103 protein-coding genes, 2 tRNA genes and 1 pseudogene (1 of these 106 cut by a window edge) are annotated in these 113,535 nt (G+C 67.6%); 46 read left to right on the top strand and 60 right to left on the bottom strand.

Annotation, left to right across the window (positions count from 1 at the left end):
• Positions 1–273, top strand: the final stretch of a protein-coding gene (locus ACSF9G_RS20220; protein WP_436643923.1) for a class I SAM-dependent methyltransferase. Its footprint begins 810 nt before the window's first position; 273 of the gene's 1,083 nt are visible here — the last part of the coding sequence; the start codon falls outside the window, past its left edge; the stop codon is at positions 271–273.
• Between the two features lie 101 nt (positions 274–374).
• Here ACSF9G_RS20220 and ACSF9G_RS20215 read toward each other — a convergent pair whose 3' ends face one another.
• The 6 genes from ACSF9G_RS20215 to ACSF9G_RS20190 all read right to left on the bottom strand — a co-directional run bounded on the left by ACSF9G_RS20215 (position 375) and on the right by ACSF9G_RS20190 (position 6,740).
• The gene (locus ACSF9G_RS20215; RefSeq protein WP_436643922.1) at positions 375–1,286 is read right to left on the bottom strand and encodes a nitrilase-related carbon-nitrogen hydrolase; all 912 of its coding nucleotides are present in this window, start codon (positions 1,284–1,286) and stop codon (positions 375–377) included.
• 100 nt (positions 1,287–1,386) lie between these two features.
• Positions 1,387–2,421: an extracellular solute-binding protein gene (locus ACSF9G_RS20210; protein WP_436643921.1), complete on the bottom strand. Its 1,035-nt coding sequence runs from the start codon at positions 2,419–2,421 to the stop codon at positions 1,387–1,389.
• A 57-nt stretch (positions 2,422–2,478) separates the two neighbouring features.
• Positions 2,479–3,297: an ABC transporter permease gene (locus tag ACSF9G_RS20205; protein ID WP_436643920.1), complete on the bottom strand. Its 819-nt coding sequence runs from the start codon at positions 3,295–3,297 to the stop codon at positions 2,479–2,481.
• Positions 3,290–4,282 carry an ABC transporter permease gene (locus ACSF9G_RS20200; RefSeq protein ID WP_436643919.1) on the bottom strand — a complete coding sequence of 331 codons (993 nt, stop codon included), beginning with the start codon at positions 4,280–4,282 and terminating at the stop codon, positions 3,290–3,292. The genes ACSF9G_RS20205 and ACSF9G_RS20200 overlap by 8 nt, the downstream gene beginning before the upstream one ends.
• A gap of 1 nt (position 4,283) precedes the next feature.
• Entirely contained in the window at positions 4,284–5,372 is a 1,089-nt protein-coding gene (locus ACSF9G_RS20195; protein ID WP_436643918.1) for an ABC transporter ATP-binding protein, read from the bottom strand.
• A 219-nt stretch (positions 5,373–5,591) separates the two neighbouring features.
• Positions 5,592–6,740 carry a carbohydrate kinase family protein gene (locus ACSF9G_RS20190; RefSeq protein ID WP_436643917.1) on the bottom strand — a complete coding sequence of 383 codons (1,149 nt, stop codon included), beginning with the start codon at positions 6,738–6,740 and terminating at the stop codon, positions 5,592–5,594.
• A gap of 426 nt (positions 6,741–7,166) precedes the next feature.
• Here ACSF9G_RS20190 and ACSF9G_RS20185 point away from each other — a divergent pair, with 426 nt between their 5' ends.
• The gene (locus tag ACSF9G_RS20185) at positions 7,167–9,422 is read left to right on the top strand and encodes a putative bifunctional diguanylate cyclase/phosphodiesterase (protein WP_436643916.1); all 2,256 of its coding nucleotides are present in this window, start codon (positions 7,167–7,169) and stop codon (positions 9,420–9,422) included.
• A 37-nt stretch (positions 9,423–9,459) separates the two neighbouring features.
• Here the strand turns inward: ACSF9G_RS20185 and ACSF9G_RS20180 are convergent, their stop codons facing one another.
• Positions 9,460–10,416: a crotonase/enoyl-CoA hydratase family protein gene (locus ACSF9G_RS20180; RefSeq protein ID WP_436643915.1), complete on the bottom strand. Its 957-nt coding sequence runs from the start codon at positions 10,414–10,416 to the stop codon at positions 9,460–9,462.
• Positions 10,417–10,801: 385 nt separating this feature from the next.
• A complete protein-coding gene (locus tag ACSF9G_RS20175) occupies positions 10,802–11,278 on the bottom strand; it encodes a MarR family winged helix-turn-helix transcriptional regulator (protein WP_436643914.1) in 477 nt (158 codons plus the stop codon).
• A 180-nt stretch (positions 11,279–11,458) separates the two neighbouring features.
• Here ACSF9G_RS20175 and ACSF9G_RS20170 point away from each other — a divergent pair, with 180 nt between their 5' ends.
• On the top strand, positions 11,459–13,633 hold the full coding sequence (locus ACSF9G_RS20170) for a thiamine pyrophosphate-dependent enzyme (protein WP_436643913.1): 2,175 nt from the start codon (positions 11,459–11,461) through the stop codon (positions 13,631–13,633).
• 1 nt (position 13,634) lies between these two features.
• Positions 13,635–15,143 (top strand): indolepyruvate oxidoreductase subunit beta family protein, encoded by a 1,509-nt coding sequence (locus ACSF9G_RS20165; RefSeq protein ID WP_436643912.1) that lies wholly within the window; start codon positions 13,635–13,637, stop codon positions 15,141–15,143.
• A 22-nt stretch (positions 15,144–15,165) separates the two neighbouring features.
• Here the strand turns inward: ACSF9G_RS20165 and ACSF9G_RS20160 are convergent, their stop codons facing one another.
• The 14 genes from ACSF9G_RS20160 to ACSF9G_RS20095 form a co-directional block, all read right to left on the bottom strand.
• Positions 15,166–15,624, bottom strand: a complete 459-nt coding sequence (locus ACSF9G_RS20160) for a DUF3237 domain-containing protein (protein ID WP_436643911.1) — start codon at positions 15,622–15,624, stop codon at positions 15,166–15,168.
• 5 nt (positions 15,625–15,629) lie between these two features.
• Positions 15,630–16,934, bottom strand: a complete 1,305-nt coding sequence (locus ACSF9G_RS20155; protein WP_436643910.1) for a TRAP transporter large permease — start codon at positions 16,932–16,934, stop codon at positions 15,630–15,632.
• Entirely contained in the window at positions 16,931–17,479 is a 549-nt protein-coding gene (locus tag ACSF9G_RS20150; RefSeq protein WP_436643909.1) for a TRAP transporter small permease, read from the bottom strand. The genes ACSF9G_RS20155 and ACSF9G_RS20150 overlap by 4 nt, the downstream gene beginning before the upstream one ends.
• 122 nt (positions 17,480–17,601) lie before the next feature.
• Positions 17,602–18,579: a TRAP transporter substrate-binding protein gene (locus ACSF9G_RS20145; protein ID WP_425256256.1), complete on the bottom strand. Its 978-nt coding sequence runs from the start codon at positions 18,577–18,579 to the stop codon at positions 17,602–17,604.
• 221 nt (positions 18,580–18,800) lie between these two features.
• Positions 18,801–20,054 (bottom strand): thiolase family protein, encoded by a 1,254-nt coding sequence (locus ACSF9G_RS20140; RefSeq protein ID WP_436643908.1) that lies wholly within the window; start codon positions 20,052–20,054, stop codon positions 18,801–18,803.
• A gap of 13 nt (positions 20,055–20,067) precedes the next feature.
• Positions 20,068–21,951, bottom strand: coding sequence for a feruloyl-CoA synthase (locus ACSF9G_RS20135; RefSeq protein ID WP_436643907.1), 1,884 nt, complete (start codon positions 21,949–21,951; stop codon positions 20,068–20,070).
• Positions 21,951–22,760, bottom strand: coding sequence for a crotonase/enoyl-CoA hydratase family protein (locus ACSF9G_RS20130; protein WP_436643906.1), 810 nt, complete (start codon positions 22,758–22,760; stop codon positions 21,951–21,953). The genes ACSF9G_RS20135 and ACSF9G_RS20130 overlap by 1 nt, the downstream gene beginning before the upstream one ends.
• A 170-nt stretch (positions 22,761–22,930) precedes the next feature.
• Positions 22,931–23,608: a thiaminase II gene (gene tenA / locus ACSF9G_RS20125; protein ID WP_436643905.1), complete on the bottom strand. Its 678-nt coding sequence runs from the start codon at positions 23,606–23,608 to the stop codon at positions 22,931–22,933.
• Positions 23,609–23,625: 17 nt separating this feature from the next.
• Positions 23,626–24,042 (bottom strand): F0F1 ATP synthase subunit epsilon, encoded by a 417-nt coding sequence (locus tag ACSF9G_RS20120; RefSeq protein WP_436643904.1) that lies wholly within the window; start codon positions 24,040–24,042, stop codon positions 23,626–23,628.
• Between the two features lie 24 nt (positions 24,043–24,066).
• Positions 24,067–25,512: a F0F1 ATP synthase subunit beta gene (atpD, locus tag ACSF9G_RS20115; RefSeq protein ID WP_436643903.1), complete on the bottom strand. Its 1,446-nt coding sequence runs from the start codon at positions 25,510–25,512 to the stop codon at positions 24,067–24,069.
• A 27-nt stretch (positions 25,513–25,539) separates the two neighbouring features.
• Positions 25,540–26,424 carry a F0F1 ATP synthase subunit gamma gene (locus ACSF9G_RS20110; protein WP_436643902.1) on the bottom strand — a complete coding sequence of 295 codons (885 nt, stop codon included), beginning with the start codon at positions 26,422–26,424 and terminating at the stop codon, positions 25,540–25,542.
• A gap of 37 nt (positions 26,425–26,461) precedes the next feature.
• Complete coding sequence (gene atpA, locus ACSF9G_RS20105) at positions 26,462–27,994, bottom strand: F0F1 ATP synthase subunit alpha (protein ID WP_436643901.1); 1,533 nt, start codon at positions 27,992–27,994, stop codon at positions 26,462–26,464.
• The gene (locus ACSF9G_RS20100; RefSeq protein WP_436643900.1) at positions 27,994–28,554 is read right to left on the bottom strand and encodes a F0F1 ATP synthase subunit delta; all 561 of its coding nucleotides are present in this window, start codon (positions 28,552–28,554) and stop codon (positions 27,994–27,996) included. The genes atpA and ACSF9G_RS20100 overlap by 1 nt, the downstream gene beginning before the upstream one ends.
• A 190-nt stretch (positions 28,555–28,744) precedes the next feature.
• Positions 28,745–30,955 (bottom strand): primosomal protein N', encoded by a 2,211-nt coding sequence (locus tag ACSF9G_RS20095; protein ID WP_436643899.1) that lies wholly within the window; start codon positions 30,953–30,955, stop codon positions 28,745–28,747.
• 100 nt (positions 30,956–31,055) lie between these two features.
• Between ACSF9G_RS20095 and fsa the strand changes: the two genes are divergently transcribed.
• The 5 genes from fsa (at position 31,056) to ACSF9G_RS20070 (ending at position 34,102) form a co-directional block, all read left to right on the top strand.
• A complete protein-coding gene (gene fsa / locus ACSF9G_RS20090; protein ID WP_436643898.1) occupies positions 31,056–31,709 on the top strand; it encodes a fructose-6-phosphate aldolase in 654 nt (217 codons plus the stop codon).
• 105 nt (positions 31,710–31,814) lie between these two features.
• Positions 31,815–32,441, top strand: coding sequence for a DUF2239 family protein (locus ACSF9G_RS20085; RefSeq protein WP_436643897.1), 627 nt, complete (start codon positions 31,815–31,817; stop codon positions 32,439–32,441).
• A gap of 14 nt (positions 32,442–32,455) precedes the next feature.
• Complete coding sequence (locus tag ACSF9G_RS20080; RefSeq protein ID WP_436643896.1) at positions 32,456–32,755, top strand: antibiotic biosynthesis monooxygenase family protein; 300 nt, start codon at positions 32,456–32,458, stop codon at positions 32,753–32,755.
• A gap of 66 nt (positions 32,756–32,821) precedes the next feature.
• Positions 32,822–33,805 carry a tyrosine recombinase XerC gene (locus tag ACSF9G_RS20075; protein ID WP_436643895.1) on the top strand — a complete coding sequence of 328 codons (984 nt, stop codon included), beginning with the start codon at positions 32,822–32,824 and terminating at the stop codon, positions 33,803–33,805.
• 126 nt (positions 33,806–33,931) lie between these two features.
• Positions 33,932–34,102 carry a hypothetical protein gene (locus tag ACSF9G_RS20070; RefSeq protein WP_436643894.1) on the top strand — a complete coding sequence of 57 codons (171 nt, stop codon included), beginning with the start codon at positions 33,932–33,934 and terminating at the stop codon, positions 34,100–34,102.
• Positions 34,103–34,207: 105 nt separating this feature from the next.
• Here the strand turns inward: ACSF9G_RS20070 and metW are convergent, their stop codons facing one another.
• Complete coding sequence (gene metW / locus ACSF9G_RS20065; protein WP_436643893.1) at positions 34,208–34,852, bottom strand: methionine biosynthesis protein MetW; 645 nt, start codon at positions 34,850–34,852, stop codon at positions 34,208–34,210.
• A complete protein-coding gene (gene metX, locus ACSF9G_RS20060) occupies positions 34,849–36,057 on the bottom strand; it encodes a homoserine O-acetyltransferase MetX (protein ID WP_436643892.1) in 1,209 nt (402 codons plus the stop codon). The genes metW and metX overlap by 4 nt, the downstream gene beginning before the upstream one ends.
• Before the next feature lie 351 nt (positions 36,058–36,408).
• Between metX and ACSF9G_RS20055 the strand changes: the two genes are divergently transcribed.
• From ACSF9G_RS20055 to ACSF9G_RS20045, 3 genes are read left to right on the top strand one after another with little or no spacing between them, the layout of a single operon-like run.
• The gene (locus ACSF9G_RS20055) at positions 36,409–37,203 is read left to right on the top strand and encodes a chorismate mutase (protein ID WP_436643891.1); all 795 of its coding nucleotides are present in this window, start codon (positions 36,409–36,411) and stop codon (positions 37,201–37,203) included.
• Positions 37,204–37,214: 11 nt separating this feature from the next.
• Positions 37,215–38,318: a histidinol-phosphate transaminase gene (gene hisC, locus ACSF9G_RS20050; RefSeq protein WP_436643890.1), complete on the top strand. Its 1,104-nt coding sequence runs from the start codon at positions 37,215–37,217 to the stop codon at positions 38,316–38,318.
• Between the two features lie 11 nt (positions 38,319–38,329).
• Positions 38,330–39,274 (top strand): prephenate/arogenate dehydrogenase family protein, encoded by a 945-nt coding sequence (locus tag ACSF9G_RS20045; protein WP_436643889.1) that lies wholly within the window; start codon positions 38,330–38,332, stop codon positions 39,272–39,274.
• Positions 39,275–39,299: 25 nt separating this feature from the next.
• Here the strand turns inward: ACSF9G_RS20045 and ACSF9G_RS20040 are convergent, their stop codons facing one another.
• Complete coding sequence (locus tag ACSF9G_RS20040; protein WP_436643888.1) at positions 39,300–40,184, bottom strand: lytic transglycosylase domain-containing protein; 885 nt, start codon at positions 40,182–40,184, stop codon at positions 39,300–39,302.
• 133 nt (positions 40,185–40,317) lie between these two features.
• On the opposite strand from ACSF9G_RS20040, the gene ACSF9G_RS20035 reads away from it, so the two are divergent.
• Positions 40,318–41,088 carry an SDR family NAD(P)-dependent oxidoreductase gene (locus ACSF9G_RS20035; protein WP_436643887.1) on the top strand — a complete coding sequence of 257 codons (771 nt, stop codon included), beginning with the start codon at positions 40,318–40,320 and terminating at the stop codon, positions 41,086–41,088.
• A gap of 18 nt (positions 41,089–41,106) precedes the next feature.
• Here ACSF9G_RS20035 and ACSF9G_RS20030 read toward each other — a convergent pair whose 3' ends face one another.
• Both ACSF9G_RS20030 and ACSF9G_RS20025 read right to left on the bottom strand, forming a co-directional pair.
• Positions 41,107–42,081 carry a glycoside hydrolase family 26 protein gene (locus ACSF9G_RS20030; protein ID WP_436643886.1) on the bottom strand — a complete coding sequence of 325 codons (975 nt, stop codon included), beginning with the start codon at positions 42,079–42,081 and terminating at the stop codon, positions 41,107–41,109.
• 45 nt (positions 42,082–42,126) lie between these two features.
• A complete protein-coding gene (locus tag ACSF9G_RS20025) occupies positions 42,127–42,930 on the bottom strand; it encodes a FecR family protein (protein ID WP_436643885.1) in 804 nt (267 codons plus the stop codon).
• A gap of 121 nt (positions 42,931–43,051) precedes the next feature.
• On the opposite strand from ACSF9G_RS20025, the gene ACSF9G_RS20020 reads away from it, so the two are divergent.
• Complete coding sequence (locus ACSF9G_RS20020; protein WP_436643884.1) at positions 43,052–45,280, top strand: CHASE2 domain-containing protein; 2,229 nt, start codon at positions 43,052–43,054, stop codon at positions 45,278–45,280.
• A gap of 6 nt (positions 45,281–45,286) precedes the next feature.
• On the opposite strand, the gene ACSF9G_RS20015 is transcribed toward ACSF9G_RS20020, so the two are convergent.
• Positions 45,287–46,381, bottom strand: coding sequence for a DUF2125 domain-containing protein (locus ACSF9G_RS20015; RefSeq protein WP_436643883.1), 1,095 nt, complete (start codon positions 46,379–46,381; stop codon positions 45,287–45,289).
• A gap of 190 nt (positions 46,382–46,571) precedes the next feature.
• On the opposite strand from ACSF9G_RS20015, the gene ACSF9G_RS20010 reads away from it, so the two are divergent.
• Positions 46,572–47,102, top strand: a complete 531-nt coding sequence (locus ACSF9G_RS20010) for a gamma-glutamylcyclotransferase (protein WP_436643882.1) — start codon at positions 46,572–46,574, stop codon at positions 47,100–47,102.
• A gap of 141 nt (positions 47,103–47,243) precedes the next feature.
• Here the strand turns inward: ACSF9G_RS20010 and ACSF9G_RS20005 are convergent, their stop codons facing one another.
• Both ACSF9G_RS20005 and ACSF9G_RS20000 read right to left on the bottom strand, forming a co-directional pair.
• Entirely contained in the window at positions 47,244–47,621 is a 378-nt protein-coding gene (locus tag ACSF9G_RS20005; RefSeq protein ID WP_436643881.1) for a hypothetical protein, read from the bottom strand.
• Positions 47,622–47,800: 179 nt separating this feature from the next.
• Positions 47,801–48,376, bottom strand: coding sequence for a peroxidase-related enzyme (locus ACSF9G_RS20000; protein WP_436643880.1), 576 nt, complete (start codon positions 48,374–48,376; stop codon positions 47,801–47,803).
• A gap of 184 nt (positions 48,377–48,560) precedes the next feature.
• Between ACSF9G_RS20000 and ACSF9G_RS19995 the strand changes: the two genes are divergently transcribed.
• Positions 48,561–53,414: an NAD-glutamate dehydrogenase gene (locus ACSF9G_RS19995; protein WP_436643879.1), complete on the top strand. Its 4,854-nt coding sequence runs from the start codon at positions 48,561–48,563 to the stop codon at positions 53,412–53,414.
• On the opposite strand, the gene ACSF9G_RS19990 is transcribed toward ACSF9G_RS19995, so the two are convergent.
• The 5 genes from ACSF9G_RS19990 to htpX form a co-directional block, all read right to left on the bottom strand.
• A complete protein-coding gene (locus tag ACSF9G_RS19990; protein WP_436643878.1) occupies positions 53,415–54,299 on the bottom strand; it encodes a dienelactone hydrolase family protein in 885 nt (294 codons plus the stop codon).
• 23 nt (positions 54,300–54,322) lie between these two features.
• The gene (gene purH / locus ACSF9G_RS19985; RefSeq protein ID WP_436643877.1) at positions 54,323–55,924 is read right to left on the bottom strand and encodes a bifunctional phosphoribosylaminoimidazolecarboxamide formyltransferase/IMP cyclohydrolase; all 1,602 of its coding nucleotides are present in this window, start codon (positions 55,922–55,924) and stop codon (positions 54,323–54,325) included.
• A 62-nt stretch (positions 55,925–55,986) separates the two neighbouring features.
• Positions 55,987–57,837 carry a heparinase II/III family protein gene (locus ACSF9G_RS19980; RefSeq protein ID WP_436643876.1) on the bottom strand — a complete coding sequence of 617 codons (1,851 nt, stop codon included), beginning with the start codon at positions 57,835–57,837 and terminating at the stop codon, positions 55,987–55,989.
• A 156-nt stretch (positions 57,838–57,993) separates the two neighbouring features.
• Positions 57,994–59,355: an RsmB/NOP family class I SAM-dependent RNA methyltransferase gene (locus tag ACSF9G_RS19975; protein WP_436643875.1), complete on the bottom strand. Its 1,362-nt coding sequence runs from the start codon at positions 59,353–59,355 to the stop codon at positions 57,994–57,996.
• A 9-nt stretch (positions 59,356–59,364) separates the two neighbouring features.
• Positions 59,365–60,357: a zinc metalloprotease HtpX gene (htpX, locus tag ACSF9G_RS19970; RefSeq protein ID WP_436643874.1), complete on the bottom strand. Its 993-nt coding sequence runs from the start codon at positions 60,355–60,357 to the stop codon at positions 59,365–59,367.
• 173 nt (positions 60,358–60,530) lie between these two features.
• Here htpX and ACSF9G_RS19965 point away from each other — a divergent pair, with 173 nt between their 5' ends.
• Positions 60,531–60,737, top strand: a complete 207-nt coding sequence (locus tag ACSF9G_RS19965) for a DUF1674 domain-containing protein (RefSeq protein WP_436643873.1) — start codon at positions 60,531–60,533, stop codon at positions 60,735–60,737.
• A 95-nt stretch (positions 60,738–60,832) separates the two neighbouring features.
• Here ACSF9G_RS19965 and ACSF9G_RS19960 read toward each other — a convergent pair whose 3' ends face one another.
• Positions 60,833–61,729: an NAD(P)-dependent oxidoreductase gene (locus ACSF9G_RS19960; RefSeq protein ID WP_436643872.1), complete on the bottom strand. Its 897-nt coding sequence runs from the start codon at positions 61,727–61,729 to the stop codon at positions 60,833–60,835.
• A gap of 118 nt (positions 61,730–61,847) precedes the next feature.
• On the opposite strand from ACSF9G_RS19960, the gene ACSF9G_RS19955 reads away from it, so the two are divergent.
• A complete protein-coding gene (locus tag ACSF9G_RS19955; protein WP_436643871.1) occupies positions 61,848–62,798 on the top strand; it encodes an amidohydrolase family protein in 951 nt (316 codons plus the stop codon).
• A 52-nt stretch (positions 62,799–62,850) separates the two neighbouring features.
• On the opposite strand, the gene ACSF9G_RS19950 is transcribed toward ACSF9G_RS19955, so the two are convergent.
• The gene (locus tag ACSF9G_RS19950) at positions 62,851–63,171 is read right to left on the bottom strand and encodes a hypothetical protein (protein ID WP_436643870.1); all 321 of its coding nucleotides are present in this window, start codon (positions 63,169–63,171) and stop codon (positions 62,851–62,853) included.
• 49 nt (positions 63,172–63,220) lie between these two features.
• On the opposite strand from ACSF9G_RS19950, the gene ACSF9G_RS19945 reads away from it, so the two are divergent.
• A complete protein-coding gene (locus ACSF9G_RS19945) occupies positions 63,221–63,457 on the top strand; it encodes a hypothetical protein (protein WP_436643869.1) in 237 nt (78 codons plus the stop codon).
• Between the two features lie 317 nt (positions 63,458–63,774).
• The gene (locus ACSF9G_RS19940) at positions 63,775–64,320 is read left to right on the top strand and encodes a thermonuclease family protein (RefSeq protein ID WP_436643868.1); all 546 of its coding nucleotides are present in this window, start codon (positions 63,775–63,777) and stop codon (positions 64,318–64,320) included.
• A 120-nt stretch (positions 64,321–64,440) separates the two neighbouring features.
• Here ACSF9G_RS19940 and ACSF9G_RS19935 read toward each other — a convergent pair whose 3' ends face one another.
• From ACSF9G_RS19935 to tsaD, 9 genes are all read right to left on the bottom strand, one after another.
• Positions 64,441–64,773, bottom strand: coding sequence for a hypothetical protein (locus tag ACSF9G_RS19935; protein ID WP_436643867.1), 333 nt, complete (start codon positions 64,771–64,773; stop codon positions 64,441–64,443).
• A 27-nt stretch (positions 64,774–64,800) separates the two neighbouring features.
• Positions 64,801–65,562 carry a helix-turn-helix domain-containing protein gene (locus ACSF9G_RS19930; protein WP_436643866.1) on the bottom strand — a complete coding sequence of 254 codons (762 nt, stop codon included), beginning with the start codon at positions 65,560–65,562 and terminating at the stop codon, positions 64,801–64,803.
• Positions 65,563–65,577: 15 nt separating this feature from the next.
• Positions 65,578–66,030 carry a hypothetical protein gene (locus ACSF9G_RS19925; protein ID WP_436643865.1) on the bottom strand — a complete coding sequence of 151 codons (453 nt, stop codon included), beginning with the start codon at positions 66,028–66,030 and terminating at the stop codon, positions 65,578–65,580.
• Positions 66,031–66,377: 347 nt separating this feature from the next.
• Positions 66,378–68,327, bottom strand: a complete 1,950-nt coding sequence (gene acs, locus ACSF9G_RS19920) for an acetate--CoA ligase (RefSeq protein ID WP_436643864.1) — start codon at positions 68,325–68,327, stop codon at positions 66,378–66,380.
• A gap of 185 nt (positions 68,328–68,512) precedes the next feature.
• Positions 68,513–68,914 (bottom strand): DUF1761 domain-containing protein, encoded by a 402-nt coding sequence (locus tag ACSF9G_RS19915; RefSeq protein WP_261615926.1) that lies wholly within the window; start codon positions 68,912–68,914, stop codon positions 68,513–68,515.
• A gap of 157 nt (positions 68,915–69,071) precedes the next feature.
• A complete protein-coding gene (locus ACSF9G_RS19910) occupies positions 69,072–69,761 on the bottom strand; it encodes a class I SAM-dependent methyltransferase (RefSeq protein WP_436643863.1) in 690 nt (229 codons plus the stop codon).
• 23 nt (positions 69,762–69,784) lie between these two features.
• Positions 69,785–70,201, bottom strand: coding sequence for an EVE domain-containing protein (locus tag ACSF9G_RS19905; RefSeq protein WP_436643862.1), 417 nt, complete (start codon positions 70,199–70,201; stop codon positions 69,785–69,787).
• Between the two features lie 51 nt (positions 70,202–70,252).
• A complete protein-coding gene (locus tag ACSF9G_RS19900; RefSeq protein ID WP_436643861.1) occupies positions 70,253–71,251 on the bottom strand; it encodes an NAD(P)H-dependent glycerol-3-phosphate dehydrogenase in 999 nt (332 codons plus the stop codon).
• Positions 71,248–72,309, bottom strand: coding sequence for a tRNA (adenosine(37)-N6)-threonylcarbamoyltransferase complex transferase subunit TsaD (gene tsaD, locus ACSF9G_RS19895; RefSeq protein ID WP_436643860.1), 1,062 nt, complete (start codon positions 72,307–72,309; stop codon positions 71,248–71,250). The genes ACSF9G_RS19900 and tsaD overlap by 4 nt, the downstream gene beginning before the upstream one ends.
• A 90-nt stretch (positions 72,310–72,399) precedes the next feature.
• Between tsaD and hemC the strand changes: the two genes are divergently transcribed.
• From hemC to ACSF9G_RS19865, 6 genes are all read left to right on the top strand, one after another.
• A complete protein-coding gene (gene hemC, locus ACSF9G_RS19890; RefSeq protein ID WP_436643859.1) occupies positions 72,400–73,338 on the top strand; it encodes a hydroxymethylbilane synthase in 939 nt (312 codons plus the stop codon).
• 24 nt (positions 73,339–73,362) lie between these two features.
• Positions 73,363–74,109 (top strand): uroporphyrinogen-III synthase, encoded by a 747-nt coding sequence (locus ACSF9G_RS19885; protein WP_436643858.1) that lies wholly within the window; start codon positions 73,363–73,365, stop codon positions 74,107–74,109.
• Between the two features lie 109 nt (positions 74,110–74,218).
• Positions 74,219–75,958, top strand: coding sequence for a COG4223 family protein (locus tag ACSF9G_RS19880; protein ID WP_436643857.1), 1,740 nt, complete (start codon positions 74,219–74,221; stop codon positions 75,956–75,958).
• A gap of 21 nt (positions 75,959–75,979) precedes the next feature.
• Positions 75,980–77,740, top strand: coding sequence for a heme biosynthesis protein HemY (locus ACSF9G_RS19875; protein ID WP_436643856.1), 1,761 nt, complete (start codon positions 75,980–75,982; stop codon positions 77,738–77,740).
• Between the two features lie 53 nt (positions 77,741–77,793).
• Positions 77,794–77,869: transfer RNA gene (locus ACSF9G_RS19870), tRNA-Thr, on the top strand.
• 179 nt (positions 77,870–78,048) lie between these two features.
• Complete coding sequence (locus tag ACSF9G_RS19865; protein WP_436643855.1) at positions 78,049–78,588, top strand: G protein-coupled receptor family protein; 540 nt, start codon at positions 78,049–78,051, stop codon at positions 78,586–78,588.
• 423 nt (positions 78,589–79,011) lie between these two features.
• Here the strand turns inward: ACSF9G_RS19865 and ACSF9G_RS19860 are convergent, their stop codons facing one another.
• A complete protein-coding gene (locus ACSF9G_RS19860; RefSeq protein ID WP_436643854.1) occupies positions 79,012–79,677 on the bottom strand; it encodes a hypothetical protein in 666 nt (221 codons plus the stop codon).
• 303 nt (positions 79,678–79,980) lie between these two features.
• Between ACSF9G_RS19860 and ACSF9G_RS19855 the strand changes: the two genes are divergently transcribed.
• On the top strand, positions 79,981–80,643 hold the full coding sequence (locus ACSF9G_RS19855) for a CPBP family glutamic-type intramembrane protease (RefSeq protein WP_436643853.1): 663 nt from the start codon (positions 79,981–79,983) through the stop codon (positions 80,641–80,643).
• Between the two features lie 114 nt (positions 80,644–80,757).
• Here the strand turns inward: ACSF9G_RS19855 and ACSF9G_RS19850 are convergent, their stop codons facing one another.
• Together ACSF9G_RS19850 and ACSF9G_RS19845 are read right to left on the bottom strand one after the other, a co-directional pair.
• Positions 80,758–81,996 (bottom strand): styrene monooxygenase/indole monooxygenase family protein, encoded by a 1,239-nt coding sequence (locus tag ACSF9G_RS19850; RefSeq protein WP_436643852.1) that lies wholly within the window; start codon positions 81,994–81,996, stop codon positions 80,758–80,760.
• 23 nt (positions 81,997–82,019) lie between these two features.
• A complete protein-coding gene (locus ACSF9G_RS19845; RefSeq protein ID WP_436643851.1) occupies positions 82,020–82,805 on the bottom strand; it encodes an SDR family oxidoreductase in 786 nt (261 codons plus the stop codon).
• 198 nt (positions 82,806–83,003) lie between these two features.
• Here ACSF9G_RS19845 and ACSF9G_RS19840 point away from each other — a divergent pair, with 198 nt between their 5' ends.
• Entirely contained in the window at positions 83,004–83,990 is a 987-nt protein-coding gene (locus tag ACSF9G_RS19840; RefSeq protein ID WP_436643850.1) for an AraC family transcriptional regulator, read from the top strand.
• 142 nt (positions 83,991–84,132) lie between these two features.
• The gene (locus tag ACSF9G_RS19835; RefSeq protein ID WP_436643849.1) at positions 84,133–85,848 is read left to right on the top strand and encodes a thiamine pyrophosphate-dependent enzyme; all 1,716 of its coding nucleotides are present in this window, start codon (positions 84,133–84,135) and stop codon (positions 85,846–85,848) included.
• Positions 85,849–85,889: 41 nt separating this feature from the next.
• Here ACSF9G_RS19835 and ACSF9G_RS19830 read toward each other — a convergent pair whose 3' ends face one another.
• Positions 85,890–88,385: a cation:proton antiporter gene (locus ACSF9G_RS19830; protein WP_436643848.1), complete on the bottom strand. Its 2,496-nt coding sequence runs from the start codon at positions 88,383–88,385 to the stop codon at positions 85,890–85,892.
• 165 nt (positions 88,386–88,550) lie between these two features.
• Here ACSF9G_RS19830 and ACSF9G_RS19825 point away from each other — a divergent pair, with 165 nt between their 5' ends.
• Positions 88,551–90,008, top strand: a complete 1,458-nt coding sequence (locus ACSF9G_RS19825) for an SLC13 family permease (RefSeq protein WP_436643847.1) — start codon at positions 88,551–88,553, stop codon at positions 90,006–90,008.
• Here ACSF9G_RS19825 and ACSF9G_RS19820 read toward each other — a convergent pair whose 3' ends face one another.
• The 8 genes from ACSF9G_RS19820 to ACSF9G_RS19785 all read right to left on the bottom strand — a co-directional run bounded on the left by ACSF9G_RS19820 (position 90,009) and on the right by ACSF9G_RS19785 (position 98,929).
• On the bottom strand, positions 90,009–90,479 hold the full coding sequence (locus ACSF9G_RS19820) for a RidA family protein (protein ID WP_436643846.1): 471 nt from the start codon (positions 90,477–90,479) through the stop codon (positions 90,009–90,011).
• A gap of 6 nt (positions 90,480–90,485) precedes the next feature.
• Complete coding sequence (locus ACSF9G_RS19815) at positions 90,486–92,138, bottom strand: benzoate-CoA ligase family protein (protein WP_436643845.1); 1,653 nt, start codon at positions 92,136–92,138, stop codon at positions 90,486–90,488.
• A 66-nt stretch (positions 92,139–92,204) separates the two neighbouring features.
• Entirely contained in the window at positions 92,205–93,392 is a 1,188-nt protein-coding gene (locus ACSF9G_RS19810) for an acyl-CoA dehydrogenase family protein (RefSeq protein WP_436643844.1), read from the bottom strand.
• A gap of 3 nt (positions 93,393–93,395) precedes the next feature.
• On the bottom strand, positions 93,396–94,232 hold the full coding sequence (locus ACSF9G_RS19805) for an enoyl-CoA hydratase family protein (RefSeq protein ID WP_436643843.1): 837 nt from the start codon (positions 94,230–94,232) through the stop codon (positions 93,396–93,398).
• The gene (locus ACSF9G_RS19800; protein WP_436644047.1) at positions 94,229–94,729 is read right to left on the bottom strand and encodes a MarR family winged helix-turn-helix transcriptional regulator; all 501 of its coding nucleotides are present in this window, start codon (positions 94,727–94,729) and stop codon (positions 94,229–94,231) included. Before ACSF9G_RS19800 ends, ACSF9G_RS19805 begins: the two co-directional genes overlap by 4 nt.
• 8 nt (positions 94,730–94,737) lie before the next feature.
• Complete coding sequence (locus ACSF9G_RS19795) at positions 94,738–95,502, bottom strand: SDR family NAD(P)-dependent oxidoreductase (protein ID WP_436643842.1); 765 nt, start codon at positions 95,500–95,502, stop codon at positions 94,738–94,740.
• A 7-nt stretch (positions 95,503–95,509) separates the two neighbouring features.
• A complete protein-coding gene (locus ACSF9G_RS19790) occupies positions 95,510–97,879 on the bottom strand; it encodes a bifunctional salicylyl-CoA 5-hydroxylase/oxidoreductase (protein WP_436643841.1) in 2,370 nt (789 codons plus the stop codon).
• A gap of 132 nt (positions 97,880–98,011) precedes the next feature.
• Entirely contained in the window at positions 98,012–98,929 is a 918-nt protein-coding gene (locus tag ACSF9G_RS19785) for a 2-dehydro-3-deoxygalactonokinase (protein WP_436643840.1), read from the bottom strand.
• A gap of 111 nt (positions 98,930–99,040) precedes the next feature.
• Here ACSF9G_RS19785 and ACSF9G_RS19780 point away from each other — a divergent pair, with 111 nt between their 5' ends.
• The 11 genes and pseudogenes from ACSF9G_RS19780 to ACSF9G_RS19730 all read left to right on the top strand — a co-directional run bounded on the left by ACSF9G_RS19780 (position 99,041) and on the right by ACSF9G_RS19730 (position 109,207).
• Positions 99,041–99,784 carry a FadR/GntR family transcriptional regulator gene (locus ACSF9G_RS19780; protein ID WP_436643839.1) on the top strand — a complete coding sequence of 248 codons (744 nt, stop codon included), beginning with the start codon at positions 99,041–99,043 and terminating at the stop codon, positions 99,782–99,784.
• Positions 99,785–99,854: 70 nt separating this feature from the next.
• A complete protein-coding gene (locus tag ACSF9G_RS19775; RefSeq protein WP_436643838.1) occupies positions 99,855–100,868 on the top strand; it encodes an ABC transporter substrate-binding protein in 1,014 nt (337 codons plus the stop codon).
• A 126-nt stretch (positions 100,869–100,994) separates the two neighbouring features.
• Positions 100,995–101,447: pseudogene (locus tag ACSF9G_RS19770) on the top strand (ATP-binding cassette domain-containing protein); the annotation flags it as partial.
• A gap of 141 nt (positions 101,448–101,588) precedes the next feature.
• On the top strand, positions 101,589–102,425 hold the full coding sequence (locus ACSF9G_RS19765; RefSeq protein WP_436644046.1) for an ATP-binding cassette domain-containing protein: 837 nt from the start codon (positions 101,589–101,591) through the stop codon (positions 102,423–102,425).
• Positions 102,422–103,363, top strand: a complete 942-nt coding sequence (locus ACSF9G_RS19760; protein WP_436643837.1) for an ABC transporter permease — start codon at positions 102,422–102,424, stop codon at positions 103,361–103,363. The genes ACSF9G_RS19765 and ACSF9G_RS19760 overlap by 4 nt, the downstream gene beginning before the upstream one ends.
• The gene (locus ACSF9G_RS19755) at positions 103,363–104,313 is read left to right on the top strand and encodes an ABC transporter permease (RefSeq protein WP_436643836.1); all 951 of its coding nucleotides are present in this window, start codon (positions 103,363–103,365) and stop codon (positions 104,311–104,313) included. Before ACSF9G_RS19760 ends, ACSF9G_RS19755 begins: the two co-directional genes overlap by 1 nt.
• Before the next feature lie 20 nt (positions 104,314–104,333).
• A complete protein-coding gene (locus tag ACSF9G_RS19750) occupies positions 104,334–105,263 on the top strand; it encodes an SMP-30/gluconolactonase/LRE family protein (protein ID WP_436643835.1) in 930 nt (309 codons plus the stop codon).
• Positions 105,264–105,374: 111 nt separating this feature from the next.
• Positions 105,375–106,913 (top strand): UxaA family hydrolase, encoded by a 1,539-nt coding sequence (locus ACSF9G_RS19745; protein ID WP_436644045.1) that lies wholly within the window; start codon positions 105,375–105,377, stop codon positions 106,911–106,913.
• A gap of 176 nt (positions 106,914–107,089) precedes the next feature.
• Positions 107,090–107,560, top strand: a complete 471-nt coding sequence (locus tag ACSF9G_RS19740; RefSeq protein ID WP_436643834.1) for a tellurite resistance TerB family protein — start codon at positions 107,090–107,092, stop codon at positions 107,558–107,560.
• Positions 107,561–107,682: 122 nt separating this feature from the next.
• A complete protein-coding gene (locus ACSF9G_RS19735; RefSeq protein WP_436643833.1) occupies positions 107,683–108,474 on the top strand; it encodes a glucose 1-dehydrogenase in 792 nt (263 codons plus the stop codon).
• A 16-nt stretch (positions 108,475–108,490) separates the two neighbouring features.
• Complete coding sequence (locus tag ACSF9G_RS19730) at positions 108,491–109,207, top strand: glutamine amidotransferase (RefSeq protein ID WP_436643832.1); 717 nt, start codon at positions 108,491–108,493, stop codon at positions 109,205–109,207.
• 428 nt (positions 109,208–109,635) lie between these two features.
• On the opposite strand, the gene ACSF9G_RS19725 is transcribed toward ACSF9G_RS19730, so the two are convergent.
• A tRNA-Ala gene (locus ACSF9G_RS19725) sits at positions 109,636–109,711 on the bottom strand.
• A gap of 139 nt (positions 109,712–109,850) precedes the next feature.
• Between ACSF9G_RS19725 and ACSF9G_RS19720 the strand changes: the two genes are divergently transcribed.
• From ACSF9G_RS19720 to folD, 3 genes are read left to right on the top strand one after another with little or no spacing between them, the layout of a single operon-like run.
• Positions 109,851–110,141: a YggT family protein gene (locus tag ACSF9G_RS19720; RefSeq protein ID WP_436643831.1), complete on the top strand. Its 291-nt coding sequence runs from the start codon at positions 109,851–109,853 to the stop codon at positions 110,139–110,141.
• Positions 110,142–110,147: 6 nt separating this feature from the next.
• Positions 110,148–110,495: a DUF167 family protein gene (locus ACSF9G_RS19715; RefSeq protein WP_436643830.1), complete on the top strand. Its 348-nt coding sequence runs from the start codon at positions 110,148–110,150 to the stop codon at positions 110,493–110,495.
• Positions 110,492–111,373, top strand: a complete 882-nt coding sequence (gene folD / locus ACSF9G_RS19710; protein WP_436643829.1) for a bifunctional methylenetetrahydrofolate dehydrogenase/methenyltetrahydrofolate cyclohydrolase FolD — start codon at positions 110,492–110,494, stop codon at positions 111,371–111,373. The genes ACSF9G_RS19715 and folD overlap by 4 nt, the downstream gene beginning before the upstream one ends.
• A gap of 60 nt (positions 111,374–111,433) precedes the next feature.
• On the opposite strand, the gene ppa is transcribed toward folD, so the two are convergent.
• A complete protein-coding gene (ppa, locus tag ACSF9G_RS19705) occupies positions 111,434–111,967 on the bottom strand; it encodes an inorganic diphosphatase (RefSeq protein WP_261615890.1) in 534 nt (177 codons plus the stop codon).
• Between the two features lie 111 nt (positions 111,968–112,078).
• Between ppa and ACSF9G_RS19700 the strand changes: the two genes are divergently transcribed.
• Positions 112,079–112,654 carry a hypothetical protein gene (locus ACSF9G_RS19700; protein WP_436643828.1) on the top strand — a complete coding sequence of 192 codons (576 nt, stop codon included), beginning with the start codon at positions 112,079–112,081 and terminating at the stop codon, positions 112,652–112,654.
• Positions 112,655–112,662: 8 nt separating this feature from the next.
• A complete protein-coding gene (locus ACSF9G_RS19695; RefSeq protein WP_436643827.1) occupies positions 112,663–113,526 on the top strand; it encodes an alpha/beta hydrolase in 864 nt (287 codons plus the stop codon).
• Positions 113,527–113,535 lie beyond the last annotated feature (9 nt).

The following is a 113,535-nucleotide window of genomic DNA, read 5'->3' as shown; positions in this document are numbered from 1 at the left end:
GCCCTGAAGGACGACGGCGTCTACATCTGCCAGGACATCAGGGGCTCGCACCATCATCACGGCAACATGGACCACCCGCTGGCGCCGTTTCTCTACACGGTCTCGACCATGCACTGCATGACCGTATCGCTCGCCCAGGGCGGCGAGGGCCTCGGCACCATGTGGGGCTGCGAGACGGCCCTGTCCTACATGGCCGATGCCGGCTTCTCGTCGGTGACACAGTACGAGCTCGAGCACGACATCATGAACGTCTACTACGTCTGCCGCCCCTGAGCCGTGGTGGACGCCCCGCCATCGGGCTCAGGCGGCGATCGTCCCGGGAAAGCTGCTATGGTTGGCTTCCCGGGAATGGTCGTCGCCTGTCCGACAGTCGTCTACGCGCTCGACACGCTGACGTGCTTGGCGCTCCAGGAGCCGGGCCAGACCTCGGCGGCGCCGGCCCGCTTCTGGCGGATGACGCCGATCGGAATGTCGCGGGCGATCAGGAACGGTCCGTCGCCCTGATTGCCGTCGACCAAGTCGTTGTCGACCGGGCCGATCGTCGAATGGATGCCGGTGAAGCCGAGCTCGGTCTCGCAGGGCATGTAGACGGCGCATCCCGAGACGTTCTGGTCGTTCTGGGTGGTTCCCGGCGCCGCACCGACGCAGCCGGTCACGGCAACCGCGCTCATCAGCTCCACCGCGCGCGCCTTGGCACAGCCGAACACGCGGCTGTAGCCCGACAGATAGTAGGTCATCGACGGCACCATCAGGAGATCGACGTTCTGCGGCGCGAGCAGGCTCGACAGCGCCGGCATCTCGACGTCGAGGCAGACCAGCATGGCGAGCCGCAGGCCCTCCCACTCGACGATGCGGATCTCGTCTCCGGTCGCAAGGTGCCAGCTGTCCGGGTCCTGTTCGCCCGGCGTCAGCGCCAGCTTGTCCTGGTGGATGGCGCGGCCGTCCGGCAACAGCAGCCAGGCGCGGTTGCGGCAGCCCGCCTCCGCCGGCCACGGCATGGTGCCCGCCAGCAGCGCGACACCGTACTTTTCCGGCAGCGGCGTCAACAGCGCCAGGGCCTCGGCGGCCTGATCGGCCATCCAGCCGATTTCCTCGGTCGGCTTCAGCCCCTCCGGCTTGAAACTCAGCCACTGCTCGGCGGCATACTCGGGCATCACCAGGATCTTCGCCCCGGCGTCCGCCGCCTCCGCCATTTTGGCCTCGACGCGCGCCGCCCAGCCGGCGAGCCCGTTTACCGGCACGGACAGATTGGTCGCCCACAGGGCAATGGTGAGTGTGTCGTTCACGTCTGGCTCTGCCTCCGTCGTCTCTGGCTGGGGTTTATAGGGCGGAGCGGGCCTGCGGGCGAACCGAAGGCCCGTGCCGGGCCTTCGGCAGCCGAAGCAGTTACTTCTGCAGCTCGGTCCAGATCGCCGTGTGGAGCGCGCGAACGTCCTGCGGGCAGTCGGGAATGAACCGGCCCTTGTCCGCGAACTCGGCCGGAACGTTGATTTCCGGTGCCGACTTCATGTCATCCGGCATGAACTCCTGCGAGCCCTTGATGCCGTTGCCGTAGCGGGCGAAGGCGGAGATCAGCGCCGCGTTCTCCGGTTCCATGATGAAGTTCTGGAACAGCTTGGCGTTCTCGACGTTCTTGGCATCGGCCAGAACGGCGACCGAGTCCATCCACAGGATGTAGCCTTCCTTCGGATAGCCGTAGACGATGTCCGGGTTCTGCAGCCGGGCACGCAGGGACGACCCGTTCCAGTTGACGCTCGCCATCACGTCGCCGGCGGCGAGCTTGTCGGACATGCCGTAGTCCATCGACAGCCACTTGGGCTTGGCGGCGACCAGACCGTCCCGGACCTTCTTCAGAATGGTCTTGTCGTCTTCGCAGACCTTGCCGCCTTCATAGAAGATCGCGAGATGCAGGACGTCACCCATTTCCGGGATGATGTTGACCTTGCCGGCCAGCTCTTCCGGCGGGTCCATGAAGATCGCCGAGGTGTTCGGGTCGCCGGAATAGGCGGACGTGTTGACCGCGACCCCGGTCGATCCCCACTGCCACGGCACGGTGTAGTGGCGGCCCGGATCCCAATCGACGTTGATCCAGCGCTCGTCGACGTTCTTGAAGTTCTCCATCTGGTCGGGGCGCGACTCCAGCAGCAGCCCCTCGCGAACCCAGACCGGCACGTAGCTGGCAGACGGGACGACGATGTCGAAGCCGTGGCCGCCCGCCTTCACCTTGGCGAGCGCGGTGGTATTCGAATCGTAGTCGGTGACGGTGACCTTGACGTCGAATTTCTCCTCGAACTTCTTGATCAGTTCGGGGCTGGTGTAGTCGCCCCAGTTGTAGATGTTCAGTTCGCCGGCCGCCGAGGCGATCGCCGTCGAAGCCAGCAGCGCAGCGACCGCGGCGCTCGTGGTCAGGTTCCACTTCATATTCATTCTCCCTCGTTGATTGGCCCCGCCCGGACGTCGCCGGGCGACAGGGGGCCTCTACTTCCTTCTTCGATTTAGGAAGAAGAAAACCGTCACCAGCCCGATTGATATCCCCAGGAAAACCGTGGAGATGGCATTCATCTCGGGCGTCAGCGTTCGCCGAATTTGCCCCAGCATGTAGGTCGGCAGCGTGTCCTGCCCCGCCGACTTGACGAACTCGGTAATCACCACGTCGTCCAGCGAGATGACGAAGGCCAGCATGGCGCCGGCCAGTATGCCGGGCCATAGCAACGGCAGCGTGACCCGCCGGAATGCCATCCACGGCGTGGCGTAGAGATCGGCCGCGGCCGCCTCCAGCGTCAGGTCCATGCTTTCCAGCCGCGCCCGGATGGGCAGATAGGCGAATGGAATGCAGAAGGCGCTATGGGCGGCGATCAGGTATCCGAGCCCGGAATAGCCGGTCGCGACCTTGATCATCGCGAAGAAGATCAGCAGCGCGACCGCGCTGACGATCTCCGGAACCATCAGCGGCTGATTGATGAGCGCGTAGATCACGGTCAATCCGCGATACGGCCGGGTTCGCGTCGTGGCCAACGCCGCCATGGTGGCGAGCGTCGTGGCGATCGCCGCGGCCCAGCTTGCGATGATGACCGAGCGGATGGAGGCGTCCTGCACCTGCTCGTTCTCCCAGGCCGCGGCGTACCAGCGCCAGGAGAACCCTTCCCAAACGGCAACGGAGGTGCCGGCGTTGAACGAATAGACGACCAGCGTGATGATGGGCGCGTAGAGCGCCACGAAACAGATGATCGCGACCGTGGTGAAGCCGGGCAGCCGCTTGACCGAGAACGGCCGGGTACGGGCGCGGGCCTCAGCCATGGCCGGCATCCGATCGCGCCGCGTTACGCACATAGGTGACCAGCGCCACCATGACGATCGCCAGAAGCGTGATCGACAGCGCCGCCCCGAGCGGCCAGTTGCGCCCCTGCCCGAACTGCAGCTCGATCAGGTTGCCCAGCATCAGGTTCTTCCCGCCTCCGAGCACCCGCGGCGTCACATAGGCGCCAAGCGAGGGAATGAAGACGAGAATGGCGCCGGCCACGATGCCGGGCTTCACCGCCGGAACGATCACGCGCCTGAGCGCCTGGAAACGGGTCGCGTAGAGATCGTAGGCGGCCTCGACGAGTCGAAAGTCGAGCTTCTCCATCGATGCGTAGAGGGGCAGCACCATCAAAGGCAGATAGACGTACGCCATGCCGAGCAGGATGGCGAAATCGGTGAACAGCATCTGGATCGGCTGCTCGATGATCCCGGTCGTCATCAGGATGGTGTTGATGATGCCCTCGTTGCGGATCACCTCCATGATCGCGAAGGTCCGGATCAGGAGGTTCGTCCAGAACGGGATCGTGATCAGGAACAGCCAAAGTTCGCGGTACTGCGGCGGCCGCGTGGCGATGAAATAGGCGGTCGGAAAGCCGAAGATCAGCGTCAGCACCGTCGTCAGGAACGACAGTTGCACCGAGCGCCAGAGGATCGACAGATGCGCGTCGGCGAGGCCGATCGTTTCGTCGAAGATATCGCGGGCGAACACGACCTGGAACCAGCCCTGCAACGAGAACTGCCATTCGACGCCGCCGTAGGGATCGGGCGTCAGGAACGAATAGACTAGGACGATCAGCAGCGGTCCGGACGCGGCCGCCAGCAGCAGGACGAGCGCCGGCACCGCGAGCAGCCACTTGCCGCGCACCTCCCGGCGCCGCGCTTCTTCGACATACGCGTGTTTGGACCGTGCGGGATCAGGCGTCGCGGGGTCGGGCGCCGACGCGCCGGATTGCGAGGTCGAGGTTGCCTCCTGCGCCGCCATGTCAGTCCCGCAGCACCTGCACGGAGTGCGCGCTCAGGTGAATGCCGACGGGGCTACCCTGCTGCCGCGCCTCCGCGTACCCGCGGGCGTTCTGCGCGCGGACGGTGAACAGGCCGCCGTCGGCGAGACGGACGTGATAATGCGTGTCGGTACCGAAATAGACGACGGTCTCCAGCGTTCCCGACAGCATCGCGGTGCCCGCGTCCTCGGCGAGCGCGGCATGTTCCGGCCGCACCACCGCGGTGACGCGCCCGGCCGGCCTCATGCCGTCGGGAACGTCCGCGTCGATCTCGACCCCGGAGGGCAGTCTGAGCCGCGCGGTGCCGTTCGCCGCCGACACCACGTCGGCCTCCATCAGGTTGGTGTCCCCGATGAAGTTGGCCACGAACCGGTCGGAGGGGTGATCGTAGATCTCGCGCGGCTGCCCGACCTGGAGGATCGACCCGTTGCTCATGACCGCGATGCGGTCCGACATGGTCAGCGCCTCTTCCTGGTCGTGCGTGACGAAGACGAAGGTGATGCCGGTCTCGTTCTGCAGCCGCTTCAGCTCGATCTGCATTTCCTTGCGGAGTTTCAGGTCGAGCGCCGAAAGCGGTTCGTCGAGCAGCAGCACCTTCGGTTGCGGCGCCAGGGCCCGGGCGAGCGCCACGCGTTGCTGCTGGCCGCCGGAAATCTGACTGGTCCGCCGGTTCTTCAACGCCTCCATCCGCACCAGGCGGAGCATGTCGTCGACCGTGGCGGCGACCTCCGGCTTCGCCTTGCCCAGCATCTCCAGCCCGAAGCCGATATTGCCGGCGACCGTCATGTGCGGAAACAGGGCGTAGTTCTGGAAGACGGTGTTGACCGGTCGCTTGAACGGCGGCAGGCCGGAAATGTCCTCGCCGTTCAGGAGGATCGTGCCGGCGGTGGGGTGATCGAAGCCGGCGATCAGCCGCAACAGCGTGGTCTTGCCGCAGCCCGACGGCCCCAGCAGCGTGAAAAACTCGTTTTCGCGGATTTCAACGCTGACATTGTCCAGTGCCAGGACGCGATCGGCTCCCTCGCCGAAAGCCTTGGTCACGTTGCGCGCTTCGACAGCCGTCTTGGCCAACCGAACACCCCCCAATCCGTCAACTTTTCGGAAAATGGTATCACGGAACCGGGTCGGCGCAAGAGGCACCGCCGGTTTTGCTGACTTAACAATGGCTTTCGCCGTGACCTGCGTAGCGGCCCGAGAGCGAAATTTGTGATCACAAGCGGCAGTTTACATCAACCGGCCGTCCCCTGCATGGTTTCGGTGTCGGATCCCGCCGCCACGAACTGTGGCGCATCAGAGCAAACGGCGCACATGCAGGGCCTCCCCGGCCTCCGCGACGAACCCGTCAAGGTCCGCCCTGGTGAGGAGGCCCGTCTGGGTGTCGATGTGCCGCACGACGGATGCGGCATTGGCCGCCGCGGCCGCCAGCGCCCGTTCCGGACCGTCGTCGCGCACGAGCGCGGCGGCGAGCGTGGCGGCGAACGCATCGCCGGCGCCCGCCGTGCCGGCCACCGCCACCTGCAGAGGCGGACAGAAAAAGAGGGCGTCGCGCGCCCAAAGATAGGCGCCCCGGGTTCCATCGGTTACCGCCACGTAGCTCGGCCCCATGCTGCCGACCGCGGCGCAGAACCCTTCCAGCGACATGTCGAAGCCGGAGCCGTCGAGGCCGCGGCGCATCAGATCGGGCGCGTCGTGGGGAATGTGCGGAGCCGCCTTGTCCGGCAGTCGCGCCGCCAGGCCGGGCATCAACGCCTCGGCCTCGACCCGGTTGATGCTGATCAGATCGATATCGGCCAGCGCCGCGAAGAACGCTTCCCGGCGCGAGGTGAGTTGCCGTATGCCCGGATTGGCCGAGACGAACGCGCCGGCGCGGCGCGCGGCGCCGACAATATGGCCATGCTGATCGGCTGAGGTGTTGCTGAGGCCGGAAACGTGGACGAGCTGGGCGCCGTGGAACGCGTCTTCGGGCACGTCCTCGCGCGAAATCAACGTATTGGCGCCGCGGAACGTGAAGATCGACGCATTGCGGTCGTGCGAGGAGATCATCACCGTGATGCCGGTATCGAGGCTTTCGCTCTGGCGAACCAGGTCCCCGGACAGGCCCTCCGCGTCGAATGTCTCCAGGATCTTGGCCGCGTTCAGATCGGTGCCGAGCTTGACGACCGGTGCTACCGCATAGCCGAGCCGCGCCAGGCAGACGGCGGTGTTCACGGCGCCGCCGCCGGGATGGATGGTGATGCTTTCGGCCTCTATCTTGCGCCCCTCCTCGAGCAGCAGGAACGAGGCGGTAACGTTCGTCATGGTCACGCGCTCGATATCGCGGTCGGCGATCACGGTGATGATGTCGACCGTGGCCGACCCGACCGTGACGGCCCGCTGTGGCACAGTATCCTGGCGCATGGGATCGGGGCGCATGGGATCGGGGCGCTGGTTATCGGTCATAAACCACTTTCTTCGTGTCCGTCCGGCCTGGTTCGGTGGGATCGCGGTCGTAATCGCGCCGCCGCGTGCGCGTTTTGCGATGAAAGAGCGCCTGCGGGCCTAGATGCCGCTTCTGCGAAATTGCCAAGGGGATCGCATGGAAGTCAGCGATCATGCCGATACAAGGACGGCACCGGAAAGCAATGCCGGCAAATCATATTTACGGTTTCCTTGTTCGCTTAGGTAAAAATTAAGCGCGTCTGATGTCGTTCCTTTTACCAAATCGCGGATAGATGGTCCAAGTTTGCGAAATTTTGACCAACTGCCTTCAGATTCGGGACGGTCGACGCGAGCCTTGGGACGTAAATGCTTTTACGCAGACTCCTCGCGACACGCCAAGACGATGCGCAACTCTCGCCTGAAATTCGCGCAGCGCTGGTTGAGTCGTTGTTCGCACCGCTGTCGTCCTTGGCGGTGGGCGCGATCGCGTGCGGCATTATCGGCGCGGCGGTCGCGATCAAGGCCGACGATTCCGCGATCATGGCGATCTCGATCGCGATCTTCGCGGTTGGCCTGCTGCGTGTCGTTTCCGCCGTCATCTACAAGCGGCGCAAGCTTGCCGCGGATGTCGCCACGCAGATCTGGGAACGGATCTACGAATACGGCGCCTGGGGCTTTTCCGCGCTTCTCGGACTGCTCTGCTACATCACGCTGACGCATACCACGGACGCGACGCTGCATCTGGCGGTCGCCACCACCGCCGCCGGATACGCCGCCGCCATTTCGGGCCGCAACGCGGGACGGCCGATCATCGCGGTCGGCCAGCTCACCCTCACCACGCTTCCGCTTGCGATCGCGCTGCTCATCTATCCGGACTGGCTCCACAAGGCGCTGGGTTTCGTCATCCTGATGTTCATCTACGGGATGATCGACATCACCCTGTCCATTCGCGACATCATCATCCAGGCGCTGACGATGACGCGCAAGGAAGCGGCGCTGGCGGCCCGCTACGAGGAGCAGGCCAACCGCTTCGACATAGCGCTCAACAACATGTCGCACGGCCTGTGCATGTTCGACGATCAGGACAGGCTCAAGGTCTGGAATGCCCGCTTCATCGAGCTGCTCAATCTGTACGACGCGCCGATCAAGGTCGGCACGACGATCCGCGAGCTGGTCCGGTATTCGATCCGGGCGGGCAATCATTCCGGCCTCGGCGTCCGTTCGATCGTCTACGAGCTCACCCGCGGCCTGAGGCAGGACCACCACGGCCAGGTCTTCGTATCCGTCGACGGCGAGCGCATCATGGCCCTGTCGCGCCGGATGATGGCCGACGGCGGCTCGGTCGTCATCCTGGAGGATGTCACCGAGCGCAAGGCCGCCCAGGAGCGGATCGCCTATCTCGCCCGCTACGACGACCTGACCGGCCTGCCGAACCGCAACCACTTCCGCGAGCGCATCAACGAGATGCTGGAGATCGTGCGCGAAGGCGGCAATCAGATCGCCCTGCACCTGATCGACATCGACCGGTTCAAGCAGGTCAACGACACGCTTGGACATCCGATCGGCGACAAGCTGCTAAAGGAGGTGTCGCGGCGCCTCGGCTCCGTCGTGCGCACCGGAGACATGATCGCCCGTTTCGGCGGCGACGAGTTCGTCATCCTGCAGTCGACCCCGTCGCGTCGTCAGGATTCCGGCCGTCTCGCCCGCCGGCTGGTTAAGGCCCTGTCGGTGCCGTTCGACGTCGAGGGGCACCGCATCGACATCGGCGCCTCGATCGGCATCGCGGTCGCGCCGCAGGACGGCATCGATGCCGACGAGCTGATCAAGAACGCCGACATGGCGCTTTACGCCGCCAAGGGCAACGGCGGCGGCGAGCATCGCTTCTTCGCCGCCGAGATGGAGGAGCGCGCCCAGGCCCGGCGCGCGCTCGAACTCGACCTGCGGGACGCGCTGTCGCGCAACGAACTGGAGGTCTTCTATCAGCCGCTGATCGACCTGAAGACCGGTGCCATCACCACCTGCGAGGCGTTGCTGCGCTGGCACCATCCCGAGCGCGGCTACATTTCGCCGGCGGAGTTCGTTCCGATCGCGGAGGAGACCGGACTCATCATCTCGATCGGCGAATGGGTCCTACAGCGCGCCTGCCAGGACGCGGCCAGCTGGCCGACCGGGACCAAGGTCGCGGTCAACTTGTCGCCGGTCCAGTTCCGCGATCGGTCGCTGGGCGCCCGCGTGGTCTCGGCCCTGGCCAAGTCGGGCCTGCCGGCCCAGTGCCTTGACCTCGAGATCACCGAGCGTGTTCTGCTCGAGGAAAGCGAGAGCACGCTCTATACGATGGAGCAGCTCAAGGTGCTCGGTGTGCGGATCTCGCTCGACGACTTCGGCACCGGCTACTCGTCGCTGAATTATCTGCGCAAGTACCCGTTCAACAAGATCAAGATCGACCGGTCGTTCATCGCCGATCTGGGTCGCGACCAGGACGCCCCGTCGATCGTCCGCGCCGTCGCCGGTCTCGGCAACAGCCTGAATATGATCGTGGTCGCGGAAGGCATCGAGACCGAGGAACAGCTGCGTCAGGTCAAGGAAGAAGGCTGCCACGAGGGGCAGGGCTACCTTTTCGGCCGCGCCATGCCTGTCGACGCCATCCTGGAGAAGCTGCAGGCCTCGCCGGCGCAGCGCGCCAACCTCGTGGCGGTCGCCTGAGCGCGGCCCCTATTCGGCGGCCCCTATTCGGCGGCCCCTATTCGGCGGCCAACGGGAAGCTGCGCAGCCGGTCCTGCGCGGCGACGAGCCGTTCCATCAGCCGCAGATCGCGATCGCTCAGCTGCAGGCACGCATCGGCCCAGATCTCGACGATCCGCTCGAGCTCCTCGAGCGGAAGCGGATCGACCTGGCGTCCGGTCATGTAGACCGCACGCGAGCCGTTGCGCCTCCATTTCTGCTTCTGGATATAGGCCCGCGTCGCCTCCACGCCCTCGCCGGGTTCCGCCAGGATATGGACGAGACCCACTTCGTGCATCTGCTCGGCGGTGAAGGAGTTGCCGGACAGGATCATCTCCTCGGCCTTCGCCGCGCCGATGCGGCGCGCCAGCAGGCTGTAGGCGCCCATGCCGGGAAACAACCCGAACAGGCTTTCCGGAAAGCCGAACTTGATGCCCCGTTCGGCGACGATGACGTTGAAGGACAGCAGCGACTCGAAGCCGCCGCCCAGTGCGTCCCCTTGCGCCAGCGCGATCGTCACCACCGGCAGATCCAGCGTCTCGATATTGCGATGCAGGATGCGCACGCACGTACGGCCATAGTCGACCAGGGCCTCGCGGTCGCGGTCGCGAATGTGTCTGGCGAACAGGTCGAGATCACCACCCAGGCTGTAGACGCCGGGCCAGCGTGACCCGAGAACGAGATAGCGAAGGTCGCCCTCCTGACCGGCGAACATCGACTGGATGCCGGTCTGCCACGCCTCGAAATCCTTCAGAAACTCAGGGTTGTAGCTGGGCCGGTTATGCGGACGCATGAACGTCCACAGCGTTCCCGTGTCTTCCTCCCAGTTCACTTCGAGCTGCTCGAGGCCGAAGAGCGGTCGCTCGGTTGAATCCGACGCCGGCGCGGCCGGCTGGACTGGCGCCAGCCGGTCTTTGGAAGGGGAAGGTTGTTTGCGAGAAAACGAGCGATCTACTACCGACACAAAACTCGACATCGTCCGCACCTTATTAAGCTTAATGAAATACTATCATTTTGAACTATCCGCTGCCATCGATTTATCGATTGAAGCCAAAACGATAGGTTGTTTTTCGTCCCCCAAAGGGCTTTGCTCGATCCGTCGAATGAGGCGTAAGTGTAGGTCTGCTAACAATAATTATTAATGTTAACCAAGGCTGCAATTAGGCAAAATCCGTATGTCTGGAATGCCGCGAAAGGTCACCAAAACAGCTGATCCCGACCATCCGAATGGCATTGGCGCACGCCTACGTTTGGCTGCCGGCACTACCGTAACGGCATGATCGGGCATCGATAGGATCGGGGAGTTCGCTGGCGTGAACGCCGAAGCGCGGCGTTGCGGCGGGTCAGGAAGGCCAGGCGTCTCAGGCGTCCGCCTGGATCTTGCCGATCAGACGCACCAGTTCGCGCTGCTCGTCCTGCGATAGCCGATCGGCGACCGACTGCTCGAAATCACGAACCCGCGTCCGCGCGCGATCGAAGAACGCCTCCTGGGCATCCTCGAAGAAGAGGGCGTTGTAGCGCCGGTCGTGAGCGAGCTGCTCGCGGCGCACGAGCGTGCTCTGCTCCAGCCGGTTGAGAACCGGCGTCAGCGTCGACTTGTCGATCCCGAAGGCATTGGCGAGTTCCATCTGCGTGATGCCGGGATTGGCGCGGATCAGCATCAGAAGGCCGAACGCGCCGGGCGTCAGCCCGATATCCCCCAGCGACCGCTCGAACTCGCGAAAGACGTTGGCCTGCGCGCGGCGCAGCAGATAGCCGATGTAGTTTGGCAGTTCGTCGTAGTCGATGTCACGCCCGCTGTCCGCCGCCTGTACCGGAATATCCATCTCGATCGACACACCCTCGCTTCCGCCGCGGCTTGTCCGGGCCGGCAGCCATGTCAGTTCATGCCGGCCGGACCGAATCCCGCAAGGCAACCTAGAACCGATAGTGCGGGGCCACAACTGTTTGACGTCGCTACTACCGCATTCGTACAGTGCCGTCGATCACCGCCCGTGGCGCGGTGGAAGGGAGCAGGGATGGAAGTCTCGTTTCATCGCGAGATCGAGACGCTGAGGCTTGGTGCCGGAGACACCTTCCACGGCGAGGGCATCATGGCCGTCACCAAGGCGCTGCTGCAGTCCGGGGTCGCCTATGTCGGCGGCTATCAGGGCGCGCCGGTCAGCCACCTGCTCGACGTGTTGCTGCAGGCCGAGGACCTGCTCGGCGAGCTCGGCATTCATCTGGAGACGTGCACCAACGAGGCCGCGGCCGCCGCGATGCTCGCCGCCTCGATCAACTACCCCGTTCGCGGCGCCGTGACCTGGAAGTCGATCGTCGGCACCAATGTCGCCGCCGACGCGCTGTCGAACCTGTCGTCGGCCGGTGTCATCGGCGGCGCCATGATCATCGTCGGCGAGGACTACGGCGAAGGCGCAAGCGTTATCCAGGAGCGCACCCAGGCCTACGCGGTGAAGTCGTCCGTGTGGCTGCTCGACCCGCGCCCGGAGCTGCCGACCATCGTGCGCATGGTGGAGAAGGGCTTCGAGCTGTCGGAGGCGAGCGCCACGCCGGTCATTCTCGAGCTGCGCATCCGCGCCTGCCATGTCTTCGGTACATTCGAGGCGTCTGACAACCGGCGGTCCGAGCATTCGTCGGCGAACCGCTTCGCCGAACCCGCCCGGTTCGACTATGCCCGCCTCAGCCATCCTCCGGTGACCTTCGTCCAGGAGGCCGACAAGGTGAACCGCCGCCTGCCGGCGGCCCGCGCCTTCATCCGCGAGAACCGGCTCAACGAGACGCTGGGACCGGAAGACGGCGACATCGGCATCATCGTCCAGGGCGGGATGTTCAACGTCCTCAACGGCCGCCTCGCCGAGGCCGGTCTCTCGGACGCCTACGGGGATATCGGCGTCCCGACCCACGTCCTCAACGTGACCTATCCGCTGGTTCCCGAGGAGATCGCGGCGTTCTGCGCCGACAAGCGCGCCGTGCTGGTGGTCGAGGAAGGTGGCCCGGACTTCATCGAGAAGGAGATCGGCCAGATCCTGCGCCACGCCGAGCTCGGCACGAAACTGCACGGCAAGGACGTGCTGCCGATGGCCGGCGAGTATTCGCCGGTCGTGGTCGCCAGCGGCCTGTCCGCCTTCCTGACGCGCTACGGCCGCAACGAAGCGGCCCGCCTCGACGAATGGGTCGAGGCCGTCGAGGCCCATTCGCGAACCGTTGCCAGGGATCTGACGGCGCCGCTGCCGCCGCGGCCGCCGACCTTCTGCACCGGCTGCCCGGAGCGCCCCGTCTTCTCGGCGATGAAGCTACTGCGGGAGGAAGCCGGTCCGGTCCATGTCGCCGCCGACATCGGCTGCCACGCCTTTGCGACCTTCCCGCCCTTCAGCCAGGGCAACTCGATCCTCGGCTACGGCATGTCGCTCGCCTCGAACGCGGCGGTATCGGGCACCCAGGCGAAACGCCCGCTCAGCGTCATGGGCGACGGCGGCTTCTGGCACAACGGATTGCTCACCGGCGTCGCCGGCTCGGTCTTCAACCAGGACGACTCCGTCCTCGTCATCTTCAAGAACGGCTACACCAGCGCCACCGGCGTCCAGGACGTGCCCTCGTCGCGTCCGCAGGGGGAAGGGCGCGGCCGCGGGCTCGATATCGAGAGCGCGCTGAAGAGCCTCGGCGTCGGCTGGGTCCGCACCGTCCACTCCTATTCCGTGTCGACCATGCGCAAGACGCTGCGGGACGCGCTTGGCAGCGGCGAGAAAGGCCCGAAGGTCATCATCGCCGATGGCGAATGCCAGCTCGCCCGCCAGCGCCGCGTCCGCCCGGCCGAGGCCAGGGCCGTGGCCGAAGGCAGGCGCGTCGTGCGCACCCGCTTCTGGGTCGATCCCGACGTCTGCACCGGCGACCATGCCTGCATCCGCCTGTCCGGCTGCCCCTCGCTGACGGTGAAGCCGAGCGCCGACCCGCTGAAACCCGAGCCGGTCGCGCATGTGAACAACGATTGCGTCGGCTGCGGCCTGTGCGGCGAGGTATCCCATGCCGCCCAGCTCTGCCCCTCGTTCGCGCGCATCGAGATCATCCGCAACCCGAACGGCTGGGACCGGTTCCGCGCGCGGCTGTCCTCGGCGTTGATCCGGCTGTTCGGCGGCTACGCCGCACCATCCGCACCCGACGCCCGCCCGGCGCCGCACCCCGTCCCGGCCGAGTGACATGTCGGCCGGCTCGCCGATCACGGTCCTGATCTCCGCGCTCGGCGGCGAAGGCGGCGGCGTGCTTGCCGGCTGGATCGCCGATGCCGCCGTCGCCGAGGGCCTCCATGCCCAGCGAACGTCGATCCCCGGCGTCGCCCAGCGCACCGGCGCCACGACCTACTACCTAGAGATCCTGCCGCCCGCCGCCGGGCGCGGGCCGGGCAAGCCGGTGCTGGCGCTGAATCCGGCGCCCGGCCGCGTCGACGTGCTGATCGGCACGGAGCTGCTCGAGACCGCGCGCATGGTGCAGGCGGGCTACGCGACGCCCGATCGGACCGTACTGATCGGCGTCGTCCGCCGCGTCTATACCGTCGCGGAGAAGGCTTCCATGGGCGACGGACGCCTCGATCCCGACCGGCTCGAGGCGATCGCCGAACGGTACTCGAAAGCCGCGTTGCTCGGCGATCTCGGCGCGATCGCCCAGGCCGCCGGCAGTCATCTGAACGCCGTCCTGCTCGGCGCGCTCGCCGGCTCCGGCACCCAGCCGATCCCGCCGGACCGCTATCGCCACGCGATCCGCGCCGGCGCCAAGGCGGTCGAGTCCAACCTGCGCGGGTTCGAGGCCGGACTCGAGTTCGCCCGAACCGGCAGGTCCGAGCCCGCCCCACCCGCCGAAACCGACGACACGATGCGGCCGGTCGCCGAATCCTGGTCGCTCTATCCCGAGGCCGCGCTGCCGATGATCGAGGCGGGATCGCAGCGCCTCGCCGATTATCAGGACGACGGCTACGTCGCGCTCTACGCCGACCGGCTGAAGCGCTTCGCCGGCCGGCCCGGGGCGGATGCGGCGTTCCTGTCCGAGCTCGCCCGCATCCTGGCGCTGCGCATGGCCTTCGAGGACACGATCCGCGTCGCCCAGCTGAAGCTCGCCGCGGCAAGGCTCGAACAGGTCCGGGCCGAAGCCGGGGCACGGCCCGGCGAGATCGTCGATGTGATCGAGTACATGAAGCCGGGGCCCGAGGAGCTTTTCTCGCTGCTGCCGCCCGCGCTGGCGCGGCGCGCGCTGGCCTTTCTCGCCGGCCGCGGCTGGGACACGTGGTCGATCCCGATGAACGTGACGGCGACGCGGTTCGGCGGATTCATCCGGCTGAAAGTCCTCGCGAGCCTGCGCGGCTGGCGCCGCCGCACCCTGCGCTATGCCGATGAGCAGGCCTGGATCGAGCACTGGCTCGACCTGATCGAGAGGACGCTCGCGGTCGATCCGGACGCGGCCCGCGAGGTCGTCGCCATCGGCGGACTGGTGAAGGGCTATGCCGACACGCACAAGCGCGGTCGCCGCAATTTCGATCGCATCGTCGCGCGCGTCGTCGAGCCCGCCCTGGCCGGCGACCTGCCCGCCTCGGCCTTCGCCGACGCGATGCTGAACGCCCGGCTTGCCGCGCTGAAGGATCCGGAGGGAACGGCCCTCGACGAGACGATCCGGAGCCTCTGGGCCTCGCTCGCGCCGGACCGTCAGGCCGCCGAGTAGGGCTCAGACCACCGAGTAGGGCTCAGACCACCGCGTGGATGTCGAGCAGCACAGCGTTCTTCTCGCGCCGGCCCGTCGCGACGCCGATGATACCGTTCAGCCAGGCGACGTCGCTGTCGACCGGCGCCTCGAACCGCATGGCCGTGCGGAAATAGTAGAGCGCGGGATCGACCGCCTCGCCGCGTGCATGCCGCGCGATCACGTCGGGCGGCCCGTGGCGCACGCCGTCGCTGTTGACGAGCACGAGCGCGCCGGACGCCGTCTCGATGGTGTAGCGCGCCGAAATGTCGGCGAGCGCATCCGACCGGATGACCTGCCAGTCGGCGCCGCCGGGCAGGATGCGGCCGTTGACCCGCTCGCCGGACACCGTTCCCCCGAGGATGTTGATCACCCGCCGCGTGCCCATCGGCGTCAGGCCGAACTCCAGACTGTCGGCTAATTCGGCGTGAATGTGCATGAACGGTGATTGCGCGACGAGCATGGGGCTCACTGCATCGTGTTGGGCAGGAACAGGACCAGGATCGGGAACGCCACGAGCAGCGACAGGCGCAGGACGTCCATCAGCACGAACGGCATGACGCCGGCGAACACGCGCTGAAGCGGTATGTCTCGCGCCAGCGAATTGAGCACGAAGACGTTCATGCCGACCGGCGGGGTGATCAGGCCGAGTTCGACCGTCATGACGATGATGACGCCGAACCAGATCGGATCGAAGCCGAGCTGCAGGATGACCGGATAGATGATCGGGATCATCAGCACGATCATCGCCATGGCGTCGAGGATGCAGCCGAGGATCAGGAAGAACAGCAGGATCAGCACCAGCGTGCCGTGGGGGCCGAGGTCGAGGGCCAGCAGCAGGTTGGCGATCTTCTGCGGCGTCTGCGTCGCCGTCAGGAAGTAGCCGAACAGCAGGGCGCCGATCAGGATGAAGAATATCGAGGCGGAGACCTGGATGCTGTCGACGAGGCAGCGGTAGATCGCCTTCCGGTCGAGCCGGCGGCGCACCAGGCCGATGATCAGCACGCCCGAGGCACCCATGCCGGCGGCCTCGGACGGCGTGAAGACGCCGCCGTAGATGCCGCCCATGATGAAGACGAACAGCAGCACCACCGCCCAGACGCCGCGCGAGGCATGGATCCGCTCGGTCCAGTCAGCCTTCTCCTGGACGGGTACGTCGCTCTTGGAGAATATCACGTAGAGCCGCACCGTCACCAGATACAGGAGCAGCGCCAGGATGCCGGGAATGACGCCGGCGATGAACAGCTTGCCGATGTCCTGCTCTGTCAGGATGCCGTAGATGGCGAGGACGATGGACGGCGGGATCAGGATGCCGAGCGTGCCGCCGGCCGCGATCGAGCCGGTCGCCAGCGTGTCGGGATAGCCGTAGCGCTTCATCTCCGGCAGCGCGACCCGGGTCATCGTCGCCGCCGTCGCCACCGACGATCCGCAGATCGCCGCGAAGCCGCCGCAGGCGGCGATCGTGGCCATGGCGAGCCCGCCGCGCCGGTGGCCGATCCAGGCGTTGGAGGCCCGGTACAGTTCCTTGCTGAGGCCGGACGCGGTCGCCAGCGAGCCCATCAGGATGAACATCGGGATCAGCGCCAGCGAGTATTCCGTAGCGGTGCGGATCGGCGACAGGCCGACCAGGTTCAGCGCCGACGACGTTCTGACCATCATGGCGAAACCGCCGACGCCGACCAGGCCCATGGCGACGCCGATCGGCACGCGCAGGAGCAGCAGGATGAACAGGACGACGAAGCCGCCGACGGCGACGAGATCGGGATAGCTCATGGCTCTCCGGCGGGATAGTCCTGCGGCCCGTCATCGTCGGGGCCGAGATTCGAAGGAACGTCGAAGTTGCCGGTGATGATCACATGGGCGATGCGGGCCAGCAGCACGACGGTGGTCAGCGCGATGCCGAGCCAGGCGAGCAGGTGGAACGGCCAGATCTGCACGTCGAGCTCGAAGGTGGTCTCGCCGGACGCCGCCGTCGCCATCACGCGGACGAGGAACATCCATGTGAAGACGGCCGCGCAGCCGAAGAACACCAGATCGGCGAACAGGTTGAGATAGCCCCGGGCCTTGCGCGGGAGGGCCGACCAGAGGATGTCCACCTGGATATGCTCCTGCCGGTAGGCGGCGACCGCCACGCCCCAGAAAATGGCGACGCCGAGCAGCAGGCGACCGATGTCGAAGGATCCGGGCAGCGACGCGTTGAACCCATAACGCAGGACGACCGTCAGGAAGGTCAGCCCGGTGATGATCGCCAGGAACATCGCCGCCGCCCCGTCGACGAAGGTGACGATCCGTTTGATGAGCAGCTCGAACGCGTTCATCGAAGAGCCTGGACCTCACGCGCCCTCGCCCGCCGGCGAGAGATTCGGACAGGACGATCGCCGAGACGCCGAAGCCGCCGCCCCGGCCAATTGGTGCCGGGACGGCCGGTCATCGGTCCGCCTCAGTATTTCGAGTTGTACTTCTTCAGCGTATCCTGAAGGTCGTTCCAGACCGCGTCGGCGTCGTAGCCTGCGTCGTTCACGGCCTTCTTCCACTCGTCTTCCATCGGCGCGACGGCCTTGCGCCATTCGGCGACCTGGTCGTCGGTCGGCGTGGTCACGGTGTGGTCGGACATCGCCTTGATCTTGTCGCGGCCGCCGCTCTCGTACGTGGCCCAGCCGATCGAGGTCTGCTTGGCCCATTCGGGATTGCAGTGATCGTCGACCGCCTTCTTCTGGGCATCCGACAGGTTGTTGTAGAAGTCCTTGTTCATGCCCCAGACGAAGCCGACGACATAGGTCGGCATGTCGAGGTGGTACTTCACGGTCTTGTCGATGCCGAACAGGAGGATCGAGCCCCAGGGGAAGGTGATCGCGTCGGCGACGCCGCGCTCCAGCGCCTCGCGCGATTCCGGCGCGCTGACCTGGACCGGCTGGCCGCCGAGCAGGGTCACCATCTTGGAGATCGTGCCGTTGGCCGGCCGCACCTTCAGGCCGTTGACGTCGCCGGGAACGACGATCTTTTCCTTGGAATGGAAGGTGCCCGGGTCATGCGCGTTGGCGAGGCAGACGTAGATGTCGCCCATCTCCTTTTCGGCGTAGTTGCCGTACCACTCGTCGATCGCCGCGGAGCCGTCCGTGGCGTTGGTGATGTTGAAGGGCAGATTGGCGGCGTCGAAGACGGGGAAGCGGCCCGGCGTGTAGCCCGGGTTGATGTAACCCATGTCGGCGATGCCATCGCGGACCATGTCGTAGGTGTCCTTCGCGGCGCCGAGCTGCTGCGCCGGGAAGATCGTCACCGAGATCGTACCGCCGGTAGCTTCGTTGAGGGACGCGCCCCACTCGGTGATCGCCTGCTGCAGCGGATGTGTCGGCGGCACCCAGTGCGCGAACCGGATTTCGACCGGGTCGTCCGCGTAGGCGGCACCCGCCGCGAACATGGCGGCGGAGACAATGGTGCTGGCAAGCCAGGTATGCGCTTTCATGCGGTCCTCCCTCAGACAGCGGATCTTTGGCGATCGGCTTGGCCGCCTGACGCGCACTGCGTTGGCGGCTCTGTTGGGCGTAGCCTAGACCGAGCCAAGAGGCGGGGGCAAGAATGTTGTTTGCTTCCGCAACTGTTTGCCCTCAAACTTTCGGATAGGGGGCCGGAAACGGCGGTTCATCCCGCGCTTTCGGCGGTCTCGATCAGTAGCGCAATTCCCTGTCCCCCGCCGATGCAGGCCGATGCGATGCCGTAGCGCAGGCCTGATCGAGCCAGTTCCCGGGCCAGCGTGACGGCGAGCCTCAGGCCGGTCGCGCCGAGCGGATGGCCGATGGCGATCGCCCCGCCGTTGACGTTGAGCCTGTCCTCGTCGAGCCCGAGTTCGCGCGCGCAGGCCATCACCTGGGCGCCGAACGCCTCGTTGATCTCGATGCGGTCGATGTCGGCGAGCGACAGGCCGCTGCGGTCCAGCACCGCCCGGATCGCCGGCACCGGTCCGATGCCCATGATCTCCGGCGGCACGCCGACGGCCGCCGCGCAGACGAGACGGGCCAGCGGCGCCCGGTCGCGGTCGCGCGCATAGGCCCCGGAGGCGACCACCGCCGCCGCGGCGCCGTCGACCACGCCCGACGAGTTGCCGCCGGTCTGCACCCCGCCGAAGGCGGGCCGGATCCGCGCGAGCGCCTCAACCGATGATGGCCGGATATGCGTATCCTGACGCACCGCATCGACCTTGCGCGGCAGCCTGATGCCACGGTCGTTGTAGCCCTCGAGCGCGAACACCTCGCTCGTCACCGGGGTGATCTCGCCGTCGAGGAATCCGCTGTCCCTGGCCGCCATGGCCCGTTCGAAGCTGCGCGCCGCATAGGCGTCGACCGCCTCGCGGCCGATCTGATAGCGCGTCGCGAGGGTCTCCGCCGTGCCGCCCATGGTGACGCTCGCCGCCGGATCGAGCAGCGCTTCCCAGAGGAAATCCTTGAACTCGACTCGGCCCATGTCGAAACCGCCGCGATGGGTGTAGGCGGCGATCGGATTGCGGCTCATCGATTCCGCGCCGACGCACAGCGCCGCGTTCGCCCGGCCGAGCGACACCGCGTCGGCGGCCTGGCTGATCACCTCGAGCCCGGTCCCGCAGATACGCTGTACCAGATGGGCAGGCACCTCCATCGGCACCCCGGAATAGAGGCCGACATGGCGCGGCAGCATGTAGGCGTCGAAGCTCGCCTGGGCCATCGAGCCGCAGATAACGGTTCCGACGTCCTCCGGCGGGACGGCGGCGCGCGCCAGCGCCTCGCGGCCGGCCTTGATGCCGAGATCGATCGGCGAGACCAGCGACAGCGCGCCCTTGTAGTCGACGAAGGGCGTGCGCACCCCGTCGAGGAGCCAGACGTCGCTCCATTCGGCGCAGACCGCGCGCTCCGTCCCGCTCATGTCTCGTTTCTCCTCACGCAAGCGCCAGGACGTCGGGTCCCGGCGGTTCGGCGTACAGGGTTTCGATCAGGGCGGCGCGGTTCTCGAGCACCGCGCGCTGGTTGATCGATCCCTTGTCGGTCATCTCGTGGCGGTCGATCGATGGCGGCTCGGGCATGAGCAGCAGCCGGACCACCCGGTTGGAGCTTCCCGTCGCCGTCCGCGCGAAGCTTTCCAGCCGGTCGCGGAACGCCGCCTTGACGGCATCGTCGGCGACGAGGGCGGCCAGTCCCCCGTCGGCGGGAAGCCGGGCCAGCCGGCGGCAGGCGTTGGGGTCGACGAAGACCAGCGCCGACACGTAGTCGCGGTTCAGCCCGGCGATCACCACGTCGGAGACGTAGGGCGCGAAATGGTCGATGAAGGCGCCGCGCAGCGGCCCGACATTGACCCAGGTTCCGGTATCGAGCTTGAAGTCCTCCTTGACGCGGCCGTCGAAGACCAGGCCGGCGGAGGGATCGTCCGGGTCGGCGAACCGCATGGCGTCGCCGAGCATGTAGTAGCCGTCGGCGTCGAACGCCGCGGCCGTCATATCCGGCTGGCGCCAATAGCCGGGCAGCACGCTCGGGCTCCGGATCCGCGCCTCGAGCTTGGCGCCGTTCGGCACCAGCTTGATGTCGACGCCGGGCGCGGGGATGCCGACATGGCCGGCCGGCGCATCCCACAACAGCACGAGCGCGAACGGCCCGGTCTCGGTCGCGCCGAAGCCGCAAAGCCGCAGGATGCGCGCGCCGCAGGTCTCGGTCGCCATGTCGTCGAGTTCGTCCCAGACGTGCTGGGCCATCCCGGCGCCCGCGTAGAACAGCACCTTCAGGTCCCTGAAGAACGTTTCGCGCAGGCCCGGGTCGTCGCGCAGATAGGGAACGAGCGCGTCGAAGCCCTTCGGCACGTTGAAGTACCAGTTCGGCGAGACGTCGCGCAGGTTGCGGACGGTGCGTTCGATGCCGGCCGGCGTCGGATTGCCGTCGTCGATATAAAACGAGCCGCCGTTGTAGAGCGCGATCCCGAAATTGTGGTTGCCGCCGGCAGTATGGTTCCACGGCGCCCAGTCCAGGATCACCGGCGGCTCCTCGCGGAAGTAGGGAAACGCGCAGGCGATCATCTCCTGGTTGGAGGTCAGCATGCGCTGGGTGTTGACCACGCCCTTGGGCATGCCCGTGGAGCCGGAGGTGAACAGGATCTTGGCGATCGTATCCGGCCCCACCTTGGCGTTCGCCGCGTCTGCCGCCTCGGGATCCGCCCCGGGCGCCAGCGTGTCGAACAGGGTCTGGCCGGGGCCCGGGTTGCGGGCGACCACGACCTCGCAGCCCCGGGGCGTCACGGCTTCGAGCACCGGGGCGAAGGCCGCGCCGTCGGCGGCGAAGATCAGGCCGGGCGTCACCAGTTCGACGATGTAGCGCAGCTTCGCGTAGTCGGTGGAGATCAGCGAGTAGGCCGGCGATACCGGGGCATAGGGGATGCCGACATACTGGGCGGCCAGCCCCAGGAGCGCGTGCTCGATATCGTTGCCCGACAGGATGACGATCGGCCGCTCCCGGGTCAGGTGCCGCGTCAGGAGCGCCGCGCCGATCCGCCGCACCATGTCCAGCGTCTCGGCGTAGGTGAACCTGCGCCAGCCCTCGCCGTCGCCGTCGCCCCCGCCGGCCGGCCGACCGGCGAGGAAAAGCCGGTCCGGCGTGGCCCCGGCCCAGTGGATCAGCCGGTCGGTCAGGCGCGGCGGGTAGTCCGGCAGCGGAAGCGGCGAGCGATAGAGGATCGATCCGTCGGCACGGTGCTCGGCCACGACATCGCGCGGCCCGAGATCGACGGGCCGGAAGCGGTCCGGATCGGTCTGCCTCTTGGCCACGTCGGCGCCGGTCATCACTCCTTCTCGACTTTGGGCGCGCGCTTTTCGAGGAAATCGCGCAGCCTTTGCTTGGCTTCTTCCTGGCTTTGGGCAATCGCCGCCATCAGCGCTTCGGTGAAATAGCCGTTGCCGCCGGCGGCCTCGGCGATGCGCGGCACCGCCTGCAGGATGGCGTAGTTGCTGAGCGGCGCGTTCGTCGCGATTCCGCGGGCCAGCGCCTTCGCCTTGTCGAGCCCCGCCCCGTCGTCGACCAGATAGTGCGACAGGCCTATCGCCTGCCCCTCGGCCGCGTCATAGACGCGGCCGGTCAGCATCATGTCCATCATCCGCGCCGCGCCGATCAGCTTCGACACCCGCACCGATCCGCCGCCGCCGACGAAGATGCCGCGCTGGCCCTCCGGGAGGCTGTAATAGGCGGAGCGCTCGGCGACACGGATATGCGTGGCGCAGGCGAGTTCGAGGCCGCCGCCGACGACGGCGCCATGCAGCACGGATACGACCGGCACCCGGCCGAACTCCATCTTCTCGAAGACCGACTGCCACATCCGCGAATGCTCGATGCCCTCGGCCAGGTCGCGTTCGCGCAGTTCGGACAGGTCGAGACCGGCGGAGAAATGCGGGCCTTCCCCGCTCAGCACCACGGCCTTCACGCCGTCCGGCAGCCGCGTGAAGAAGATCTCCAGCCCGAGCACGGTCGGATCGTCGAGCGCATTGCGCTTTTGCGGCCGGGCGAGCCGCAGCACGGCGATGTCGCCGTCGACCTCGGCGGCAAGCGATGCCGGCAGGTCCGGCAGGTCCGATGACGGATTTCCCGGTCCGTGCAACGCCACAACTCCTCCCGATGGTGTCGACGCCGTTGATAACAGTTTGTAGTCAAACCATCAATCGGGCAGCCGCCGGCCGGGGGCAAGTGCGCCCACGATCGGGCGCCCAAAAACGAAAATGCCCGGGCAGGGGCCCGGGCATCAAGAGCGATCGATCCGATGTGCGTGGCTCAAACAGGCCAGGATTCGAGGTTGTAGGCGGAATCCCAGAACATCCATTCGAGCTGCATGGCACGCTGGAACGCGAGATGCATCGCCTCGCGCGTCGCCGGCGTTACCCCCGCCGCGACGCGATCGGTCGTGGCGATGGCCCCATCGACGGCGGCCTGGAATTCCGCGCCGCCATAGGTATCGATCCAGGCCTGATACGGATTGTCCGGTGTCGTGGCGTTGGCGAGGATGTCCTTGCCGACCTCACCGTAGACCCAGAAGCAGGGCAACAGCGCCGCCAGCACGACCGGATAGGGCTGGGCGTAGGCGGTCGCGAGCAGGAACGCGGTGTAGTGGTGGCAGGCCGGTGACAAGGCGATCGCCTCGAACGCCTGCCTGTCGATTCCGAACCGGGCGAAATAGTCTTCGTGGAGGGCGCGCTCGACGACGATGGCTTCGGTGGCCGCCTTGGAAAACTGGATGATTCCGCTGGCGTCATCCGCCTTGGCGGCCGCGATCGCCAGGGCGCGCGCATAGTCGGCCAGGTAGTGGCCGTCCTGAACGATATAATGCTGGAACCGGTCCTGACGGAGGCTGCCGGCCGCTAGATCCGTATTGAACGGAAGCGTCCGGATCGCCTCGTACAGAACCGCGTTGCGCCGCCACGCCTCGGCGCTGAAAGGTGTCGTATTCGACACGGCAAGACCGGCCCCTATCAGCCGTGACCGGCGGCCTTCAGCGCGGCGATCACTTCCTTGAGACGGGCGAGATGGTGCTGCGCCTTCTCGCGGGCCAGCTCGTCCTTGGCGTCGGCGACGTCTTCCTCGGCGTTCTGGATCTCCTGGGCGAGGATCGTCTCGTCGATCTCCTCGACCGGGATCGCCTGCTCGGCGAGCACGGTGATCAGATCGGGCCGCACCTCGGCGAAACCGCCGCGTACGAACACATCGCGCTTCGCGTTGTCGCTGCCGCGCACGCTCAGGATGCCGGCGCGCAGGGTCGCGATTGCCGGCGCGTGCTGTGGCAGCACGCCGAAATCACCCTCGGCGCCGGGAACGTCGACCTGTGCGACGTCCTCGGACATCAGCAGCCGTTCCGGCGAGACCAGCTCGAAGCGGATAGTGTCGGCCATTGGGCTTCAGGCTCCTTCGAATCTTCAGGCCGCTTCGGCCGCCAGGCGCTGTGCCTTCTCGACGGCGGCATCGATGGTGCCGACCATATAGAAGGCGGCTTCCGGCAGGTGGTCGTAGTCGCCGTCGCAGAGCGCCTTGAAGCCCTTGATCGTGTCGGCGAGCTCGACGAGCACGCCCGGCGAGCCGGTGAACACCTCGGCCACGAAGAACGGCTGCGACAGAAAGCGCTCGATCTTGCGGGCGCGCGCGACCGCCAGCTTGTCCTCTTCCGACAGCTCGTCCATGCCCAGAATGGCGATGATGTCCTGGAGCGACTTGTAGCGCTGGAGGATCTCCTGCACGCGACGGGCGGTCTCGTAGTGCTCCTCGCCGATGATGTTCGGGTCGAGCATGCGCGAGGTCGAGTCGAGCGGATCGACGGCCGGGTAGATGCCCTTTTCGGCGATCGACCGCGACAGCGTCGTGGTGGCGTCCAGATGGGCGAACGAGGTGGCCGGCGCCGGGTCGGTCAGGTCGTCGGCCGGCACGTAGATGGCCTGCACCGAGGTGATCGATCCCTTCGTGGTGGTGGTGATCCGCTCCTGCAGGGCACCCATGTCGGTGGCCAGCGTCGGCTGGTAGCCCACGGCCGAGGGAATACGGCCGAGCAGGGCCGAAAGTTCGGAACCGGCCTGGGTGAAGCGGAAAATATTGTCGACGAAGAACAGCACGTCCTGGCCCTGGTCGCGGAAGTACTCTGCGACGGTGAGGCCGGACAGCGCGACACGGGCACGCGCACCGGGCGGCTCGTTCATCTGGCCGTAGACCAGCGCGCACTTGGAGCCTTCGCCACCGCCCTTCTTGTTCACGCCGGACTCGATCATCTCGTGATAGAGGTCGTTGCCCTCGCGGGTACGCTCGCCGACGCCGGCGAACACAGAGTAGCCGCCGTGCGCCTTGGCGATGTTGTTGATCAGTTCCTGGATGAGCACCGTCTTGCCGACGCCGGCGCCGCCGAACAGGCCGATCTTGCCGCCCTTGGCGTATGGGGCGAGCAGGTCGACGACCTTGATGCCGGTGACGAGGATCTCGGCCTCGGTGGACTGATCGACATACTCAGGTGCGGGCGCATGGATCGGCCGGCGCTGCTGGGTCTTGATCGGGCCTTCCTCGTCGACCGGCTCGCCGATGACGTTCATGATGCGGCCCAGCGTCTCCTCGCCGACGGGAACCTCGATCGATTCGCCGGTGTCGGTGACGTCCTGGCCGCGGGTCAGGCCCTCGGTCGCGTCCATCGCGACAGTGCGCACGGTGTTCTCACCCAGATGCTGCGCCACCTCGAGAACCAGGCGGGTGCCGTGGTTGTCGGTCTCCAGCGCGTTCAGGATTTCCGGAAGCTTGTCTTCGAAATGGACGTCGACGACGGCGCCGGTCACCTGCGTGATCTGGCCGACGTTCTTGTTCTTTGACGTGGCGGGTTTGCGTGCCATCGGAATATACCCTGTCTTCTCTATGGGTCAGAGCGCCTCGGCGCCCGAGATGATTTCGATCAGTTCCTTGGTGATCTGGGCCTGACGCGAGCGGTTGTAGACCAGCGTCAGCTTATCGATCATTTCACCGGCATTGCGCGTGGCGCTGTCCATCGCGCTCATGCGGGCGCCCTGCTCGGACGCGGCGTTCTCGAGCAGCGCGCGGAAGATCTGCACGGAGATGTTGCGCGGCAGCAGGTCGGCCAGGATCTCGGTCTCGTCCGGCTCGAACTCGTAGGCCGCCAGCGCCGCCGCGGCCTCCGCCTCTTCCGCCGGCGGGATGTTTGCCGGGATCAGCTGCAGGCCGGTCGGCACCTGGCTGATCACCGAGCGGAACTCGGCGAAGAACAGGGTGCAGACGTCGAACTCGCCGGCGTCGAACAGCGACAGCACCTTCTCGCCGATCGCGTGCGCGTTGGAGAAGCCGACCTGCTTCACTTCCCGCAGCGTGATCATGTCGATGATCATCGAACTGTAGTTGCGGCGCAGCTGGTCGTAGCCCTTGCGCCCGACGCAGAGGATCTTGACCGTCTTGCCGTCCGCCCGGAGGCGGGCGATACGCTCGCGCGCCATGCGCACGATCGAGGAGTTGAAGCCACCGCACAGGCCGCGCTCGGACGTGCACACCACCAGAAGGTGGGTGTCGTCCTTGCCGGTGCCGACCATGATCGGCGAGGAGCCCTCGGCGCCGGCCAGCGATCCGGCGAGGCCCGCCAATACCTGCTCCATGCGCTCGGCATAGGGACGCGCGGCCTCGGCTGCGGTCTGCGCGCGGCGCAGCTTCGCCGCGGCCACCATCTGCATGGCCTTGGTGATCTTCTGCGTCGCCTTGACCGAGGCGATGCGGTTTCTGAGGTCCTTGAGGCTCGCCATCTATGCGGCTCCGCTAAGCTCGTCCAATGTCCGAAGATCAGGCCGCAAAGGCCTTGGCGAATTCGGAAACGGCCTTTTCGAGCTCTTTCTCGGTCTTGTCCGAGATTTCCTTCTCGGTGCGGATCGCGTCGAGGATGGCCATGTGCTTGTCACGGATGTGACGCAGCAGGTCGTCCTCGAAGCGGCGCACGGCGGAGACCGGCTGGTCGTCGAGATAGCCGTTCACGCCGGCATAGATCACGACCACCTGTTCCTCGACCTTGAGCGGCGAGAACTGCGGCTGCTTCAGAAGCTCGGTCAGACGGGCGCCGCGATTGAGCAGGCGCTGCGTCGTGGCGTCGAGGTCGGAGCCGAACTGGGCGAACGCCGCCATTTCGCGGTACTGCGCCAGCTCGCCCTTGATCTTGCCGGCGACCTGCTTCATCGCCTTGATCTGCGCCGACGAGCCCACACGGCTGACCGACAGGCCGACGTTCAGCGCCGGGCGGATGCCCTGGTAGAACAGGTCGGTTTCCAGGAAGATCTGGCCGTCGGTGATCGAGATCACGTTGGTCGGGATGTAGGCCGACACGTCGTTGGCCTGCGTCTCGATCACGGGAAGCGCGGTCAGCGAGCCCGAGCCGTTCTCCTTGTTCATCTTCGCGGCACGCTCGAGCAGGCGCGAATGCAGGTAGAACACGTCGCCCGGATACGCCTCGCGTCCCGGCGGGCGGCGAAGCAGCAGCGACATCTGGCGGTAGGCGACGGCCTGCTTGGACAGATCGTCATAGGCGATCACGGCATGCATGCCGTTGTCGCGGAAGAACTCGCCCATGGCGCAGCCCGAGAACGGCGCCAGGTACTGCATCGGCGCCGGGTCGGAGGCGGTGGCGGCGATGACGACGGAATATTCCAGCGCGCCGCGCTCCTCGAGCACCTTCACAAACTGGGCGACGGTGGAGCGCTTCTGGCCGACGGCGACGTAGACGCAGTAGAGCTTCTGGCTCTCGTCGTCCGAAGCGTTGAGCGGCTTCTGGTTGAGGATCGTGTCGAGGATGATGGCGGTCTTGCCGGTCTGGCGGTCGCCGATGATCAGCTCGCGCTGGCCGCGGCCGATCGGGATCAGCGCGTCGACGGCCTTGAGGCCGGTGGCCATCGGCTCGTGCACCGACTGGCGGGGAATGATGCCCGGCGCCTTGACGTCGACGCGGCGCTTTTCCTTGGACTTGATCGGGCCCTTGCCGTCGATCGGGTTGCCCAGGGCGTCGACGACGCGGCCGAGAAGCTCCTTGCCGACCGGCACTTCCACGATGGCGCCGGTCCGCTTGACGGTGTCGCCTTCCTTGATGTCGCGGTCGGAACCGAAGATGACGACGCCGACGTTGTCATTCTCCAGGTTCAGCGCCATGCCCCGGACGCCGCCGGGGAATTCGACCATCTCGCCGGCCTGGACCTTGTCCAGCCCGTAGACGCGGGCGATGCCGTCGCCCACGGACAGCACCTGGCCGACCTCGGTGACTTCGGCTTCCTTGCCGAAATTCTTGATCTGCTCCTTCAGGATCGAGGAGATTTCAGCGGCCCGAATGTCCATCAGCCGACCTCTTTCATAGCGATTTTGAGACTGTTGAGTTTGGTGCGCAGCGACGTGTCGATCATGCGGCTGCCGATGCGGACGACGAGACCGCCCAGCAGGCCCGCATCAACCGTGCGGTTGAGCTGCACGTCCTTGCCGAGAGACGCCTTCAGGGCGGCGGACAGCTCCGCGACCTGATCGGCGCTCAATTCGTGCGCGGAGGTAACCTCCGCGGAAACCTCGCCGCGATGCTGGGCGACCAGCTTGCGGAAGCCGCTGATCATGCCGGGCAGCGCGAACAGGCGCCGGTTCCTGGCCGTCAGCTTGACGAAGTTTTCGGTGATACCGGTGATGCCGGCCTTCTCCAGGATGGCGCCCATGGCGCGGACCTGGTCCTCGGCGGAAAACACCGGGCTCCTGACGAGACGGGTAAGATCCTCGCTCTCGTCGATCATCTTTCCGACCTGCTCGAGTTCGCCGGCCACCTTGTCGATGGCCTTCGCCTCGGCGGCAAGTTCGAACAGTGCCGTGGCGTAGCGGCCCGCGACGCCGGATACGATCGAATCTTCTGCGTTCACGCGTCGTGCTCTCTGATGCGACCTGATTGACGGCGCTGCTTGTCCCCGCTTGGCCCGTCTCCGAGCCGTCGCGGCGACCGGCCAAAGGCCTCAGGAAATGGTGGTGCCCGGAAGCCGGCGCTTCGCTAGCACACCAAACCTGCCCTTGCAACACGCCAGCGGCCTGACTCTGCGCCAATGTCGAAGTGCTCTACAGAAAGCTGACCGGATCGACGTCGATCGAGACCCGCAAGCCTCCCTTGGCCGCCGGCGCCTGGGCCAGCCATCGCCTCAGCCATCCCTGAAGGTCGAAGCCGCGCGGCGCCTTGACGAGCAGCCGGAAGCGGTGCCGCCCGCGCACCACCGCCAACGGCGCCTCTGCCGGCCCCAGCACACGGACCGCGTCCGATCCCCGGGATTCCGTCCTTTGCGCGCCGTCCGCTTTCGGCACGGCGCGCGCCAGCGCCCGGGCGTAGCCGGAGGCCTCGGCCTGCGTGCGCCCCGACACCACGATCGCCGCCAGTCGTCCGAACGGCGGCAGGCCGGAGCGCTCGCGCTGCTCCATCTCGCGGGCATAGAAGGCCTCGCGATCGCCCGAGATGATCGCCTGCATGACCGGATGGTCGGGGTCGAAGGTCTGGATCAGCCCGCGTCCGCCGTCCTTCTGCCGGCCGGCGCGTCCGGTGACCTGCTGCAGGAGCTGGAACGTGCGCTCGGCGGCGCGCGGATCGGCCGTTGCCAGCCCGATATCGGCGTCGATCGCGCCGACGAGGGCCAGATGTGGAAAATTATGGCCCTTGGCGACGAGCTGCGTGCCGATGATCAGGTCGACCTCGCCGCGCTCGATCATCGAGAATCGCGTCCGCAATTCGGAAATCGACTGCACCAGGTCGCTGGAGAGCATCAGGATGCGGATATCGGGGAAAAGATCGGCCGCCTCCTCGGCGATTCGCTCGATTCCCGGTCCGCAGGCGACCAGGCTGTCCTCGGCGTCGCAGTTCGGGCAGCGCTCGGGCCGGGCGATCGAATGGCCGCAATGGTGGCACGACAGCACCCGCCGGAAGCGGTGATCGACCAGCCAGGCCGAGCAGTTGGGGCATTCGAACCGGAAACCGCATTTGCGGCAGAGCGTCAGCGGCGCATAGCCGCGCCGGTTGAGGAACAAGAGCGCCTGTTCGCCGCCGCCGATCGTCTCCTTGATCGCGTCCACGAGGACGGGGCTCAGGAACCGGCCGGACGGGGCCCCGTCGGCGCGCATGTCGATCGCCTTGATGTCGGGCAGGCTGGCGCCGAATCGGTCGGGCAGCTTCACGTGGATGTAGCGGCCGCGCTCGGCGTTGGCCCGGCTCTCGATCGACGGCGTCGCTGACGACAGGATCACCGGAAAGCCGCCGATCATGCCACGCACCACCGCCATGTCCCGGGCCGAGTAGATGACGCCCTCCTCCTGCTTGTAGGCGGGGTCGTGCTCCTCGTCGACGACGATCAGGCCGGGCTGGGAAAACGGCAGGAACAGCGCCGAGCGCGCGCCGACGACGGCGCGGACCTGGCCGTTCGCCACCCCCCGCCAGGTGCGCTCGCGCACCCGCGGCGTCATGCCCGAGTGCCACTCGGCCGGCCGGGTTCCGAATCGCGCCTCGAAGCGGTCGAGGAACTGGGTGGTGAGCGAGATTTCCGGCACCAGCACCAGCACCTGCCGGCCGCGCCTCAGCGCCTCGGCGACCGCCTCGAAATAAACCTCGGTCTTGCCCGCCCCGGTGACGCCTTCGACCAGCGCCACGGCGAAGGCGTCGGCGGCGACGGCGTCCCGCAGGCGCGCGGCCGCGTCCACCTGTCCGTCGGTCAGCACCGGCGGCGCGAAATCCGGATCGGGCACGCCCACCACCGGCGCTGGCGGCAGCGCCACCCGCTCCAGCGTTCCCGCATCGACCAGCCCCTCGACCACCGAGGCGCCGACGCCGGCGGCCTCCGCCAGCGCGCCCTTGTTCCAGGCAAGCCCGTCGGCCGCGATTTCGAGCACCCGTGTGCGCGCCGACGTCATCCGTTCCGGCGCCGCGCCGGCCAGCCGCACGGCCATCACGGGCTTTTCCGGCCCGAAGGCCTCCGGCACCCGCAGCACCATCCGCAGCACGGTGCCGCGATGGCTAAGCGTGTAGTCGGCCAGCCAGTCGACGAATCGGCGCATCTCCTCGCCGATATGCCCGTCGAGCTTGTCCTCGACTGATCTGAGCTTCTTCGCCGGCACCGAATCCGGCGCGCCGTCCCAGACGACGGCGAGCACCGATCGCGGCCCCAGCGGCACGACAACGACGTCGCCCGGCGCCAGCGCCATCCCCGCCGGCACCGCATAGGTATAGGGCCGCTCGACCGCGACGGGGACGAGCACGGAGACGGTTGCCGGTTTCTCCAAAAGGTCGGTCATGCGAATCGCGGGACTGTCATCGGCCTCAAAGTACGCTAAACAGGGCGCCAGTCAGCCGCTTGCCGGAACACAGTCGCCGGAACACAGTCAAGGTAGTCCCATGAAATTCTTCGTCGACACCGCCGATATCAACGAGATCCGCTCCCTCGCCGACACCGGCCTGCTCGACGGCGTCACCACCAATCCCTCGCTGGTCGCCAAGGCCGGCCGGCCGTTCCGCGAGGCGGTCGCCGAAATCTGCGCCGTCGTCGAGGGCCCGGTCTCCGCCGAAGTGACCGCCACCGATGTCGACGGCATGATCGCCGAGGGCAGGAGCCTGGCCGAGATCGCCGACAACGTCACCGTCAAGGTGCCGCTGACCATGGACGGGCTCAAGGCCTGCCGGGCGCTGACCCAGGCCGGCATCATGGTCAACGTGACGCTGTGCTTCTCGGCCAATCAGGCGCTGCTCGCCGCCAAGGCCGGGGCCACCTTCGTCTCGCCCTTCATCGGCCGTCTCGACGATATCGGCCTCGACGGCGTCGAGCTGATCGCCGAGATCCGCGCGATCTACGACAATTACGGGTTCGAGACCGAGCTGCTCGCCGCCTCCATCCGCACGGTGAACCACGTCAGGGACTGCGCGCTGGCCGGCGCCGACGTCGCCACCATCCCGCCCGCGATCATCCGCCAGCTCGTGGCGCATCCGCTGACCGACAAGGGCCTTGCCGCCTTCCTGTCCGACTGGGCGAAGACCGGCGAAACGATCCTTTAGCCCGGCCAGGCGGGGGCCGTCCGGATATTTTTACCCGGGCATAATTGACACCGTAATTTTACCGGGGTAAATCCATGCGGACATCACCACCGCAGGCCCCCGAACATGACCACTGAAAACCTCTGTATCGCCTTCAACGGCCCGACGCGCGTCGCCGCCGGCCCGCGCATCGACGTCGCGCTCGCGGTGAAGCAGGCGATCGATCGCGACGAGACGGCCCAGATCCTGGTGTTCGACACGGCAACGAGCCGGCCGGTCGAGTTCGACCTGCGCGGCACGCTGGACGAAGTCCGCAAGCGCCTGATCGACGCCGCCGATGGCGCCCGACCGGTCACCCCCGGGCCGGAAGCCGCCCCTCCCGATACCGCCAGCCCCGAAGCAGACGAGCGCCCGAAACGCCCCGGCCGGCCGAAACTCGGCGTCGTCGGCCGCGAGGTGACGCTTCTGCCGCGCCATTGGGCGTGGCTGAACGGCCAGCCGGGCGGCGCCTCCGTCGCCTTGCGCAAGCTGGTCGAAAAGGCCCGGCAGGCCAGCGACCGGACCGACCGCCAAAGGGTGGGCCGCGACTCGTGCTATCGCTTCATGAGCGCGATGGCCGGCAACCTTCCGAATTTCGAGGAGGCCTCGCGGGCGCTTTTCGCCGGTGACCGCGACAAATTCGACGAGATGGTCGATTTCTGGCCGGGCGACATCCGCGAGCACGCCCATACGCTGGCCGAAAAGGCATTCTGAACGGGACACGACCGATGATCCTCGAGCACGCCATCCTGAACGTGAAGCCGGGTCAGGCCGAGGCCTTCGAGGCGGCGATGCGCGAGGCGCTGCCGCTGATCTCCGCCAGCGACGGTTTCCGGGGGCTCGAGGTGCGCCGCTGCATCGAGTCCCCGGACCGCTACGTGCTGTTGGTGACATGGGACAGCGTCGAGGCCCATGATCCGGGATTTCGCGGCTCCGACCGCTATCCGCGCTGGAAGGCGCTGCTGCACCACTTCTACGATCCGTTTCCGGTGGTGGAGCACTACGGCGCGCCCGTCGCCACGGCCTAAACGAAAGGTTAACGCGGCGCGGGCAAGACTGGCTTCGAGACCCTCACGAGGAAGGCCGCCCGCACGATGCCGCCCGGACGCCAGGCACGGACACGCGAAGACGCCGCACCGGTGATCGGCCCGTTGCTGGCGGCCGCAGACCTGCGCGCCGGCGCCGAGGCCTGGCTCACTAGCCTGGCGACCGAGCGCCGTCTGTCGGACAAGACGGTCGAGGCCTACGGCCGCGATCTCCGCCAGTTTCTCACCTTCCTGAGGGACCATCTCGGCGATCCGCCCGCCGTCGCCGACTTCGCCGACCTGAGGCCGACCGATATCCGCGCCTGGCTCGCCGCGCGCCGCGCCGACGGCCTCGCCGGTCCCTCGCTGTCGAGGGCGCTTGCCGCGATCCGCTCGTTCACGCGGTTTCTGGAAAAGACCACCGGCACCAGGACGACGGCGCTCACCGTCGTGCGCGGGCCGAAGAAGCGCCACGCCCTGCCGAAGCCCTTGTCGCGCGACGCGGCGCTGCGCGTCATCGATGCCGAGGAAATCGATCCCGGCGCGGCCGAACCCTGGATCGCCGCCCGCGACGCCGCCGTCTTCGCCCTGCTCTATGGCTGCGGCCTGCGCATTTCCGAGGCGCTCGGCCTGACGCGGTCGGAGGCGCCGGAACCGGACACCACGCTGCGCATCACCGGCAAGGGCGGCAAGACGCGGCTCGTTCCGGTGCTGCCCGCGGTGGCCGAGGCGGTCGCCGACTACCTGCGCCTGTGCCCCTACGCCCTTGCGGCGGACGGCCCGCTGTTCGTCGGCGCCCGCGGCGGACCTCTCAATCCGCGCCTGATCCAGCGGGCGATGGCGCGGTTGCGCGGCGCGCTCGGCCTGCCCGACAGCGCCACGCCGCACGCGCTGCGCCATTCCTTCGCTACCCATCTGCTGATGAATGGCGGCGACCTGCGCGCCATCCAGGAGCTGCTCGGCCACGCCAGCCTGTCGACGACGCAGGTCTATACGGAAATCGACGAGAGCCGCCTGCTGGAGGCCTATCACGCGGCCCATCCGCGCGCCTGACCGGGCCAGTACGCCGCGGCGATAACGCGTTCGTGAGCGCCCGCGCTCTTGCCGCCCCCGCGAACGGTGCTAGCCTTTCGGGTGCGACGATTCATCCTGACGTCGTTCCTTGAGGGGAGAATTCGCATGACAAGCAAACTCCTCGCAGGTCTCGCCGCGGTTGCGCTGACCATGTCGGCGGGCGCCGCGTTTGCGGATTGCTCGGCCGGTCACACGGCCGCCAAGCAGACCCCGGTGAAGACCGCGCAAATCAGCACTCCGACGCAGACCCCGACGACCCAGCCCGCGCAGGACTAGGGAACGGCGAACACGTCTGTGTAGGGATTTGACCCGGGCCCATGGCCCGGGTTCTTTTTGCGGGTTTCGCGAAACGGTCGCGCGGCACGCCGTCTCCCTGGACCGTCAGCGCGGCTTCGCCAGCACGAAGATCGCCTGCTCGCCGAAGAGGTTGAGCGTCCGCAGTGAAGCCCCCTCGGAGAGGCGGTCGCCCTTCGAGCCGAGCGCGATGACCTTCTCGATCACGACGCCCATGTCGTCGGCGAGCGCGCAGAAATCACGGATCGTGCAGAAATGGATGTTGGGCGTCGCATACCAGCTCACCGGCAGGTGCTCGGTGATCGGCATGCGGCCGCGCGTCAGCAGCTGCCAGCGCATCCGCCAGTGGCCGAAATTCGGGAACGACACGACGCCGCGCCGGCCGATGCGCAGGATGTGATCGAGCACGCCGCGCGGGTCGCGCGTCGCCTGGATCGTCTGGCTCAGCACCACATAGTCGAAGGCGTTGTCGGGATAGTCCACGAGATCGCGATCGGCGTCGCCCTGCACCACCGCCAGGCCCTTGGCCACGCACTCGTTGACGTTGCGCTGGCTCAGCTCGACGCCGCGCCCGTCGATGCCGTAGCGGTTCTCCAGGATCTCGAGCAGCGTGCCGTCGCCGCAGCCGATATCGAGCACCCGGCTGCCCGGCCGGATCAGATCGGCGACCAGATTCAGATCGACACGGCGCGACTGCGGGGGCGCGCTGTACCCGTTCCCCGCCGCCGTCATAGCATGGTGGACGACAGCTGACGGGCGGGCGGCGCCGGCAATCCGCGCGCATGCGCGGCCGAATCGAGGAACCCGCGAACAGCGCCGAACAGTTCCGGCTCGTCGAGCAGGAAGGAATCGTGCCCCGCGTCGGTCTCGATCTCGACGAAGCTGACGCGGGCGCCGGCCGCGTTCAGCGCGTGCACGACCTGCCGGTTGACTTCGGTCGGGAACAGCCAGTCCGACGTGAACGAGACGACGCAGAAGCGCGTGTTCGTGCCGAGGAACGCGTTTGCCAACTGCCCGTCGTAGTCCGCCGCCAGGTCGAAATAGTCCATCGCCCGGGTCAGGTAGAGGTAGCTGTTGGCGTCGAACCGGTCGACGAAGGTCGAGCCCTGATGGCGCAGATAGCTCTCGATCTGGAAGTCGGCGTCGAAGCCGAAGGTGATCGCCGCGCGGTTCTGCAGATTGCGCCCGAACTTCCGGTGCAGCGCCTCGTCCGACATGTAGGTGATGTGCGCGGCCATCCGCGCCACCGACAGGCCCTTCTTCGGGCTGGTGCCTTCGCGCAGGTAGCGCCCGCCGCGCCAGTCGGGATCGGCCATCACCGCCTGGCGGCCGACCTCGTGGAAGGCGATGTTCTGCGAGGTGTGGCGTGCCGCCGTGGCGATCGGGATCGCCGAGAACACCCGGTCGGGATGGCTCGCGGCCCATTCCAGCACCTGCATGCCGCCCATGGAGCCGCCGATCGCGCAGAACAGCGTTTCGATGCCGAGGTGATCGAGCAGCATCGTCTGCGCCCGCACCATGTCGCGGATCGTCACGACCGGGAAATCGAGGCCGTAGGATTCCCCGGTCGCCGGGTCGATGCTGCCCGGTCCCGATGAGCCCATGCAGCCGCCGAGCACGTTGGCGCAGATGACGAAGTAGCGGTCGGTGTCGATCGGCTTCCCGTGCCCGACCATCTTGTCCCACCAGCCGGGCTTCATGGTCACCGGATGGATGTTGGCGGCATGCTGGTCGGCGGTCAGCGCGTGCGCCACCAGGATGGCGTTGGTCTTCTGCGGATCGAGCGTGCCATAGGTCTGGTAGGCGATCGTCAGCGGCGCGAAATCGATACCGCAGTCGAGCCGCAACGGCTGGTCCGGCCCGAACTGGACCACTTGGCTGTCGGGTGCCGCGATCTGGCGGTAGGTGGTCGACCGGCTCTTGATCCCGGGTATCATCTTGCTGCTCAGCCGGTTTGCCGGCCTTCTACGGGGCGAATGCGATCCCCGGGACCCTGCGCCCGGGACTCGATCTAGTTGGGCCGGTACCGGCGCCATGTCAATGTTTTCTTTGACGTACCGGGGCTTAGTTTGATGTCCCGCGACGCCTGCGCGCGGGCGTCTGACGGCCGGCCTCAGGCGGGCCCGTCGGCGACACGTCCGTCCGGGGGCGAGGGCCGGGTCGGCCGGTACCGAGCCGCGCGCCCGTCTGAATGGTTCCATTTCGCCGTGAAAGGCTCTAAGACTGCGCGCCGGCCGCAAGGCCGTTCAAGCTTAAAGAATCCGCCGGAGAAAAGGCGCCCGCCCGCGATGTCCGACACGCCCGCACAGGATACCGTTAGCCTCGACGCGCTGCGCCGCGACATCGACGCCGCCGACGAGGAGATGCACCGCCAGCTGATCCATCGCGGCGAGGTCATCGAACGGCTGATTGACGCCAAGCGGCTGTCGGCCAACGGCGGCGCCGCGTTCCGTCCCGACCGGGAGGCGGCGATGATGCGCCGCATCGCCGCGCGCCACACCGGCCGGCTGCCGCTGTCGACGGTCGAGCACATCTGGCGCGAGATCATCGGTACCTTCACCCAGCTTCAGGCGCCTTACCGGGTGCTAGCGGCGCGTGCCGCCGATCCGGCGATGCGCGATCTCCTGCGCTACTACTTCGGCTTCTCCTCGCCGCTGGTCGGCACCGCCTCCAACCGCGAGGCCATCGACACCGTGGCGAGCACGGGCACCGATCTCGCGGTCGTCGCGCTCGACGATCCGCTCGAGGAGCGATGGTGGGAGAGCCTCACGCCGTCCGCAGACGCCCCCGGTTTTGGGGCGAAAGTGATCGCCTACCTCCCCTTTCTTCCACTGCAGTCCGGCCTCGACCTGCCCCGCGCCGTCGTCATCGGCCCGAAAAACGTCGAAGCCCCTGATGATCTCCATCTTTATGCCGTAGACCTCGCCGATACCGGCTCGATTGACGGCCTCGGCACGATCCTCGCGCGATCCGCCGCCGCGGCCCTGATCGCCGCGCCGCGCGACCCCGCCGGGTTCGGCAAGACGACGACGTTGCAATCGCATTGGCTCGGCTGCTTCGCGAAGCCGACCGACTGGACCTGAGACGAAAGACGATGAGCGAGACCAAATCCGGACCGCAGCCGCGCGCCAGCGTCCTGCAGATCAAGGCCTATGTGCCGGGAACGGCCAGGGAAGGCGCGGGCAAGGTATACAAGCTGTCGTCGAACGAGACGCCGCTGGGCCCCAGCCCGAAGGCGCGGCACGCCTATGTCGAGGCCGCTGAGCATCTCGAGCTCTACCCCGACGGCGGCGCGACCGCGCTGAGGCAGGCGATCGGCGCCAGATACGGCATCGATCCGAACCGCATCGTCTGCGGCGCCGGCTCGGACGAGCTGATCTCGCTCCTCTGCCAAACCTACCTGGAGCCCGGCGACGAGACGGTGTACTCGCAGCACGGCTTCCTGATGTACAAGATCTCGACGCTGGCCTCGGGCGGCGTACCCGTCGTCGCGCCGGAAACGGACCTGACGACCGACGTCGACGCGATGCTCGCCTGCGTCACCGACCGCACGCGCCTGGTCTTTCTGGCAAACCCCAACAATCCGACCGGCACCTACCTGCCCTTCGAGGAGGTCCGGCGCCTGCACGCCGGCCTGCCGGACGACGTCATCCTGGTCCTCGACGCGGCCTATGCCGAATATGTCCGCCGCAACGACTACTCGGCCGGCATCGACCTGGTGGCGAACGCCAACAACGTCGTGATGATGCGGACCTTCTCGAAGATCCACGGCCTGGCGGCGGTGCGGCTCGGCTGGGCCTTCTGTCCCGAGGCGATCGCCGACATCCTCAACCGCGTGCGCGGACCCTTCAACGTCAACACCCCGGCGATCGCCGCCGGCGTGGCCGCGATCGGCGACGCCGCCTTCATGGACAAGGCCATCGCCCACAACGAGCGCTGGCTGCCCTGGCTGACCGGCGAGCTTGAAACGCTCGGCCTGAGCGTCACGCCGAGCGTCGGCAACTTCATCCTCGTGCATTTCCCCGACACCGACGGCAAGCGCGCGCCCGACGCCGACGCCTGCCTGCAGGACAGGGGCGTCTATGTGCGCCGCATGGAGGCCTATGGCCTGCCGCACGCCCTGCGCGTGACCATCGGCACGGAAGAGGCGAACCGCCTCGTGGTGGAGGCGCTCGCCGCCTTCATGCGGAACGGCTGAACGGCGAGCGCATGCCCGAACCGCTCGTCGACACACTGGCCCTGATCGGCATCGGCCTGATCGGCTCGTCCATCGCCCGCGTGGCGAAGCGCGAGGGGCTGGCCCGCCATATCGTCGTGCAGACGCGGCGGCCGGAGACGCTCGCGCGTGCCGAGGACCTGGGCCTCGGCGACCGCTACACGACCGATCCGGCCGAAGCGGTCAGGAACGCCGACCTCGTCATCGCCTGCGTTCCCGTCGGCGCGTCGGAACAGGTTGCCGGGGCGATCGGGCCCGCGCTGAAGCCCGGCGCCGTCGTCTCCGACGTCGGCTCGACCAAGGCCTCGGTCATCGCCCAGGTGGCACCGCACCTGCCGGACAGCATCCATTTCGTCCCGGCCCACCCGATCGCCGGCACCGAGCATTCCGGCCCCGACGCCGGTTTCGCCGACCTGTTCCGCAACCGCTGGTGCATCGTCACCCCGCCGCCCGGCACGGATGCAGACGCCGTCGATCTGGTCCGGCGCTTCTGGGAAGCCTGCGGCGCCGACACCGAGGTGATGACGCCCGAGCACCACGACATGGTGCTGGCGATCACCAGCCACGTGCCGCACCTGATCGCCTACAATATTGTCGGCACGGCAGCCCACCTTGAACAGGTCACCGAATCGGAGGTGATGAAGTATTCCGCCGGCGGATTCCGCGACTTCACGCGCATCGCCGCCTCCGACCCGACCATGTGGCGCGACGTCTTCCTGCACAATCGCGAGGCGGTGCTGGAGATGCTGGCCCGTTTCTCCGAGGACCTCTCGGCCCTGCAGCGGGCGATCCGCTATGGCGACGGCGACGCGCTGTTCGACCTCTTCACCAAGACCCGCGCCATCCGCCGCGGCATCATCGAGGCCGGCCAGGAGACCGAGGCGCCCGACTTCGGCCGCACCCCCGGCGCCGGCAAGCCGGCGGACGCCGGCGAATAGGTGGCCCCGGGCTCTCCGGCGTCCTTCAGCTCTTGCGGACGATACAGGCCGCGCCGGCCTTCTTCAGCCGCGCGCAGACGTCGCCGGCGGCCTCCTGGGTCTCGGCGGGGACACGCACGTTGAAGAACACCGCGGCGCCGCGCGAACGGTTGCGTGTGCCCACCACCATCGCCGGCCGGCCCGCGAGCACGTCCTCGTAGCGCTGCTGCAGGCGGGCGTAGATCGCCAGCGCCCGGTCCTTGGAGAAATGGCCGGCGACCTGCGCGCCCCAGGGTGCCGTCGGCCCCGGGCCGACGGCCGGCACGATCCGCGCCGGTGTCGCTAGGGCCGCGACCACGGTGGCGCAGCGCACCGGCCGCGCGCTCTCGCGGGTGTCGGCGACCGGGCCGGTTTCGGCGGTGCCCTTCCAGTCGCCCGCGGTGCGCCCGGTGATGAAGGACACGAAGCGCTGCGTCTCGGCAGGCAGCGCGCCGCTGCCCGAAAGCCAGTCGGCGACACGGTTGGGCCCGCCGTTATAGGCGGCCGCCGCAAGGCCCAGGTTTCCGAACGCGCGGCGCAGGTCGGTGAGGAAGGAGGCCGCCGCGTCGATCGCCGCCTCTGGCTCGAAGGGGTCGGCAAGCCCCCGCTCCGCCGCCGTCGACGGCATGAACTGGGCGATGCCCTGCGCCCCCTTCGGGCTCACCGCGCCCGGCCGGAAGCTGCTTTCGCGCCAGATCAGCCGCGTCAGGAAGGCGACCGGCAGGTCGTGATCGCCCGCTGCCGCCTCGATATGCGCGCAGATCCGCTCGCGGTGGGTCGGGACCTTCGCGACGACCGCATCGCCCAGCGGCCGCGCCGCCGCCGGCCGGTCGAAAAGGACAGGCCCGGCCACGGCCGAAACCAGCAGAAGAACGGCGGCGAGGCGTTTCATGGCCTTCGATTTCTAACACAATCCCGGCAATTCCGCGGCGTTGCCAAAGCCGCCCGGCGCTCGATCCGTCTCGCGCGGTGTGGTCGGGCGGTATACGCTGCGGGCGGACAGGACGAGCGTCGAGGGAGTGACCATGACGGCACGTACGGCAATCGTGACGGGGGCCGCGCGCGGCATCGGGCTGGCCACGACGAAACTGTTCCTGGCCGACGGCGTCTCGGTCGCGATGGTCGACCGCGACGTCCCGGCCCTGGAGCAGGCCGCCCGGGACCTGGGCGATGTCCTTGCGCTGCCCTACGACATTTCCAGGCCGCACGCGGTCGCCGCCATGATCGCCGATACGCGGGCGCGGTTCGGCCGCATCGACTATCTGATCAACAACGCCGGCGTCGCCGATTTCGGCCCCCTGGAAAGGACGGACTTCGAGCGCTGGCGCGCGGTGATGGCGACCAATCTCGACGGCGTCTTCCTGTGCGCGCAGGCGGCCATCCCGGAGCTGAAGAAGACCAGGGGCTGCATCGTCAACGTCGCCAGCATCTCCGGCCTGCGCGCCTCCACCCTGCGCGTCGCCTACGGCACCTCGAAGGCCGCCGTGATCCATCTGACCCGGCAGCAGGCCGCCGAACTCGGCGAATACGGGATCCGCGTCAACTGCGTCGCGCCGGGGCCGGTGCGCACCAAGCTCGCCGCCGCCGTGCACACGCAGGAGATCGTCGACGCCTATCACGACGCGATACCGCTCAACCGCTACGGATCGGAGGAGGAGATCGCGAACGTGATCGTCTTCCTTTGCTCGGACAAGGCCGGCTACGTCACCGGCCAGATGATCGCCGCCGACGGCGGCTTCGAGGCGACGGGTGTCGGCCTGCCGGCGCTGCGCGCGGCGCGGACGGACGAGGCTTAGGGCGTTGGGCGGAAGGTGTCAGTTGATCCCGGACAGCAGTCCCGAGCCCGGCGCGACGCGCCAGTCCGGCTTGCCGTAGACGTCGGGCCATTCGCCCGGTTCGACGGCGCTGTAGTAGACGACGCCTTCCAGCATCGGAAACTGCTGCAGCGTCGCCGCCGAGAAATCGTTGCAGCGCGCCACGTAGGAGGGGTCGCCGGCGCAGCCGAATTCCGAGATGTAGATCGGCTTGCCGAACTTCACCGCCCGATCGTAGCTCGGCTTCAGCAGCGCGGTCAGGTCCCGTTCGTGTCCGTTGGCAACGAGGTCGTAGGCCTGGAAGCCGAAGACCGAAAGCCCGATCTCGTCGACATAGTCGTCACCGGGATAGTAGAGGCCGAGGTCGAACTCACCGCGCGGCGACCACATGAAGGTGAGGTCCGGCGCCTTCTCGCGGCATATGTCGACGAAATGGCGATAGGCCGCCACGTAGTCGCTCGGCCGCCAGTCCGACCACGGATAGCGGCCGTTCTTGAGGTCCATCTCGTGCGCCCAGCGAACCGTTACCGGGCTTTGCAACCGGGCGATCCTGCCACACAGCTCGCCGATCCGTTCGTCGTAGCGCCCCGACAGCATGCCCTCTCTCAGTTCGTCGGGAAACACCGGCTCGAGCGGCGACCACGACCACGGCTCGACCGTCAGCAGCAGTGTGCGGCCGCGGTCGGCGGCATAGCGGTCGGCGACGTCCAGGGACGCAAGATCGATCGTCTGCCACGGCATGAAGACATGCTCGATCTGAACCTGCGACGCATCGGCGAACGCGCCGTCGGGGTCGTAGATGCCGACCTTCAGGTCGGACGGCCTGGAAGCGTCCGCCCGGGCACCGGAACCGTCGGCGACCGCCAGCGTTACGGCCGTCGCCTCGTCGGCCAGGCTCGGCGATCCGGCGCCGAGCAGGACGGCGGCGCCCATCAGCGCCGCCCGCGGCCATCGGTATCGGATCAGGGACTTCATCGACGTCCATCCCTTGTGGATCGGCTGCTTTCCGGGCGGGAAAGCTTACTGCGCGCTGCAGCGCTCCCGGGCGGCGGCGATCAGCCTGCGGGCCTCGGCCGATTCGTCGCTGATCTGCGAATACTCCGACCGCTTGACCGGATCGATCTGTGGCGAGTCCTCAAGGAACGGAAACGCGGTCGTCACCGGAGTGTCCGGGAGCAGGGTGTCCGACCATTTGATCGGGTCGGACAGGACGCCCTGGCCGCACGAGTAGATGATCTGGTTCGGCTCGGACAGCGACTTGCAGCCGCCCATCGAGCCGGGTGACGTCCGCGAGCAGATCTCGACCTCGCCCTCCAGCAGCAGCAGCAGCGTTTCGTCCTCGTCGTAGACGTAGAGGTCGAAGACGGTGCCGAGCACGCCGATGGTCGCCGACGGCGTATCGATACGGTAGGCGTCCTTGTCGTTCTCGCCGGTGATGAAGCGGAAGGCGCCCTTCAGCACGTTGAGGACCACGCGCCCGTTACCCTCGCCGCCACCGACGACGTAGTCGTCAAGGGTGAGGCTACCGTTCGGCCCCAGCGCGAGCTTGGTATCGTCGTCGAGCTGCAGCTCGGCATGCGAATCCGAGCCCGTTTCCAGGAGCTCGTTCAGAAAGACGCGGTCGCCCACGCCGAGGTCGCGTTCGAGCTGGCCGAGCTGCCCGGTCACGCTCCTGACGGTGACGACGGTCGTGCCGATTCCACTTTCCGTGGTTGACTGCGCCGGCGCGGTGGCGCCCGCCACCGCCGCCGCTGCGATCGCCGTTGCCACGAACAGGCGCCGCGCGCTCGCCGCGCAACGCAATGCATCAAAAATGGCGCTCACGCCGTGCATACCTGAACCCTCCATGCCGCTTGCGGAAAGTTAGCATAGTCGGCTGATATCAGATAGTGTCTGCGCGGCAATAGACTTAACGGGTCGAACCGAAGACGGGGGGTAGGGGAACTTGGGCACGCGCGCCACCTATGCGCTTGCGATTGCAATTATATTGCTGTCTGTTGCCGGCGTCCGCTTTCTCGATCCCGATCCGCTTGTCAGGCTGCGGCTGCTCGCCTTCGACGTGTTTCAGCGCCTCGCGCCCCGCCCCGTCGATCCGTCCTTCCCCGTCCGCATCGTCGATATCGATCAGGCCTCCCTCAAGGCCTATGGCCGCTGGCCCTGGCCGCGCGATCTGATCGGGCGCCTCGTCGTCCGCCTGGAGCAGCTCGGCGCCGTCGTCATCGCCTTCGACTTCGCGTTTCCCGATCCCGAACCGGACCCGCTGGTCGCGCTCTACGCCGCGCTCGAGGACAGGCCCGACGCGCGCGCGCTGTTGGACCGGTTGCCGAAGCCGCGCTCGGGCGACGACGCCTTTGCCGAGGCGATCCGCGAGGGTAGCGTCGTGCTCGGCGCGATCGGCCGCGCCGACGCGGGCCCCGAGATTCCGCCGGCACCGACCGCCTTCGCCCTGCTGGGCTCCGATCCCTCGCGGCACGTTCCCACATTCAGCACCGCGACGCTCAACACCCCGGTGCTCAACGATGCCGCCGCCGGCATCGGCTCGCTCAACTGGTTTCCGGAGTCCGACCAGATCGTCCGCAAGGTTCCGATGGTCGTGCGCTTCGGTGACGCGCTCTATCCCTCGCTGGTCGCCGAGACGCTGCGCCTGGCCGAAGGCGCGGACACGATCGCGATCCGCTCGTCCACCGCCGGCGGCGAGGGCAGTTCGGTGGAAAGCGGCATCACCTCGGTGCGCATCGGCAATCACCGTATTCCGACCGAGGAATCGGGCCAGATGTGGCTCGCGTTCTCGCCGCACCGCACCGAACGGTACATCCCCGCCGCCTCGGTCCTCGACGGCACCGTGAAGCCGGAGGACATCGCCGGGCGGATCATCGTGATCGGCACCAGCGCGCCGGGCCTGTTCGATCTGCGGGCGACGCCGCTCGACGCGGTTCTGCCCGGCGTCGAGGTGCACGCGCAGGCGCTCGAGCAGTTGCTGCAGGGGCGCCTGATGCTGCGCCCGGACTATTCCACCGGGCTGGAGATCGCCTACACGGCCGTCGGCAGCATCGCGCTCGCGGCGCTGATCTACTATCTCGGCGCGTTCACCGGCGCGCTGGCCGGCGGGGTGGCGGTCATCATCGTGCTGACGGTATCGTGGGTGGGCTACCTCCGGTTCGGCATCCTGCTCGATCCGACCTTTCCCTGGGTCGTCCTGACCGTCGTCTACGGCTTCGCCACCGTCTTCTTCTATTTCCAGACGGAGCGGGAGCGCAATCGCGTGCGGCAGGCGTTCAGCCACTACATCGCGCCGAGCCTGGTCGAGCAGCTTGCCCAGCACCCCGAGCAGCTGACGCTCGGCGGCGAGACCCGCGAGCTCACGGTGCTGTTCAGCGACGTGCGCGGCTTCACCAGCATCGCCGAGGGCTACCGCGACAATCCGCCGGAACTGATCGCGCTCATGAACCGGCTGCTGACGCCGCTCACCAACGCGATCACCGAGCGGTCCGGCACCATCGACAAGTATATCGGCGACGCGATCATGGCGTTCTGGAACGCGCCGCTCGACGATCCCGACCACTCCCGCCGGGCCTGCGAGGCCTCTCTCGAGATGATCGACCGGCTGAACACGCTGAACGCGGCGCGCCGGTCGGAGGCCGCCGTGCAGGGGGGCGGCCGGATCGCGGAACTGAGGCTGGGAATCGGCATCGCGACCGGCATGGCGATCGTCGGCAACATGGGATCGGACTTGCGGTTCGACTATTCGGCGCTCGGCGACGCGGTAAACCTCGCCTCGCGTCTGGAGAACCTCACCTCCTACTATGGCGTGACCACCCTGATCTCGGACGAAACGCGCCGGCGTGGCACATCCGACATGACGGTGCTCGAGATCGATACGGTCCGCGTCAAGGGCCGCAAGCATCCCGAACGCATCTGGGCGATCCTGGGCGGGTCCGAGCTGCAGGTCGATTCCTCGCTGCGATCGGTCATGGAACAGTTCTCGGCCGCCCTCGCCGCCTATCGCCGGCAGGACTGGGCCGGCGCGCAGCAGCAGTTCGCCTCGCTCTCCCGCGCCGCGGCGGCATACGGCCTCTCGGACCTGACCGGCCTGTTCGCCGAGCGCTGCGCCTATTTCGCCCAGACGCCGCCCCCCTCCGACTGGGACGGGGTCTGGCAGGCGCAGAAGATGTAGGTCACCTCAGAAGATCTTCGGCAGCTCGGTGATCGGCATCGGCCCGAGGAACACCTTGCCCTCGCGCATCTCGATCGTTCCCGACACCGCCTCGCGCCCGTCGATGTCGGCGGGCCGGCCGGCGAGGCGCAGCGCCAGCGCCATGACCGGGGCAAGCCCGCCGAAGGCACCCGCGGACCCCGGCGTGGTGAGGTCCGGCCCGGCGAGCTTGATCGTCACCGAGCCCTCCGGCCGGCCGGCGCCATCCGGAGCGAGCGTGCCTTCGGCGCGCAGTTCCGTCTCGCCCTGCGTCGCGCTCAGCTTGCCGACCTCGATGCTGCCGCCGTTGGCGCGCCAGGCGGCGAGAAAGGCTTCCGGGTCGCGCGGCGGCGGATAGGGCAGGGCACCGAGGCGGCCGACGAAGCTCAGGTCGACCGCATCGGACGGCCCCATGCCGTCCGGCGTCACCACCAGATCGATGGCGTCGACGGCAACGTCGACGTCGTGCGCGTCGGGGGGCGTGTCGGCGCGGCGGCCATGGATGCCGACCCGGCTCGCCGTCACGGTGGCGCCGCCGCCGGGGGCGGTCGCGGCGGGATCGGGCGTGGCGGTGAAGCCGGTGATCCCCAGGTCCCCGCGCACGATCTGCCCGCCTGGCGCGCGCAGCGAGCCCTGCAGCAGCGTCCAGTTGGTATCGACGGCGAAGGCCGGCCGCCGCTTGTTGCCGCCCTCGATGCGGACCGGTCCGTCGATCTCGTAGATCACGTGGGTGAGGTTCCACACCTGCGCCACGGCCCGGAACCCGCTCGCGGTCGCGCGGACATGCGGCTTGGCGTCGGCGATGTCGACGCTCGGCTCCGAACAGCGCACCTCGACGCGGAACGGATAGCCGCCGACGCGTCTTTCGCCGCAGGCGTAGGTCCGTCCCCTGGCCGCCTCTTCGGCGAGCCAGGCCGTTATCATCGCGTCCGCCTTCTGCGTGCCGAAATACCAGACGGCGCTCCAGCCCGCCGCCACGACGACGACGGCGAGAGCCACCAGCACGAGAAAGCGCGGCGGTCGGCCGAGTTTCCCGGATCCGGGGCTGTCGGGAGAGGCCGGGGCGGAGTCTGGCTCAGTCATGGGCGTATCGTACCGGTCGGTAAAAAACGGGATTGCGGCGGGATCTGGACCCGAACATTGCCAACCGATCGCGGCGCTGGTAGGGCAACCGCCCGCATCGCCCCCGAAAGGACGTCCCGGATGGGACCCTCCATCGGGTGCCCCGAATCGGCACGGCGTCGGACGACGGACTGTTTCGAGTGACCGGACTATGAGCGACTTCTGGGTATTTGGCTACGGCTCGCTGATGTGGCGGCCCGGTTTCGACCATGTCGAGCGGGTGCCCGCCCGCCTGCGCGGCCTGCACCGCTCGCTCTGCGTCTACAGCCATGTCCATCGCGGCACGCCGGACAGGCCCGGCCTCGTGCTCGGCCTGGACCGCGGCGGCGCCTGCCTCGGCGTCGCCTTCCGCGTCGCGCCACAGGCCCGCGAGGAGGTCGTCGCCTATCTGCGCGCCCGCGAGCAGGTGACGATGGTCTATCGGGAGGTCACCCGCCAGATCGAGCTTCTCGACGGCAGCCGACGCGCCGCGCCGGCGCTGTGCTACGTCGTCGACCGCGCCCATCAGCAATACGCGGGCGCGCTGCCCGTCCAGCGCCAGGTCGAGCTGGTCAGACAGGGGCACGGCATGTCCGGCCCCAATGTCGACTACGTGCGGGCCACCCTCGACCACATGGACGAGATCGGCGTGGTCGACCAGCGGCTCGCCGTTCTCGGCCGGGCCCTGACGGAATCCGTCTAGCCAGCGGAGCCGTCCCCGCGACCTGCTGAGAAAATAGACCTGTTCAGAAAGTCAGTCTGTTCGGGAAGTCGGCCAGCCCAAAATCAGCCAGCCCAAAATCAGGCGGTCCAAAGTCAGGGGCCAAAAGTCAGGGGCCAAAAGTCAGGCCGCGACGCCCTGGCGATCGCGGTTGCGCGCGCCGTCGCGGTCCGCCGGACGCGGCCCGATTGCCGCGCGCAGGTCGCGCAGCGCCTTGACCCGATCCACCGCGCCGATCGTCACCAGATGCACGTGCGCCTCGCTTGCCCCAGCAGCGCGCGCCGCCGCCAGCGCATCATCGAAGCGCCGGCCAACCGAGAGGCCGATCCACACCGCCTCCCTGCGACCGTCGGGATGCACGGCGGCGAGGATCACCGGCGCGCCGGGAAACTCCGCCGCCACGTCGAGCGGGAAGGCCCGCGTCAGATAGCGGCGCCCGCTCTCTCCCGTCCAGTGACGGAACTCCGAGGCAAACGAAATCCCGTCGAGCACGCTCGGCACGGCAGGTTCGCAATCGACGACACTAATGGGCGCGGTCATAGGAACAAAGATGGAACATCCGACAACGTGCGTCAATCCACATGCGATATCTGGTTTAACGCACCTCACTGTGGAAGGTTTCATACGGAAATTTCATTGCGATGCCGTTACCGCGGCCGATGGTCATCGATTCATTTGTTTCACGATTGCCGGTTCTGTCCGTGATACTCGGGGTTGGGCCGCATGTCGGTCGCCGTCGCCACCCGGTTGGTCATGTTGAAGAACGCCGCCACCGAGGCGATGTCCCAGATGTCCCGGTCGCTGAAGCCGACATCGCGCAGCGCCTGGCGGTCCGGCTCGTCGATCGCCCACGGCGTTTCCGTCAGCTTCCAGGCGAAATCGAGCATCGCCCGTTGCTTGCTCGTCAGATCGGCGGCGCGGTAGTTCATCACCATCGTCTCGCCGAGCGCCGGGTCGCCGGAGTACTGGCGCACCGCCTGCCCGTGGGCGGTCAGGCAGTAGAAACAGTGGTTAACGCTGGAACAGACGACGGCGATCATCTCGCGTTCCAGCTTCGACAGCCCGGAGTCGCCGAGCATCAGATCGTTGTACATCGCCGTGAAGGCGTCGAGCTTGACCGGATTGAACGCGTAGGCCTTCAACACGTTCGGCACCATGCCAAGCTTTTCCATGCACTTGTCGAAATAGGCCTTCTGGCGATCGGTGAGATCGTCTTCCTGTTCGAGATCGAGCGCGATCACGCGGTCTTCCGACATTCATGTCCTCCGGCTGTTGCGCGTTTCGGGTCCAAGGACGCAACGCTAGCACAGCCGCGCCCGGAATCCGCAGCCCGGTAACCGCAGCCCGATAACCGATGTCTCGACACCGTCGTCAATCTGTCGAACACTTCCGGGCAAGCCGTGAGTCGCAAGAACGGAAAACGGAATACGAGGAAACGCAATGCTCCAACGCGACCAGGACAGAAGGCGTGCGCTGATCGAGGCGACCCTGAAGGCGCTTCCCGGCGCCGCCCGCAAGTCGGCGCTCGGCGCTTTCACGGACTGCCTGTATTCCGACGCCGCCTACGAGGATCTGGCGATCTATTCGCCCGGTGAACTGGCGCTTCTGGCCGAAGGCGCGTGGGACTTCACCGCGACACGGCAGCCCGGCAAGCACAAGATCCACGTCTTCGATCCGGATCCGATCGATCCCGCGCCGGAGTCGCCGCTCAACTCGGTCACCGTCGTCGAGATCGTCAACGACAACATGCCGTTCCTGCTCGATTCGGCGATGGCGGAGCTGCAGGACCGCAGCTACGAGGTCCGCCTCGTGCTGCATCCCATCGTGTGCGTCGAGCGCGACGGCCGGGGCAAGCGCAAGAAATTCCATGGCATCGAGCGGCCGTCCTCCCAGGCAGAGGTGTTGCGCGAGAGCGTCATCCAGATCCATGTCGACCGCATCGATTCCGATCTCGAGCGGCGCGAGCTGGCCGCCGCGCTGGGCCGGGTCGACGACGCCGTGCGCATCGTCGTGCGCGACTGGCAGCCGATGCTCGCCCGGCTCAAGCAGGAGATCGAGGTCTACCGCTCCAACCCGCCGCCGATTCCCGCCGACGAGATCGCCGAGGCCGTGCAGTTCCTCGACTGGATCGCCGACAACAACTTCACGCTCCTGGGCCTGCGCGAGTACGCCTTCGTCGGCGGCGTCGAGGAGGGCCGGCTCGAGCGCGTCGCGCGCGACGAGGGCGCCGGCTTCGGCATCCTGCGCGATCCCGGCGTGATGGTCCTGCGGCGCGGCCGCGAATGGGTCACCTACACGCCGGAGCTGCGCGACTTCCTGATGCAGCCCGTGCCGCTGATCGTCACCAAGGCCAACGTCAAGTCGCTCGTCCATCGCCGCGTCCACATGGACTATGTCGGCGTCAAGACCTTCGACGACGAGGGCGCCCTGACCGGCGAGCTGCGCCTCATCGGCCTGTTCACCTCGACCGCCTACAACCGCGGCATCCGCTCCATCCCCTATCTCCGGCACAAGGTCGACCTGGTCATGCGCAAGACCGGCTTCGAGCCGGAGAGCCACAACGGCAAGGCGCTGACGAACGTGCTGGAGACGTTCCCGCGCGACGAGCTGTTCCAGATCGATATCGAGACGCTGTACGAATGGTCGCTGGCGATCCTCCAGCTCGGCGAGCGCCCGCGCATCCGCGTCCTCTACCGGGCCGACAAGTTCGACCGGTTCGTCTCCGCGCTCGTCTACGTCCCGCGCGACCGCTACAACACCCGCGTCCGCCTGGCGATCGGCGACCTGCTGGCGCGCGCCTTCGAGGGGCGCGTGTCGGCCTTCTATCCCTTCTATCCGGAAGGCGTGCTGACCCGCGTCCATTTCATCATCGGCCGCTACGAGGGCACCGCCCCGACGCCGGACCAGGCCGCGCTGGAGGCGGAGATCGCCGGCCTGATCCGCATCTGGTCGGACAATCTGAAGGAGGCGCTCGACGACGCTCACGACGTCTTCCACGCCGCCGAGCTATACCACCGCTACAAGGACGCCTTCACCGGCGGCTACCAGGCCGCCTACTCCGCCGAGGTGGCGGTGCACGACATTTCCGTCGTCGAGCGGCTGGTCGGCGAGCGCCGCCTGCTGATCGACTTCCACCGGCCGGACGCCGACCGTCCCGACCGGCTCGGCCTCAAGCTGTTCCGGCTCGACAGCCCGGTGCCGCTGTCGGAGCGCGTGCCGATCCTGGAGAACATGGGCTTCAAGGTCATCAGCGAGCGCACCTACCGCATCGCCCGGCCGGACACCGACGCCGTCGCCGACATCTGGATGCACGACATGGTGCTGGAACGCGCCGACGGGGCGGCGATCGACCTCGACCGTCTCAACGGGCGTCTGGCCGACGGCTTCCTCGCCGTGGCCCTCGGCCAGGCCGAGAACGACGGCTACAACGCCTTGATCGTCAAGGCCTGCCTCGCCTGGCGCGACATCGCCACGCTGCGCGCCTATTCGCGCTATCTGCGCCAGGCCCGCATCCCCTACTCCCAGGACTACATGTGGCAGACGCTGCAGCATCACGCCGACATCGCCGGTCTGCTGGTCGACGTGTTTCATGCCCGCTTCTCCCCGCAGGTCACCGACCGGACGGAAAGACTGGCCGCCGAACAGGCGCTCGTCGACAAGATCGAGGCCGCGCTCGAGGCCGTTCCCAGCCTCGACGAGGACCGCATCGTGCGCTGCTTCGTCAATCTCATCCGCGCGACGCTGCGCACCAACTTCTACCAGACCGACACCCATGGCGAGACGCGCGAGGCCTTCTCCATCAAGCTGTCCAGCCGGCAGATCGACGACCTGCCCGAGCCGCGCCCGCACATGGAGATCTTCGTCTACAGCCCGCGCGTCGAGGGCGTGCATCTGCGTTTCGGCGAGATCGCCCGCGGCGGCCTGCGCTGGTCCGACCGGCCGCAGGACTTCCGCACCGAGGTGCTCGGTCTCGTCAAGGCGCAGCAGGTCAAGAACGCCGTCATCGTGCCGGTCGGCGCCAAGGGCGGCTTCGTGCCCAAGCACCTGCCCGTCGGCAACCGCGAGGCGATGCTGGCGGAGGGCATCGCCTGCTACAAGGTCTTCGTCGGCAGCCTGCTCGATCTCACCGACAACCTGGTCGAGGGCGCCATCGTCGCGCCCGCGCTGACGGTGCGCCACGACGGCGACGACCCTTATCTCGTCGTCGCCGCCGACAAGGGCACGGCGACCTTCTCCGACATCGCCAACGGCCTGTCGCAGGCGCACGACTTCTGGCTCGACGACGCCTTCGCCTCCGGCGGCTCGGCCGGCTACGACCACAAGAAGATGGGCATCACCGCCCGCGGCGCCTGGGAGGCGGTCAAGCGCCACTTCCGCGAGATGGACGTCGACATCCAGACGACGCCGTTCTCGGTGATCGGCGTCGGCGACATGTCCGGCGACGTGTTCGGCAACGGCATGCTGCTGTCCGAGCAGATCCGCCTCGTCGCCGCCTTCGACCATCGCGACATCTTCATCGACCCCGATCCGGACCCGGCCATCGGCTACGCCGAGCGCACGCGCCTGTTCGCGCTGCCGCGCTCGAGCTGGCAGGACTACGACACCAGCCTGATCTCCGCGGGTGGCGGCGTGTTCTCGCGCCAGATGAAGGCGATCCCGCTGTCGCCGCGGATGCAGGAGCTGCTCGGCATCCACCGCAAGACGGCGACGCCGGCCGAGCTCATCTCGGCGATCCTCAGGCTCGAGGCGGACCTGCTCTGGTTCGGCGGCATCGGCACCTATGTGCGCGCCAGCGAGGAGACCGACGACCATGTCGGCGACCGCGCCAACGACGCGATCCGCATCACCGCGGCGCAGATGCGGGTGAAGGTTGTCGGCGAAGGCGCCAATCTCGGCATGACGCAGCGCGCCCGCATCGAGTTCGCGCTCGCCGGCGGCCGGATAAACTCCGACGCCATCGACAACTCCGCCGGCGTCAACTCCTCCGACATGGAGGTCAACATCAAGATCGCGCTCGGCAGCGAGATGCGGAAGGGATCGCTGACGCTGGCCCAGCGCAACGACCTGCTCGTCGAGATGACCGAGGAGGTCGCCGGCCTGGTCCTGCGCAACAACTATCTGCAGACCCTGGCGCTGTCGCTGACCGAGCGTCGCGGGCTCGAGGACCTGGGCTTCCAGCAGCGCCTGATGCGCGACCTGGAATCGCGCGGCGACCTCGACCGTGCCGTCGAGGACCTTCCCGACGACGCCGAACTGCAGGCCCGCGAGACGCGCTGCGAGCCGCTGACGCGACCCGAGCTCGCGGTGCTGCTCGCCTACGCCAAGATCGACCTGTATTCACGGCTCCTGGACTGCGCCGTGCCGGACGACTCCTATCTCGGCCGCGAGCTGATGCGCTACTTCCCCGAAGCCCTGCAGGCGCGCTTCCCCGGGGCGATCGCCGATCATCGGCTGCGCCGCGAGATCATCTCGACCATGCTGGCGAACTCGATGATCAACCGCTGCGGCCCGACGATGATCGTCCGGCTCGCCGACGAGACCGGCGCCGACGTGCCCGAGATCGCCGCCGCCTTCGCCGCCGCCCGCAACGCCTTCGGCCTCACCGAGGTGAACGGCGAGATCGACGCGCTCGACAACAGGATATCCGGAGACCTGCAGCTCGAGCTCTACGCCAGCCTGCAGGACCTGCTGTTGCGCGCCACCGCCTGGTTCCTGCGCAACATCGACATCGAGCACGGTCTCGCCGAGGTCATAGACCACTATCGCAAGGCGACCGCGACGCTCTCCAAGGATCTCGCCGGGATCGTTCCGGGCGAGGCCGCCGGGCGCATCGCCGCGCGCCGCGACGAGCTTGTCGGGGCCGGGCTGCCGGAGGGCCTGGCAACCCGCGCCGCCGGCGCGCAGTGGCTGTCGCGCGTGCCCGACATCGTCCTGGTTTCGGATCGCACCGGCAAATCGCTCAGCGCCGTCGCCGAGACCTTCTTCGCCTTCTCCGCGCATTTCCGCGTCGACGAGCTGGGTGAGACGACCCGGGCGCTGGGCGCCGTCGACTACTACGACAGGCTGGCGCTCAACCGCACCCTCGACCTGATCCACGAGGCGCAGCGCAAGCTGGTGGCCGAGGTGCTGGCGACGGGCAAGAAGGGCAAGCCGGCGCTGGACGCCTGGATCGCCACGCGCGGTAGCAGCGTGACGCGCACGGCCGGCGCGATCGCCGATATCGAGCGCGGCCCCATGAGCCTGTCCCGGCTGGCGGTGGCCGCGAGCCTGTTCAACGACCTCGCGGGCGGATAGTCACTGCCCCGACGGGACCAGCACCTCGCGCAGGAACGTGCGGAAGCGGTCGTAGGCGATCTGCGCGAAGGCCGGATCGTAGACGGAGGTGGAATTCGGCAGCACGTCGGGACGGTCGAAGGCATGCGTCGCCCCCTCGATGGTCTGGACGTCGACAGGCGCGCCCTCCTCGACCGCGAGCGCGTAGGCCTGGTTGCACGGCGCCGGATCGGCGGTGACGTCCTTGGTGCCGTGGATCGCCCAGGTCGGCCGCGGCTCGATCTCGCCGGCCTCCGGCGCCAGCGCCGGGAAGCCGCAATAGGGATAGGTCAGGTAGACCGCGGTCAGGCCGGCGAAGGCGGCCGTCGGCCACCGGGTCAGGCTGTAGGGCACCGTCTCGTTCGGCGGCATCGCCAGAAAGTCCATCACCGTCCAGCCGCCGTGGCTCCAGCCGGCGATCGCGATCCGGTCCGGGTCGACATAGGGAAGGCTGCGGGCGAACGGCACCGTCACCGCCACGTCGCCGGCCCGCTCCGAGCCGCGCAGCACCCAGCCGGGGCAGACGTCGGCATAGGCTTCCTCGGAATCGATGTTACGCGGCTTCAGGCTGTCGACGATGATCGCCACGACCCCCTCGGACCTGGCGATATCGGCGTAGATGCCCATCAGCGGCCGGCGCTGGTCGCCGTTCCACAGGCCCTCGCAGCCGTGAAACAGCAGCACCGCCGGGAACGGCCCGTCACCGTCCGGCTTGACGATCACGATATCGGGCTCCAGCAGCGCCAGCAGCTGGTCGGGGCTGCGCTTGTCGGTGAAGGCCCCGGTCAGCGACAGCCATACATACGCACCGCCGCCGGCAACGACAACGATCACCGCGATCAGGATAGATACGAGTATTCGCCGCATCTATAGATTGTATCACCCGGGACCTAATGCCGGAAGTGGCGCATTCCGGTAAATACCATGGCCAGCCCCTTTTCGTCCGCCGCCGCGATCACGTCCTCGTCGCGCATAGACCCGCCCGGCTGGATCACCGCGGTCGCGCCCGCCGCCGCCGCCGCCAGCAGGCCGTCCGGGAACGGGAAGAACGCATCGGAGGCGACCACCGAGCCCTCGGCGAGCGGCCGGGCGATCCCCGCCGCCTTCGCCGCCTCCTCGGACTTGTGCGCGGCGATGCGGGCCGAATCGATGCGGCTCATCTGGCCCGCGCCGATGCCGGCGGTGGCGCCGTCCCTGGCGTAGACGATGGCGTTCGACTTCACGTGCTTGGCCACCCGCCAGGCGAACAGCAGGTCGTGCAGTTCCTGCTCGCTCGGCGCCCGCCTGGTCACGACCCGGAGATCGGTCGCGCCGAGCCGGCCGTTGTCACGCGACTGCACCAGCAGGCCGCCGGCGACCGAGCGCACGGTCAGGCCGGGCGCGGCCGGATCCGGCAGGCCGCCGGTCACCAGCAGGCGCAGGTTCTTCTTCGCCGCGACGATCTCGATCGCCGCCGGGCTCGCCGCCGGGGCGACGATCACCTCGGTGAAGATCTCGACGATCTTCTCCGCGGCCTCCGCGTCGAGGGTCTGGTTGATCGCGACGATGCCGCCGAAGGCGGACACCGGATCGCAGCGCAGCGCCAGCTCGTAGGCCTCGCGCAGGCTCGCCCCGGTCGCCACGCCGCAGGGATTGGCGTGCTTGATGATGGCCACCGCCGCCGCGTCGTTCGGATCGAACTCGGCGACGAGCTCGAAGGCCGCGTCGGTGTCGTTGATGTTGTTGTAGGACAGCGCCTTGCCCTGGAGCTGGCGGGCGGTGGCGACGCCCGGCCGCGCCGGACCGGGCCGGGATTCGGGCGTGCGATAGAAGCCGGCGCGCTGGTGCGGATTCTCTCCGTAGCGCAGCGATTCCCCAAGCGTGCCGCCGAAGCTGACCCAGGTCGGTTCGCCGTCGCCCACCGCGTCGGTGAACCAGCGCGAGATCGCCGCGTCGTAGGCCGCGGTGCGCGCGAACGCCTTGGCCGCCAGCCGCTGGCGCGTGCCGGCGCTGACGCCGCCCGTGCCGAGTTCCTCGAGCACGCCCGCATAGTCGGCCGGATCGACCAGCACCGTCACCGAGCCGTGGTTCTTGGCCGCCGCGCGGATCATCGCCGGGCCACCGATATCGATGTTCTCGATGCACGCCTCGAAGCCGGCGCCGCGCAGCAGCGTCTCTTCGAAGGGATAGAGATTGATCGCCAGCAGGTCGATTTCCGGAATGCCGTGCTGGCTCAGCGCCGCGACATGCTCCGGCTTGGAGCGGTCGGCGAGCAGGCCGCCATGCACCTTCGGATGCAGCGTCTTCACCCGTCCGTCGAGCATTTCCGGGAACCCGGTGACCGAGGCGACGTCGGTGACCGCAAGCCCCGCCTCCTTCAGCGCGCGGGCGGTGCCGCCCGTCGACAAAAGCTCCACGCCGTTGTCGGCGAGGGCCTTGGCGAAGTCGACGATTCCGGTCTTGTCGGAAACGGAGATGAGAGCCCGGCGAACGGGCGTCGGCATGTTCGTCATCGGAAGATCCTGAAGCGGGAGAAAGCGTGTGGCCCGCCGCTTAGCACGACTGCCGGCTCAGGTCACGCCGTGCCGCCGCTATTGCCGCCGCCATCCCCGCGGCCGCCGTCGCCGCCATCATTGCCATTGTCTTCGGGAGCGGACATGTCCGCCGGTTCGGACGCGTCCGGCTCCGCGTCGAGCGGCAGTTCGTCCGCGTCCGCCGCCCGTCCGGCGGCCTGCCGCTTCGGATCGATCCGCTGCAGGCGCCAGTTGACGCGCGGGGCGTGGCGGCAGCGCCCGTGCAGCACGATCTGCTCGCTGCGGCGCGGCCCGTCGAGGCCGCCGAGATAGACGCTTTCCTCGATGGCGACGTCCGCGCCGCCGGCATAGAACTCCCAGGACGCGCCGTGCAGCGGGGCGAGGATGACGCGGTTGTGGTCGCGGGTCCGGCTCGCCCGCACCAGCGGGTGCAGGTGGAACCGCACCGCGTAGGGCGGATTGCCGCTGCCGCCGCCGACGGCGGAGAACACGTCCTCGCCCTCGACCCGGCGCCCGTCCGGACTGACCGCCATGCGCCGCTCGTGGATGATGCCGAAATCGCTGCGATAGCCGTCATGGCTCGCCGCCAGCGAGACGACGTCGGCGTCCTGCCGCTCCACCGAGACGGTGCGCGGGCCCGACAGCATCACCGGCCCGAGCGTCTTCAGGACGAGCGCGTTGGAGGCGAACCGGCACGACGAGGTGTCGTCCAGCGTCGCCGTCGAATGGGCGGCGGTCGCGCGCGACACCGCCCGCCACTGGGCCGAGCCGAAGGCGGGAACGCCGCAATTGACGATGATGCGCTGCCCCGACGCCGACATCTCGAAGGACAGGCAGCCGGCATGGGCTTCGCGGCTCACCGTCGGCGGCGGCGGCGCGCCGGTATCGACAATGACGACGGTGTCGCCGGCCTCGAGCCGCTGGTAGCCGGAATACGACGCGTTCAGCACCGGCGCGCCGCGCGTCTCGTCGTAGGCGAGCAGGGTCGCGAGGACGTCGGGATAGGTCGGCCCCATGCCGTTGAAATGCGCCAGCGCGCCGTCGTCGTGCCGGAAGAAGCGCAGCATCGGCATCATCCGGTCGATCGCCGACATCAGCGCGCTCGAAGGCGCCACGTCGCGCGCCGCGAAGGTCTGGCGCAGCGGCAGCAGCTCCAGGAGCAGCACCACCACCGCCTCGGGATTGCGCGAGAGATGCCCGCCGTCGGGAAGCACCTGGCGCACGAGTTCGTCGTCGAGCCAGCGCGCCGCCTGGCGCATCAGCCGCTGCCGCCCGGACATGCACAGGCCCGCGTGGCAGAGCGCGATGACGGCGACCATGCGGCCGACCCCGTCCGGCGCTTCGTCGGCGGTGCGGATGAGATAGCGCACCTGCCGCGCCAGCGAGCGCATGAAGCGGCGGTAGAAGCCGATGTCGGCGCCGCGCAGGATCAGCGGCGAGTGGCTGAACCAGGAGATCAGCCGCCGCGCCACCACCTCCGGCGCCCAGGCGACCGGGTCCCAGCCGCCGTAGTCCTCGATCCAGTCGGTAATCAGCGCGCGCGCGTGCAGCCGCGTCAGGTCGGTGTCGGCGGCGCGCATGTGGCGTAGCCAGCCGAACCCGTGCAGCGCCCGCTGCCAGTCCGGCGACGGCGGCGGCGCCGAGAACGGCGATTTGCCGCCCACGTCGATGGCGGCGCCGGCCAGGGCGAAATGGCCGGTATAGAAATCGGCGGCGATGATCGGGTCGGCGGTGCGCAGGTCCTGCGGGGCGACGATGAGACGCTCCGGCGCGCCGGCGGAAAAACGCCAGCGATAAAACGGGCTCGCATAGGCCGTGAGCATCGAGCGAACCTGATGCCCGGCCATGATCGCGCCAATCCGCAAACGGTCGCCGATTGCAATTCCGGCCATACGCGCCGCCTACTCTTCCTCGATCGCCGGGGATCGCCGGGCGCGCGACACGGTGCCGCCCAGCCCCCGCGAGCTCCATACTGTCCGTAAAAGTTTAATATAATTGACTTTTAAGCAAGCATACCGCTCGAAATCCCGCAGACAGACTGCCCCGCCTCAGGCGGTGCGGACAAGTCGGGCGGCGAAAAATCCGTCCATCCCGCCGTCGCCCGGGGCCACGCCCTCGGGCCAGGGCGCGTGGCAGGGCAGCGTGCGCAGGTCGCCCTCGGGGGTGATGCACTGACCCAGGCCGGCGATTTCGGACGCCGCGATCGGCTTGCGCGCGACCGCCAGGCCGCTGCCCAGAATCGCGGAAATCTGCGCCTCGCACTCCTCCGGCTCGAGCGAACAGGTGACGTAGAGCACCGTTCCACCCGGGTTCACCAGGTCGAACGCCCGACGCAGCAGCCGCCCCTGCAGGTCGGCGAGGCGGGCGATCTCCGCCTCCCGGCGGATCCAGGCGATATCGGGATGGCGCCGCAGCGTTCCGGTCGCCGAGCACGGCGCGTCGAGTAGGATCGCGTCGAAGCGGGTTCCCGGCTCCCAGGCCGCCGCGTCGGCGACGACCGGTTCGGCGGCGAGGCCGAGCCGGACGAGATTGGCCTCCAGCCGGGCCATGCGAGAGGCGGACCGGTCGACCGCGGTGACCGACGCCCCGGCGGCCGCCAGCTGCGCCGTCTTGCCGCCCGGCGCGGCGCAGATATCGGCGACCCGCAGCCCGGCGACGTCGCCGAGCAGCCGCGCCGGCAGCGCCGCGGCGACATCCTGCACCCACCACGCGCCGTCCCCGAATCCCGGCAGCGCGGCAATGTCGCCGGCCTTGGGAATGCGCACCGAGCCGGTCGGCAGCGCCGCGCCGCCGAGCTGGTCGGCCCAGCCCTGCGGATCCGATTTCACCGTCAGGTCGAGCGGCGGCTCGGCCAGATGTGCGGCCATGATCGCCTGCGCCGTGTCGGCGCCATAGGCCGCGATCCAGCGCTGCGCCAGCCAGTCCGGCGCGGTCGCGCGGACCCCGTCGGGGCGGGCCAGCAGCGCCTCGCGATCGCCCGCGACCCGGCGCAGGACCGCGTTGACGAGGCCGCGGAAGTGCCGCCCCGCCCGGTCGGCCGCGGCAAGGCCCACGGCGGTATCGACGACGGCGTGCGCGGGCACGTCGAGGAACAGGATCTGGCAGGCGCCGACCTCGAGGATCGCCATCGTCCGGCCGGCCGATTTCGGCAGCGGCTTGTCGAGATAGGCGCTCAAGAGGGCGCGGATCTGGCCGTGCCGGCGGATCGTCTCGGTCGCCAGCACCTTGACGAAGGCGCGGTCGCGCGGCTCCAGCGCGGCGAGGCCGGCCTGGCCGTGCTCGACATCGAGGGCGGCGTCCAGCGTCTGGCGCCGGTGGAGCGCGTCGTCGACGATCTCGACGGCGATGCGCCGCGCGGCGAGCCCGGCCGGCTCGCGCGCCGGTTTCTGTCTTCTACGGGGAGTGCTCACGGTGCGCGATCAGCCCCACGGACCGGCGCCGGGCCGCGACCCGGCATTGGGCACGCTGCCGCCCGTCCCGCGAGCGGAACCGCCCGCATATCCGCCGGACGGGCCGCCCGAGGATCCGGCATCGTCATAAGCCTGCGTATAACCGCCACCCATGCCGCTTCCCATCCCGGCTGCCATCTCCTGCAGCTTGGCGATGCGGTTTTCGGTCGCCGGGTGGGTGGAGAACAGGTTGTCCATGCGCTCGCCGTGCAGCGGGTTGATGATGAACATGTGCGCGGTCGCCGGATTGCGCTCGGCGGCCTCGCTGGGCACGCGGCGGACGCCGCCGGCGATCTTGCCCAGCGCCGAGGCGAGCCACAGCGGCTGGCCGCAGATCTCCGCGCCCATCCGGTCGGCCTCGTATTCGCGCGAGCGCGAGATCGCCATCTGCACCAGCGCGGCCGCCAGCGGCGCCAGGATCATCAGCGCCAGCGTGCCGATGAAGCCCATGTTGCTGTTGCGGTTGCCGCCGAAGAACAGCGCGAAGTTGGCGAGCATCGAGATCGCACCGGCGATCGTCGCCGTCACCGTCATGATCAGCGTGTCGTGGTGCTTCACGTGCGCCAGTTCGTGCGCCATCACGCCGGCCAGTTCCTCGTAGGACAGCGTCTGCAGGATGCCGGTGGTCGCGGCGACGGCGGCGTTGCTGGGGTTGCGCCCGGTGGCGAACGCGTTCGGCTGCGGATCGTCGATGATGTAGACCTTCGGCATCGGCAGGTCGGCGTTCCGCGCCAGGTCGCGCACCATCGCGTGGAACTCGGGCGCGGTGGCCTCGTCGACCTCGTGCGCCTTGTACATCTTCAAGACGACCTTGTCGGCGTTCCAGTAGCTGAACGCGTTCATGCCCAGCGCCACCACGAAGGCGATGATCATGCCGCCGCTGCCGCCGAGGAGGTAGCCGACGCCCATGAACAGCGCCGTCATCGCGGCGAGAAGAATGGCTGTCCTGAAATAGCCCGACATGGGTTCCCTGGCCTGTGTTGGTCCGGTGTCTGCGCGCTGCCGCGGATTGATCCCTATGGATTTGTGTCCCGGGTTTTCCTCCCCGGTTTGCCTCCGCGGTTTGCCTCCGCAGGCGATCTGCGTCCTATATGTTGGTTCGATCCCCTCCGGCGACAAGACGAGACCGAATCGCGATGAACGACGCCACGCGTAACGAAACCAGCGACGAAATAAAGGAAAAACGGCGCCAGGAGGCCGCCGAACGCGCGCTGGCCGAGGCCGAGGCGCGCCGCGCCGCGCAAAAGGCGCAGGAGCGGCCGACGGAATATAACGGGCCGCGGGGCCCCGAGCCGACCCGCTACGGCGACTGGGAAAAGAAGGGAATCGCCAGCGATTTCTGACGGCGCCCCCGTCTCGGGATCGTTTCGGCACCGATTCGACGCCGTTTCGGCGCCCGCTATCTGCGCGCCTGGTGGCCTGCCACGAGTGGCCGCCACTAGTGGCCCGGCAGGATCTCCGGCAGCATCTCAACGATCGCCGTGCCGTCGAGATCCGCCTTTCCCGCGGCGATCATCATCCGGTAGAGCGTCAGCGCCTGCGCCACCATCGGCATCGCCACGTGGTGATGGCGGGCGTCCTCGTTGACCATCTCCAGATCCTTCAGCACCTGCCGGGCATAGCCGCGCGGCACGAAGTCCCTGGCGACCATCCGCTCGAAGGCGACCGGCAGCAGGTTGGAGCCGGCATAGCCGGTGGCCAGCGCCTGGGGGATCCTGCCGGTGTCGACGCCGTGCGCCTCGGCCAGCCGCAGCGCCTCGGCCAGCACGCAGTAGTTTGTCAGCACGATGGTCTGGTTGACCAGCTTGGTCGCCTGGCCCGCGCTGACCGGGCCCATATGCGTCAGCGTGCCGAGATCGGTCATCAGCGGGTCGATCCGGCTGATCGCGTGCAGGTCCCCGCCCGCCATGATCGCCAGCGTGCCGGCACGCGCGGCGTCGGGCCCGCCCGACACCGGCGCGTCGACGAAGGCCATGCCGGTGCGCTCGGCGAGCACGGCCGCGAGGTCCAGCGTCGCCGCGATCTCGGTGGTCGAATGATCGACCAGCACCTTGCCCTCCAGCCCCCCGCCGTTGGCGGCGGCCGTCGCGATACCGTTGTCACCAGCGATGACGTCGGCGACGGCCGCCGTGTTGAGCACGCAGACGAGCACCGTGTCGGCCCGCGCCGCGACATCGGCCGGCGACGCCGCCGCCTCGACACCCCAGCCGGCGGCCGCCTTGGTCCGGCGCGGGTCGATATCGTAGCCGACCACCCGGCGCCCGGTGTCGATCAGCCGGCGCGTGAACCCTTCCCCCATCAGGCCCAGCCCGATGAATCCCACCGTTTCGCTCATGGCCATTCCCTCTTGGCGTGCAGCCGCACAATGTATGCATTACGGTGCATCGTGCGCCCGATGGCAACAGGGCGATAGCAACGGGGCCGATAGCAACGGGGCGATGGAAACGGGGGCCATGGAAACAACGAGGGGACCGGTCGAGGAAATGGCGATGACCGAGGAGACGGCCGCCGACCTGCCGATCATCGACGCCCACCAGCATTTCTGGGACCTGGACAAAAACTACTATCCCTGGCTCTGCGATCCCGAGCCGATCCCGTTCCGCTATGGCGACTATTCGGCGCTGAAGCGCAACTACCTGCCGCCGGACTACCGCCGCGACATCGGGCCGAACCGGGTCGTCGGGACGGTGCACATGGAGGCGGAGTGGGACCGCGCCGATCCGGTCGCCGAGACGCGCTGGCTGGAGGGCGTCGCCGCCAGGCACGGGCTGCCGAGCGCGCTGATCGGCCATGCCGAGCCGGACCGCGCCGATATCGCCGACGTGCTGGCCGGCCACGCGCGAAGCCCGCTCATGCGCGGCATCCGCCACAAGCCCGCCGCCGCCGCCCGCCCGCGGGACGCCGTACGCGGCGCACGGGGTTCGATGGACGATCCGCGATGGCGCGCGGGTTACGCCCTGCTCGAACGGCACGGCTTTTCCTACGACCTGCAGACGCCGTGGTGGCATCTCGACGCCGCCGCGGAGCTTGCCGCCGACTTTCCGGCGATCCCCGTCATCGTCAACCACACCGGCCTGCCCGCCGACCGCTCCGCCGAGGCGCTCGCCGGCTGGCGCGCGGCACTGGAGACGGCCGCCGCCCGGCCCAATGTGGCGCTGAAGATCTCCGGCCTAGGCCTGCCGGGCCGGCCCTGGACGGTGGCGGCCAACGGCCCGGTCATCCGCGACGCCATCGCGATCTTCGGCACCGACCGCTGCCTGTTCGCCAGCAACTACCCCGTCGACCGCCTCGCCGCCCCCTTCACCACCATCTTCGACGGCTTTCGCGCCGCCGTTTCCGATCTTCCTCTCGCCGAGCAGCGCAAGCTGTTCCACGACAACGCGGTGCGGATTTATCGGCTGTAGCCGGGGGGCGGATCAGGCGAGACCATTAAGGCGCTGGAAAAGAAAAGCCACACTACTCAACTTTCCTAGGTAGGTTTCTTGGGGGCGCGGAAGCCGGGATAAGAAATTGCTTTATTTCAGCTATATCGCGTTTCATATCAAATATATCTTGTTCTATATTAGACGCTTTCTCGCGGATTACGGCTATATCTGCGCGCATGTCTCCCTGCGTGTCGACTACGGCATCGACGCGCAAAGACAAGCCGTCAATGCGGCTCGCTTGGTAGAAGAAAGCCGTCCACAATCCAGCTCCAACGATGCCTATCGCGGCGATCAATACGGCTTGTGTATGTTTCAAGCCGCTTAGTTCCCCGCCAACCCCGCTGTCGTTCATCGCTTCCTCCACGAGCAAAGTGACCGTAGGATGGAGCAAAATAAAGAACATGAAAAGCCAGACAGGCACCCTTGCCGATAGGGGAAATATAATGGCAACTAACGAAGAACGATGGAATAATACAATGAATGCCGAATTCAATCCGAATTATTCACCTAACGCATACCCTGATTCTGATATGCGCATTGCGAACGCCACCGAATACGCGGCTTTCCAATTGTACAAAATTCGTGAGGCAATCGAAGGTATTAATTCAACGCTTAAGGCGATCGCCAGCAAGACATAGCACCCCAGCGATGTTTAGGAGAAACTGCGGTGCATGATGTCATCGTGATGTCATATAGCCCCTGAGCTGGAATGATGCGCATAGCAGCATTCCAGCTTTTGCCATGTCGTCGACCGCCGGTTTAATGTCGGCTCTTCCATCCCGCTCCCAAAGTGGGCGCACTCGATGGTTCGCCTCGATACCTAATCGAATCCAAAGCCCCCGCGCGAACCTTACGCTGGCCTGTCTATTCTAGCGAAATAGTCTTACCGTGCTGCAAAGCGCACATTTAGGAATAAAATCTGGACATGTTCCGGTTTTGTTCCTATGCGTGAGACATGCACCGAGTCGCGCGCCTCGCCCTGTCGCTCCCCGTCGCCGTCGTGACGGCGGCCCTGTGGATGGCCGTCACATGGGCGGCAGCCGCTTGGCTGGCCCCCGCTGGGGTGGCCCCCGCCTGGGTGGCGCCCATATGGGCGGCGACCGGCTGGGTGGCGACCGCCACCGCCGCCGAGACGCTGCCGGGGCCGGTCGCCGCGCGGGTGGAGCGGGTCGTCGACGGCGACACCATCGCGGTCACGGCCCGGGTCTGGCTGGGCCAGGACGTGCATGTGCTGGTGCGGGTGCGCGGCATCGACGCGCCGGAGCTGCGCGGCCGCTGCGCCGAGGAGACGCGTCGCGCCCGGGCGGCCACGCGCCGCGCCGCCGCCGCGGTGGCGGCGGGACCGGTCACGCTGTGGCGCATTTCGGGCGACAAGTACCATGGCCGCGTGCTCGCCGACGTGCGCCTGGGCGACGGCCGCGACCTGGCGGCGGTGATGCTGGCAAGCGGCGATGCCCGGCCCTATGGCGGGGCCGGGCGCAAGGGCTGGTGTTCCGGGTGAGGGCCGGCCCGTATCCGGATCGCCGCATCCGGATCGCCCTATCCGGATCGCCGCATCAGGGTGCCCGCACCTGGCACCCCCGCGTCCGGGGTGTCCGGGCGGCTGCGATCGTGCCAGGACCTACGATCGTGCCAGGTAATTGACGAAGAAGCCGACCCCGATCAGCGAAATGCCGATGGCGTTGATGCAGATCCGCACCCAGGAGAAGCCGGCATAGCCCTGGATGGGCGGGACGGGATTGCCGTTGTGATCGACGGGCGGCCGCCCCGTCCGCGAGATGACGTCCCAGGCGAGGCCGGAGGCCGTCGGAAAGAACAGCATCAGGGTTCCGATCACGCCGAGCACGTCGCCCGACCACGACCACCGCGCGACCAGCCAGCTGGAGACGAGGTACACCAGCGGCACCCAGAGAGCCCAGAAGATCAGCGTTATCACTGCGTGGAGCACGGCCATGTCGGATTACGCCTTGTCCATCAAGGATCAGATTCCGGAGCCTGCGGTTTCGGAGCCCGCCGGTCTGGCGCCGGCCACGGTGATCAGGTCGTCCGACGGCTGCCCGTCTCCGGTGACCACCTGCAGATCGCCGGCCCCCGTCACCGGCGCGGTCTGGTCGCCGGGAACGGACATGTTCAGCTTGACCGGATGGTCGCCGTACAGCCGCGCCGGAAGCCTGGCGTCGACGAGATTCGTGATGAAGGCCCGGAAGAACGCCGTCCGGTCGGCGGCGCTCATCGGCGCCTCCTGAACCGTCTTCATGACGGTCCGGATGGCCTGCAGCACGCCGATGGCCTCGCGGCCGGCGAATTTGGCGCCCTCGATGACGAGCGTGACGTTCTCGCCGGCCGGGTCGCCAGCCTCTTCGCCGACCACTTCGCCGGGCTCGCGCCCCGGGTCCGGCGCCGCGGCCGGCACCGCCAGCATGGCCTCGAGGGACGTGCCGCATGCCGCCAGATAGCTTCTCAGCGTGCCCAGCCGCGTCCCCGGCCCGAGGCTGTTCTCGAGGCGCGAGACCTCGCTCTGGCTGGTCTTCATGGCGCGCGCCTGATCGGCCTGCGTATGGTTTGCCTTTCGCGCGGCGACCATGCGGCGGCGCAGGTGCTCGTACCAGAAGGCGTCCGCGAACTCGGCATCGGACATGGCGGTTTCGGTAAGCAACCGGTACGCGTCGGCCGCGCTTTCGAAGGCCTGGCCGCGATCCGCGATCAGGCTGTCGAAGGACTTGTACTGTTTCGTCTCACGCATGGCGGCCTCGTACGCTCACGACACTTGCTCGATGTAGCTGCCCGGCAGCAGCGCGGCGACGCGCGGGCTCACCACCCCGTTCAGATCCGGGAAATGGCCCTCCGCGATCTCCGTTACGTTCGTCATCGCGATCAGGTACTCGGTTCCATCTGGGTGGCGCAGGAACCAGATCCGGCATCGCGGCACCCGCTTGGGGACCGGAAACAGGTCGAGTATCTGGCCGCCCCAATTGATGTACCGAACCTCGATCGTCTCCCCGGCGGCGGTATGCAGCAGGCCGGCGCGATCGCTGTCGGGGCCCCATTCGGCGTCGCCCGCATCGGCATAGCCCCAAAGCAGACCGCATAGCTGCCGCTGCTCCTCCAGCTCGGCCCTGGTCGGCGGTTTTCGCAGAATGCCGGCCGGATCGCCCAGAATGGTCTTGACGTCATCCAGGAACAGCGGGTCCGTCCGACGCTTCGAAGGCATTATATCACAAAGCCCATATTATGGGGTTATTAGTATTTTTATCAAGTCCCTGACCATGATCGAAAGTTCAACGATAGCGGCGCACCGGCCACAACCGGTGTTTGTATATCGGTGTTTGTATCAAGGACCGGCTGCGATTTCGAATACGCAATTCGGCTAGCGCGCGCGGGCGATCCCCGAACGGCGGCGGCGGGACGGCGATACGGCGGTGGGGCGCGCAAACGGCAACGCCCGGCCCCATCACGGGGCCGGGCGCTGAAGCTGGTGTCCGGACTGAGCGGCAACGTCTGAGCCGTGCCGGCAGAGCGGGCGGAGAGCTGGCAGAGCGGGCGGAGAGCTGCGCCCGCCTACGCCGTCTTGGCGCGGTTCTGCCGGTTGTCGATCAGGTCGTCGACGACGGCCGGGTCGGCGAGCGTCGAGGTGTCGCCGAGATTGGAGAACTCGTCCTCGGCGATCTTGCGCAGGATGCGGCGCATGATCTTGCCCGAGCGGGTCTTCGGCAGGCCCGGCGAGAACTGGATCAGGTCCGGCGAGGCGATCGGGCCGATGTCCTTGCGCACCCACTGGACGAGTTCCTTGCGCAGGTCCTCGCTCGGCACCTCGCCCGCCATCAGGGTGACATAGGCGTAGATGCCCTGGCCCTTGATGTCGTGCGGGTAGCCGACGACGGCGGCCTCCGAGACCTTCGGATGGGCGACCAGCGAGGATTCGACCTCGGCCGTGCCCATGCGGTGGCCGGAGACGTTGATGACGTCGTCGACGCGGCCGGTGATCCAGTAGAAGCCGTCCTCGTCGCGGCGGCAGCCGTCGCCGGAGAAGTACAGGCCCTTGTAGGCGGAGAAGTAGGTCTGCACGAAGCGCTCGTGGTCGCCGTAGACGGTGCGCATCTGGCCGGGCCAGGAGTCGAGCATCACCAGGTTGCCCTCGGCCGCGCCCTCGAGCAGCGTGCCGTCGCCGTCGACGAGGCCCGGCTGCACGCCGAAGAACGGCCGCGTCGCCGAGCCCGGCTTCAGCCCGGTGGCGCCGGGCAGCGGCGAGATCAGGATGCCGCCGGTCTCCGTCTGCCACCAGGTGTCGACGATCGGGCAGCGGCCGTCGCCGACCACGTTGTAGTACCACAGCCAGGCTTCCGGGTTGATCGGCTCGCCGACCGAGCCGAGCAGCCGCAGCGAGGCGCGGCTGGTTGTCTTGACCAGCTCCTCGCCGGCGCCCATCAGCGCGCGGATCGCCGTCGGCGCGGTGTAGAGGATGTTGACCTGGTGCTTGTCGCACACCTCCCAGAACCGCGCCGCGGTCGGGTAGTTGGGCACGCCCTCGAACATCAGCGTGGTCGCGCCGTTGGCCAGCGGCCCGTAGACGATGTAGCTGTGGCCGGTCACCCAGCCGACGTCGGCGGTGCACCAGTAGATGTCCCCGTCATGGTAGTCGAAGACGTACTGGTGGGTCATCGCGGCGAACACGAGATAGCCGCCGGTGGTGTGCAGCACGCCCTTCGGCTGGCCGGTCGAGCCCGAGGTGTAGAGGATGAACAGCGGGTCCTCGGCGTTCATTTCCTCGGCCGGGCAGTCGGCCGCCACGCCTTCCATCTCCTCGTGCAGCCAGACGTCGCGGCCGTCCTTCCAGCCGATGACGCCGCCGGTGCGCCGCACCACGACGACGCCGGTCACGCTCGGGCACTTCTCCAGCGCCGTGTCGGTATTGGCCTTCAGCGGGATCTTGCGGCCCCCGCGCAGGCCCTCGTCGGCGGTGATGACGATGTTGGAATCGCAGTCCTGGATGCGCCCGGCCAGCGAATCCGGCGAGAACCCGCCGAACACCACCGAGTGCACCGCGCCGATGCGCGCGCAGGCCAGCATCGCGTAGGCGGCCTCCGGGATCATCGGCATGTAGATGGTGATGCGGTCGCCCTTCTTGGCGCCGAGCTTCTTCAGCACGTTGGCGAAACGGCAGACGTTGTCGTAGAGCTCGCGGTAGGTGATCTTGGCGTCGTCGGCGGGATCGTCGCCCTCCCACAGGATCGCCACCTGGTCGCCGCGCGTCTCCAGATGCCGGTCGATGCAGCTCGCCGTGACGTTGAGCGTGCCGTCCTCGAACCATTTGATCGAGACGTTGTGCGGGTCGTAGGAGGTGTTCTTGACCTTGGTGTACGGCTTGATCCAGTCGACGCGCTTGCCGTGCTCGCCCCAGAATCCCGCCGGGTCGTCGACCGAGCGCTTGTACATCTCCTGATATTTCGCGTCGTCCACGTAGGCGCGCTTCGCCCAAGCCTCGGGCACCGGAAAGAGCGATTGATCCATTGGCCAGACCTCCCTGGTATTTCCCTGGTATTCCCCTGGTATTCCATCGTCGCGCTCGCCGTTGTCCGGCGGCGCCGCGTATCGCGGGCATTATGCGGATCGGCCGTGGGGCGGGCAATGTCGGAACCGTCGAACTTTGGTCGACGGCGACGATTCGCCCCGTTATCGGCCCGCCCGGCCGAAGTTCAGACTCCGAACAGGCCGATAATCGCGCCCATCAGCACCAGAACCACCAGCCAGTGACCGGCGTCGATCAGCGTCAGCGTCACCTTGGAGCCCTGGAACGAATCGTTGACCGCGATCGTCGTGGCGACGAAGCCGAGCCAGAGGAACGCCGCGCCGATGATGCCGTTCTGCAGGTTGATCTGGCCGAGATGGCCGAGCACGCCGGCGAGCATGAAGGCCATCAGCAGTTGCGCCACGCCGGCGACGACGAAGGGCCCCGGCTTCGGCGTCGTGTCCCCGGGCGCGCGCCCTTGCGCCATCAGCCAGGCATTGCCGAACGCCTTGTACCACAGCGCGCTGGCGACGAAGCCGACGACCGCCGCGATGACCACCGCGAGATAGTTGATGCCGTCGAATACCATGTCCGGTGTCTCCCCTCGGAACGAGATTGCCGTCGATGTGTAGCCCAGGCCGGCGCCCGAGCGAAAGCGCCTCGGCGCGATTCCCCCACCCGGGGCCAGAACGCCCCACACCTGAACGCCCGGCGCCTGAACACCCGGCACCTCGGCCTTCGGTCGGTCACGCCTGGGCGACGAGCCGCCATACCGCCGTGCGCTTGATCTCCGCGTCCTCCAGCGCCCGCGTCGTCGGCACGCCGTGCTCGGCGAGTTTCTCGAGCCGCTCGCGCGGCAGGTAGCTGCGGCCCGGATCGCCGATCAGGACGGTGGCGCCGGCGTCGCGGCAGCGGTCGAGAAACCGCAGCACCCGACCGGCAAGCGGCTTTTCGTAGAACAGGTCGCCGACCAGGATCGTCTCCGGGGCGCCACCCTCGGGCGCATCACCGGGGATATCGAGCGGCCCGTCGAGCAGATCGGCCGCGACCACGTCGACGCGAACGCCGTTCAGCGCGGCGTTGAGGCCGATCGCGGCGACCGCCCAGCGGTCGGGATCGGTGGCGGTCGCGCGGGCCGCGCCGGCGCGCATCGCGGCGATCGCCACCAGCCCGGAGCCGGCGCCGAGATCGAGCACGCGACGGCCCCGCACGGTTTCGGGGTGATCCAGCACGTACCGGGCCAGCGCCTGCCCGCCGGCCCAGGCGAACGCCCAGAACGGCGGCGGCAGACCCATCTCGCCGAGTTCCTCCTCGGTCTTGCGCCACAGCGGCAGCGCCTCGTCGGCCACCCGCACCGTGATCTCCGGGCACAGCGGCACCGGCCGCGGCCGCGTGTTGTCGAGAATGAAGGCGGTCCGGTCTTCGGTGTCCCGCACGGCCCCGTCCGGGGCCGGTGGGCTCACGTCAGGCCGCCCATCTTGCGGATGATCGTCCATTCCTTCGCCGTGACCGGCTGCACCGACAACCGCGAATTGTTGACCAGCACCATGTCGGCCAGCGTCGGCTCGGCCTTGATGTCGTCCAGCGTCACCGGGTTCGGCACCGCCTCCACGGCGGCGATGTCGACGCACTCCCAGGTGCCCGAGCCGTCGGTCGAATCGGGATGCGCCTCGACGACCACCTCGACGATGCCGACGATCCGCTTCTCGTTCACCGAGTGATAGAAGAAGCCGAGGTCGCCCTTCTTCATGGCCCGCATGGTGTTGCGGGCCTGATAGTTGCGCACCCCGTCCCACTCCTCGCCCTTTTTGCCCTTCTTCACCTGATCGTCCCAGGACCAGGTGTTGGGCTCCGACTTGAACAGCCAATAGGCCATGCCGCCTCTCCGTTTGTTTCGATTGGTCGAACCGGGTTGCCTCCGGCGCCGTCAGTCTTCCTCGCGGAACGGACGCGACAGCAGCGCCTCGATCGCCGTGTCGACGCTGGCGCGTCCGGCGACGACGGCGGCGACCGCCGCGCAGATCGGCATCTCGACATCGAGCTTCGCCGCCCGGTCGACGACCGCCGGTGCCGTCCACACGCCTTCGGTGACCGCCTTGCGGCCGCCGAGGATGGTATCGACCGTGTCGCCCCGTCCCAGGGAGACGCCGAAGGAATAGTTGCGCGATTGCGGGCTGGTCGCCGTCAGCACCAGGTCGCCGAGGCCCGACAGGCCGGACAGGGTCTCGGGCCGCGCCCCGAGCGCCCGGCCGAACCGGGTCAGCTCGGCGAAGCCGCGCGCCACCAGCGCCGCGTGCGCGCTCGCCCCCAGCGCCTTGCCGACGACGACGCCGCAGGCGATCGCCAGCACGTTCTTCACCGCCCCGCCGACCTGGACGCCGGTCAGGTCGCTCGACCGGTAGGGGCGGAAGGCGCTGTAGCCGATCGCCTCGACCAGCGTCCTGCCGACCGCCTCGTCGGCGCAGGCAAGCGTCACCGCGGTCGGCAGGCCGTGCGCCACGTCGTCCGCGAAGCTCGGTCCCGACAGCACCGCCGGCACCGCCTGGGGCAGCGCCTCGGCGACGACGTCGGACATGAAGGCCTCGGTGCCGCGCTCGATGCCCTTGGCGGCGATGACGACGGGGCGGCCGGCCGGCAGCACGCCGGCCATCTCCTGCGCCACGCCGCGCACCGCCTGGGCCGGCACCGCCAGGATCAGCGCGTCGGCGGCGCAGGTCTCCTCGAGCGACCGGGTCGCGACGATCCCCGCGTCGAGCGCGACGCCGGGCAGCCGCATCCGGTTCTCGTGGTGCCTGTTGATGTCCTCGACGGTCTTGGCGTCGCGCGCCCAGAGGCGGACCGGACGCCCGGCCCGCGCCGCGACGCTGGCGAGCGCCGTTCCCCAGGCGCCGCCGCCGATGACCCCGACCGTTCCGACAGCGCTCATGCCGCCTCCACGTCTTCCAGGCTCCAGCGCGCCCGGGCGGGCGCGTCGAGCGTGTCGGTCGCTCCGCGTGCCAGCCGCTCGCAGCCGGCCCAGGCGACCATGGCGGCATTGTCGCCGCACAGATTCAGGGGCGGAGCCACCAGCCCGGCCCCGTGCGCTGCCCCGTGCATGACGGCAAGCGCCTCGAGCCGCGCCCGCACGGCCTGGTTGGCGGCGACCCCGCCGGCCACCACCAGCACCGGCGCGGCGCCGGTCTCACCGGTAAACCGCGACAACGCATTCTTAGTGCGGTCGGCAAGGCTGTCGACGACCGCCGCCTGGAACGCGGCGCACAGGTCGGCAACGTCCGTTTCCGACAGCGGCGCGATCCGCTGCGCCTCGATCCGGACCGCCGTCTTCAGCCCGGAAAACGAGAAGTCGCAGCCCGCCCGGCCGGTCATCGGCCGGGGGAAGGCGAACCGCGCGGCATCGCCCTTCAGTGCCTGCGCCTCGACCGCGGGTCCGCCCGGCCAGCCGAGGCCCAGCATCTTGGCGACCTTGTCGAAGGCCTCGCCGGCGGCGTCGTCGACCGTCGTGCCCCAGCGCCGGTAGCGGCCGACATCCTCGACCTTGACGATCTGGGTGTGGCCGCCGGTGACGAGCAGCAGCAGATAGGGGAAGGCGAGACCGTCGGTCAGCCGCGCGGTCAGGGCGTGGGCCTCCAGATGGTTGACCGCCACGAAGGGCTTGTTCGCCGCCGCCGCGATCGCCTTGCCGGTCATCAGCCCGACCAGCAGTCCGCCGATCAGCCCAGGCCCGGCCGTCGCCGCGACGCCGTCGAGGTCGTCGAGGCCGCAGCCGGCCTCCGCCAGCGCCTGCGCGATCAGGCCGTCCAGTGTCTCCACATGGGCGCGCGCGGCGATTTCCGGCACGACGCCGCCATAGGGTGTGTGCTCGGCGAGTTGGCTCAGGACCACGTTCGACAGGATGCGGCCCGAAAAGTCGTCGCCGTCGCCCGTGCGGGCGACCACCGCCGCGGCGGTTTCGTCGCAACTCGTTTCAATACCGAGGACGCGCATCTCTGGTTCCGGTCGATTGGCGGATTTCATTCCACTTCGCCCGTCTCTATAGTCGCCGCCGACCCCGACTGTCACCCGTAAGAGCCAGACTTGTCCGACACGCCCATCCGTATCGCCACGCGCGGCAGTCCGCTGGCCCGTGCCCAGGCCGAAGAAGTCGCCGCCCGGCTCAGGTCCGCCCACGGCCTGCCCGAGGAGATGACCGAGGTCGTCATCTTCCAGACCAGCGGCGACCGGATCCAGGATCGCGCGCTCGCCGAGGCCGGCGGCAAGGGCCTTTTCACCAAGGAGCTCGAGGAGGCGCTGCTCGACGGCCGCGCCGATATCGCCGTGCATTCGGCCAAGGACATGCCGACGGTGCTGCCCGACGGGCTGGTGCTGACCGCCTTCCTAGAGCGCGAGGACGTGCGCGACGCGTTCCTGAGCCGCGTCGCCGGATCGCTCGCCGAGCTTAGCGCCGGCGCCGTGGTCGGCACCGCCTCGCTGCGTCGTCAGGCGCTGGTGCGCCGCCTGCGCCCGGACCTTAAGGTCGTCACCTTCCGTGGCAACGTGCAGACCAGGCTGCGCAAGCTCGAGGAGGGCGAGGTGCAGGCCACGCTGCTGGCGCTCGCAGGGCTGAAGCGCCTCGGCGCGGAACACGAGGCGACCGGCGTGCTCGGCCTCGACGATTTCCCGCCCGCGCTCGGCCAGGGCGCGATCACGGTGGAGACCCGTGCCGACGACGCCCGCGTCATTCCGCTTATCGCCGCGATCGACCATGCCCCGACGGCGGCGGCGCTGACCTGCGAGCGGGCCTTCCTCGCCGTCCTCGACGGGTCCTGCCGCACCCCGATCGCCGGCCACGCGGTGATCGACGGCGACCGGCTGCGGTTCCGCGGCCTCGTCCTCAGCCCCGACGGCGCGCAGGAATTCGAGGCGATCGCGGCGGGCGATGCCGGGGACGCCGAGGCGATCGGCCGCACCGCCGGCGAGGATATCGTCGCCCGCGCCGGCGCGGAGTTCCTGGCAGCGCTCAAGGCGCTGTCGTGACGGTTTTGGCATGACGGGTCTGCCATGAGAGTTCTGGTGACGCGGCCGACCGGCGACAGCGAGAAAACCGTTGCCCGCCTGGCCGAACGCGGCATCGACGCGATCGCCGCCCCGGTCATGGCGATCCGCCCGCTCCCCGACGTCGCCCTCCCCGAGAACGCAGACCCCGCCATCTGCCGCGCGCTGATCGTCACCAGCGCCAACGCCATCCGCACGCTCGCGGGCCGTCCCGAGATGGCGGCGCTCAAGACCATCCCGCTCTACGCCGTCGGCGACCACACCGCCGAGACCGCCAGGCGGGCGGGCTTCACCGACGTGCGCTCGGCCGCCGGCGACGTCCACGATCTTGCCCGCCTCCTGCGCGCCGAGATCAGGCCCGGGGAAGGGCGTCTGGTCCACCTGAGCGGCCGCGAGGTGGCCGGCGACCTGGCCGGCGAGCTCGCCGCCGCCGGCTACGAGACCGAGCGGCGCATCGTCTACGAGACGGTCGCCGCCGATGCGCTGCCCGCCGCCGCGCGCGATGCGCTGCACGGAGCGGAGATCACGGCGGTCCTGCTCTATTCGCCGAGAAGCGCGGAGACCTTCGGCGCGCTCGTCCGCAACGCCGGCCTCGGCGATGATCTGGCGCGCGTGGCCGCCGTGGTGATATCGGAGAATGTCGCCGAGAAGGCCCGCGCTTTCGGTTTCGGTCAAATTTTCGTCGCCGAGCGGCCCGACGAATCGGCACTTATTGCCGCACTTGAGCGTTTCTTAAAGCAATCGATCCGATAACCGGGACGCTGGGCCTCGCGACAGCCGAGCCAAAGCGTGTATAAACCGGCAAAGGCCGAGCGCCCCGGGTGGCGCGTCCGGGGCGGCTCGCAACGACGGGACCGGAATCATGACCAACGGCGAAGAAAAAGATCGCAACAAGACCGGACGCGGCGAATCCGGTGACCGCGCGGACCGGCGCCGGCGGGCGGTGCGCCCGGCGGTGATCGAGGGCGAGGCCCGCGAGATCGCCGAGGAAACCGCGACGGAAACCGCGACGGAAACAGCGGCGCCGGGCGACGAAACCTCCGAAGTGACCGGTGAGGCGGCGGAAGAGACGACGCCCGCCGACGCTGGCCCGACCGAAACGACGGCCGAGACGACGCCCGAAACGACGTCCCAGCCGACTGCTGCCGCGGACGAAAGCGGGCCCGAAGAGACCACCCCGGACGCGCCCGCAGAGGGTGACGAGGAGACGCGGGAAGGCGCGTTTTCCGGCGAGGAAGCCGCAACGGACCAGGCCGAATCGGCGCGAACCGCCCCGCTTCCCACCGCCCGGCGCGCCAGCGTCATCGCCGCCGGCATCGTCGGCGCCGTCCTGGCGCTCGGCGTCTATCTGGGCCTCGATTATCTTCGCATCCTGCCGCGCGCCGGCGCCAGCAACGCCGAATTGACCAACATCGTCAATGAGATGGACCGCCGGCTGACCGGCATCGAGACGAGCATCGCCCGCGCCGCGAAGCGCGACAACTCCAAGGTCATCGCCGGCAGGATCGCCGATCTGGAGAGCTCGCTGAAGGAAATCGGCGCCGATCCGCGCAACTCGCTGGTCCGCCGCATGAGCGATGCCGAAACCAAGATCGACGCGATGGCCGAGACTGCAGCGGCCTCCCCGGCCGCCAAGGATCTGGACGAGCGCCTGACCTATGTCGAGGACAAGCTCGCCGACATCGGCACCGGCGCGGCCTCGGCAGCCGGCGAAATCGGCGGCAACATCGAACAGCGCCTCGCCGACCTCGAGAAACGCCTCGGCGGCGTCGAGGCCCGCCCGGCCGTTGTGACGCCGGACGGCAAGCCGGTCGACGATGCCGCGGTGAAGGCGCTGACCGACCGGATCGCCGCGCTGAATGCGCAGATGACGGAGATGTCCGACACCGTCGCCGCGCTCGGTAAAACCGTTTCCACCCAGTCGGCCGGGCGTCTGACCGAGATCGATTCGACGCTGTCCGCCCTGCGCGGCGCGCTCGACACATTGAGCGGCGACGTCGACGCCAAGCTCGCCAAGCTCGAGAAAACCGTGTCCGAAGGCGCCTCCGGCGAAGCCCGCCAGATGGCCCGCACGACCGCCGGCGCGCTGGCCGTCACCGCGCTGGAGCGCACCGTCGACGAAGGCAAGCCCTATACCGCCGAGCTCGACGTGCTGCGCCCGCTCGTCGGCGACAAGGCCGATCTTTCCGCGCTCGACGCCCATGCCGGGACCGGCGTCGCCGATCTCGCCACCCTCCAGGCTGAGTTCGCGACCACCGCCAACGCCATCCTGTCCGCCGGCGCACCGGCGGACAGCGGCCCGGACGACAGTGGCATCGTCGGTTCGCTGCTGGACAGCGCCCGCACGCTCGTCCGCGTCCGCCCGACCGGCAAGGTCGAGGGCTCGGGCCGCGGCGCCATCGTCGCGCGCATCGAGGCGGCGCTGAACGCCGGCGACCTGAAGACCGCCGCGGGCGAATGGGACACGCTGGACGACAGCGCCAAGGCCGCGTCCAAGGATTGGGCGGACGCCCTGAAGGCGCGGATCGCGGTGAATTCGGCCCTTGCCGACCTGTCGGCGGCGCTGAACGCCTCGCTATCGGGCGCGGCCGCGAGCAACTGATCCGATGAGGCTTGAGCGCGCATGATCCGGGTAGCCCTCTATATCCTTCTTGTCGGTGCGATCGCGTTCGGCGCGGCCTGGCTCGCCGACCGCCCCGGCGATCTCGTCGTCGACTGGCAGGGCTGGCACATCGAGACCAGCGTCATGGTGGCCGCCGTCGGCGTCATCGCCATCGTCGTCGTGCTGATGATCCTGTGGACCCTGGTCCGCTGGCTGCTGCACGGCCCTTCCGCCGTCACCGGCTTCTTCAAGGGGCGCCGGCAGACGCGCGGCTACAAGGCGCTGTCGCGCGGCATGATCGCCGCCGGAGCCGGCGATGCCCGCCTCGCCCGGCATGCCTCCAAGGAAGCCCACAAGCTGCTCAGGGACGAGCCTCTGGCCCTGCTTCTGGACGCCCAGGCCGCCCAGCTTTCGGGCGACCGCAAGGCCGCGACCAAGGCGTTCGAGACCATGACCGAGCGGCCGGACACCGAGTTGCTCGGCCTGCGCGGCCTCTATATCGAGGCCCAGCGGGCCGGCGACGAGGAGACCGCGCGCGCCTGCATAGAGCGCGCCGCCGCCCGCGCGCCGGGCCTTGCCTGGGCCGCCGGCGCCCTGCTGGAGATCCAGACCCGCGAGGGCGACTGGGAAGCCGCGCTGGCGACGGTCGAACGCAATGCCGAACACCGGCTGATCGACAAAAAGGCCGCCAAGCGGCTGCGCGCCGTGCTGCTCACCGCCCAGGCGATGGCGCGCGAGGATGCCGATCCCGAGCGCGCGCTGGCGCTGGCACTGGAGGCGCACAAGCTCGCGCCGGAACTAGTACCCGCCGCCGTGATCGCCGCGCGCCAGTCCTCGGCGACCGGCAACACCCGCCAGACAACCCGCATCGTCGAGAAGACCTGGCGGCTGTCGCCGCATCCCGATCTCGCCACGATCTACGCCCATGCCCGTCCGGGCGATTCCGGCCGCGACCGGCTGAAGCGCGCCAAGGCGCTGCTCGACAAGATGCCGAACAATGTCGAGGGCCGCATCGGCGTCGCGGTTGCCGCCATCGACGCCCGCGACTGGGCCGAGGCGCGCGCCGCGCTGGAGCCGCTCGCCGCCGCGCAGCCGACCCAGCGCGTCTGCCTGCTGATGGCCGATATCGCCGAGGGCGAGACCGGCGACGCCGGCAAGGTGCGCGAATGGCTCGCCCGCGCCGTCCGCGCCCCGCGCGATCCCGCCTGGACGGCGGACGGCTATGTCTCGGAGACCTGGGCGCCGGTCTCGCCGATCTCCGGCCACCTCGACGCCTTCGAATGGAAGGTGCCAGTCGAGGCGCTGTCGGCGCCGCTGGAGGCCCCCGAGCCGGAGCCTGCCACCGAATCGGCGCCGATGATCGAAGCCCAGCCGGGCGCGCCCGATACAGAGTCCCCGGAAAAAGCCCCGACCGTCGAGCCGGAGACCGCCCAGCCGGAGACCGCCGAACCGATCGACGTGACGCCGCAACCGGAGGCACCGGAAGAAACCACGGCCACCGCCGCGCCAGCCGTGGAAGCCGAGGAAGCGCCCCCTCCGGAGACCAGCAAAAAGCGTCCCGCTAAAGCGAAGGAAGAGGCCACGGACGGGAAACCCGGGGAAAAGGCGGCCACGCCCGCCCCCGAACCGGCGACCGCTGCGGCAATCGCCGCGACGGCCGGAGACCGCTCCGCCGAGCCGCAGGCCGACGAGCATCCCTTCGCGCTGGACCGCGCCCCGGACGATCCGGGTCCGCTGCCGCCCGACGAGGACAGGCCGAAAAAGCGCTTCGGACTGTTCTGACATCGTGACGCTTGAAATGTCGCGCCGGCACGCTTATTCATGCGCCGCACGGGGCCGCCATAGCTCAGTTGGTAGAGCGGCGCATTCGTAATGCGTAGGTCGGGTGTTCGAGTCACCCTGGCGGCACCACTTACCTTCCAATGACTTAGCTAGTACGAGGCACCCCGGCGGCGGCCCCGCACGGACTCCGGGGTAAACACCGGGGTAAACGCGCGCGGACCGACTCACGCGGTAAGCCGCTAGCGGTGGACGGGCTTTCCAGGCGACTTCTATGCTACAATCAGCACGGGAGAAGCTGGGAACCTACTATGGCTAGGTGGAAGCCGATAGAGTCGGCGCCGAAGGATGGCTCGACGATAGTGCTGCTCGCTATCGACGAGTATTCCGGGTCCGGCACGCCGCTCTTAGGTAGGTGGGATGCGACCGCCGAAGCATTCATGCAGCCGAACGGCTATGCTTTTCAGTCCGACTTCTGTCCTACCCACTGGCGCCGTCTACCGAAGCCGAACCTGCGTCGCTGGCTGATAGGTATCGGCTGGGCGGTCGTTGTCATCGTATTCCTTCTGATCTGGCTCGCCAAAGGTGCTGAGTGGGAGGCTCTTGGCATCGGCATCGCTGCCGGCTTCTGGGTTTGGATAATTCAGATGTGGATAGCTCAGGCGGTGGCGCCACTACAGGACCAAATAAATGCGATGAACCGGACGCTGCTAGACGTGCATCGCAAGCTCTCTGACGTGGCAGTGGAAATTGAGAGAATGAGGTACGCCGGGGTCAAACCAGCCACCTTGGAGGATGACGAGTCTTTCTACGAGGTCAGGCCGGCCGCCGAGGAATACGGCGATGAGTAGCTCGACGGTACACTGCTTGAAAGACTACGAGCGCCACAAGCGCATGTAGGGTCAGAAAGATGGAGTGGGTAGTCGCAGCTGCTGGCATACTCGGCACCGGTACGGTAGCGGGTGTAGTCGCTGCAGTACTGAACCACTTGCTGGCCGGCTGGCGTGATTCCGCCAAGCGAAAACGTGATGCGGCGTCGCTAGCCCTGCGCATCGCCGTTGTATTGGAAGAATACGCACTGGAGTGCGCCGATACCGCAGCGGACACAAAAATGTGGACAGATTCCAGAGCTGCGGCGGGGCAGCGCAGCCATAGGAGGTAGCGGGGGCGCTGCGCTGCCCTTCGGGGCCGGGCGAACGCCCGCGCATTGTTATTGCTCCGATAGGCCTGCAGCAAACAACCGCTTCCCATCGTAATCAGCTCCGTTCGGGTGCTCAGTAGCTGCCCGGCGCATATAGCGCGACCAGGCTGCTGTCACGGATGTTGGGGTTGCCGATGGTCGCGTAGCACACGAGATTGAACGTGTTCGCGCCGGCCGTGACCGGATAGGCACGGACCGCCGATCCCGAAAGATTGATCAGGCTGCCCGCCGACTCCTCGATGACCACCTCGTGGTCGGTTTCGACGGTCGATCCCGTGGTGATCGAGCAGCGTGCGGTGATGTTGATCCCGTAGATGACCCAGCTCGCATTGACCATGGCGTAGCCGTCCGCCGGCGCGTTGAGCGTGACCGTCCGGTAGACCGCGTGTACTCCGCCGACCGCCACATCCTGGTCACCGCTCGCAAACGCAATCCCCGCGGGCTTCGCGGACGCCGACAGGTCGACGGGCCCGACCGCACCGTTCTTGATCCGGCTGGACGTGACGGCGTTCTTCTTGATCTTCTTGGTGCCGACCGCACCGCCGCGGATCTTGGCGGTCGTGACCGCCTTCTTGCCGATGTCCCGCGCGTTAACGCAGCCGCGGCAGTCCAGGTTCGTTGCGGTTCGATTGTTCACCGGGAACGTCTGCGCCGCCGCCGTAGACGACAGGACGACACCGCCCATGACCATTGCCAGCGCGCCCCCTGAAACCTTTGCTTTCCAACCTGTTGCCATCATCAAATCCCTCCAATCCGGCATCTCACATACGAGTCGTGTTCGAGACGAATGTAGAGGGCAGACGTGAACGAAATTCCCTCAGGGAATACTGGGGAAGGCATCGACCGGTAAGACGGGGGGCAGGCTCCCACCCGTTTCCGTCGTTCCCCCCCCGCCGTCAGGCGCGAAAAAGACGCATTCCGGTTTCAATAAGGTTCCGGCGGTTTCCGGATGGAAGGCGACGCCACAGCAACCGTCGGAAACGGCAGCCCGTTTGATCGCCATATCGACGGTAATCACTAGAACTTGCGCGCGAAACCCGGCATGAGCGATTCCCTATCGACCGGCGCCGCGGCGGCGCCCCTGCCACGCCTGTGGGCCGAATTCGGTCTCATCTTCGTGGCGACGCCCCTGATCATGGCGCTCGGCCTGCCCCCCAGCGTGATCTGGACGGGATTGGCGGGCATGCTGATCCTCGCGGTGATCCTGCTGTCGCGATCGATCGGGTTCTCGTGGCGGTCGCTGCTGGCGCGGCCGGTCGTCACCGATTGGGCCGTCCTGGCGGGTTTCGTCGTGCTGACGGTCGCGGTCGCCCTCGCCCTCGTCCTGTGGCTGAGACCCAACGCGCTGTTCATGCTGCCGCTTCACAACGAGCGGCTCTGGATCCTGATCCTGATCTTCTATCCGTTCGTCTCGGCGCTGCCGCAGGAAATCGTGTTCCGCGCCCTGTTCTTCGGCCGGTACGGAGCCCTGTTCCCGGGACGGCACGTGGCGATCGCGGCCAATGCCGGCGTGTTCTCGCTTGCCCACCTGTTCTACTGGAACTGGCCGGCGGTCATCCTGACCCTGTTCGGCGGCGTGGTCTTCGCCTGGGCCTATCGCGAGAAGGGCTCGTTCCTGTTCGCCTGGCTCATGCACGCGCTCGCTGGCCAGATCGTGTTCACGACCGGCCTCGGCGTCTTCTTCTTCCACGGCATGGTGCGGTAGCGGCTGCGCGAAGCGAGGTCCGTCGGACAATCGGATGGTTCGCGGTTCCCCGCGCCGTCCCGTGTGACCGCAACGGCGCGAGGGAACCCACATCTAGGGGCGGTGCCGGGGCTGCTAGGCCGCCAGCTGCTTCAGATAGGCGTCGGCTTCTTCCGGAACGGCGAACCAGGGGAAGAAGTCCGTCGGATCGTCGAAGCCGTTGGCGATCCGCTTGGCGAGCACCGGGAACTGCTGCGCCGCGCCCATGATGTTCAGCACATGCGGCGGCGGCGGCCGCAGGAGCGCGTTGGTCCAGCCGGCGACATACTGGGCGTAGTTCCAGTAGGCATCGAAGGTCCCCTGCATCCAGGGCTCGTCGAACGCCTCGCCGCCGCGCGCCAGGATCGAATCCATGTAGACCCGCGCGCACTTCGAGGCGTTGTTGGAGCCCTGGCCGGTCACCGGATCGTTGAGGACCACGACGTCGCCCATGCCGAGCACGGCCTTGCCCGACGGCAGCCGGCCGATGGGATGGCGCACGGTCGGCGGAAAGCGGCCGGCGAGCACGCCGTTGTCGTCGGTCAGCGCGATATCGCGGCAGCGCTCCGCCTCCCACGGCAGGAAGGTGTCGAGAATCCATTTCGATTTCTCGAGATGCTGCTCGGGTGTCTTGACCTCGCCCCAGCAGTCCATCGGTCCGCCGGGAATGCCCTCGAACACCATGATCTCGCACGGCCCCGTCGTCGTCAGCGCCGGGAACACGAAGTACTCGCCGACGGTCGGGATCAGGTTGAAGCACACCCCCGAGTGCGGCGAGCGCGGCACCATGCCGGTGACATAGGTCAGCGCCAGCGCGCGCTGCGGCTTGTCGAACACCGACTTTTCGTCGTCGCGCTGGAACATTCCGGCGATCTCGCCCTTGCCGGCGGCGACCACAACCAGGTCACTCTCGTTCGCGTAGCGCTCGAGATCCTGGATCGTCGCGTCGTGGACGTCCAGCGTGCCGCCGCGTTCCTCGAACGCCTTCATCCAGCCGGGGAACTTCACCCGCTGGTCGACGCTCTGGGCGTAGCGGTCGAGCTTGCCGTTCCAGTCGATCGCCTTGACGCCCGGCGCATCCGGCGCCGGCACGGTGAAGTTGATCGAATCGACCGTCGGGCATTCGCCTTCCCAGAAATTGATGCCGATGTCGCGCTCGTTCTGCAGCGCTTGGTCGAACATGCACTGGCTCGAGGTCACCCGGCCCTTGGCGATCTCCTCGGCCGTGCGGTTCTGCACCACACGCACGTCATAGCCGCCGTCCTTCAGAAGTCCGAGCGCCAGCTGCAGGCCGGACTGACCGCCGCCGACGATGGTCACACTGCGTTTCGCCATCTTTTTTCCTCCTGGTTCTTGTCTCAGTCCATCAGCAGCGGAATCGCCGCGTCGGCCCGCTCCGGCCCCATCGCCGTGTAGCCGCCGTCGACGCGGATATCCGTGCCGTTGATGAAGGACGCCTCGTCCGAGCACAGGAACACGACCGCGTTCGCCACCTCCTCCGCATCGCCGACGCGGCCGGCGAGATGGAAGGGCGCGGCCACCTTGTCGGTCTTCGCCCGGTCGTTCTTGGTGAGCTCGACCATGATCGCGCTCCAGGTCCAGCCCGGCGAGACCGCATTGACGCGGATGCCGTCCGGGGCGAGATCCATCGCCTGGTTGCGGGTGAGCTGCAGGATCGCCGCCTTGGAGACCGGATAGAGCCAGCGCCCGGTCTGGGCCACGCGCGAGGAGATCGAGCCGAAATTGACGATCGCCCCCCTGGTCTTGGCCAGGTGCGGGCGCGCCGCCTGCATCAGCATCACCGAGCCGACGACGTTGGTGTCGAAGGCCTCGAGCCACTCGGCCCGGGTCGAATCGGCGCCGTTGTCCAGATAGGTGCAGGCGACGTTGACCAGAAAGTCGATGCGACCGTGCGTCTTGGCGGTGGTGTCGACCAGGTCCCGGATGTCGGCGTCCTGGCGCAGATCGGTCTTGTGGAAGCCGGCATTGGCGCCGACGCGATCGGCGACCGCCCTGCCGCCTTCTTCGTTGATGTCGGCGATGACCACCCTGGCGCCCTTGTCGGCGAACGCCTTGACCACGGCCTCGCCGATCAGCGTTGCGCCGCCGGTGACGATCGCCACCTTACCGTTGAAACCCGGCATGCGTTGTCCTTCCCGTTACTTTATGCTTGAAATAAAACAATCATTGGAAAGGCGACGAAGGAAAGCCGGCAGGCGCGGCGACTATCCAGAAAACGCAACGAACCGATCGGCCGGCCATTGACCGCCGGCCCGGTCCGCAATAGAGCCGCCGCCCTCGAAGGAAACCACCGGCAACACTGCGTCGTCGGGAGGACGTACGTGGCCCTACAGGCAGTGCACGAGCCGCTGGCCCGCTACAATCTGTTCCGCACCGCGGATCTCGACGAGGCCCGCGAGCAGGTCGCGCGTGTGTTCTGTCCGCATCGGCTGAAGATCACCGGCGAGCGCGGCCGCTTTCGCACGGTTCAGAACCACGTGGACACCGGCCTTCTGTCGCTCAGCTACATCGGCTACGGCGCCGACGTGGAGATCGAGCCCGGTGAGCTCGACACCTTCTACCTGATCCAGATCCCGCTGGCCGGCGCGGCTTCGATCCAGACCGGCCGCCGCGCGTTCATCGCCGATTGCCGCCAGGCGTCGATCCTCAACCCGAACCGCTACACCGCGATGCGCTGGTGGGCCGGCTGCCGGAAGCTGCAGGTCCAGGTCGCCCGCTCGGTCCTGGAATCCGTCGCGTCGGACTATTTCGGCCGCGGCATTGACGCGCCCCTGACCTTCGACGCGGCGATGGAGATGACGCGGCCCGAAGCCGCCGCATGGCTGCGCCACGTGGTCGCCTTCATGCGCTGCGTCGAGAAAAGCGGCTCGGACGCCGGCGCCAAGGACCGTATCGATTTCTACGCCGCCGAGCTGCTGCGCGAACTGGTCGAGGTCCAGGCGAACTCCCATTCGCATTTCGCCCACCACGCCGGATCCGGGCCGTTGCCGCTCTACGTGAAGACAGCGCTCGAGTATATCCGCGCCAATGCCGACAGGCCGCTGACCAGCGCCGAGATCGCACGCGCCAGCGGCGTCGCCGGCCGCACCCTGCAATACGGCTTCAAGCAGTTTCTCGGGATGCCGCCGATACAGGTCCTTCGCGACGAGCGGCTCGACCGCTGCCGTCTCGCCTTCCGGCTCGCGGAAGACGAGGCGAGCGTGTCGGATGTCGCCGCCCGCTGGGGCTTTGCCCATCTCGGGCGGTTCGCGCAATACTACCGCCAGCGCTTCGGCGAATCTCCGCGTCAGTCCGCCCGGAAATCCTGAACCAGGCCCCGTCCGGGCGATCCGGTCGGGAATCCGACGCCGCGTTAACAAAATGATGCAGCCGGTGCGGCATAGTCGCCGCCGACTGCGACCCATACGCGAAGGCCCATAGCCGCCCCGAGCCAGCAAGGAGACCGGCGCCATGTCCAAGCTCGTAGCCGATGTCATCGTCGACGCCCTGATGGAAGCCGGCGCCAGGCGCTGCTACGGCATCGTCGGCGACACGCTCAATTTCGTCACCGACGCGATCCGCCGCAAGGGCATGGAATGGATCCACGTCCGCCATGAGGAGGTCGCGGGTTTCGCCGCCGGCGCCGATGCCTTCATGACCGACGAGCTGGCGGTCTGCGCCGGCTCGGCGGGTCCTGGCAGCCTGCATTTCGTCAACGGCCTGTTCGAGAGCCACCGCAACGGCGCGCCCGTGGTTATGATCGCCTCGCAGATCGACCGCATCCAGTCCGGCCTGAGCTTCCCGCAGGACGTCGACCAGAAGAAGATCTACGAGCAGTACTCGGTGTTCTGCGAATACATATCCCACCCCGACCAGGCCCGCCGGATAACGGTGCAGGCCGCCCAGGCCGCGCTGACCAAGCGCGGTGTTGCCGTCATCATAGTCAACGGCGACATGACCAAGGAACGGACCGAGGACGAGACCCACTGGAAGGTGTCCCGGCCCAGCCCCGTCATCCGCCCGAGCGACGACGAGCTGAACGAGCTCGCCGAACTCATCAATGGCGCGAACAAGATCACCGTCTACGGCGGCATCGGCTGCCGGCACGCCCACGACGCGGTGGTGGCGCTGGCGGCCAGGCTGAAGGCGCCGGTCGCCCACACCTCGCGCGCCAAGGAATTCCTCGAGCACGACAATCCCTACAACGTCTCGATGACCGGGCTGATCGGCATGAAGTCCGGTTTCGAGGCGGTCGAGCATTGCGACCTGCTTCTGTGCCTGGGCACCGATTTCGCCTGGCCGCAGTTCTATCCGCGGAAGGCCAAGATCGTGCAGATCGACATCGATCCCGCCCATATCGGCCGGCGAACGCCGGTGACGCTCGGCCTCGTCGGCGACGTGAACGCCACCATCACGGCGCTGCTGCCGCTTCTCGACGCGCGCGCCGACGACACTTTCCTCAAGGCGAGCCTGAAGGAACACGAGAAAAGCCTGAAGACACTCGAAGAGCAGGCCAGGGAGAGATCGCCCGATCTCATCCACCCGCAATATGTCGCCACCATGCTGAACGAGCTCGCCAACGACGACGCGATCTTCACCTCCGAAGGCGGCACCACCTTCGTGTGGATGCTGCGCTACCTGCGCGCCAACGGGAAGCGGCGCTTCCTGACAAGCCTGCTGCACGGCACCATGGCGAACTCCTATCCGATGGCGATCGGCTGCCAGAAATCGCATCCCGGCCGCCAGGTCGTCGCCATGTGCGGCGACGGCGGCATGACCATGCTGATGGGCGACCTGTTGACGCTCGTCCAGGAAAAGCTGCCGGTGAAGCTCGTGGTCTTCAACAACGGATCTCTCGGCTTCGTCGAGATGGAGATGAAGGTCGAGGGCATGCTCGACGCCTTCACCGACCTGCACAATCCGGATTTCTCCGCTCTCGCCAGGGCCTGCGGCTTCTACGGCAGGCGCGTCGAGAATGCCGACGACCTGGAGCCGGCGATGACGGAGTGGCTGAGCCAGGACGGCCCGGCCCTGCTCGACGTCGTCGTCAACCGTATGGAGCTGGTGATGCCGCCCACCGTCGAGGTTGGGCAGGCCGTGTCCACGGCGATGTACGGCGTGAAGGCCGTCCTCGACGGCCGCCTGAAAGATGTCTGGGCGCTCGCGGTCAACAACACGCTGAAATAGCGGTCGCGCCCGGTCACGCTCCGTTCGTCACGCTCCGTTCGTCACGTCCCGTTCGCCACGTTCATGCGCTGGCGTTTGTGCGCGACGGTGTCCATGTGCGCCTTGATCGCCGGATTGGTGTCGAGGAGCCGGCGAAACGCGCTTTCCTCGAGCACCAGCAACTGACAATAGCCGAGCGCCACGACGTCGGCCTGGCGAGGCTGGTTCATGATCAGCGCCATCTCACCGAAGAAATCGCCACGTCCGAGCCGGATCTTCCCCTGCGGCGCGGCGACCTCGGCGGCACCGGACGATATGAAGTAGGCCGAAGTGCCGCGCTCGCCCTTGGTGATGAGCCGCTCGCCGGGAACCGCCAGCCGCGGCCGAAGCAGCGCGCGGATTTTGCGGCGTTCCGCCTCTTCGAGCGCCGAAAACATTGGAAACTTGTCGACGAGCGTCGCGGTATCGAGTCCCAGATCGAGCCGCGGTCGCCGCTCCAGCGCGGCGTGTACCGCCTGCAGTTCGCGTTTCAGGTCGCCGTAGAGTTCCGGTCCGATCAGCGCCTCGTCGCGCAGGGCGTTGTACTCGGCCGATTCGAGCCTGACCGCGAGCTGGCCCAGGAAACGCTGTTCGATGGTCTGTGCGTACTCGGGATATTGCAGCCGGAGTGCGTCGAGCGCCGAGACGGCCGCCTCCGTCCGCTGCGCCAGGATTTCGCTCAGGAGGTCTGCCACGCGCACGCCGAGCACCCGCTTCAGCTTGCTCCGGGCGAAACGATCTAGCTCCTCGAGTACGATCCGCGTGACCATCAGCACCTCGAAACGATCGGCAATGCAATGTTCAAGCGGCCCCTCGATCATGAGCCTGCGGTGCAGCAGGTGAGCGAAGCGAAACCGCCTGCCGAACCCGAGCCGTGCCTGTGCGGCGTGCGTGTAACCGAGCCGGCCGTCGGACCGGGTCGCGTCCGCCATGCGTTCGGTGTTGGCCAGGAGCCGCTCCATGATCGCCAGGGAAATCGCCCTGCCGGCCCCATGCTCGGCGATCACGTCCCGCTCGCGATTGACGAGCGCGATCAGACCGATGGTGATCCGGTCGCGGTCGGGAATCGCCTCGAGCGCGGTTCCCGTGCCGGCCAGGTCCTCGACATGCCGGCGGTAGGGCCGCAACGCATCGCGAGCGGGTTTCGGATCGATATTGTAGCGTTTCGCCGTTTCCTCGACGGTTTCGCGCACGGAATCGAGCGCCAGCGACAGGATCTGCGCCCGCATCGCCTGATCGATGGGAGACAGCCGGTCGATCCGCATCAGCCGGATCAGCGGCCTCAGGGTCGTCCCGCCGACCAGCAGGCTGAACAGCACGAAGCCGGTCGCGACGATCGCGACGAAACGCTGCACGTCGGGCGAGATCAGGCTGTTCTCGGTGATCGACATCGCCAGCGCCAGCGTCACCGCCCCGCGCAGGCCGCCCCACAGGATCACGAACTTGTACGGGCCGCTGATCCGTTCGCCGAGCCGCACCAGCGCCATCGCCGGCATGACGGCGAACAGCACGATTGCCCGGGCGGCCAGCGCGGCGACGACGACGACGCCGACCAGCATCACGTCGACCAGGCTGACGCCGAGCAGCAGGTGCGGCACCACGATCGCGGCGAGGATGAAGACTAGCGATCCGGCGAGGAAGGCGAGCTGCTCCCAGATCCGCGACAGGAACGCCCAGGACGCCGGTGCCATCCGATTGCGCGCGACGGCGCCGACGACAAGCCCGGCGACAACAACGGCGACGACGCCGGATACTTCCAGATACCGCTCGCAGACGATGAAAAGGAGATAGGGTACGCCAATCGACAACGTCAGCTCGGCGGCCTGTGAGCCGCGCATGTAGGGCAGCACCGCCGTGGCGAGCCGGGCCCCGACGAAACCCGCCGCGGCGCCGCCGAGCAGCGATACGAGGAACATCCGCGTCGCGTCCGTCAGGCTCGGTTCGGCGCCGGTCAGCAGCATGGCCAGCAGCACCGTGTAAAGGACGATGGCGGTGGCATCGTTGAGCAGGCTCTCGCCTTCCACCAGCCGCGTCAGCCGGCTCGGCGCACCGAGTTCGCGAAAGATTGCAACCACGGCGGCCGGATCGGTCGTCGCCACGATTGCACCCACCAGCAGGCAGGCGACGATGGATACGTCGGAGGCCCACCACAGCGATACGCCGATCACCCCGGTCGACACGACAACGGCGAGCACGGCAAGCGCGAAGATCGGCGCCGCGTCGTCCATCATCCGTCGGACGTCGACGTCGAGGGCCGCCTGGAACAACAGCACGGGCAGGAAGATGTGGATGAAGCCCGCCGAGGTGATCGGTACGCCCAGAACCATTTCCGCCATGGTGTCCAGGCCGGGCGTGCGTCCGAACTGGACCAGCGCCGTGGCGGCAAAGCCGATCAGGACACCGACGAACGCGAGCACGACCGCGTTCGGCAGCCCGAAACGCCGCGCCAGCGGTTGCAGCACGCTGACCACCACCAGAAGGCCGGCGATGATGAGAATCGTGTCGGCGAGTGCGAGCATTTAGCCGGCCTGTGAAAAAGGAACGCGATTCGTACCGCGCCATTGCGCCCGGGCTCAAGTGCCTCGGTGTATCGGCAGGTCGAGTCTCACTTGGCTGCAATATCCGGGGTCATACCGCTGGTATCGTCGTAATCCAGTCCCTTAGTCTGTCGCCGGGAGAAGTGTATGTCCGTTGATTCGACGACCGCCGCTACACCGCGATCGCGCCTCACGGGGCTTTTCGCCGGTCCGGCCATCGCATTGGCGATGAGCCTGTGGGGCGCGCCGGAAGGCCTTGATCCCGTTGCCTGGCATACCGCGGCGATCGCGATCCTGATGGCGACCTGGTGGATGAGCGAGGCGCTGCCGCTGGCCGCCACCGCGATGGTGCCTCTGGCGCTTTTCCCGCTTGCCGGCATTGCGACGATCGAAAGGGCGGCATCCTCCTATGCCCATCCGCTGATCTTCCTGTTCCTGGGCGGGTTCATCATCGCCCGCGCCATGGCGCGCTGGCAGCTGCACAGGCGGCTCGCCTGGTGGGTTCTGCATTACGCGGGATCCGGTCCTGCGGCGATCATCGCCGGGATCATGGCAACGACGGCATTCCTGTCGATGTGGATCAGCAATACCGCGACCGCGATGGTGATGCTGCCGATCGGCCAGTCGATCGCCGCCACCATGAGCGAGCACGGCGACGATCCCGCCATGGCCCGGGGATTCTCGGCCGCGCTGATGCTGAGCATCGCCTATTCGGCGACGATCGGCGGCATGGGGAGCCTGATCGGCACGCCGCCGAATGCCCTCCTTGCCGGCTATATGCAGGACCTGCAGGGCATCGAAATCGGTTTCGCCGACTGGATGCTGGTCGGTGTCCCGACCGTGATCGTCCTATTGCCGGTGACCTGGGTGCTGCTGACGAAAATCGCCTTCGACGTGCCCTGGCGCGCCATTCACGCCGGGCCGGCCCACGAGATCCCCGCGCCGGGGCCGATGATGCGGGAGGAAAAGCTGGTCGCGGCGATCATGGTCCTGGTCGCGCTGGCCTGGCTGACACGACCGCTGATGGAGCATTTGTTTCCCGGCCTGCCGCTCGGCGACACCGGCATTGCCATGATTGGCGCACTCGCCCTTTTCATCATCCCGGCGCGGCCGAAGACCGGTGGCCGCCTGCTCGGCTGGTCCGATCTGAAGGACCTTCGCTGGGACGTGCTGATCCTGTTCGGCGGCGGCCTGGCACTCGCCTCCGCCATCGGTTCGTCCGGCCTGTCCGACTGGATCGGCGCGCACCTCGCCGACATGGAGGCGCTGCCCGGCTGGTTGATGATCCTGGTCGTGATGACCGTGATCGTCTATCTCGGCGAACTGGCCAGCAACACGGCGATGGCGGCCGTCTTCCTGCCGGTGGCCGGAGCAGCGGCGATCGGCATGGGCGAGAACGCGCTGACGCTGGCTTTGCCCGTGGCGCTCGCCGCCTCGCTCGGATTCATGCTGCCGGTCGCCACGCCTCCGAACGCCATCGTGTTCGGATCTGGCTCGCTCGATGCGCGTCAGATGCTGAGGGTGGGGGCGGTGCTCGACGTCGTATCCATCCTGATCGTCGCCGTCATCGCCCTCACGCTCGCGCCGCTGGTCTTCCCGATCTGATCACACGTCCGTCGGGACGACCGCGGTGGCTTCGATCTCGATCATGGCCTTCGGCTCGACGAGGCCGACGACCTGCACCACCGCCATCGCCGGGAAATAGGGGCCGATCTCGTCGCGATAGGCGCGGCCGACCTCCTTGAGATTGGCACGGTAGGCGTCGAGGTCGGTGACATACCAGGTGAGCCGGACGAGATGGCGCGGATGCGCACCGCCGGCCGCCAGGATTTCCCGGATGTTCGACAGGGTCTGGCGTATTTGCGCGCCGAAGGTGTCGGGGAACTGCTCGTTCGCGTCCCAGCCGACAACGCCGCCGGTGACGACGACCGTACCGTTCGCCTTCATGCCGTTGGAATAGCCCTTCGGCCGCTGCCAGCCGGCGGGCAGAAGGGTTTCCGGCCGATCGTTCTCATCCGCTGCCGCGGGCAGGCTCGTCACAGACACAGGTGCAACCTCCTTGATATCATGGTGCATTTGGCCTCAGCCGGCCTTTGATTGCGATACGCTCTCGGTGGCCTCCGCCCTGGCGATCTCGCGCAGGGTGACGCGTTTCAACTTGCCGGTTTCGGTGCGCGGCAGGGCGTCGACGAAGGTGATCGCGCGCGGATACTTGTACGGCGCGACCTCGTTCTTCACATGCGTCTGAAGCTCGACGGCGAGTTCGGGGGACCCGGTATAGCCGTCCTTGAGTTGGACGTAGGCCTTGACGATCTGGCCGCGCTCGCGGTCCGGCGATCCGACGACGCCGCAGAAGGCCACGGCCGGATGGGTCAGCAGCGCGCCCTCCACTTCCGGCCCGGCGATGTTGTAGCCCGACGAAACGATCATGTCGTCGGAGCGCGCCTGGTACCAGAAGTAGCCGTCCTCATCCATGAGGTAGGTGTCGCCGGTGACGTTCCAGCCGCCGACGACGTAGTCCTTCTGGCGCTCGTCGGCGATATAGCGGCACCCCGTGGGACCACGCACCGCAAGGCGGCCGATCTGGCCCGCCGGCAGCGTATCGCCGTCATCGCCGATGACCTTCGCCTCGTAGCCCGGCACCGGCTTGCCGGTCGCGCCGGGACGCACCTCTTCTTCCGGCGAGCCGATGAAGATGTGCAGAAGCTCGGTCGCGCCGATGCCGTCGAGAAGCGTCATTCCGGTCGCCTCGTGCCAGGCATCCCACGTCGCCTTCGGCAACGCCTCGCCGGCCGACACGCATTTGCGCAGGCTGTCGACGTCGCCGGGCTGCAGCATGTCGATCATGGCGCGGTAGGCGGTCGGTGCGGTGAACGACACGGTCGCCTTGAAGTCCCGGATCGCCGCCAGCAGCTTGTCCGGTGGCGCCGCTTCGAGCAGCACCGTCGAGGCCCCGACCCGCATCGGGAACAGCACCAGACCGCCGAGGCCGAAGGTGAAGGCCAGCGGCGGCGAGCCAATGAAGCGGTCGCTCTCGATGGGCCGCAGCACGTTCATCGCGTAGGCGTCGCAGATCGCCATCATGTCGCGATGGAAATGCATCGTGCCCTTCGGCACGCCGGTGGTGCCCGAGGTGAAGCCGATCAGGCATACGTCGTCGCTCGCCGTGTCGCAGGCCTCGAACGTGTCCGGCTCGTCGGCCATCATCGCCTCGAGCGTGTCGTCGCCGCCGCCCCAATAGACGATGCGTTGCAGTTCCGGCGCCTGCGTCTTGGCCTTCTCCATCTCCTCGGCGAGACGGACGTCGCAGAGCGCGAGATCGATCTTCGTCTTCTGGATCGGATAGGCGAGTTCCTTGGCGCGCAGAAGCGGCATGGTGGCAACGACGACGCCGCCGGCCTTAAGCACCGCGAAATAGGCGGCGACCATCATCGGGTTGTTGGCCGAGCGCAGAAGCACCCGCCCGCCCGGCACCATGCCGAGCCGCCTGGTCAGCACGTTGGCGATCCGGTTCACCCGCGCCTGCAGCTCGGCATAGGTCAGCGTCTCGGTCGGCGAGATCAGGCAGGTCCGGTCGCCCTTGCCCTCTTCCACCCACTTGTCGAGCAGTTCGACAGCGCAGTTCAGCCGTTCCGGATACTGCAGCTCCGGCAGGGTGAACTTGAATTCCGGCCACTGTTCCTGAGGTGGCAGATTGTCCCGCGCGAACGAATCCACGTGTCCGCTTCTCAGCATACTTTCTCCTCCGGCCAATACGGGGTCGGTTTATCCCGACCCGCGGTTTTGCCTATTGTTCCGCCGTCACCGCGCCACCGCAGTGCCGTTCTGGACTTCGGCGGCCTTGAGCAGTTCGCGCGCGATGACGATCTTCTGAACCTCGGTCGCCCCCTCGTAGATCCGCAATGCCCGGATCTCGCGGTAGAGTTCCTCGACCTTGACGCCGCTCTTGACGCCGAGCCCGCCGAATATCTGCACGGCCCGGTCGATCACCTGTTGCGCCGTCTCGGTGGCGAACATCTTCGCCATCGAGGCTTCGCGGGTGACGCGCGGCGCGCCGTTGTCCTTGGTCCAGGCGGACCGGTAGATCAGCAACGCGGCGGCATCGACCCCCGTCGCCATGTCGGCGAGGCCCGCTTGGGTGAGCTGCAGGTCGGCCAGCGGCGCACCGAACATCGAGCGTTCGCGCGCCCGGTTCACGCCCTCGTCGAGGGCCCGGCGGGCAAGTCCGAGAGCGGCCGCGCCGACGGTCGAGCGGAAGATGTCGAGCGTCGACATGGCGACCTTGAAGCCCTCGCCGCCATTGCCGATGCGGTTGGCAACCGGCACACGGCACCCCTCGAAGTTCAGCGTCGCCAGCGGATGCGGCGCGATCACGTCGATGCGTTCCGCGATCTCGAAGCCCGGGGTGCCGGCCTCGACGATATAGGCCGACAGGCCCCTGGCGCCGGGCGCTTCGCCGGAGCGGGCGAAGACCACGTACCAGTCGGCAATGCCGCCGTTGGAAATCCAGGTCTTGCAACCGTCGAGGCGGACATGATCGTTGCCGTCGGGCGTCGCCGTCGTCGACATCGCGGCCACGTCGGACCCTGCGTCGGGCTCCGAAAGCGCGAAGGCGGGGATCGCGGTGCCGGCCGCGACGCCCGGCAGCCATTTGGCCTTCTGCTCGGCGCTGCCGGCGACGACCACCGGCCCGGAACCGAGCCCCTGCATGGCGAAGGCGAAGTCGGCGAGGCCGGACTGATAGCCGAGGGTCTCGCGCGCGATGCACAGCGTTCGCACGTCGTGCCGGTCGCCTTCCTCCGTCGGCGCGGCGGCATCGAGGAAACCGCCCTCGCCGAGCGCCGCGACGATGTTGCGGCACGAGGCGTCGACGTCATGATGATCGATCAGGGGCGTCAGCGTCGCTTCCGCCCAGGCGCCGATTTCGGCGGCGAAGCGGCGGTGCTTCTCTTCGAAGAAGGGCCAGTCGAGGAAGGTTTTGTCGGCCATCCCCTAGTTCCCCTCGAACGTCGGCGTTTCCTTGGCCGCGAAGGCGCGATAGGCGCGAGCGAAGTCTTCCGTCGTCATGCACAGCGCCTGGGCGACCGCCTCGGCCTCGACGGCCTCCTCGACGGACATGGCCCATTCCATCTGCAGCATGCGCTTGGTCATGGCGTTGCCGAAGGTCGGCCCGTCGGCCAGGTCCCTGGCGAAGGCCTGCGCCTCGGCCAGCACCGCGTCGCCCGGGACAAGCCGGTTGTAGAAGCCCCAGCGCTCGGCCTCCTCGCCGCGCAGCGGCCGGCCGGTGAAGAGCAGCTCGGAGGCACGCCCCTGGCCGATGATGCGCGGCAGGATCGCGCAGGCGCCCATGTCGCAGCCGGCGAGGCCGACCTTGTTGAACAGGAACAGGACCTTCGACTCCGGCGTGCCGTAGCGGATGTCGGACGACATGGCGACGATCGCGCCGGCGCCGGCGCAGATGCCGTCGACCGCGGCGATGATCGGCTGCGGGCAGGCCCGCATCGCCTTGACCAGTTCACCGGTCATCCGGGTGAAGCGCATCAGCCCGGCCGTATCCATTTCGACGAGCGGGCCGATGATCTCGAACACGTCGCCGCCCGACGAGAAATTGCCGCCCGCGCCGGCAATGACAAAAGCCTTGATGTCCTCGTCGTCCGCGGCTGCGCGGAAGAAATGGCCGAGTTCGGAATAGGAATCGAAGGTGAGCGGGTTCTTCCGCTCGGGCCGGTTCAGCGTGATGGTCGCGACCTTGCCGTCGATCTCGAGCTTGAAGTGCTTCGCCTCGTACTTGGAAAGCGGCACCGGAACGTTGGCGGTCTGCCAGGTCACGAGCGGTCCTCCCGGGCTTCGAGAGCCGTCCTCACCGATATTTTCGTCTTGCCCAGCAGCGCCATGAGTGCGGCTTCCTCCTGTTCGTCGAGGCCGGCGAACATGTCGGCGACCCAGTCTTCGTGAATCTTTGCCATCGCCCGGAACTCGGCCGCTCCGGACGGCGTCAGCGAGATGATCTGCACGCGCCGGTCGTGCGTAGCCGGCCGCCGGTCGATGTGACCGGAGGCGACCAGCTTCTCCACCACGTGGGTGACGTTGCCGTTGGAGACCATCATGCGCTTGGAAACCTCGCCGAGCGTCATGCCTTCCGGCGCCTTGTCGAGCTGCGCCATCAGGTCGAAGCGCGGCAGCGTCACGTCGAACTGCTCGCGCAGCCGCCGGCGGATCTCGCCCTCGATCAGCGTCGTGCAGGTCAGCAGGCGCAGCCACAGCCGGATGTCGGACTTGTGGTCGCCCGGCGCCTCCAGCGCCATGGTTTCCGCATCGAGCGGTATGTCGTTCATCACATCACCTCCCCGCCGGCGACCGCGATCGCCTGACCGGTTATGGATGCAGCATCGGCCCCGCACAACCACAGCACGGCGTCGGCGACTTCCTCAGGCGTCACGAGACGCCCCTGCGGGTTGTCGCGGACGAGTTCCGCCTCCGCCTGCTCGGCGGTCATGCCGGTCTTGGCGACGATCCGTGAGACCGACTCCGCGACCATGTCGGTATCGGTGAAGCCCGGGCAGACCGCGTTCACGGTGATGCCGCTGCGCGCCGTCTCCAGCGCCAGCGACCGCACCAGCCCGATCACCGCATGCTTCGCCGCGCAGTAGGCCGACGTATAGCGGTAGCCCTTCAGCCCGGCGGTGGACGCAACGGCGACGATGCGGCCGAAACCGGCCTCGGTCATCGGGCCCAGCACGGACTGCACCGAATGGACGACACCCATCGCGTTGACGTCGAACATGCGCTGGAAGACGGCCGGGTCGGCCCGGCTGAACAGGGCCGTTTCGGCCGCGCCCGCATTGGCGACGAGAACCTCGACCGGGCCGCGCTCGGCGACGGCCTCCTTAACGGCCTCCCCGAGCGCCAGCGGGTCGGTCACGTCCGCGATCGCATAGCCCGCCGCGCCGCCGGCCTCGACCAGCTCCTTGAGCGGCGCGTCCTTGCGGCCGGTGACGGTGACCCGCGCGCCGGCGGCCGTCAGCGCCGAGGCGATCGCCGCCCCGATGCCGCGTCCGCCGCCGGTGACCAGGGCGTGCCGTCCGGTCAGTCCCTTCATGGCCGGCTCATTCCGCCGCCTGGATGAACGACGGCTTCTGCTGCTTTTGCTTCTCCTCGACGGACGGCGCCCGCGTCTTCGGACGGGCCTTGATCCGCAGCTCTTCCAGATCCATCCGGTCACGCGCGCTGTTGCGTGCGAGCTGGTCGAAGCCTGGCTCGTATTGCGGCACCGTCTGCAGATAGGGCTCGCCATACCACGCCGCCGCGTTCGCGGCGAAGAACGGATCGACCAGATGCGGACGGCCGATGGCGACGAGATCGGCACGGCCGGCGACCAGGATCGTGTTGGCCTGATCGGCCGAGGTGATGTTGCCGACGCACATGGTCGACACCTGGGCCTCGTTGCGGATCTGGTCGGAATACGGCGTCTGGAACATGCGCCCGTAGATCGGAGCCGACCAGTTGACCGTCTGGCCCGTCGACACGTCGACGAGATCGACGCCGGCCTGGCCGAAGGCCTCGGCGATCGCCACCGAATCCTCGTCCGACAGGCCGCCCTCGGCCCAGTCGGTGGCGGAAACACGCACCGACATCGGCTTGTGCTTGGGCCACGCCGCGCGCATCGCCGAGAACACCTCCAGCGGGAAGCGCAGCCGGTTCTCGACCGACCCGCCGAACTCGTCGGTGCGGGTATTGGTCAGCGGCGACAGGAAGCTCGCCAGGAGATAGCCGTGGGCGCAGTGCAGCTCGATCATGTCGAAGCCGAGCCGGTCCGCCCGCTCCACCGCGGCGACGAACTGATCCCGGATCCGGTCCATGTCGGCGCGCGTGAGCTCCTGCGGGACCTGGCTTTCGGGATAGTAGGCGATCGGCGAGGCCGACACGACCGGCCAGGCGCCCTCGTCGAGGGGCCGGTCCATGCCTTCCCACATCAGCTTGGTCGCGCCCTTGCGGCCGGCATGGCCGAGCTGCAGGCAGAACTTGGCGTTGGAGTGGCCGCGCACGAATTCGACGACACGCTTCCAGGCCGCTTCCTGCTCGTCGTTCCACAGACCCGTGCAGCCGGGCGTGATGCGCGCGTCCGGCGCGACGCAGGTCATCTCGGTGAAGATCAGGCCGGCGCCGCCCATGACGCGGGTGCCGTAGTGGACCAGATGGAAGTCGTTGGGCACGCCGTCGGTGGCCGAGTACATGCACATCGGCGACATGACGAGGCGGTTCTTCAGCTCCATGTCGCGCAGCTTGAACGGCTGGAACGCCGGCGTCGCCGGATCGTCGATGTCGACGTCGAAGCCCTTCAGCCGGACCTTCTCGGCGAACATCCTGTCGGCGGCGTCGACGAATTCGGGCGCGCGCATGCGCAGGTTGTCATAGGTGATCGCCTTCGAGCGCGTCATCAGGCCAAAGCTGAACTGAACCGGATCGTAGTCCCAGAACCGGGCGACATGCTCGAACCAGACGAGCGACACGTCGGCGGCGTGCTGGATCTTCTCAACACCCTCGCGGCGGCCGGATTCGAACAGCTTGAGCGCCGAGGGGATGTCCGGCGCGGCCTCGACCGCCTCGAACAGGGCGATGGCGTCTTCCATGGCGAGCTTGGTGCCCGAGCCGATCGAGTAATGCGCCGTCGACTTGGCGTCGCCGAGCAGGACCATGTTGTCCTTCACCCAGCGCTCGTTGCGGATCATCGGGAAGTTGCGCCACATCGACCGGTTGGTCAGAACCGGATAGCCATCGAGATGCTTGGCGAAGATCTTGGCGCAGAAATCGGCCGACTGCTGCTCGTCGAACTCGGCCAGCCCGGCCTTTTCCCAGGTCTCGTCGTCGGTCTCGAAGATCCAGGTCGAGCGGCCTTCCTCGTACTGGTAGGCATGGGCGATGAAGATGCCCCACTCGGTCTCCTCGAAGGCGAAGGTGAAGGCGTCGAGCGGCTTGGTCGATCCCATCCAGGCGAACTTGTTCGGCCTCAGGTCGACATGCGGCTTGAAGTGGTCGACGAAGTGCTCGCGGAAACGGCTGTTCACGCCGTCCGCCAGCAGCACGAGATCGTGGTCGGAGAAATCGGTGGTCGGCTCCACCTCGTGCTCGAAATGCAGCGGAATGCCGAGATCGCGGGCACGCTCGTAGAGGATCTTGAGCAGCGCCACCCGCGAGCAGCCGCAGAAGCCGTTTCCACCGATGCGGTGCTTCTCGCCCTTGTAGTTGATCTCGATATCGTCCCAGTAGGCGAATTCCTCGGTGATGCGCTCGTAGCTTTCCTTGTCCCAACTCTCGAACGTATCGAGCGTCTCGTCGGAGAACACCACGCCGAATCCGAAGGTGTCGTCCGGCTTGTTGCGCTCGTAGACGGCTATGTCGGAGTCGGGTCGGGACTTCTTCAACAGGATCGCGAAATAGAGACCGGCTGGTCCACCACCGACAATCGCCACCTTCATGACGGCCCTCCCTGTTTGGTTCGCGGCGCACGTGTCCGCGGCTCGATAGGCAATAACTTTAAGCTTGAAATATTTAAGGTGCAAGTATCCTGTTGCGATTGACCGCCGCGTCAGGATTTCCGCGGGTCGATCCTATAGGGACCGTCCCTTTGAAAGGATCCGGAAAAGTCCGGAAGTCGTCGCTTTTTCCGCATCGATCGCGCGCGCCTCAACCTCCAGATGGGACAAGGCGGCGCGATAGGCGGCGGCCAGTCCGCTACCGCCGACGACCAGAACGGGCCGCGGCGCCGGAAACAGGCCGGCCATGGATCGGATCTCGTGCCCGATCAGGATTCCGGACAGATAGTCGGCAAGCCCTTCGCCCGGCACGATGTCAAACAACCCGTCGGCGCGAACCGAGAACAGATGGTGCAACAGGCCGCCCGGTTCGCCCGAACGCACCAGACCGGCGGCGAACCACCTGCTGTCGCCGGGCGCGCCGGTTTCCTCATCCCGTATCAGCGCGGAGAGGATCGAATGGCGACGCAGCACCTCGTAGGCCTCGCCGGTCATGGCAGTGGCGAAATCGACGAGCCTGCCCCCCTCCATCCGCACCCATTTGCTGTGGGTGCCGGGCAGGCAAAGCACGGCGTCCGCAATCCGTTCGGTCGCCAGCGCGCCGAAACACTGCACTTCCTCGCCGCGCATGACGTCGCGATGGGAGGCCGATGCACCGAGGCAGACGCCGGGCACGATCCGCACGCCGGACCGATCCGGAACGCTCAAAAGACCGTCCGCAAGATCGTCCAGCCCCGCCGGACAGGCGACGTAGGGTGCCTCGGCCCAGCCCTGCCGGCTGCCGATCATGCCGCTCATCAGGACGGGAACGGGCGCGCTCGCGCGCCAGTCGCCGACCAGGGCATCGAAGGCGGCGGCGAATTGCCGGTCGGGAACGTTCCGGATGCCATGCGCCGAAACACGACGCTCAAGAATCGCGCCATCCGCGCCGATCCCGTAGGCACGGACGTTAGTCGTTCCCCAGTCGATCAGCACCGCGTCGATTCGATTCACGCCACATCTCCCCTCTTGCCGTCTTGCCGGTCATTGGTGTTATTGTACGACAAATGAAGCCGCCGATCCCGATAACGGATACGTCATAACCGGCGGCGAGGGAGGATACACGTGAACAAGCCGGCTCGGGCCCTTTCGACGGCCCGGCGTAGCGTTCATGGCCAGATCGTCGACGAGCTCGGCCGCCGCATCGTCGCCGGCGAGTTCGCGCCGGGCTCCGTGCTTCCGACCGAAGGCGACTACAGCGCCCGCCTTGCGGTCAGCCGCACCTCCTTTCGCGAAGCCATCAAGATGCTCGCCGGCAAGGGCCTGGTCGAATCCCGGCCGAAGACCGGCACCCGCGTACGCCAGCGCAGCGAATGGAACATGCTCGATCCCGACGTGACCACCTGGGCGTTCGGCGCCGCCCCGGATCGCACCTACGCTCAGGCGTTCTTCGAGTTCCGCCACATCATAGAGCCGGCCGCGGCCGCGCTCGCCGCCGCGCGCCGCGACGTGGACGACTTGGACGTCATGCACCGCAGCCTCGAGGGCATGGCCAGCGCCACGTCGCTGGAATGCTGGATTGCACCGGATCTCGCGTTTCACCGTGCCGTGCTGATCGCGACCCGCAACGAGCTGCTCGTGTCGCTCGGCCATCTGCTCGAGCCGGCGCTGACCCGCAGCTTCTCGATCGTCAACGTGGAGCCTGCGAAACGCCAGGCCTCCGTGCCGCTGCACCGCGCGGTCTACGCGGCGATCGAGCGGCGCAAGCCGGGCGCGGCGCGGGCGGCGATGACGCACCTGCTCGACGAGGCGCTGGTCGACCTCGAGGAGATGATCTGGGGAGGCGGCGGAACCGGATCGAAGGAATGATCGCCGGCGCCTTGGCCGGCGCTCTGAAGGACCGCGGCAAGCGGTCGAAAATATAACTGGAGGAACCCCAATGCTGAAAACGACCCTGATGGTAGCGACCGCGGTGTCACTCGGGCTTGCGGCCGGCAGTGCCCTGGCCGACACCTCTGACAAGAAGATAGCCCTGTCCAACAACTACGCCGGCAACTCCTGGCGTCAGGCGATGCTGCGCAGCTGGGACAAGGTCACCAAGAAGGCCGTCGAGGACGGCACCGTCGCGGCGGCCGACCCGTTCACCACCGCCGAGAACCAGGTCACGGAGCAGGCCGCGCAGATCCAGAACCTGATCCTGCAGGGCTATGATGCGATCGTCATCAACGCGGCATCGCCGGACGCCCTTAACGGCGCGGTGAAGGAAGCCTGCGACGCCGGGATCACGGTCGTCTCATTCGACGGCATCGTCACCGAACCCTGCGCCTGGCGCATCGCCGTCGACTTCAAGCAGATGGGCAAGGACGAGGTGCTCTATCTCGCCGAGAAGATGCCCGACGGCGGCAACCTGCTCGAGATCCGCGGCCTGGCCGGTGTCTTCGTCGACGACGAGATTTCCGCCGGCATCCACGAGGGCGTCGCGGAGAACCCGCAGTTCAAGATCGTCGGCTCCGTGCACGGCGACTGGGCCCAGGACGTCGCCCAGAAGGCGGTCGCCGGCATTCTGCCGAGCCTGCCCGAGGTCGATGCGGTCGTGACGCAGGGCGGCGACGGATACGGTGCCGCGCAGGCCTTCAAGGCCGCGGGCCGGCCGACCCCGCTCATCATCATGGGCAACCGCGAGGACGAGCTTCTGTGGTGGAAGGAGCAGAAGGACGCCAACGGCTACGAGACCATGTCGGTGTCGATCGCTCCGGGCGTCTCCACCCTCGCCTTCTGGGTCGCCCAGCAGATCCTCGACGGCCAGGACGTGCCGAAGGACCTCGTCGTGCCCTTCCTGCGCATCGATCAGGACAATCTGGAGCAGAACCTGGCCAACACCGAGAAGGGCGGTGTCGCCAATGTCGAGTACACGCTCGAGGATGCCCAGGAAGTCATCAGCGCGGCGAATTGACGGCATGGTGGTTCGGACGGGCTCCGGCTGACCGACGGGAACCGAAAGCGCACGGGCATGTCCGACCGGCCTGAACGCATCTTTCATCTGGACGGCGTCGAAAAGCATTTCGGCGCCGTCCATGCGCTCGCCGGCGTCGACCTCGCCATCACCGCCGGCGAATGCCTCGGCCTTGTCGGCCACAACGGTGCCGGCAAGTCGACGCTGATGAACGTGCTGTCCGGCACGCTCGCGCCCGATCGCGGCTCGATCCGCGTCGGCGCCGCCGACATGACGGGGCGCTACGGCGTGTCCCAGGCGCACGCCGCCGGCCTGCGCTGCGTCTTCCAGGAGCTTTCGCTCTGCCCCAACCTGACCGTCGCCGAGAATGCCCGCATCATGCACGCGGCCCTGCGCGGCTTCGGCTGGCGCAAACGGGCGGGCGTGGTGATCGTCTCCAAGCTCGACGAGATTTTTCCCGGCCACGGCGTCGATGCCGGCGACATCGTCGGCGACCTGTCGATCGCCCGTCGCCAGATGGTCGAGATCGCCCGCGCCTTCTCCGAGACCGAGGGCCGGGTCAAGCTCGTCATCCTGGACGAGCCGACCTCCTCGCTCGACGCGGTCGTCGCCGAGCAATTGCTCTCCTTCGTGCGCCGCTACGTCGAAGGCGGCGGCGCCTGCATCCTGATTTCCCATCTCCTCGGCGAGATCCTGTCGACCTGCGACCGCGTCGTGGTCATGCGCGACGGCAAGGTGGTCGACGCCCGCCCCGCCAGGGATTTCACCCGCACCTCGCTGGTCGGCGCCATGGGTTCGGTGGCCAAGGAGGAGGACGCCGCCAAGGCGGGCGACTTCATCTCGAAGCGCACCGGCGCCGCCCCCCGCGTAACCGCCCGCCCCCCCGCACAGGCCGACGCCATGGAGCTCTCGGCGCACCGGGGCGAAGTCGTCGGACTGGCCGGCCTCGAGGGCCACGGCCAGACCGCGATGCTGCTGCAGATCTATTCGGCGAAGCCCCTGGCGGGTATCCGGATGGCCGGACGGGGAGGCCGCGGCGCGTCCGTCGACGCGCCCGTGGCGCTCGTCGCCGGCGACCGCCAGAACGACGGCATCTTCCCGCTGTGGTCGATCGCCCGCAATATCGGCATCCGCTCCATCCGCGCCATGCGCATGGGGCCGCTGATCGACTCGCGCCGGGAAGACGAGATGGCGGAAGCGTGGCGCGCGCGCATCAAAATCCGCACGCCCGACATCCACGACAACATCCTGTCCCTGTCCGGCGGCAACCAGCAGAAGGCGCTGTTCGCCCGCGCCCTCGGCTCGGATGCCGAGATCGTGCTGATGGACGATCCGATGCGCGGCGTCGACGTCGGCACCAAGCAGGAGGTCTACGGGATCATTCGCGACGAGGCGGCGAAGGGTCGAACCTTCGTCTGGTACACCACCGAGCTCGACGAACTGAAGAACTGCGACCACGTCTACGTCTTCCGCAACGGCCGCATCGTCGCCGATCTGCCACGCGACCAGCTCACCGAGGAGAAGGTTCTGCAATCCTCGTTCACGGAGGACGCATGACCGCAGTGCTGCTGTCACCGCGCCTGATGCGCTCGATCCTGCCGGCCATGTCGCTGACGGTGATCCTGATCGCCATCTTCTATCTGCAGCCGCGCGCGATGAGCTATTTCGGGCTCAACCTGCTGCTCAACCTGGCAGTGCCGATCGCGCTGGCGACCATCGCGCAGATGTTCATCCTCTGCGTCAACGATCTCGACCTGTCGATCGGCGCCTATGTCAGCTTTTGCGCCTGTGTCGCCGCGACCTGGCTGAACGAGATCCCGCTTCTGGGTATCGCCGTTCTCATCGCCTGCATCGGCGTCTACGCGGCGCTGGGGGCACTGATCCACCTGCGCAACCTGCCCTCCATCGTCGTCACGCTCGGCATGTCCTTCGTCTGGGCCGGCCTCTCCGTGCTGCTGCTGCCCACGCCTGGCGGCAAGGCGCCGGACTGGATTCAGGCGCTCATGAAGCTGAAGACGCCCTACGTGCCGTTCTCGATCCTGGCAGCGATCGTCATCGGACTCGTCGTCCATTTCGGGCTTATGCGGTCGGCTTATGGCGCGGTCCTGCGCGGCGCCGGCGGCAATCCGCGCTCGGTCGCCCGCGCCGGCTGGTCGATGCTCAAGGTCAAGATGACCATGTTCGCGTTCGCCGGCCTGTTCGGCGCGCTGTCGGGCATCGCGCTCGTCGGGCTGACGACCTCGGCGGATGCCAATATCGCGCTGCGCTATACGCTGTTGTCGATCGCCGGTGCGATCCTCGGCGGCAGCGAGTTCGTCGGCGGCCGCGTCTCGCCGGTCGGCGCGGTGATCGGCGCCATGACACTGACGCTCGCGGGCTCGTTCCTGTCCTTCCTCAGGATCAGTCCCGACTGGCAGATCGGCGCGCAGGGCGCGATCCTGATCATCGTCCTGGCGCTGCGCGCCCTCATCAACCGGGCGGAGGCGAGACACTGATGCCGACGGTCGTCGCACGCCTTCTGGAGAAGCCCTGGATCTGGGCCTACGCCGCGGCGATCGCAGTATGGGTCGTCACCATCGGCTTCACCCAGGGCCAGGGCGCCGGACAGGTCCTGACAGCGGCCTTCACCTTCGCGACCTTCTTCGTGATCGTCGCGCTCGGGCAGATGTTCGTCGTCACGCTCGGGCCCGGCAACGTCGACCTGTCGATTCCCGCGACCATGACGCTCGCCGGCACGGTTGCCACCAAGATCATGGACACGCAGGACGCGATGATCCTGATCGGGCTGGTGCTGGCGATCGGCGTCGGTATCGGCGTCGGCATCTTCAACTACGCGCTGATCCGGCTTCTGCGCATTCCGCCGATCATCGCCACCCTGTCGTCGAGCTTCCTCTTCCAGTCCGCGGCGATCTGGTACAATCGGGGCCTGAGGATCAAGCCGCCGCCGCTGCTGGCCGATTTTTCGACGTCGGTGATTCTGGGCATTCCGGTACTGGCGATCTGCGTCGTGCTGCTCGCCGTCGTCATGCACGTGATCCTGACCCGCACCGTCTACGGCAGGTCGGTCATCGCCATCGGCCAGAACCCGCGCGCGGCCTGGCTGGCCGGCGTCTCGGTCGATGCCACGCGGTTCGCGACCTATGTGATGTGCGCCGTCTTCGCCGCTCTGTCCGGCTATCTGTTCTCCGCCTTCTCGGGTGGCGCCGCGCTCAACATGGGTCAGGAGTACCTGCTCTCCTCCATTGCCGTCGTGGTGATCGGCGGCACCTCGGTCGCCGGCGGCTTCGCCAACGTGCCGGGGCTGTGGGGCGCGGCGCTGTTCCTGTTCCTGCTGGTCACCATGCTCAACACGTTCGGGCTCGGCGCCGGCGTCCGGCTTGTCATGACCGGCCTCATTATCATCGGCGTCATCACCATCGCCGGCGGACAGCGCAACACGCGCTAGGCAAGAAGGGAGGAGTGACGATGGCTCTGGTCGGCGATTCCTACGAATACGTGGACAAGCGTTTCTACGATCTCACCGTGCCGACGGCCGACGTCGAGAGGCTGTTCGACGGATGCCGCTGGGCGGAAGGCCCGGTCTGGTTCGGCGACGGCGGCTTTCTCGTCTGGAGCGACATCCCCAACCGGCGCATGCTGCGCTGGCTGCCCGACGGCGGCGCCAACGGCACCGTCTCGGTGTTCCGCGCCGATTCCAATTATTCGAACGGCAACACCCGCGACCGCGAGGGCCGGCTCGTCTCCTGCGAGCACGGCGGGCGCCGCGTCACCCGCACCGAGCCCGACGGCTCGATCACCGTGATCGCCGACACCTACAAGGGCAGGAAGCTCAATTCGCCCAACGACGTTGTGGTGAAGTCGGACGGGTCGATCTGGTTCACCGACCCGACCTACGGGATCATGTCCGACTATGAAGGCCATAAGGCAGAACCCGAGCAGGACGGCTGCTATGTCTACCGGGTCGATCCGAAGAGCGGGAAGATCGAGGTCGTCGCCGACGATTTCGTCAAGCCGAACGGCCTTGCCTTCTCGCCCGACGAGTCGAAGCTCTACATCGCCGATTCCGGTCTCAGCCACGACCCGGAAGGGCCGCATCACATCCGCGTCTTCTCGGTCGAGAAGGGCCGGAGCCTGAAGAAGGGCAAGGTCTTCGCCGAGGTCTCGCCCGGCGTGCCGGACGGCATGCGCCTGGACGTCGAGGGAAACGTCTGGACGAGCGCCCGGGACGGGGTCCATTGTTACGACACGCGGGGCAACCTGCTCGGCAAGATCCGCATCCCCGAGATGGTCGCCAACCTCACTTTCGGCGGGCCGAAGCGCAACCGGCTGTTCATCACGGCGACGCGCTCGCTCTATTCGGTCTTCGTCGGCGTGAGCGGCGCGCAGGTTCCCTGAGACCATGGCTTGCGACAGCGTTCGCCGAAACCCGGCGCTGCCGGTGATGCGGGCTGTTTGCATGCGAAACTGGAAACGAAACCCGAACCGGAAACCAAGCCCGTGAACGAAATGTCTCCCGTCAGCGCGGACGGTCCGCGCGTCATCCGGCTCAATCCGAGCGACAACGTCATCGTCGCCGCCTCGAAGATCGCCGCCGGCACCGCCCTGCCGGGCGAGGGCGTGACGACCACAGCCGACATCCCCTCCGGCCACAAGATCGCGACGCGGCCTGTCGCCAGGGGCGAGGAGATCCGCAAGTATGGCCAGATCATCGGCTTCGCCGCCGTCGACATCGCGCCCGGCGACCACGTCCACACGCAGAACTGCGTGATGGGCGATTTCGCCCGCGACTACGCCTTCGGCGCCGAGGCCAAACCGACCGCGTTCGTGTCGGAGGCCGAGCGCGCCACCTTCCAGGGGATCGTCCGCCACGACGGCCGCGTGGCGACGCGCAACTACATCGCCATCGTCTCGACGGTAAACTGCTCGGCGACGGTTGCGCGCATGATCGCCGCGCACTTCACCACGGAGCGCCTTGCCGCCTATCCGAATGTCGACGGCGTCGCGGCCTTCGTGCACGGCACCGGCTGCGGCCTCGCCGATGCCGGCGAGGGCTTCGACACCCTGCAGCGCACCATGTGGGGCTACGTACGCCACGCGAACTGCGCCGGGGTGGTGCTGGTCGGTCTCGGCTGCGAGGTCAACCAGATCCGCTTCCTGATGGAGGCCTACGATCTGCACGACGACCGCCGCTTCCAGCACATGACGATCCAGGAGTGGGGCGGCACGCGGAAGGCGGTCGAGGAGGGCATCCGCCGCGTCGAGGCGATGCTGCCCACTGCCAACGCGGTTACGCGGGAGACGGTGTTCGCCGAACATCTCTGCCTCGCCCTGCAATGCGGCGGCTCGGACGCCTATTCGGGCATCACCGCCAATCCGGCCCTGGGGACGGCCGCCGACCTGCTGGTTCGCCACGGCGGTACCGCGATCCTCGCCGAAACGCCGGAGATCTATGGGGCCGAGCATCTGCTGACCCGCCGCGCACCCGATCGCGCCGTCGGCGAGAAGCTGGTCGAGCGCATCCGATGGTGGGAGGACTACACCGCCCGCAACGGCGGCGACATGAACAACAATCCCTCGCCTGGCAACAAGGCCGGCGGACTGACGACGATCCTGGAGAAATCGCTGGGCGCCGCCGCCAAGGGCGGCACGACCGATCTGGTCGGCGTCTACAAGTATGCCGAGCCGGTGACGGCCAAGGGCTTCGTCTTCATGGATTCGCCGGGCTACGACCCGGCGTCCATCACCGGCGAGGTCGCCTCCGGCGCCAATATTGTCTGCTTCACCACCGGTCGCGGCTCGGTGTTCGGCTTCAAGCCGGCCCCCAGCGTAAAGCTCGCCACCAACACGGCGATGTACGAACGCATGGCCGAGGACATGGACATCAATTGCGGCGAGATCCTGTCCCACGGCGTCGGCGTCGAGGAGATGGGCCGGCGCATCTTCGACCGGCTGCTTGCCGTCGCTTCGGGCGAAAGGTCGAAAAGCGAGGAGCTCGGATTCGGCGATAACGAGTTCACGCCCTGGGTCATCGGCGCCACCATGTGATCGCCATTGTGTCCGCAAGGACACGGACGGCGGAATCCGCGCCGACGGGTCTTGGTCGGTGTGGCACGGTGCCACTAGTATCGGCGCGCGTTCGGGGGCGCAGCCTTCGTGAGAGTAGCCCAGCAGGTAATGGGCGCAGGTAGTTGGCGCAGGTAGTTGGCGCAGGACAGGGGCCGATGTTCGGGGCAATCCAGAAGGTTATCCGCAACCTCAAGGCGGAATCGGAACCGGTGTTCGACGCCACGGATCCGCGTGTCGCGACCGCCGCGCTCGCCGTGCACGCGATTGCCGTCGACGGCATCGTCGACGAGCCGGAGAAGGTCAAGCTGCGCCTGCTGATGCAGCAGAAGTTCGACCTCAACGACGACGAGACGTCCCGGCTGATCGCCGAGGCGCGACGTCGTGACCTGGAGGCGATCGACCTCTACGCCTTCACCAGCGTCCTCAAGCGGGCGCTCGACGAGGACGGCCGCCGCGGCGTCGTCGAGATGTTGTGGGAGCTCGTCTACGCCGACGGCGAAGTGCACGAGGTCGAGGACAACTTCATCTGGCGCGTCGCCGAGCTGCTCGGCATTTCCTCGCGCGAACGCATCGCGCTGCGCAAGCGCGTCGAGCACGCCCCCGACCACATGCCGAAGACCGACTGATCCGGTACGGTGGGACCGGCAACGCGCGATTTCCTTGAGTCCGCACGTCAAACCCGCTACCCAATCGTCTGTTTTCTGAGAAGGCATCTTGCCGTCGGCGGGGCGAGCAGGACGGAGGTCTCATGACCGGAAGCCGTTTGAAGGGAAAACGGGCGTTCATCACCGGTGCGGCCGGCGGCATCGGCAGCGCGATCGCGCACGCCTTCGTGTCCGAGGGCGCCCGTGTGATGCTGACCGACCTGGATGGCGCGGCCGTCCAGTCCCTGGCCGTCAGGGTCAACGACGACGCCCCCGGCACGGCTTCCTTCTGCGCCCACGACGTGACGTCGGAGAGCGGATGGGCCGAGGCGCTGGAGACGGCGAACGCGGCCCTCGGCGGCATCGACGTTCTGGTCAATAACGCCGGCGTCTGGGCGGTCGGGTCTGTGGAGGACACGGACCCGGCGGATTGGCGCCGCTGCATGGGGGTCAATCTCGATTCGGTCTATCTCGGCATGCGGCTCGCGATCCCCTATCTGCGCGAGAGCCAGCCCGCCTCGATCGTCAACGTCTCCTCGGTATCCGGCCTCGTCGCCGGCCACAACGTCGCCGCCTACAACACCTCCAAGGCGGGCATGTGGATGCTGACCAAGTCCACGGCGCTGCATTGCGCCCACCGCGGCGACGACATCCGCGCCAATTCGATCCATCCGACCTTCATCGAGACCGGCCTGCTGCAGGACGTCTTCGCCCGTGGCGGCGAGCGCCGGCCGCTGACGGACGACCAGAAGGGCAAGCTCACCCGGCAGATCCCGCTGAAGCGCCTGTGCACGGTCGAGGACGTCGCCTACGCGGCCATCTATCTGGCAAGCGACGAATCCCGTTATATGACCGCCTCGGAAATCAAGCTCGATGGGGGCCTCAGCGCCATGTAGTCTGGGCGCCGAAACCATGCCGCAACCGATTCTCATCGTTCTGCATCAGGAAGGCTCGACGCCCGGCCGCATCGGCCAGGCCTTGCAGCGACGCGGCTACGAGCTCGACATTCGCCGCCCCGTGCTTGGGGAGCCGCTACCGAAGACGCTGCGCGCGCATGCTGGCGCGGTGATCTTCGGCGGACCGCAAAGCGCCAACGACGAACACGACTACATCCGCCGCGAGATCGACTGGATCAACGTGCCGCTGAAGGAGAACGCGCCGTTTCTCGGCGTCTGCCTCGGCGCGCAGCAGATGGTGAAGACGCTGGGCGGTCAGGTCCGCCCCCATCCCGAGGGCTGTGCCGAAGTCGGGTACTATCCGCTGCGCGCGACCGAGAGCGGGCGCCGGATGATGGATTGGCCCGGGATGGTCTACCAGTGGCACCGCGAGGGCTTCGATGTGCCGAAGGAGGCAGAGCTTCTGGCCAGCGGCGACATGTTCGAGAATCAGGCGTTCCGTTTCGGCACCTGCGCCTTCGGCGTCCAGTTCCATGCCGAATTGACGCTGGCGATGATGCATCGCTGGACCGTGCGCGGCGCCGCCCGGATGGACATGCCCGGCGCCCAGCGCCGCCGCGACCACTTCGAGGGGCGGTCCGTCTTCGATCCGGACATCCGCCGCTGGCTCGAGGATTTCCTCGATCTGTGGCTCAGCGCCGATCCGCGCCGACGCGCCCAGGCCGCCGAATAGCCGCCGAGCCGCACGCCGCCCGGTTTTCGCATTTTGCAAATTGCCTCGCAGATTGCGAAACGCGGCTCGAGCATTTGCCGCCTTGAAATACCAGATATTGCGCCGACGGCGCCGCCATCCTCCATATATCGAAAACAGCTCTGTTTACCTTAACTGGCAAGCGGATTGCAGAGATATGGCCAGGCTGGCATCTGGTCGTGCGTAGTCAGCCCGGACTGGATGGGGGGTAGCGATGATCGCGACCCCTTTCCGCTACCTCCCATCCCATTTCCCAGCCCCTCTTTCCTTCCACGTCGGCGCCAGGCGCCCGGAACGCGCTCGGCGCGGGCCGGACACGATTCGTCGAGCCTCGGGGAGGTTCGCCCTTGGGCAAAAACGGATAATTTTCAGGGGAACGGGGGTAGAACCAATATCCCCTGCGTGGGGATTGGTGGAGCCGAGGGGGGTCGAACCCCTGACCTCCGCATTGCGAACGCGGCGCTCTCCCAACTGAGCTACGGCCCCAAGGTACCTGGGTGGCGGGATTTAGTGTCCCGAACCTCCCGCTGTCAAGCGAAACACCCGATTCTATGTTTTCCAAGGGTTGCGGTGGCGTATGCGGACCGCTAGATCGTTTGTCTGCGAAACGCGGGTCAATCGAATCATGCGCGCCATACTCGACGTCATTCTGATCGCCCTCCAGCTCTATGTCTGGATTGTCATTGTCTCGGCGATCTTCAGCTGGCTCATCGCCTTCAACGTGGTCAACACGCGCAACCAGTTCGTCAGCATGGTTGGCGAGGCTCTGTGGCGTATGACCGAACCGGCCTTGCGGCCGATCCGTCGGTTGATGCCCAATCTCGGCGGCATCGACATCTCGCCGGTGATCCTGCTGCTGCTGATCTTCCTGATCCAGCGTGTCATCATCCTCTACATCTATCCCGCGGTATTCTGAGCCCCATTGTCCGCCGATCACGCTCCCGACTGGTTCAAGGCGGTTTCCGGTGGCATCGACATACACGTACGGCTGACACCGAAGAGCAGCCGCGACCAGATCGACGGCGTGGCCGCGCTGTCCGACGACAGCCGGGTGCTGGCCGCCCGCGTGCGCGCGGTGCCGGAGAAGGGCGCGGCCAACACCGCGCTGGAAAAGCTTCTGGCCAAGGCACTGGGTGTCGCGCGAGCGACCGTCGCCGTCGCATCCGGCCACAAGGCACGGCTCAAGACGGTGCATGTTGCCGGCGACGCCGGGGAACTTGAATGCGCGCTCCGCGCGCTCGAATCGAACACCGAGGGGGATCGCCCATGACGGCACGCATCATCGACGGCAAGGCGACGGCCGCTGAGCTTCGCCAGGAGGTTGCCAGGGCCGTGGAGAGGCTCAAGGCGGATCACGGCGTCACGCCCGGCCTGGCGGTCGTCCTCGTCGGCGAGGATCCCGCCAGCGCGGTCTATGTCCGCAACAAGGGCAAACAGACCGTCGAAGTCGGCATGAACTCTTTCGAGCACAGGCTCGATGCCGCGACCGGCGAGGACGAACTGCTCGACCTCGTCCGCACGCTCAACGCCGATCCGGCCGTCAACGGCATCCTCGTGCAGCTGCCGCTGCCGCGACAGATCGATTCGGCCGCGGTCATCGCCACGATCGACCCCGCCAAGGACGTCGACGGCTTCCACGTCATCAATGCCGGCCGGCTGGCCACCGGCCTGCCGGCGCTGGTGCCCTGCACGCCGGTCGGCTGCGTCATCCTCGCCAAGCAGGTCCACCCGGATCTAAGCGGCATGGAGGCCGTCGTCGTCGGCCGCTCCAATATCGTCGGCAAGCCGGTCGCGCAGTTGCTGCTCAACGAGAACTGCACCGTCACGATCGCCCATTCGCGCACGCGCGACCTTGCCGGCGTCTGTCGCCGCGCCGATCTTCTGATCGCCGCCGTCGGCCGCCCCGAGATGATCAGGGGCGACTGGATCAAGCCGGGCGCCACCGTCATCGACGTCGGCATCAACCGCGTCCCGAAGGACGACGGCAAGACCCGCCTGGTCGGCGACGTCGCCTACGACGAGGCGCTCAAGGTAGCCGGCGCCATCACGCCGGTACCCGGCGGAGTCGGCCCGATGACCATTGCCTGCCTGCTGCGCAACACGGTGGAAGCCGCGTGCCGGCAGAACGGTATCGAGCCGATTCTCTAGGGAAGATTTCGAAACCCGGGCGTGTCCGCCCGATCGTTCCGGGTCGAAGCGATCCGGTGATTACGATTTCGTGCCGGCGCGCTCGATCGACTCCGTGATCAGGCGCCGGGCCTCGTCGGCGTCGCCCCAGCGGACGACCTTGACCCACTTGCCGTTCTCGAGGTCCTTGTAGTGCTCGAAGAAGTGCTGGATCTGTTTCAGCGTGATCGCCGGCAGGTCCTCGTAGGTATGCACCTTGTCGTAACGCCGGGTGATACGATGGACAGGCACCGCGACGATCTTCTCGTCCAGGCCCTTCTCGTCCTCCATGAGCAGCACCCCGATCGGCCGACACGGCATGACGGCACCGGGAACGATCGGCCGCTGGTTCGGAACCAGCACGTCGATCGGATCGCCGTCTTCCGATAGCGTATGCGGCACGAAGCCGTAATTGCCGGGATATCGCATCGGCGTGTAGAGGAAGCGGTCGACGAACATGGTGCCCGCCGCCTTGTCCATCTCGTATTTGATTGGCTCGCCGCCCACCGGCACTTCTACGATGACGTTGATTTCCTCGGGCGGATTGGCGCCGATCGGCACCGCATCGATACGCATGATTCACTCCTGCTAGGGATTATTCGGCAGAGTACTGGCAGGAACAGGCCGGAAAAGGCAATCTGAATATTCGGGCCGTATTGCCGCACAGTAATCGACCAGGAGACCGCAATGCGCGCAGAAAATCGATCGATTCTCGCCGGAATTGCAGCCGCGATCGTGACTTTCGCCCTTGCCTCCCCGCTTTCCGCCGCCGGTCCGAGCAGCGTCTATTCCAAGATCGATCTCGATCGATGCAGCATTTTCAGGCAGGATCAAATTTCGGGCTCCATGTCGTGGATGTGTCCGGCGATCCCCGACCAGGCGGTCTGGGTGGCCGAGGGCGACCTCCGCTTTTTCGTCTCCTTCGGCAAGGCGGCGGAGGTCCAGGTCGCCGCCGAGCAGACCCTGCCGCCCTTCAACCGGATCAATGACACCCTGGAGTGGCGTCTCGGTCCCGACGGCAAGGCCTACGCGACGATCCTGCGCTGGTTCACCGAGTTCGACGACGGCAGCGAAGGTCAGGTCCTCGTCGTCACCAAGGTCTCCGACTTCGGCACCTGCCACATCGCCTATGTCGATGCGCTCGCCAACAAGGACGCCAACGCGCTCGCCCGCCAGGCAGCCGACACCATGAGCGCCGGTTTCGATTGCGCAACGCAGCAACCGGTGGCGGTCGGCAATCCGGGCCGGAGCCTGGGCAACTGAGCACGGCCGTGAAAAGCCGTTTCCGGATTTGGGCGCTCTTCATCGTGGTTCTGCTTGCCGCGCCTCAGCGCGGTCTGGCAGGTCCCGACTTCTCCGATTTCGACGTGATCGCCGACGTGGCCTATGGCGACAGCGTCTGGCAGACGATGGACATCTACCTGCCGCCTAAGCCCGCCGGTTCCGGGGCCGCCGGGCCGCCTGTCATCCTGATGGTTCATGGCGGCGCGTGGGTGGCCGGCGACAAGCGGACCGAATCCGTGGTCGCCAACAAGGCGGCGCACTGGCTTGATCGCGGCTATGTCTTCATCTCGGCGAATACGCGCCTCGTTCCCGAGGCCGATCCGATCGAGCAGGCCGGGGACGTCGCCAGGGCTTTGGCCGCGGCCCAGTCGATGGCCGACGTCTGGGGCGGCCGGCCCGATCGCTTCGTCCTGATGGGCCATTCCTCGGGCGGACATCTCGTCTCGCTTCTTGCCGCAGATCCGGCCCTCGCGGCCGCGCAGGGCGCCGGCCCCTGGCTCGGCACGATCTCGCTTGACGCCGGCGCCTATGACGTCGTCGAGATCATGGGTCGTGGCCATGCGGACGTCTTCGACGTGGCCTTCGGGGCCGATCCGACGTTCTGGACGGCGGCCTCGCCGATCCACAGGATAACGGCCCAGCCCGCGCCGATGCTTCTCGTCTGCTCCAGTCTCGGCGGACGCTCGTGCGGACAGGCGGCCGCGTTCGCCGCCGCGGTCGAGAAATACGGCGGCAGTGCGGACGTGCTGCCGGTGAAGCGCCGCCACATGGCGATCGACAACGACCTGGGTCTGCCCGGCGCCTATACGGACGGTGTCGATGGGTTCCTGAACGCGCTCGGGCTGCCGTAGGCCGCGCGT

The sequence above is a fragment of the Microbaculum mangrovi genome (assembly GCF_051390635.1).
GTDB lineage: Bacteria > Pseudomonadota > Alphaproteobacteria > Rhizobiales > Tepidamorphaceae > Microbaculum.
Note: the sequence above shows the minus strand (reverse complement) of the source record. Positions and strands in the feature narration are given on the sequence as shown.

Bases quoted from the DNA above. Each gene is read 5' to 3' on its own strand.
- ACSF9G_RS19930 (WP_436643866.1), bottom strand. From the start codon at position 65,562: ATGCGTGAGACGAAACAGTACAAGTCCTTCGACAGCCTGATCGCGGAT.
- ACSF9G_RS20150 (WP_436643909.1), bottom strand. From the start codon at position 17,479: ATGAACGCGTTCGAGCTGCTCATCAAACGGATCGTCACCTTCGTCGAC.
- ACSF9G_RS19945 (WP_436643869.1), top strand. From the start codon at position 63,221: ATGAAAAGCCAGACAGGCACCCTTGCCGATAGGGGAAATATAATGGCA.
- atpA (WP_436643901.1), bottom strand. From the start codon at position 27,994: ATGGACATTCGGGCCGCTGAAATCTCCTCGATCCTGAAGGAGCAGATC.
- ACSF9G_RS19990 (WP_436643878.1), bottom strand. From the start codon at position 54,299: ATGCGGCGAATACTCGTATCTATCCTGATCGCGGTGATCGTTGTCGTT.
- ACSF9G_RS19730 (WP_436643832.1), top strand. From the start codon at position 108,491: ATGCCGCAACCGATTCTCATCGTTCTGCATCAGGAAGGCTCGACGCCC.
- ACSF9G_RS19980 (WP_436643876.1), bottom strand. From the start codon at position 57,837: ATGGCCGGAATTGCAATCGGCGACCGTTTGCGGATTGGCGCGATCATG.
- ACSF9G_RS19815 (WP_436643845.1), bottom strand. From the start codon at position 92,138: ATGCTGAGAAGCGGACACGTGGATTCGTTCGCGCGGGACAATCTGCCA.
- ACSF9G_RS19965 (WP_436643873.1), top strand. From the start codon at position 60,531: ATGAACGACGCCACGCGTAACGAAACCAGCGACGAAATAAAGGAAAAA.
- ACSF9G_RS19900 (WP_436643861.1), bottom strand. From the start codon at position 71,251: ATGAGCGCTGTCGGAACGGTCGGGGTCATCGGCGGCGGCGCCTGGGGA.
- ACSF9G_RS20145 (WP_425256256.1), bottom strand. From the start codon at position 18,579: ATGTTCGCGGCGGGTGCCGCCTACGCGGACGACCCGGTCGAAATCCGG.
- htpX (WP_436643874.1), bottom strand. From the start codon at position 60,357: ATGTCGGGCTATTTCAGGACAGCCATTCTTCTCGCCGCGATGACGGCG.
- metX (WP_436643892.1), bottom strand. From the start codon at position 36,057: ATGATACCCGGGATCAAGAGCCGGTCGACCACCTACCGCCAGATCGCG.
- ACSF9G_RS19850 (WP_436643852.1), bottom strand. From the start codon at position 81,996: ATGGCGAAACGCAGTGTGACCATCGTCGGCGGCGGTCAGTCCGGCCTG.
- ACSF9G_RS19865 (WP_436643855.1), top strand. From the start codon at position 78,049: ATGGCTAGGTGGAAGCCGATAGAGTCGGCGCCGAAGGATGGCTCGACG.
- ACSF9G_RS19885 (WP_436643858.1), top strand. From the start codon at position 73,363: ATGAGAGTTCTGGTGACGCGGCCGACCGGCGACAGCGAGAAAACCGTT.
- ACSF9G_RS19755 (WP_436643836.1), top strand. From the start codon at position 103,363: ATGCCGACGGTCGTCGCACGCCTTCTGGAGAAGCCCTGGATCTGGGCC.
- ACSF9G_RS20080 (WP_436643896.1), top strand. From the start codon at position 32,456: ATGATCCTCGAGCACGCCATCCTGAACGTGAAGCCGGGTCAGGCCGAG.
- hisC (WP_436643890.1), top strand. From the start codon at position 37,215: ATGAGCGAGACCAAATCCGGACCGCAGCCGCGCGCCAGCGTCCTGCAG.
- ACSF9G_RS19960 (WP_436643872.1), bottom strand. From the start codon at position 61,729: ATGAGCGAAACGGTGGGATTCATCGGGCTGGGCCTGATGGGGGAAGGG.
- ACSF9G_RS20205 (WP_436643920.1), bottom strand. From the start codon at position 3,297: ATGGCTGAGGCCCGCGCCCGTACCCGGCCGTTCTCGGTCAAGCGGCTG.
- ACSF9G_RS20135 (WP_436643907.1), bottom strand. From the start codon at position 21,951: ATGACCGGCGCCGACGTGGCCAAGAGGCAGACCGATCCGGACCGCTTC.
- acs (WP_436643864.1), bottom strand. From the start codon at position 68,327: ATGGATCAATCGCTCTTTCCGGTGCCCGAGGCTTGGGCGAAGCGCGCC.
- ACSF9G_RS20055 (WP_436643891.1), top strand. From the start codon at position 36,409: ATGTCCGACACGCCCGCACAGGATACCGTTAGCCTCGACGCGCTGCGC.
- ACSF9G_RS20200 (WP_436643919.1), bottom strand. From the start codon at position 4,282: ATGGCGGCGCAGGAGGCAACCTCGACCTCGCAATCCGGCGCGTCGGCG.
- ACSF9G_RS19735 (WP_436643833.1), top strand. From the start codon at position 107,683: ATGACCGGAAGCCGTTTGAAGGGAAAACGGGCGTTCATCACCGGTGCG.
- ACSF9G_RS19745 (WP_436644045.1), top strand. From the start codon at position 105,375: ATGTCTCCCGTCAGCGCGGACGGTCCGCGCGTCATCCGGCTCAATCCG.
- ACSF9G_RS19720 (WP_436643831.1), top strand. From the start codon at position 109,851: ATGCGCGCCATACTCGACGTCATTCTGATCGCCCTCCAGCTCTATGTC.
- ACSF9G_RS19835 (WP_436643849.1), top strand. From the start codon at position 84,133: ATGTCCAAGCTCGTAGCCGATGTCATCGTCGACGCCCTGATGGAAGCC.
- ACSF9G_RS19760 (WP_436643837.1), top strand. From the start codon at position 102,422: ATGACCGCAGTGCTGCTGTCACCGCGCCTGATGCGCTCGATCCTGCCG.
- ACSF9G_RS20075 (WP_436643895.1), top strand. From the start codon at position 32,822: ATGCCGCCCGGACGCCAGGCACGGACACGCGAAGACGCCGCACCGGTG.
- ACSF9G_RS19810 (WP_436643844.1), bottom strand. From the start codon at position 93,392: ATGGCCGACAAAACCTTCCTCGACTGGCCCTTCTTCGAAGAGAAGCAC.
- ACSF9G_RS19995 (WP_436643879.1), top strand. From the start codon at position 48,561: ATGCTCCAACGCGACCAGGACAGAAGGCGTGCGCTGATCGAGGCGACC.
- ACSF9G_RS20110 (WP_436643902.1), bottom strand. From the start codon at position 26,424: ATGGCGAGCCTCAAGGACCTCAGAAACCGCATCGCCTCGGTCAAGGCG.
- ACSF9G_RS19925 (WP_436643865.1), bottom strand. From the start codon at position 66,030: ATGCCTTCGAAGCGTCGGACGGACCCGCTGTTCCTGGATGACGTCAAG.
- ACSF9G_RS20085 (WP_436643897.1), top strand. From the start codon at position 31,815: ATGACCACTGAAAACCTCTGTATCGCCTTCAACGGCCCGACGCGCGTC.
- ACSF9G_RS20095 (WP_436643899.1), bottom strand. From the start codon at position 30,955: ATGACCGACCTTTTGGAGAAACCGGCAACCGTCTCCGTGCTCGTCCCC.
- ACSF9G_RS20160 (WP_436643911.1), bottom strand. From the start codon at position 15,624: ATGCTCGTCGCGCAATCACCGTTCATGCACATTCACGCCGAATTAGCC.
- ACSF9G_RS20040 (WP_436643888.1), bottom strand. From the start codon at position 40,184: ATGAAACGCCTCGCCGCCGTTCTTCTGCTGGTTTCGGCCGTGGCCGGG.
- ACSF9G_RS19775 (WP_436643838.1), top strand. From the start codon at position 99,855: ATGCTGAAAACGACCCTGATGGTAGCGACCGCGGTGTCACTCGGGCTT.
- ACSF9G_RS19950 (WP_436643870.1), bottom strand. From the start codon at position 63,171: ATGAACGACAGCGGGGTTGGCGGGGAACTAAGCGGCTTGAAACATACA.
- ACSF9G_RS20120 (WP_436643904.1), bottom strand. From the start codon at position 24,042: ATGGCCGACACTATCCGCTTCGAGCTGGTCTCGCCGGAACGGCTGCTG.
- fsa (WP_436643898.1), top strand. From the start codon at position 31,056: ATGAAATTCTTCGTCGACACCGCCGATATCAACGAGATCCGCTCCCTC.
- ACSF9G_RS19915 (WP_261615926.1), bottom strand. From the start codon at position 68,914: ATGGTATTCGACGGCATCAACTATCTCGCGGTGGTCATCGCGGCGGTC.
- ACSF9G_RS20210 (WP_436643921.1), bottom strand. From the start codon at position 2,421: ATGAAGTGGAACCTGACCACGAGCGCCGCGGTCGCTGCGCTGCTGGCT.
- ACSF9G_RS20015 (WP_436643883.1), bottom strand. From the start codon at position 46,381: ATGACTGAGCCAGACTCCGCCCCGGCCTCTCCCGACAGCCCCGGATCC.
- ACSF9G_RS19750 (WP_436643835.1), top strand. From the start codon at position 104,334: ATGGCTCTGGTCGGCGATTCCTACGAATACGTGGACAAGCGTTTCTAC.
- atpD (WP_436643903.1), bottom strand. From the start codon at position 25,512: ATGGCACGCAAACCCGCCACGTCAAAGAACAAGAACGTCGGCCAGATC.
- ACSF9G_RS19830 (WP_436643848.1), bottom strand. From the start codon at position 88,385: ATGCTCGCACTCGCCGACACGATTCTCATCATCGCCGGCCTTCTGGTG.
- ACSF9G_RS19845 (WP_436643851.1), bottom strand. From the start codon at position 82,805: ATGCCGGGTTTCAACGGTAAGGTGGCGATCGTCACCGGCGGCGCAACG.
- ACSF9G_RS19795 (WP_436643842.1), bottom strand. From the start codon at position 95,502: ATGAAGGGACTGACCGGACGGCACGCCCTGGTCACCGGCGGCGGACGC.
- ppa (WP_261615890.1), bottom strand. From the start codon at position 111,967: ATGCGTATCGATGCGGTGCCGATCGGCGCCAATCCGCCCGAGGAAATC.
- ACSF9G_RS19955 (WP_436643871.1), top strand. From the start codon at position 61,848: ATGGAAACAACGAGGGGACCGGTCGAGGAAATGGCGATGACCGAGGAG.
- ACSF9G_RS20045 (WP_436643889.1), top strand. From the start codon at position 38,330: ATGCCCGAACCGCTCGTCGACACACTGGCCCTGATCGGCATCGGCCTG.
- ACSF9G_RS19880 (WP_436643857.1), top strand. From the start codon at position 74,219: ATGACCAACGGCGAAGAAAAAGATCGCAACAAGACCGGACGCGGCGAA.
- ACSF9G_RS20070 (WP_436643894.1), top strand. From the start codon at position 33,932: ATGACAAGCAAACTCCTCGCAGGTCTCGCCGCGGTTGCGCTGACCATG.
- ACSF9G_RS19790 (WP_436643841.1), bottom strand. From the start codon at position 97,879: ATGAAGGTGGCGATTGTCGGTGGTGGACCAGCCGGTCTCTATTTCGCG.
- ACSF9G_RS20190 (WP_436643917.1), bottom strand. From the start codon at position 6,740: ATGACCGATAACCAGCGCCCCGATCCCATGCGCCCCGATCCCATGCGC.
- tsaD (WP_436643860.1), bottom strand. From the start codon at position 72,309: ATGCGCGTCCTCGGTATTGAAACGAGTTGCGACGAAACCGCCGCGGCG.
- ACSF9G_RS19820 (WP_436643846.1), bottom strand. From the start codon at position 90,479: ATGCACCATGATATCAAGGAGGTTGCACCTGTGTCTGTGACGAGCCTG.
- ACSF9G_RS19905 (WP_436643862.1), bottom strand. From the start codon at position 70,201: ATGGCCTATTGGCTGTTCAAGTCGGAGCCCAACACCTGGTCCTGGGAC.
- ACSF9G_RS19700 (WP_436643828.1), top strand. From the start codon at position 112,079: ATGCGCGCAGAAAATCGATCGATTCTCGCCGGAATTGCAGCCGCGATC.
- ACSF9G_RS19935 (WP_436643867.1), bottom strand. From the start codon at position 64,773: ATGGCCGTGCTCCACGCAGTGATAACGCTGATCTTCTGGGCTCTCTGG.
- ACSF9G_RS19825 (WP_436643847.1), top strand. From the start codon at position 88,551: ATGTCCGTTGATTCGACGACCGCCGCTACACCGCGATCGCGCCTCACG.
- ACSF9G_RS19765 (WP_436644046.1), top strand. From the start codon at position 101,589: ATGCGCGACGGCAAGGTGGTCGACGCCCGCCCCGCCAGGGATTTCACC.
- ACSF9G_RS20170 (WP_436643913.1), top strand. From the start codon at position 11,459: ATGGAAGTCTCGTTTCATCGCGAGATCGAGACGCTGAGGCTTGGTGCC.
- ACSF9G_RS20140 (WP_436643908.1), bottom strand. From the start codon at position 20,054: ATGAGCGGGACGGAGCGCGCGGTCTGCGCCGAATGGAGCGACGTCTGG.
- ACSF9G_RS20155 (WP_436643910.1), bottom strand. From the start codon at position 16,934: ATGAGCTATCCCGATCTCGTCGCCGTCGGCGGCTTCGTCGTCCTGTTC.
- ACSF9G_RS20180 (WP_436643915.1), bottom strand. From the start codon at position 10,416: ATGTCGAGTTTTGTGTCGGTAGTAGATCGCTCGTTTTCTCGCAAACAA.
- ACSF9G_RS20030 (WP_436643886.1), bottom strand. From the start codon at position 42,081: ATGAAGTCCCTGATCCGATACCGATGGCCGCGGGCGGCGCTGATGGGC.
- ACSF9G_RS19855 (WP_436643853.1), top strand. From the start codon at position 79,981: ATGAGCGATTCCCTATCGACCGGCGCCGCGGCGGCGCCCCTGCCACGC.
- metW (WP_436643893.1), bottom strand. From the start codon at position 34,852: ATGACGGCGGCGGGGAACGGGTACAGCGCGCCCCCGCAGTCGCGCCGT.
- ACSF9G_RS19940 (WP_436643868.1), top strand. From the start codon at position 63,775: ATGCACCGAGTCGCGCGCCTCGCCCTGTCGCTCCCCGTCGCCGTCGTG.
- purH (WP_436643877.1), bottom strand. From the start codon at position 55,924: ATGACGAACATGCCGACGCCCGTTCGCCGGGCTCTCATCTCCGTTTCC.
- ACSF9G_RS20165 (WP_436643912.1), top strand. From the start codon at position 13,635: ATGTCGGCCGGCTCGCCGATCACGGTCCTGATCTCCGCGCTCGGCGGC.
- ACSF9G_RS20000 (WP_436643880.1), bottom strand. From the start codon at position 48,376: ATGTCGGAAGACCGCGTGATCGCGCTCGATCTCGAACAGGAAGACGAT.
- ACSF9G_RS19860 (WP_436643854.1), bottom strand. From the start codon at position 79,677: ATGATGGCAACAGGTTGGAAAGCAAAGGTTTCAGGGGGCGCGCTGGCA.
- ACSF9G_RS20010 (WP_436643882.1), top strand. From the start codon at position 46,572: ATGAGCGACTTCTGGGTATTTGGCTACGGCTCGCTGATGTGGCGGCCC.
- ACSF9G_RS19740 (WP_436643834.1), top strand. From the start codon at position 107,090: ATGTTCGGGGCAATCCAGAAGGTTATCCGCAACCTCAAGGCGGAATCG.
- ACSF9G_RS20035 (WP_436643887.1), top strand. From the start codon at position 40,318: ATGACGGCACGTACGGCAATCGTGACGGGGGCCGCGCGCGGCATCGGG.
- ACSF9G_RS19875 (WP_436643856.1), top strand. From the start codon at position 75,980: ATGATCCGGGTAGCCCTCTATATCCTTCTTGTCGGTGCGATCGCGTTC.
- folD (WP_436643829.1), top strand. From the start codon at position 110,492: ATGACGGCACGCATCATCGACGGCAAGGCGACGGCCGCTGAGCTTCGC.